Source organism: Salaquimonas pukyongi (genome assembly GCF_001953055.1).
In the GTDB taxonomy this organism is placed as follows: Bacteria; Pseudomonadota; Alphaproteobacteria; order Rhizobiales; family Rhizobiaceae; genus Salaquimonas; species Salaquimonas pukyongi.
This window is the reverse complement of record NZ_CP019044.1, coordinates 3,179,533-3,294,875: the sequence shown is the minus strand read 5'-3', so window position 1 is coordinate 3,294,875 and position 115,343 is coordinate 3,179,533. Positions and strand designations below refer to the sequence as shown.

104 protein-coding genes, 1 tRNA gene and 1 pseudogene (2 of these 106 only partly in view) are annotated in these 115,343 nt (G+C 57.6%); 45 read left to right on the top strand and 61 right to left on the bottom strand.

Going from position 1 to position 115,343, the window contains the following annotated elements; translation table 11 throughout:
- From tsaE to BVL55_RS15870, 6 genes are all read left to right on the top strand, one after another.
- On the top strand, window positions 1–1,052 hold the 3' portion of the coding sequence (tsaE, locus tag BVL55_RS15895) for a tRNA (adenosine(37)-N6)-threonylcarbamoyltransferase complex ATPase subunit type 1 TsaE (RefSeq protein WP_342097855.1). 559 nt of this gene lie to the left of the window's left edge; the window shows 1,052 of its 1,611 coding nt (coding positions 560–1,611); the start codon falls outside the window, past its left edge; it ends in the stop codon at window positions 1,050–1,052.
- A 51-nt stretch (window positions 1,053–1,103) separates the two neighbouring features.
- Window positions 1,104–1,856, top strand: coding sequence for a nucleotidyltransferase family protein (locus BVL55_RS15890; protein ID WP_075997715.1), 753 nt, complete (start codon window positions 1,104–1,106; stop codon window positions 1,854–1,856).
- A gap of 409 nt (window positions 1,857–2,265) precedes the next feature.
- Entirely contained in the window at window positions 2,266–5,448 is a 3,183-nt protein-coding gene (addB, locus tag BVL55_RS15885; protein WP_075997714.1) for a double-strand break repair protein AddB, read from the top strand.
- Window positions 5,445–9,026 (top strand): double-strand break repair helicase AddA, encoded by a 3,582-nt coding sequence (gene addA / locus BVL55_RS15880; protein ID WP_075997713.1) that lies wholly within the window; start codon window positions 5,445–5,447, stop codon window positions 9,024–9,026. Before addB ends, addA begins: the two co-directional genes overlap by 4 nt.
- Before the next feature lie 92 nt (window positions 9,027–9,118).
- Window positions 9,119–9,439: a thioredoxin gene (gene trxA / locus BVL55_RS15875; RefSeq protein WP_075997712.1), complete on the top strand. Its 321-nt coding sequence runs from the start codon at window positions 9,119–9,121 to the stop codon at window positions 9,437–9,439.
- 84 nt (window positions 9,440–9,523) lie between these two features.
- The gene (locus BVL55_RS15870) at window positions 9,524–9,865 is read left to right on the top strand and encodes a leucine zipper domain-containing protein (RefSeq protein ID WP_075997711.1); all 342 of its coding nucleotides are present in this window, start codon (window positions 9,524–9,526) and stop codon (window positions 9,863–9,865) included.
- Window positions 9,866–9,983: 118 nt separating this feature from the next.
- On the opposite strand, the gene BVL55_RS15865 is transcribed toward BVL55_RS15870, so the two are convergent.
- The 14 genes from BVL55_RS15865 to BVL55_RS15800 form a co-directional block, all read right to left on the bottom strand.
- Window positions 9,984–11,315 carry a bifunctional folylpolyglutamate synthase/dihydrofolate synthase gene (locus BVL55_RS15865; protein ID WP_075997710.1) on the bottom strand — a complete coding sequence of 444 codons (1,332 nt, stop codon included), beginning with the start codon at window positions 11,313–11,315 and terminating at the stop codon, window positions 9,984–9,986.
- Between the two features lie 50 nt (window positions 11,316–11,365).
- Window positions 11,366–12,415, bottom strand: a complete 1,050-nt coding sequence (accD, locus tag BVL55_RS15860) for an acetyl-CoA carboxylase, carboxyltransferase subunit beta (RefSeq protein ID WP_083649586.1) — start codon at window positions 12,413–12,415, stop codon at window positions 11,366–11,368.
- A 91-nt stretch (window positions 12,416–12,506) separates the two neighbouring features.
- Window positions 12,507–13,331 carry a tryptophan synthase subunit alpha gene (gene trpA, locus BVL55_RS15855; protein WP_075997709.1) on the bottom strand — a complete coding sequence of 275 codons (825 nt, stop codon included), beginning with the start codon at window positions 13,329–13,331 and terminating at the stop codon, window positions 12,507–12,509.
- Complete coding sequence (gene cutA, locus BVL55_RS15850) at window positions 13,328–13,642, bottom strand: divalent-cation tolerance protein CutA (RefSeq protein ID WP_075997708.1); 315 nt, start codon at window positions 13,640–13,642, stop codon at window positions 13,328–13,330. The genes trpA and cutA overlap by 4 nt, the downstream gene beginning before the upstream one ends.
- An 8-nt stretch (window positions 13,643–13,650) precedes the next feature.
- A complete protein-coding gene (gene trpB / locus BVL55_RS15845) occupies window positions 13,651–14,871 on the bottom strand; it encodes a tryptophan synthase subunit beta (RefSeq protein WP_075997707.1) in 1,221 nt (406 codons plus the stop codon).
- A 17-nt stretch (window positions 14,872–14,888) separates the two neighbouring features.
- Window positions 14,889–15,578 carry a phosphoribosylanthranilate isomerase gene (locus tag BVL55_RS15840; RefSeq protein ID WP_075997706.1) on the bottom strand — a complete coding sequence of 230 codons (690 nt, stop codon included), beginning with the start codon at window positions 15,576–15,578 and terminating at the stop codon, window positions 14,889–14,891.
- A 65-nt stretch (window positions 15,579–15,643) separates the two neighbouring features.
- Window positions 15,644–16,405 (bottom strand): M48 family metallopeptidase, encoded by a 762-nt coding sequence (locus BVL55_RS15835; RefSeq protein WP_075997705.1) that lies wholly within the window; start codon window positions 16,403–16,405, stop codon window positions 15,644–15,646.
- Between the two features lie 150 nt (window positions 16,406–16,555).
- Window positions 16,556–17,038, bottom strand: coding sequence for a DUF2852 domain-containing protein (locus tag BVL55_RS15830; RefSeq protein WP_075997704.1), 483 nt, complete (start codon window positions 17,036–17,038; stop codon window positions 16,556–16,558).
- 186 nt (window positions 17,039–17,224) lie between these two features.
- Window positions 17,225–17,932, bottom strand: a complete 708-nt coding sequence (pyrF, locus tag BVL55_RS15825; RefSeq protein ID WP_075997703.1) for an orotidine-5'-phosphate decarboxylase — start codon at window positions 17,930–17,932, stop codon at window positions 17,225–17,227.
- Between the two features lie 20 nt (window positions 17,933–17,952).
- A complete protein-coding gene (locus BVL55_RS15820) occupies window positions 17,953–18,537 on the bottom strand; it encodes an NADPH-dependent FMN reductase (RefSeq protein ID WP_075997702.1) in 585 nt (194 codons plus the stop codon).
- Window positions 18,538–18,575: 38 nt separating this feature from the next.
- Complete coding sequence (locus tag BVL55_RS15815) at window positions 18,576–20,018, bottom strand: aldehyde dehydrogenase family protein (protein WP_075997701.1); 1,443 nt, start codon at window positions 20,016–20,018, stop codon at window positions 18,576–18,578.
- Window positions 20,019–20,250: 232 nt separating this feature from the next.
- Complete coding sequence (locus BVL55_RS15810; RefSeq protein WP_075997700.1) at window positions 20,251–20,901, bottom strand: polyhydroxyalkanoate synthesis regulator DNA-binding domain-containing protein; 651 nt, start codon at window positions 20,899–20,901, stop codon at window positions 20,251–20,253.
- A 167-nt stretch (window positions 20,902–21,068) separates the two neighbouring features.
- A complete protein-coding gene (locus tag BVL55_RS15805) occupies window positions 21,069–21,482 on the bottom strand; it encodes a hypothetical protein (RefSeq protein WP_075997699.1) in 414 nt (137 codons plus the stop codon).
- A gap of 149 nt (window positions 21,483–21,631) precedes the next feature.
- The gene (locus BVL55_RS15800; protein ID WP_075997698.1) at window positions 21,632–23,413 is read right to left on the bottom strand and encodes a PHA/PHB synthase family protein; all 1,782 of its coding nucleotides are present in this window, start codon (window positions 23,411–23,413) and stop codon (window positions 21,632–21,634) included.
- A gap of 157 nt (window positions 23,414–23,570) precedes the next feature.
- Between BVL55_RS15800 and phaZ the strand changes: the two genes are divergently transcribed.
- Both phaZ and phbB read left to right on the top strand, forming a co-directional pair.
- The gene (phaZ, locus tag BVL55_RS15795) at window positions 23,571–24,806 is read left to right on the top strand and encodes a polyhydroxyalkanoate depolymerase (protein WP_075997697.1); all 1,236 of its coding nucleotides are present in this window, start codon (window positions 23,571–23,573) and stop codon (window positions 24,804–24,806) included.
- A gap of 182 nt (window positions 24,807–24,988) precedes the next feature.
- On the top strand, window positions 24,989–25,714 hold the full coding sequence (phbB, locus tag BVL55_RS15790) for an acetoacetyl-CoA reductase (protein WP_075997696.1): 726 nt from the start codon (window positions 24,989–24,991) through the stop codon (window positions 25,712–25,714).
- 77 nt (window positions 25,715–25,791) lie between these two features.
- Here the strand turns inward: phbB and tdh are convergent, their stop codons facing one another.
- The gene (gene tdh, locus BVL55_RS15785; protein WP_075997695.1) at window positions 25,792–26,829 is read right to left on the bottom strand and encodes an L-threonine 3-dehydrogenase; all 1,038 of its coding nucleotides are present in this window, start codon (window positions 26,827–26,829) and stop codon (window positions 25,792–25,794) included.
- A complete protein-coding gene (locus BVL55_RS15780) occupies window positions 26,826–28,040 on the bottom strand; it encodes a glycine C-acetyltransferase (protein WP_083649585.1) in 1,215 nt (404 codons plus the stop codon). Before BVL55_RS15780 ends, tdh begins: the two co-directional genes overlap by 4 nt.
- A 163-nt stretch (window positions 28,041–28,203) precedes the next feature.
- On the opposite strand from BVL55_RS15780, the gene BVL55_RS15775 reads away from it, so the two are divergent.
- Window positions 28,204–28,647: an SRPBCC family protein gene (locus tag BVL55_RS15775; RefSeq protein WP_075997694.1), complete on the top strand. Its 444-nt coding sequence runs from the start codon at window positions 28,204–28,206 to the stop codon at window positions 28,645–28,647.
- 26 nt (window positions 28,648–28,673) lie between these two features.
- Here the strand turns inward: BVL55_RS15775 and BVL55_RS15770 are convergent, their stop codons facing one another.
- Entirely contained in the window at window positions 28,674–30,887 is a 2,214-nt protein-coding gene (locus BVL55_RS15770; protein WP_075997693.1) for a transglycosylase domain-containing protein, read from the bottom strand.
- A gap of 334 nt (window positions 30,888–31,221) precedes the next feature.
- On the opposite strand from BVL55_RS15770, the gene BVL55_RS15765 reads away from it, so the two are divergent.
- The gene (locus tag BVL55_RS15765; protein ID WP_244530542.1) at window positions 31,222–32,343 is read left to right on the top strand and encodes an acyltransferase family protein; all 1,122 of its coding nucleotides are present in this window, start codon (window positions 31,222–31,224) and stop codon (window positions 32,341–32,343) included.
- A 204-nt stretch (window positions 32,344–32,547) separates the two neighbouring features.
- Window positions 32,548–33,177, top strand: coding sequence for an alpha/beta hydrolase (locus BVL55_RS15760; protein WP_162841530.1), 630 nt, complete (start codon window positions 32,548–32,550; stop codon window positions 33,175–33,177).
- A gap of 4 nt (window positions 33,178–33,181) precedes the next feature.
- Here BVL55_RS15760 and BVL55_RS15755 read toward each other — a convergent pair whose 3' ends face one another.
- Window positions 33,182–34,564, bottom strand: a complete 1,383-nt coding sequence (locus BVL55_RS15755) for a dipeptidase (protein WP_075997691.1) — start codon at window positions 34,562–34,564, stop codon at window positions 33,182–33,184.
- 335 nt (window positions 34,565–34,899) lie between these two features.
- Between BVL55_RS15755 and BVL55_RS15750 the strand changes: the two genes are divergently transcribed.
- A complete protein-coding gene (locus BVL55_RS15750; protein ID WP_075997690.1) occupies window positions 34,900–35,367 on the top strand; it encodes an OsmC family protein in 468 nt (155 codons plus the stop codon).
- A gap of 8 nt (window positions 35,368–35,375) precedes the next feature.
- Here BVL55_RS15750 and BVL55_RS15745 read toward each other — a convergent pair whose 3' ends face one another.
- A complete protein-coding gene (locus BVL55_RS15745; protein ID WP_075997689.1) occupies window positions 35,376–35,969 on the bottom strand; it encodes a 2-hydroxychromene-2-carboxylate isomerase in 594 nt (197 codons plus the stop codon).
- A gap of 125 nt (window positions 35,970–36,094) precedes the next feature.
- Between BVL55_RS15745 and polA the strand changes: the two genes are divergently transcribed.
- Window positions 36,095–39,007: a DNA polymerase I gene (gene polA, locus BVL55_RS15740; RefSeq protein ID WP_075998238.1), complete on the top strand. Its 2,913-nt coding sequence runs from the start codon at window positions 36,095–36,097 to the stop codon at window positions 39,005–39,007.
- A 36-nt stretch (window positions 39,008–39,043) separates the two neighbouring features.
- Entirely contained in the window at window positions 39,044–39,532 is a 489-nt protein-coding gene (locus BVL55_RS15735; protein ID WP_083649583.1) for a DUF427 domain-containing protein, read from the top strand.
- A 20-nt stretch (window positions 39,533–39,552) separates the two neighbouring features.
- Here the strand turns inward: BVL55_RS15735 and BVL55_RS15730 are convergent, their stop codons facing one another.
- On the bottom strand, window positions 39,553–40,938 hold the full coding sequence (locus BVL55_RS15730) for a glutamine synthetase family protein (protein ID WP_075997688.1): 1,386 nt from the start codon (window positions 40,936–40,938) through the stop codon (window positions 39,553–39,555).
- A gap of 167 nt (window positions 40,939–41,105) precedes the next feature.
- Between BVL55_RS15730 and BVL55_RS15725 the strand changes: the two genes are divergently transcribed.
- Window positions 41,106–42,485, top strand: a complete 1,380-nt coding sequence (locus tag BVL55_RS15725; RefSeq protein WP_075997687.1) for an aspartate aminotransferase family protein — start codon at window positions 41,106–41,108, stop codon at window positions 42,483–42,485.
- A 21-nt stretch (window positions 42,486–42,506) separates the two neighbouring features.
- Here BVL55_RS15725 and dnaJ read toward each other — a convergent pair whose 3' ends face one another.
- Both dnaJ and dnaK read right to left on the bottom strand, forming a co-directional pair.
- Complete coding sequence (gene dnaJ, locus BVL55_RS15720; RefSeq protein WP_075997686.1) at window positions 42,507–43,643, bottom strand: molecular chaperone DnaJ; 1,137 nt, start codon at window positions 43,641–43,643, stop codon at window positions 42,507–42,509.
- Window positions 43,644–43,754: 111 nt separating this feature from the next.
- The gene (dnaK, locus tag BVL55_RS15715; protein ID WP_075997685.1) at window positions 43,755–45,674 is read right to left on the bottom strand and encodes a molecular chaperone DnaK; all 1,920 of its coding nucleotides are present in this window, start codon (window positions 45,672–45,674) and stop codon (window positions 43,755–43,757) included.
- Window positions 45,675–46,185: 511 nt separating this feature from the next.
- Here dnaK and BVL55_RS15705 point away from each other — a divergent pair.
- Entirely contained in the window at window positions 46,186–46,803 is a 618-nt protein-coding gene (locus BVL55_RS15705) for an alpha-ketoglutarate-dependent dioxygenase AlkB (RefSeq protein WP_075997683.1), read from the top strand.
- Here BVL55_RS15705 and BVL55_RS15700 read toward each other — a convergent pair.
- The 8 genes from BVL55_RS15700 to hisB form a co-directional block, all read right to left on the bottom strand.
- Window positions 46,787–48,037: a glycosyltransferase family 87 protein gene (locus tag BVL55_RS15700; RefSeq protein ID WP_075997682.1), complete on the bottom strand. Its 1,251-nt coding sequence runs from the start codon at window positions 48,035–48,037 to the stop codon at window positions 46,787–46,789. The two genes, BVL55_RS15705 and BVL55_RS15700, sit on opposite strands and share 17 nt — an antisense overlap.
- A gap of 90 nt (window positions 48,038–48,127) precedes the next feature.
- Entirely contained in the window at window positions 48,128–49,129 is a 1,002-nt protein-coding gene (gene coaA / locus BVL55_RS15695; RefSeq protein ID WP_083649581.1) for a type I pantothenate kinase, read from the bottom strand.
- A 56-nt stretch (window positions 49,130–49,185) separates the two neighbouring features.
- Complete coding sequence (locus BVL55_RS15690) at window positions 49,186–49,554, bottom strand: phosphoribosyl-ATP diphosphatase (protein ID WP_075997681.1); 369 nt, start codon at window positions 49,552–49,554, stop codon at window positions 49,186–49,188.
- A 65-nt stretch (window positions 49,555–49,619) separates the two neighbouring features.
- Window positions 49,620–50,402: an imidazole glycerol phosphate synthase subunit HisF gene (gene hisF / locus BVL55_RS15685; RefSeq protein ID WP_075997680.1), complete on the bottom strand. Its 783-nt coding sequence runs from the start codon at window positions 50,400–50,402 to the stop codon at window positions 49,620–49,622.
- Window positions 50,399–51,130, bottom strand: coding sequence for a 1-(5-phosphoribosyl)-5-[(5-phosphoribosylamino)methylideneamino]imidazole-4-carboxamide isomerase (gene hisA / locus BVL55_RS15680; RefSeq protein ID WP_075998235.1), 732 nt, complete (start codon window positions 51,128–51,130; stop codon window positions 50,399–50,401). The genes hisF and hisA overlap by 4 nt, the downstream gene beginning before the upstream one ends.
- Window positions 51,131–51,138: 8 nt before the next feature.
- The gene (gene hisH, locus BVL55_RS15675; RefSeq protein WP_075997679.1) at window positions 51,139–51,789 is read right to left on the bottom strand and encodes an imidazole glycerol phosphate synthase subunit HisH; all 651 of its coding nucleotides are present in this window, start codon (window positions 51,787–51,789) and stop codon (window positions 51,139–51,141) included.
- Between the two features lie 4 nt (window positions 51,790–51,793).
- Window positions 51,794–52,285 (bottom strand): DUF2628 domain-containing protein, encoded by a 492-nt coding sequence (locus BVL55_RS15670; RefSeq protein ID WP_075997678.1) that lies wholly within the window; start codon window positions 52,283–52,285, stop codon window positions 51,794–51,796.
- Window positions 52,286–52,391: 106 nt separating this feature from the next.
- Window positions 52,392–53,000: an imidazoleglycerol-phosphate dehydratase HisB gene (gene hisB, locus BVL55_RS15665; protein WP_075997677.1), complete on the bottom strand. Its 609-nt coding sequence runs from the start codon at window positions 52,998–53,000 to the stop codon at window positions 52,392–52,394.
- Window positions 53,001–53,167: 167 nt separating this feature from the next.
- Here hisB and hslV point away from each other — a divergent pair, with 167 nt between their 5' ends.
- The 4 genes from hslV (at window position 53,168) to BVL55_RS15645 (ending at window position 56,712) form a co-directional block, all read left to right on the top strand.
- Window positions 53,168–53,731: an ATP-dependent protease subunit HslV gene (gene hslV / locus BVL55_RS15660; protein WP_075997676.1), complete on the top strand. Its 564-nt coding sequence runs from the start codon at window positions 53,168–53,170 to the stop codon at window positions 53,729–53,731.
- Window positions 53,732–53,812: 81 nt separating this feature from the next.
- On the top strand, window positions 53,813–54,292 hold the full coding sequence (locus BVL55_RS15655) for a GNAT family N-acetyltransferase (RefSeq protein WP_244530540.1): 480 nt from the start codon (window positions 53,813–53,815) through the stop codon (window positions 54,290–54,292).
- A gap of 30 nt (window positions 54,293–54,322) precedes the next feature.
- Complete coding sequence (hslU, locus tag BVL55_RS15650; RefSeq protein ID WP_075997674.1) at window positions 54,323–55,633, top strand: ATP-dependent protease ATPase subunit HslU; 1,311 nt, start codon at window positions 54,323–54,325, stop codon at window positions 55,631–55,633.
- A 116-nt stretch (window positions 55,634–55,749) separates the two neighbouring features.
- The gene (locus tag BVL55_RS15645; protein ID WP_075998234.1) at window positions 55,750–56,712 is read left to right on the top strand and encodes a DUF1402 family protein; all 963 of its coding nucleotides are present in this window, start codon (window positions 55,750–55,752) and stop codon (window positions 56,710–56,712) included.
- 14 nt (window positions 56,713–56,726) lie between these two features.
- On the opposite strand, the gene BVL55_RS15640 is transcribed toward BVL55_RS15645, so the two are convergent.
- The 4 genes from BVL55_RS15640 to BVL55_RS15625 all read right to left on the bottom strand — a co-directional run bounded on the left by BVL55_RS15640 (window position 56,727) and on the right by BVL55_RS15625 (window position 59,637).
- Entirely contained in the window at window positions 56,727–57,095 is a 369-nt protein-coding gene (locus BVL55_RS15640) for a helix-turn-helix domain-containing protein (protein WP_075997673.1), read from the bottom strand.
- Window positions 57,092–57,685 carry a Smr/MutS family protein gene (locus BVL55_RS15635; RefSeq protein WP_075997672.1) on the bottom strand — a complete coding sequence of 198 codons (594 nt, stop codon included), beginning with the start codon at window positions 57,683–57,685 and terminating at the stop codon, window positions 57,092–57,094. Before BVL55_RS15635 ends, BVL55_RS15640 begins: the two co-directional genes overlap by 4 nt.
- Before the next feature lie 10 nt (window positions 57,686–57,695).
- A complete protein-coding gene (mltA, locus tag BVL55_RS15630) occupies window positions 57,696–58,820 on the bottom strand; it encodes a murein transglycosylase A (protein WP_244530539.1) in 1,125 nt (374 codons plus the stop codon).
- Window positions 58,821–58,899: 79 nt separating this feature from the next.
- Complete coding sequence (locus BVL55_RS15625; RefSeq protein ID WP_075997670.1) at window positions 58,900–59,637, bottom strand: Tim44/TimA family putative adaptor protein; 738 nt, start codon at window positions 59,635–59,637, stop codon at window positions 58,900–58,902.
- A gap of 207 nt (window positions 59,638–59,844) precedes the next feature.
- Between BVL55_RS15625 and BVL55_RS15620 the strand changes: the two genes are divergently transcribed.
- Complete coding sequence (locus BVL55_RS15620) at window positions 59,845–60,384, top strand: FxsA family protein (protein WP_075997669.1); 540 nt, start codon at window positions 59,845–59,847, stop codon at window positions 60,382–60,384.
- Window positions 60,385–60,527: 143 nt separating this feature from the next.
- Entirely contained in the window at window positions 60,528–61,052 is a 525-nt protein-coding gene (secB, locus tag BVL55_RS15615; protein ID WP_075998233.1) for a protein-export chaperone SecB, read from the top strand.
- A gap of 120 nt (window positions 61,053–61,172) precedes the next feature.
- On the opposite strand, the gene dnaQ is transcribed toward secB, so the two are convergent.
- The 5 genes from dnaQ to BVL55_RS15590 form a co-directional block, all read right to left on the bottom strand.
- Window positions 61,173–61,877, bottom strand: a complete 705-nt coding sequence (gene dnaQ, locus BVL55_RS15610) for a DNA polymerase III subunit epsilon (protein WP_075997668.1) — start codon at window positions 61,875–61,877, stop codon at window positions 61,173–61,175.
- Window positions 61,878–61,907: 30 nt separating this feature from the next.
- Window positions 61,908–62,492 (bottom strand): dephospho-CoA kinase, encoded by a 585-nt coding sequence (gene coaE, locus BVL55_RS15605; RefSeq protein WP_075997667.1) that lies wholly within the window; start codon window positions 62,490–62,492, stop codon window positions 61,908–61,910.
- Entirely contained in the window at window positions 62,489–63,379 is an 891-nt protein-coding gene (locus tag BVL55_RS15600) for a shikimate dehydrogenase (RefSeq protein WP_075997666.1), read from the bottom strand. The genes coaE and BVL55_RS15600 overlap by 4 nt, the downstream gene beginning before the upstream one ends.
- A 5-nt stretch (window positions 63,380–63,384) precedes the next feature.
- The gene (locus BVL55_RS15595; protein ID WP_075997665.1) at window positions 63,385–63,978 is read right to left on the bottom strand and encodes a Maf-like protein; all 594 of its coding nucleotides are present in this window, start codon (window positions 63,976–63,978) and stop codon (window positions 63,385–63,387) included.
- Window positions 63,979–64,046: 68 nt separating this feature from the next.
- On the bottom strand, window positions 64,047–64,910 hold the full coding sequence (locus BVL55_RS15590; protein WP_075998232.1) for a pyruvate, water dikinase regulatory protein: 864 nt from the start codon (window positions 64,908–64,910) through the stop codon (window positions 64,047–64,049).
- Between the two features lie 461 nt (window positions 64,911–65,371).
- Here BVL55_RS15590 and hemE point away from each other — a divergent pair, with 461 nt between their 5' ends.
- The 8 genes from hemE to BVL55_RS15550 all read left to right on the top strand — a co-directional run bounded on the left by hemE (window position 65,372) and on the right by BVL55_RS15550 (window position 74,468).
- On the top strand, window positions 65,372–66,391 hold the full coding sequence (gene hemE / locus BVL55_RS15585; protein WP_075997664.1) for a uroporphyrinogen decarboxylase: 1,020 nt from the start codon (window positions 65,372–65,374) through the stop codon (window positions 66,389–66,391).
- Between the two features lie 35 nt (window positions 66,392–66,426).
- Window positions 66,427–66,849 (top strand): protoporphyrinogen oxidase HemJ, encoded by a 423-nt coding sequence (gene hemJ / locus BVL55_RS15580; protein WP_075997663.1) that lies wholly within the window; start codon window positions 66,427–66,429, stop codon window positions 66,847–66,849.
- A gap of 238 nt (window positions 66,850–67,087) precedes the next feature.
- Window positions 67,088–68,353, top strand: a complete 1,266-nt coding sequence (gene rho / locus BVL55_RS15575) for a transcription termination factor Rho (protein ID WP_156892576.1) — start codon at window positions 67,088–67,090, stop codon at window positions 68,351–68,353.
- A gap of 93 nt (window positions 68,354–68,446) precedes the next feature.
- Window positions 68,447–69,793, top strand: a complete 1,347-nt coding sequence (gene mnmE, locus BVL55_RS15570; RefSeq protein WP_075997662.1) for a tRNA uridine-5-carboxymethylaminomethyl(34) synthesis GTPase MnmE — start codon at window positions 68,447–68,449, stop codon at window positions 69,791–69,793.
- Window positions 69,794–70,029: 236 nt separating this feature from the next.
- The gene (gene mnmG / locus BVL55_RS15565; protein ID WP_075997661.1) at window positions 70,030–71,952 is read left to right on the top strand and encodes a tRNA uridine-5-carboxymethylaminomethyl(34) synthesis enzyme MnmG; all 1,923 of its coding nucleotides are present in this window, start codon (window positions 70,030–70,032) and stop codon (window positions 71,950–71,952) included.
- Window positions 71,945–72,601, top strand: coding sequence for a 16S rRNA (guanine(527)-N(7))-methyltransferase RsmG (rsmG, locus tag BVL55_RS15560; protein ID WP_244530538.1), 657 nt, complete (start codon window positions 71,945–71,947; stop codon window positions 72,599–72,601). The genes mnmG and rsmG overlap by 8 nt, the downstream gene beginning before the upstream one ends.
- 102 nt (window positions 72,602–72,703) lie before the next feature.
- On the top strand, window positions 72,704–73,519 hold the full coding sequence (locus tag BVL55_RS15555; protein ID WP_075997660.1) for a ParA family protein: 816 nt from the start codon (window positions 72,704–72,706) through the stop codon (window positions 73,517–73,519).
- 37 nt (window positions 73,520–73,556) lie between these two features.
- Window positions 73,557–74,468: a ParB/RepB/Spo0J family partition protein gene (locus BVL55_RS15550; protein WP_075997659.1), complete on the top strand. Its 912-nt coding sequence runs from the start codon at window positions 73,557–73,559 to the stop codon at window positions 74,466–74,468.
- A gap of 30 nt (window positions 74,469–74,498) precedes the next feature.
- Here the strand turns inward: BVL55_RS15550 and holA are convergent, their stop codons facing one another.
- The 3 genes from holA to leuS all read right to left on the bottom strand — a co-directional run bounded on the left by holA (window position 74,499) and on the right by leuS (window position 78,791).
- A complete protein-coding gene (gene holA, locus BVL55_RS15545) occupies window positions 74,499–75,533 on the bottom strand; it encodes a DNA polymerase III subunit delta (RefSeq protein ID WP_075997658.1) in 1,035 nt (344 codons plus the stop codon).
- 9 nt (window positions 75,534–75,542) lie between these two features.
- The gene (lptE, locus tag BVL55_RS15540) at window positions 75,543–76,094 is read right to left on the bottom strand and encodes an LPS assembly lipoprotein LptE (protein ID WP_075997657.1); all 552 of its coding nucleotides are present in this window, start codon (window positions 76,092–76,094) and stop codon (window positions 75,543–75,545) included.
- Between the two features lie 66 nt (window positions 76,095–76,160).
- Window positions 76,161–78,791, bottom strand: a complete 2,631-nt coding sequence (gene leuS, locus BVL55_RS15535) for a leucine--tRNA ligase (RefSeq protein ID WP_075997656.1) — start codon at window positions 78,789–78,791, stop codon at window positions 76,161–76,163.
- 212 nt (window positions 78,792–79,003) lie between these two features.
- Between leuS and BVL55_RS15530 the strand changes: the two genes are divergently transcribed.
- Window positions 79,004–79,633: a YggS family pyridoxal phosphate-dependent enzyme gene (locus BVL55_RS15530; RefSeq protein ID WP_428977289.1), complete on the top strand. Its 630-nt coding sequence runs from the start codon at window positions 79,004–79,006 to the stop codon at window positions 79,631–79,633.
- Between the two features lie 6 nt (window positions 79,634–79,639).
- Here the strand turns inward: BVL55_RS15530 and BVL55_RS15525 are convergent, their stop codons facing one another.
- The gene (locus BVL55_RS15525) at window positions 79,640–80,143 is read right to left on the bottom strand and encodes a L,D-transpeptidase family protein (RefSeq protein WP_075997654.1); all 504 of its coding nucleotides are present in this window, start codon (window positions 80,141–80,143) and stop codon (window positions 79,640–79,642) included.
- A 199-nt stretch (window positions 80,144–80,342) separates the two neighbouring features.
- On the opposite strand from BVL55_RS15525, the gene BVL55_RS15520 reads away from it, so the two are divergent.
- The gene (locus BVL55_RS15520) at window positions 80,343–81,026 is read left to right on the top strand and encodes a response regulator transcription factor (protein WP_075997653.1); all 684 of its coding nucleotides are present in this window, start codon (window positions 80,343–80,345) and stop codon (window positions 81,024–81,026) included.
- Window positions 81,027–81,129: 103 nt separating this feature from the next.
- Window positions 81,130–81,630 (top strand): cyclic nucleotide-binding domain-containing protein, encoded by a 501-nt coding sequence (locus BVL55_RS15515; RefSeq protein WP_075997652.1) that lies wholly within the window; start codon window positions 81,130–81,132, stop codon window positions 81,628–81,630.
- Between the two features lie 36 nt (window positions 81,631–81,666).
- Here BVL55_RS15515 and xth read toward each other — a convergent pair whose 3' ends face one another.
- From xth to tesB, 6 genes are all read right to left on the bottom strand, one after another.
- Window positions 81,667–82,470 (bottom strand): exodeoxyribonuclease III, encoded by an 804-nt coding sequence (gene xth / locus BVL55_RS15510; RefSeq protein WP_075998229.1) that lies wholly within the window; start codon window positions 82,468–82,470, stop codon window positions 81,667–81,669.
- 132 nt (window positions 82,471–82,602) lie between these two features.
- Window positions 82,603–83,241: a LolA family protein gene (locus BVL55_RS15505; RefSeq protein ID WP_162841529.1), complete on the bottom strand. Its 639-nt coding sequence runs from the start codon at window positions 83,239–83,241 to the stop codon at window positions 82,603–82,605.
- 100 nt (window positions 83,242–83,341) lie between these two features.
- Window positions 83,342–86,035 carry a DNA translocase FtsK gene (locus BVL55_RS15500; protein ID WP_075998227.1) on the bottom strand — a complete coding sequence of 898 codons (2,694 nt, stop codon included), beginning with the start codon at window positions 86,033–86,035 and terminating at the stop codon, window positions 83,342–83,344.
- A 309-nt stretch (window positions 86,036–86,344) separates the two neighbouring features.
- Window positions 86,345–87,730, bottom strand: coding sequence for an ammonium transporter (locus BVL55_RS15495; RefSeq protein ID WP_083649579.1), 1,386 nt, complete (start codon window positions 87,728–87,730; stop codon window positions 86,345–86,347).
- Between the two features lie 36 nt (window positions 87,731–87,766).
- Complete coding sequence (locus tag BVL55_RS15490; RefSeq protein ID WP_075997651.1) at window positions 87,767–88,105, bottom strand: P-II family nitrogen regulator; 339 nt, start codon at window positions 88,103–88,105, stop codon at window positions 87,767–87,769.
- A 257-nt stretch (window positions 88,106–88,362) separates the two neighbouring features.
- Window positions 88,363–89,244 (bottom strand): acyl-CoA thioesterase II, encoded by an 882-nt coding sequence (tesB, locus tag BVL55_RS15485; protein ID WP_075997650.1) that lies wholly within the window; start codon window positions 89,242–89,244, stop codon window positions 88,363–88,365.
- Window positions 89,245–89,333: 89 nt separating this feature from the next.
- Here tesB and BVL55_RS15480 point away from each other — a divergent pair, with 89 nt between their 5' ends.
- A complete protein-coding gene (locus tag BVL55_RS15480) occupies window positions 89,334–90,647 on the top strand; it encodes a ubiquinone biosynthesis hydroxylase (protein ID WP_075998225.1) in 1,314 nt (437 codons plus the stop codon).
- A 1-nt stretch (window position 90,648) separates the two neighbouring features.
- On the opposite strand, the gene BVL55_RS15475 is transcribed toward BVL55_RS15480, so the two are convergent.
- The 4 genes from BVL55_RS15475 to BVL55_RS15460 form a co-directional block, all read right to left on the bottom strand.
- A complete protein-coding gene (locus BVL55_RS15475) occupies window positions 90,649–90,876 on the bottom strand; it encodes a Trm112 family protein (protein ID WP_075997649.1) in 228 nt (75 codons plus the stop codon).
- Window positions 90,877–90,937: 61 nt separating this feature from the next.
- The gene (locus BVL55_RS15470; RefSeq protein ID WP_075997648.1) at window positions 90,938–91,609 is read right to left on the bottom strand and encodes an LON peptidase substrate-binding domain-containing protein; all 672 of its coding nucleotides are present in this window, start codon (window positions 91,607–91,609) and stop codon (window positions 90,938–90,940) included.
- A 254-nt stretch (window positions 91,610–91,863) separates the two neighbouring features.
- Window positions 91,864–92,910: a thioredoxin gene (gene trxA / locus BVL55_RS15465; RefSeq protein ID WP_083649578.1), complete on the bottom strand. Its 1,047-nt coding sequence runs from the start codon at window positions 92,908–92,910 to the stop codon at window positions 91,864–91,866.
- Window positions 92,911–92,932: 22 nt separating this feature from the next.
- Complete coding sequence (locus tag BVL55_RS15460; RefSeq protein WP_075998223.1) at window positions 92,933–93,484, bottom strand: prolyl-tRNA synthetase associated domain-containing protein; 552 nt, start codon at window positions 93,482–93,484, stop codon at window positions 92,933–92,935.
- 244 nt (window positions 93,485–93,728) lie between these two features.
- Between BVL55_RS15460 and BVL55_RS15455 the strand changes: the two genes are divergently transcribed.
- A tRNA-Gly gene (locus BVL55_RS15455) sits at window positions 93,729–93,803 on the top strand.
- Window positions 93,804–93,813: 10 nt separating this feature from the next.
- Here BVL55_RS15455 and BVL55_RS16665 read toward each other — a convergent pair.
- Both BVL55_RS16665 and BVL55_RS16760 read right to left on the bottom strand, forming a co-directional pair.
- Window positions 93,814–94,062 (bottom strand): hypothetical protein, encoded by a 249-nt coding sequence (locus BVL55_RS16665; RefSeq protein WP_156892575.1) that lies wholly within the window; start codon window positions 94,060–94,062, stop codon window positions 93,814–93,816.
- An 85-nt stretch (window positions 94,063–94,147) separates the two neighbouring features.
- A complete protein-coding gene (locus tag BVL55_RS16760; RefSeq protein WP_162841528.1) occupies window positions 94,148–94,363 on the bottom strand; it encodes a hypothetical protein in 216 nt (71 codons plus the stop codon).
- Window positions 94,364–94,502: 139 nt separating this feature from the next.
- On the opposite strand from BVL55_RS16760, the gene BVL55_RS15450 reads away from it, so the two are divergent.
- The 3 genes and pseudogenes from BVL55_RS15450 to BVL55_RS15440 all read left to right on the top strand — a co-directional run bounded on the left by BVL55_RS15450 (window position 94,503) and on the right by BVL55_RS15440 (window position 97,895).
- Window positions 94,503–95,885, top strand: a complete 1,383-nt coding sequence (locus BVL55_RS15450; RefSeq protein ID WP_162841527.1) for a YadA-like family protein — start codon at window positions 94,503–94,505, stop codon at window positions 95,883–95,885.
- The gene (locus BVL55_RS15445; protein WP_156892574.1) at window positions 95,882–96,544 is read left to right on the top strand and encodes a hypothetical protein; all 663 of its coding nucleotides are present in this window, start codon (window positions 95,882–95,884) and stop codon (window positions 96,542–96,544) included. Before BVL55_RS15450 ends, BVL55_RS15445 begins: the two co-directional genes overlap by 4 nt.
- A gap of 397 nt (window positions 96,545–96,941) precedes the next feature.
- A pseudogene (locus BVL55_RS15440) lies at window positions 96,942–97,895 on the top strand (IS481 family transposase).
- Here the strand turns inward: BVL55_RS15440 and BVL55_RS15435 are convergent.
- Window positions 97,892–98,578 carry a Crp/Fnr family transcriptional regulator gene (locus BVL55_RS15435; protein WP_075997645.1) on the bottom strand — a complete coding sequence of 229 codons (687 nt, stop codon included), beginning with the start codon at window positions 98,576–98,578 and terminating at the stop codon, window positions 97,892–97,894. The pseudogene BVL55_RS15440 and the gene BVL55_RS15435 sit on opposite strands and share 4 nt — an antisense overlap.
- A 160-nt stretch (window positions 98,579–98,738) precedes the next feature.
- Between BVL55_RS15435 and BVL55_RS15430 the strand changes: the two genes are divergently transcribed.
- The 3 genes from BVL55_RS15430 to BVL55_RS15420 all read left to right on the top strand — a co-directional run bounded on the left by BVL55_RS15430 (window position 98,739) and on the right by BVL55_RS15420 (window position 103,170).
- Window positions 98,739–99,482, top strand: a complete 744-nt coding sequence (locus BVL55_RS15430; protein ID WP_075997644.1) for a sulfite exporter TauE/SafE family protein — start codon at window positions 98,739–98,741, stop codon at window positions 99,480–99,482.
- A 272-nt stretch (window positions 99,483–99,754) separates the two neighbouring features.
- Window positions 99,755–102,085 carry a putative bifunctional diguanylate cyclase/phosphodiesterase gene (locus BVL55_RS15425; protein WP_156892573.1) on the top strand — a complete coding sequence of 777 codons (2,331 nt, stop codon included), beginning with the start codon at window positions 99,755–99,757 and terminating at the stop codon, window positions 102,083–102,085.
- 356 nt (window positions 102,086–102,441) lie between these two features.
- Window positions 102,442–103,170 carry an N-acyl amino acid synthase FeeM domain-containing protein gene (locus BVL55_RS15420; protein ID WP_075998222.1) on the top strand — a complete coding sequence of 243 codons (729 nt, stop codon included), beginning with the start codon at window positions 102,442–102,444 and terminating at the stop codon, window positions 103,168–103,170.
- Window positions 103,171–103,185: 15 nt separating this feature from the next.
- Here BVL55_RS15420 and BVL55_RS15415 read toward each other — a convergent pair whose 3' ends face one another.
- The 4 genes from BVL55_RS15415 to BVL55_RS15400 form a co-directional block, all read right to left on the bottom strand.
- Window positions 103,186–104,418: a cytochrome P450 gene (locus BVL55_RS15415; RefSeq protein ID WP_075997642.1), complete on the bottom strand. Its 1,233-nt coding sequence runs from the start codon at window positions 104,416–104,418 to the stop codon at window positions 103,186–103,188.
- Entirely contained in the window at window positions 104,415–105,464 is a 1,050-nt protein-coding gene (gene choV, locus BVL55_RS15410) for a choline ABC transporter ATP-binding protein (protein WP_075997641.1), read from the bottom strand. Before choV ends, BVL55_RS15415 begins: the two co-directional genes overlap by 4 nt.
- A gap of 4 nt (window positions 105,465–105,468) precedes the next feature.
- Window positions 105,469–106,308: a choline ABC transporter permease subunit gene (gene choW / locus BVL55_RS15405; protein ID WP_075997640.1), complete on the bottom strand. Its 840-nt coding sequence runs from the start codon at window positions 106,306–106,308 to the stop codon at window positions 105,469–105,471.
- 95 nt (window positions 106,309–106,403) lie between these two features.
- Window positions 106,404–107,339, bottom strand: a complete 936-nt coding sequence (locus BVL55_RS15400; RefSeq protein WP_075998221.1) for a choline ABC transporter substrate-binding protein — start codon at window positions 107,337–107,339, stop codon at window positions 106,404–106,406.
- Window positions 107,340–107,603: 264 nt separating this feature from the next.
- On the opposite strand from BVL55_RS15400, the gene betI reads away from it, so the two are divergent.
- The 4 genes from betI to BVL55_RS15380 all read left to right on the top strand — a co-directional run bounded on the left by betI (window position 107,604) and on the right by BVL55_RS15380 (window position 113,713).
- Window positions 107,604–108,281: a choline-binding transcriptional repressor BetI gene (gene betI / locus BVL55_RS15395; protein WP_083649687.1), complete on the top strand. Its 678-nt coding sequence runs from the start codon at window positions 107,604–107,606 to the stop codon at window positions 108,279–108,281.
- Window positions 108,281–109,759, top strand: a complete 1,479-nt coding sequence (betB, locus tag BVL55_RS15390; RefSeq protein WP_075997638.1) for a betaine-aldehyde dehydrogenase — start codon at window positions 108,281–108,283, stop codon at window positions 109,757–109,759. Before betI ends, betB begins: the two co-directional genes overlap by 1 nt.
- Before the next feature lie 10 nt (window positions 109,760–109,769).
- On the top strand, window positions 109,770–111,461 hold the full coding sequence (gene betA, locus BVL55_RS15385) for a choline dehydrogenase (RefSeq protein ID WP_075997637.1): 1,692 nt from the start codon (window positions 109,770–109,772) through the stop codon (window positions 111,459–111,461).
- Between the two features lie 233 nt (window positions 111,462–111,694).
- Window positions 111,695–113,713: a L,D-transpeptidase family protein gene (locus tag BVL55_RS15380; protein ID WP_162841526.1), complete on the top strand. Its 2,019-nt coding sequence runs from the start codon at window positions 111,695–111,697 to the stop codon at window positions 113,711–113,713.
- Between the two features lie 333 nt (window positions 113,714–114,046).
- Here BVL55_RS15380 and acs read toward each other — a convergent pair whose 3' ends face one another.
- On the bottom strand, window positions 114,047–115,343 hold the 3' portion of the coding sequence (acs, locus tag BVL55_RS15375) for an acetate--CoA ligase (protein WP_075998219.1). Its footprint extends 659 nt past the window's final position; 1,297 of the gene's 1,956 nt are visible here — the last part of the coding sequence; its start codon lies off the right edge, out of view; its stop codon occupies window positions 114,047–114,049.

Genomic DNA, 115,343 nt, shown 5'->3' with positions numbered 1-115,343 from the left:
CCGGCTGGAAAAAAGGCGTTGGCCGCCGAAGGTTTCAGGGAGACGCCTCAACCCGCCGTTACGAAACTGCTGACGCTGGCGGTGAGACCCGGATTTTAATGGATGCACCCAAACAACCCGACGGGCCACCGGTCCGTGACGGCAAGCCCTACAGCCGGATTGCGCATCTGGCTGAGGATGTAAGCGCCTTTGCCGGTGTTGCCAGAATTTTGCATTCAGCAGGCCTTGCCGTTCCGCGCCTTTATGCCTGCGACCTTGAAGCGGGGCTGATCCTGTTGGAACATCTCGGCGAAGGAACGATTGTCAATGAAGATCGTCTGCCCGTCCGGGAGCGCTATCTTGCCAGCGCGGCGATGCTTGCAGAATTTCACCAAGAGCCTTTGGTGACGCGGCAGGAATTGCCAAACGGCACCGTGTATGAGGTGCCGGCCTATGATCGCGGCGCCATGCTTATCGAAACAGAGCTGCTGATCGACTGGTTTCTTCCCCGGTTTCGCGGCAATCCGGCAACGCAAGCGGAGCGGGATGCGTTTCTGGAAATCTGGAATGCGCTGATCGATCGGCTGGCAGAGAGTGAAAAACGGCTTTGCTGCCGCGATTTTCACTCACCCAACATCATCTGGCGCGAAAACCATCAGGGCAGCGACCGGGTTGGGCTGATCGATTTCCAGGATGCGGTAGTCGGCCCCTCAGCCTATGATCTTGCTTCCCTGGCACAGGATGCCCGCACGGACGTCAGTAGGGAACTGGAAACCGACTTGCTCGATCATTATTGTGCTCAACGGAAAACCGCCGGCGCATTTGACGAAACGTCCTTCAGGCAGGACTATGCGATCATGGCGGCCCAGCGGGCAACCAAGATTCTCGGCATTTTCGTGCGGCTGGATGAGCGCGATGGCAAGCCAGGCTATCTTCGCCATCTGCCCAGGCTGCAAAACTATCTTTACCGTAGTTTTTCCCATCCGGCGCTTGCTGATTACCGGCAATGGTATGAGCAGATGTTCGGAAAGAACGGCGTTGCCTTTCAAACGGAGGAATTGTCACGGCGCTGACACATGAAACAACGAAATGTGCGGCGGCAAATCACAGATTGAACAACGGATATGACAAAACAAAATACTGGAACGAATTCAGATGGCGCAGATATCCGGCAAGGCATGATGCTGGCGGCCGGACTTGGCATGCGGATGCGGCCCATTACCGATCAGACACCGAAACCGCTGATAAAAGTGTGCGGCAAGGCGTTGATCGACCATGGACTTGACGCGCTCGCCAACGCTGGCGTCAAAAAAGCGGTAGTTAATGTTCACCACCTTGCTGACCAGGTGGAAGCCCATCTTGACGGACGCAACCCGCCGGCAATAGCCATCTCCGATGAACGCGCCTGTCTGATGGATTCAGGCGGTGGCATCAAAAAGGCGCTCGGCCAGCTCGATGACAGGCCTTCCTATGTGCTCAACGCCGATTCCTTCTGGCTGGAAGGGGTCTGTCCCAATCTTCCGGCAATGGCCCGCCAGTGGGATGGATCGAAAATGGACTTTCTGCTGCTCCTGAGCGGCATGCAGCAGGCCGTCGGCTATCAGGGCAGCGGCGATTTCGACATGGATGCCGATGGCCGGCTTTCCCGGCGCCGGGAACGCAAGATTGCGGCCTTTGTTTACTGCGGCGCAGCGGTCTTTCACCCGCGCATCTTCGACGACACGCCGGATGAGCCGTTTTCGGTCAATATGCTGTTCGATCGGGCTGCTGCAGCCGGGCGGCTCTACGGGATGCGCCTCGACGGCCTCTGGCTGCATGTGGGTACGCCGGAATCGATTGGCGAGGCTGAAACCGCCATCGCCCGGAGTGCTGCCTGACCGCCCTTCCGGATGCGCCTCGCCTAGAGCGTGTCCTGGTTGGATGGGTTCGTTTGAACGCCGGTTACCGGGACTTCGGCAAGGCGCAAAAAGCGCGGCAGTGCAGGCACTGTCAGCGTTTTGCAACGCAGCCCGAAGGCCCGGGAACCAGGTTCAGGCGATTGCAGAAAACAAAAGCTATTCAACATGGCATTGCATTAGCTGTGGTGTCTTTTGCGCCCTGGCTTCGTCGAAATCCTCGTCCGATGCCATCGCATCGCTCTGCGGTCTTCTCCTTGCCAGAGGCGAAAAATCCATCCATTCAAACTGCTTCCAACTAACCAGGACACGCTCTAGTATCAACCGGCGCTTTCAGTTTGCCATCCCTCATGCCAAGCTGGTTGTACAGAATCAGCAGCCAGGAGCCAGCATGGGTGCCGCCGGAGGGGACAGTAAAAAGATACCGCCGGGCAGGGTATTCACTATCCCGCCCTCGCAGCCCTTTCTGCCAACGCTTGCCAGGTCTATCCTGTCAGGCGAACTGTCAGACAGTTTCGACCCGCTGGAACATCCCCTGGGCCTGGCCGACAGCATGATCTTTCTGCCAACGCGCAGAGCAGCGCGCAGTTTCGGTGTGGCTTTGCTTGACGCTGCCCGCGAGATGGCCGGACATGCAAGCATTGCCCTGCCGAAAATTGCCACGCTCGGCGATCCTGATGAAACGGAGTTTCTTGCCAGCCTTTCACCGGATGCCGCTGAGGCCGGGATTTTGCTGGATAGCACCGAACCGGTGGATATGCTGCAGCGAAAGCTGGTGCTGGCGCGCCTGACGCAACACTGGGTCAAATCCCTTCAGCCCGCCCTGCTCGAACGCTATGGCGAGGAGCAGATCATTCTTCCGGCATCTGCGGCGGACGCGCTGTGGCTTGCCGAGGACCTGGCAAGGCTTATGGACCAGGTGGAAACCGAAGAGGTTGACTGGTCGGCGATCCGGCAATTGCTGCCTGAAGAACACGCAGAATGGTGGCAGGTAACGCTGGCCTTTCTTAACATCGTGATGGAAGCATGGCCGGAACATCTCGGCGAACTTGGCCTTGTCAATCCAGCCCGTCATCGGGCCAATCTTGCCGATCTGCGCATTCGCCTGCTTGAGGAAAGCCCGCCCGGCGGGCTGGTTCTTGCCGCCGGCACCACCGGGTCCGTTCCGTCAACCAGCCGGCTGCTTGCCGCAATTACCAGATTGCCTAATGGTGCGGTGGTCCTGCCAGGTCTTGATACCGGATTGCCGGATGACGTTGTCCGGCAATTGCAGGAAGGTGAGGAACACGGCAGGGAGAGCGTTGCCAGCACCCATGCACAGTATGGCTTGTGCCGGCTGCTGAAAACATTACGGATACGGCATGATCAGGTGAAAACCCTTGTAGTGAACCGTGACATGCAGACTGTTCGTGAAGGAGTCATCCACGCTGCCTTGCTGCCCGCCGATAATTCCTCATCCTGGGTCGAAAGCCGCACGAAACAAAACGAAGACGAATTGCGGAAGGCCTTTGAGGGTGTGGCCGTCCTGGAAGCTGCCAATGAGCGCCAGGAAGCGCTGGCGATCGCCCTTGCCCTGAGAGAGGCTGTTGAAAACACCGAGCATAGCGCAGCGCTCGTTACTCCCGACCGCAACCTTGCCCGGCGAGTTTCGTCCGAACTTGAACGCTTTGGCATCGAAATCGACGACAGCGCGGGCCTGCCGCTTGCCGGCACCGGCCTCGCCCGGTTTGTGAAGGTCTTGATCGTCAGCCTTGGCCCCAATGCCGATCCGGTTGCAAGGGCATCCCTGGTCAAGGACAGGCTGCTGTTTGGCGGCGAAGTACAAAAGGCTGGTGAATTGCTGGAACTTGCCGCGTTGCGGTTTTTCCGGTCCGCGCCCAAGACCGGTACATGGAACGAGCGCGTGGTTCTGGCACGCCGGCAGACCGGAAAATCGCGATATGCGCCGGGCCAGTTGCGGCGGCTGGAAGCAGCGCAATGGGAAAATCTGTCAGCACTTGCCAGCCGCATCGACACAGCGCTCAAACCCTTGCGCGATCTCTTGCAGGATGAAGCGGAGATGCCGGTCGAGCATTTCTGCAGTGCCCTGTTTGAGGCGGCGATCCTGTGTACAGCAAACACGCAGGGAGAGAGCCTTGCCTTTGACGAGGCCGGAGGCGCGGAACTGAAGACCCTGCTCGAAGCGGCGGCGAAAAAGGAGAGGTCGGGGTTTACCCTTCCCCCATCACAGGCGGCAGCGGTGTTCGAGGCGCTGATTGCGCCCATTCGTGTCAGGAAGCCGGGGCGCCGCCATCCCAGACTGCACATCTACGGAACCCTGGAAGCCCGTTTGCAGCACCACGATCTCATGATCCTTGGCGGGCTCAATGAAGGCACCTGGCCCTCCAGCGCCAACAATGATCCGTTCCTGAACCGGCCCATGCGATCGGCTCTGTCGCTTCCCCTGCCCGAGCAGCGGATCGGCCTCGCCGCACACGATTTCAGCCAGCTTTCCGGCGCGCCGAGGATCATCTATGCCCGTGCAAAACGTGCTGGCGGCAGTCCCGCGATTGCCTCGCGCTGGCTGCAGCGATTGCTAACCTATCTGGGAGACGGACAGGGAAAGGCACTGACAGCGAGAGGCGAACGGTATCTTGCCTATGCAAGGCTGATCGATGCCACTGACGGGCCGCCAAAACCGGCGTTACGCGCCAGTTACGCGCCACCGGTCGAGACGCGGCCCAAAAGTCTTTCGATTACGGAGATCGAGACCTGGATCCGCGATCCATACGCCATACACGCCAAGCATATCCTCGAACTCCATTCTCTCCCGCCACTTGTCCTGCCTTCTGATGCGGCGCAGCGGGGAACGGTATATCACGACATCGTTGCGGCATTCATCGAGCAGTGGGAAGGCCCGCTGGGGGAACTTCAGCGGAACGCTGCACTGTCATGCATGGCGAAGCTTGCCGAAGATCGGCTTGAGGCCGAAGCGCTGCCGCCGGAAATTGCCGCCGGCTGGAAACAGCGATTCGGACAGATTGCGGCAGGGTTTGTGGATTGGGAGATTACCCGCCATCACACCCTTGCAGAAAGTCACTGCGAGAAGGAGGTCAGGACCGGCACCAAAATCGGCAAGACTGGGTTTTGCCTGAGAGGGCGCGCCGACCGAATCGACCTCCACCGCGACGGGTCGGTTACCGTGATCGACTATAAAACCGGACCACGGCCCTCGAACCGGGAGGCGCGAACCCTGTCACCGCAACTGGCACTGGAAGGGGCGCTGGCGGCTCGCGGCGCCTTCAATGGCGTCCCGTCCGGCAACATCACGGCGCTGCTTCATGTCCGCCTGCGGGAAGGAAATGCCTTCAAGATCGATGACATTACGTCCAGGCAGGACCTGTCCGCCGCCGCACTGGCCGAGAAAGCCTATGATGAGCTTGCCGACTACATCGCTGCCTTTGCCCGACCTGATACCCCATATGTCTCCCAGCGGGCACCGGTGCCCAATCAGGCCTATCCCGGCGACTACGATCATTTGGCACGGATCAAGGAATGGTCAATCGGCGCCGAAGAAAGCGGGGACGGCGAATGACCGGCCCTGCTCCCCGGGAGGAAATCGTTTCCGATGAAACAGCCTCGCGGAAAAACTATGCCAGCGCCAAGCTTTCGCGGGCAACCGATCCTGCACACAGTATCTGGGTTTCCGCCAATGCCGGTTCGGGCAAAACCTATCTGCTGTCGCGCCGTGTCATCCGATTGCTGCTGGAGGGCAGCAGTCCGTCCGAACTTCTTTGCCTGACTTTTACCAAGGCCGCCGCCGCGGAAATGTCCAACCGGGTTTTCGGAATACTCGGTGAGTGGAGCCTGATGAACCAGGCAGAGCTTTCACGGGAAGTTGCCAACCTGCTGGGGCACTCTCCCACCGGAAAGGAAATGACCAGGGCACGCAAGCTGTTTGCGCTTTCCCTCGACACGCCTGGCGGTCTGCGCATTCAAACCATTCATGCTTTTTGCGAATCCCTGCTGCATCAGTTCGCCCTGGAAGCAAATGTTCCCGGTCACTTTCAGCTATTGGATACCCCCGAACAGACTGCCTTCATTGCCGAAGCCAGGCAACGGGTCGAACTTGCCGCCATCGGGCAGCTTCCACCTGCAGCCCATCGGCCGCAAAGCGGCGCGCTTGCCGATGGGTTCCAAACCATGCGGGCCCATGCCAGCGAAGAGGCGATTGAACAGGCCGTTCGCGAAGTGCTTTCCCAAGCCCATGAATTCCGAAGCTGGGTGGAACAGGGCGGCGGTTCAATCAAGTCTGCAATGGCACCCCTCTGGGAAACCGAAAATCTCGACCGGGATATGGATCGCTCGACGCTGCTTGAAGGTTTCTTGTCCGAAACGGTGTATAGTAAGCTACAGCTTGAGGAACTTGCGGCGCTGGCCAGGGCAAAAAATTCACCGCGCTATGATGAATTGGCCGACAAGCTGGAAATCATTCTTTCCACCACAGATCCCGGCGTGGTTTTTGATGTCCGCCGGCAAATTTTTCTGAAGGACAAGGACACGCCAAGGCCATCTTTGGTGCACGCCTCGTTCCTGAACAACGAACCGGTTCAGGCAGAGCTGCTGGCGAAGGAAGGCCTGCTCGTCAAGGCGCAGTATCACCGCCTGCGAACCTTTGACGTGCTGAAAGCGAGTCAGGCCCTCTTTACTGTTCTTGAGGCCATGCTGGCCGAATATGATTATCTGAAACACAGCCGGGGCCGGCTCGACTTCGACGATCTCATTACCAAGACCTGCAATCTACTGTCGCGCGAGGGTATCGGGGCGTGGGTGCGCTACAAACTCGACTATGGAATTTCACATGTGCTGGTGGATGAGGCGCAGGATACAAGTCCGCTGCAGTGGAAAATCATCGAGGCGGTAACGCAGGATTTCTTCGCCGGCGAAAGCAGCCATTCACAAACCAGGACGCTCTTTGTCGTCGGCGATGAAAAACAGTCGATCTATTCGTTTCAGGGCGCCGACATTCGGGAGTTCGACCAGCAGAAACGGCAGTTTCGCCGCCGGGTCCAATCAGCAGGCCAAAAAGCAACGCCTGAAGACAGTCTGAGCCTTTCCTACCGCTCCGTGCCGGAAGTGCTGAGCGCGGTGGACCAGGTTTTTTCCCTGCCGGAAAATGCCCGGGGATTGGGAGAAACGGCAACAACCCGCCATGTGGCCAACCGGTTTTCCCATTCCGGCGACGTCATCGTGTGGGACATGATGGTAAAGCCCAAACGCAATGAACCTGAAAGCTGGCTGGACGATCCTTCCGAACAGACGGGTGACGCGGAGCTGCGCCTTGCCGGGCGGATTGCCGACACCATTGACCGTTGGGTAATGCGTGGCGAACGCCTGCCGGGCCATGACCGGCCCATACGCTGCGGGGATGTTCTGATCCTGGTCAGAAAGCGCGACCGGTTTGTCCGCGCAATGATCCGCAAGCTGAAGGAGAAAGGCCTGCCGACCGCCGGTGCCGACCGGTTGAAACTCACCGAGCACATTTTGACAGAAGACCTGCTGGCGCTGGGCCGTTTTGCTATCAACCGGATTGATGACCTTTCTCTTGCCGGCGTTCTCAAAAGTCCGATCTTTGATTTCAGCGAGGATGAACTCTTTCAACTCGCCCATGGCCGCAAAGGCAGGCTTCTGTACGACACCCTGGCCGAGCGAGCCGCGGCCGATCCCGATTCCCGCTGGGCACCGGCGGCAAGTCAGATTGAGTGGATAATCGGGATTGCCGGTACGCTGTCCGTTTACGGGTTCTATGCCCGGCTGTGTGCCCATCTCGATCTTCGAAGACGCTATGTGGCCCGGCTCGGGCACGAGGTTGAGGAGATTCTGGACGGGTTTCTGCAAGCCGCGCTCGATCATGACGCCAATTCAGGGCTCGGCCTGCAGGCATTTATCGAAACCCTTGCCTCGGCAGAGCCTGAAATAAAACGCGAAATCGAACTGGAAAGCGATGAGGTTCGCGTCATCACCGCCCATTCCGCCAAGGGGCTTGAAAAACCAGTGGTGTTTCTGGTTGATCCCGGCGGGCCTGCCTACAGTGCCAGCCACCGGCCAAAGATCGCCTGGACGGAAGATGATGCGCCCCTTTGGATTGCCAAAAGCGAACACCGCATTGGTCTCAGCGACCGGTTCTTCACCGAAGCCGAACGCGCAGCGGAAGAAGAGTATCGCAGGCTGCTCTATGTGGGCATGACGCGGGCAGCCGACCGGTTGATTGTTTGCGGGTATACCAGCGAACGCCATCAATCAGCCGAGAACTGGCATGCCATGGTGAAACGTGGCCTGGAAGCCCCGCCGCTGGACGCCAAACTCAACGGCAGGCTTGAGGCCTTCGACGATCACGGCCATCCCGCATGGCGCTGGAAAATCGATCATGCCAGCAGCGGAAAGGCAGTGAAGCCTGAAGAAGACGCGGAAAAGGACCTTTCAGACGTGACGGCGCTGCCCGTCTGGATTGCGCCGGTCAGACAAGAACCCTCGCCACCACGCCCGCTTTCTCCCTCAGGTGTCCTTCAGGTGCTGGAAATCGGCGAGCCTTCCGCGCCAGTTGTCACCGGTGGCGGCGATGGCGCCATGGTCCGGGGCACGGTGATCCATCACCTGCTGCAGATCCTGCCGGAAATTGCACCCGACAAGCGAACCGATGCGGTTCGGCGCTATTTTGCTGCATCCCGGTTTCGCACACTTACCGGGCAACTGCCCAGGGAAATGCAGGACAAAATCGCCAGCGACATACCCGCTTTGCTGCAAAATCCGGCCATGGCGGACCTTTTTGGGCCCAACAGCCGTGCAGAAGTCGAAATCATGGGCAAGATCGTGCTTTCGGGTGCCGAACGTACGGTTCACGGCAAGATCGACCGGCTATCGGTGATGGAGGGGCAGGTAATCGTTGCTGATTACAAGAGCGGGTCTCAAATACCCGAATCACCGGACGCAGCACCGCTTGAATACCTGGCGCAAATGGCACTCTACCGGGAAATCCTGAAGCCGCTGTTTCCTGGCCGCAAGATCATCTCCCGGCTGATCTGGACTGCAGGGCCCACAATCATGGAGCTTGACGACCCATTGCTTGATCACATCCTTGAGAGACTCGCCATCGGCCGGCATCCACCGTCTTGACGTCGGCGCTGTGAGTTTCTACCTCAAAGGAAAGACACGATGCCCCTTTTGCAACATCAAAAGGCAATTTCATTCAAAGGAAGGACAACCTCATGGCAACCGTTAAGGTGGACAACAGCAATTTTCAAACCGAGGTGATGGAGTCCGATGTTCCAACCGTCGTCGATTTCTGGGCCGAATGGTGCGGCCCCTGCAAGATGATCGGCCCGAGCCTTGAGGAGCTTTCCGACGAGATGGCTGGCGATGTGAAGATCACCAAGCTGAATATCGATGAAAATCCCGACCTGGCAGCCCAGTTCGGCGTTCGATCCATTCCCACGCTGCTGCTGTTCAAGAATGGCGAACCTGCCGGCATGCAGGTCGGTGCAAAACCGAAGAGCGCGCTGGCCGACTGGATCAAATCGGCGAGCTAGCTGTGAGTTCTCACCAGGTTGTTCACTCGAACCCATTCTGAAAAGCTGAAGTTGCAAACCATCAGTGATCAGGAGAGGGACCGAATGAACATCCACAAGAATGCCCGTTTGACGCCGAAAGGTCGAGAGATATTGATCGAGCGCCTTGAGCGCGGAGAACATCCTCGCGAGGTGTCCTGCGCGATGGGGGTGAGCATACGCACAGTCTACAAATGGCGGCAGCGTTACCGCCTGCATGGCCGTGCTGGTCTTGACGACCGTTCCTCACGCCCGTTTTCCAGCCCGTCCCGCACGCCGGCCAGCGTCGAGACACGGGTCGTGGCGCTACGCCGCGACAAGCGCATTTATGACCGGATTGCCGCCGAGACCGGCCTGTCGCGTGCAACGGCTGCTCGCATCCTTGTGCGCCACGGCCTGAACCGGTAACCGGCGTTCAAACGATTCCATCTAAACAGGACACGCTCTAAGGCGCCGCCACAACCTGTTTGCGGATCAATCGAGTAACCGGGGTATCCAGTGGATACCCCGGCACTTTTTTGCAGCCTCACAGCGGCGGCGTTGCGTTCTGCCTTAATACCTCGCCGATCAGATAGAGCGACCCGCAGACAAGAATGCGGCAAGGCTCATCCTGCACCCTGTCGGCGCACCGTTGGAGGCCTTCTTGAATGTTTTCTGCCGGTTCCGCCGGCAGGCCGCAATCAGCGGCGATGGCAGCCAGCTCCCCCGGGGAAAACCCTGCCTCACTGTCGGGCACCGGCACTGTGACGACAAAATCCGCAAGTCCTTCAAACGCTGAAAAATATTCCGCAGGCTCCTTGGTGGTCAGCATGCCAGCCAACAAGCAACACTTCCTTGCATCACGCTCGCGCAGTTTTCCGAGTTCGGAAACCAGCATGGCGGCGGCCTGGGGATTGTGGCCACCATCGATCCAGATCTCCGGCATGCTATTGTCCGGAATTTTCTCCGATAGCGCCTTGGTAAGGCGCCCTTCCGGCAAACGCTCGAACCGGCCCGGCCACCGAACGGCCTTCATGGCCTCTTCAAACACCGTGTTTCCGAGCTGGGGAAGAACTTTGCGGCAGGAAGCGATTGCGGTTGCCGCATTGGCCATCTGGTAGGCGCCAGCCAGCCGCGGCAGGGGAATATCCAACAGCCCGCCTTCATCCTGGAAGATCAGCCGACCAGCCTGTTCGTACCAATCAAAGTCCTGCCTTGCCACCGTTACAGGCGCATTCAGCTCCTCTGCCCGCGAGCAGATGACATCGAGCGCTGCATCCTGCTGTTCAGCAACAATGACAGGAACATCGCGCTTGATGATTCCGGCTTTTTCAAATGCGATTTTTTCAACCGTATTACCCAGATGGGCCATGTGGTCGAAATCAATGGGTGTAATGATGGAAACTGCGGGTTTGCCGATCACATTGGTGGCATCGAAACGGCCGCCCAGGCCAACTTCGAGGATGGCATAGTCAGCGGGATGCTCACTGAACAGCAAAAACCCGACAGCGGACATGATTTCAAAGACCGTGATCGGTTTTCCCTCATTGGCTTCTGCCACCCGGTTTACCGCCGTTTCAAGTTCCCTGTCGCTGACCAGGCTTCCACCCCCCGGCGCTCCAAGCCTGTAGCGCTCCGTCCAGCTGACAAGATGGGGTGACGTGTGCACATGCACAGATTTTCCTGCCGCTTCCAGAATGGCGCGCAGGAAAGCTGCCGTCGATCCCTTTCCGTTGGTGCCGGCGATGTGAAATACGGGCGGAATGGCAAGATGGGGATTGCCCAGTTTATCAAGCAGCACGGTTATGCGGCCCAACGAAAGATCAAAGCCCTTCGGATGGATTTCGAGCAACCGGTTGATCGCGGATTCAGCGCTCATGGGCAGACCCTGATGGAATGGGTTTGAAGGCGGCTTTCTGCCGGCAGGATTTAAGCCGGCTTGCCATCTTCCGCAGTGTCGGCCGCCTCACCGGCTACTTCTGCAGACGATTCAACCGGTTCATCTGCCGGCACTTCTTCCGCGTGCGCTTCCACGGCGGCGATGGCTTCATCTTCATCCGATAATTCCTGCTCCTTGGCATGGGCAAGAAGCGGTGGCAGGTCCTCTTCTATATCGGTGCGTTCGAAGCCGGGCTGTTTCATGAGGATATGCAGCAGGTTGGCGATGGTATCCCGCAACTCCTTGCGCGGCACCACCATGTCCACCATGCCGTGCTCAAGCAGGTATTCGGAGGTCTGGAAATCATCGGGCAGGCGTTCTCGGATGGTTTGTTCAATCACCCGCTTGCCGGCAAAGCCGATTTCGGCGCCCGGCTCCGCGATATGGATGTCCCCCAGCATGGCATAGGAAGCAGACACACCGCCCGTGGTCGGGTTGGTCAGCACGACGATGTAGGGAAGGCCCGCTTCCTTCAAACGCTCGACCATGACCACGGTACGCGGAAGCTGCATCAGTGACAAAATGCCTTCCTGCATGCGCGCGCCGCCGGAGGCGGCAAAAAGAACCAGGGGTGATTTCAGTTCTATGGCCTTTTCAAACGCGCGAATGATCGCCTCACCGGCAGCAATCCCCAGTGAACCGCCCATGAAAGCAAAGTCGTGAATGCAGACCGTTATCTGCATGCCGTGCAGCTTTCCAACAGCGTTGATGATGGAATCTTCAAGCCCGGTCTTGGCACGGTTGTCGCGCAGGCGGTCGGTATATCTGCGCTGGTCACGGAATTTCAGCGGGTCCTGCGCCACTTGCGGCAGGGGAAGCAACTCAAATGCACCATCATCGAAGAAATAGGAAAGCCGCTGCCTGGCCGGGATTTTCATGTGGTAGCCGGATGTGGGGATGACACCCATATTGGCTTCCAGATCCTTGTGGAAAATCATCTCCCCGGTTTGTGGACACTTGATCCACAAATTCTCGGGCATCTCCTTGCGTTGCAGGAAGGAGTTGAGCTTGGGCCTGACGTAGTTGGTAATCCAGTTCATGCTTGTTTTGCCCCGATTTGTCCGGCCTGAATTCCCCTAAAGATAGTCATTGTGAAAGAACTTCGCCAATTTCGTTGAAACACATGCTGCACTAGTTTCCCGAACGCACACCTTGTGCAAGTTCCCTGACCAGATTGGCGACCGCTTTGACGGTCTTTTTCGTAGCTTCACCCTTGCTATCAAGGCTGTCTTCCACCGCTTTTACGATCGCCGTGCCAACAACGACACCATCTGCGGCCTTGCCAATCGCGGCGGCCTGCTCTGCGGTCCTTACCCCAAAGCCGACGGCAATCGGCAGTTCGGTCTTTGCCTTGATGTGGGCAACGGACTTCGCCACCGCCTTCGGATCGGGAGCGGCGGCGCCGGTAATGCCGGTAATCGAGACATAATAGACAAAGCCGGACGTGTTGTTCAGCACCTTCGGAAGGCGCTTGGCATCGGTTGTGGGCGTTGCAAGTCGGATGAAATTGATACCGGTTTTTCCGGCAGGAATGCACAATTCGTCGTCGGCCTCAGGCGGCAGATCGACCACGATCAACCCGTCGACGCCTGCCGATTTGGCCTTCTTCAGGAACTGTTCGGTGCCCATGATGTAGATGGGATTGTAATACCCCATCAGCACGATGGGGGTTTTCGTGTCCTCTTTGCGGAACGCACGAACGAGGGACAGTGTCTTGCGCAGGGTTTCGCCGCCTTTAAGCGCCCGCTGCCCGGCAGCCTGAATGGCCGGCCCGTCGGCCATCGGGTCGGAAAACGGCATGCCGATCTCGATCAGGTCCGCACCGGCTGCGGGCAGTGCCCTGACGATTTCCAGTGCGGTTTCATGGTCGGGATCACCAGCCATGACGAAGGTTACCAATGCAGGGCGACCTTCCGATTTCAGTTCTGTAAAGCGCGTATCGATGCGGGTTTTCATGCGGTTTTCGTTTCTTCCTCGATCCAGCGCGCATAGTCTGCATTGGCGCTGACATTGTCATGGCGAATAATTGCAGGCGTATCGTAGGGGTGGGAAACCTCCAGGAAGTCACTCAGTTCGCCGGCCCTTGTTTGTGAGGTCTTGAACACGGCAAGGGTTTCAATGTCATCCTCAATTGCCCCTTCCCAGCGATAGATGGAACGCACGTTGCCAAGCAGATTGACACAGGCAGCAAGGCGCAATTCCACCGCCTCGCGGGCAATTTGAGCCGCCTCAACCCTGGATGCATAGGTAACGTGGAACTCGATCATCGCGATGCTCAGAGGTCGACGCCCAGATGCTGGCCCACGGTGAAAACATCCTTGTCGCCACGGCCGCAGAGGTTCATGACGATGATCTGATCCTTCTTCATCTTCGGGGCGCGTTTGACGACTTCTGCAAGCGCATGGGACGGCTCCAGCGCGGGAATGATGCCTTCCAGACGGCACAACAACTGGAAGGCTTCCAGCGCTTCATCATCCATGATCGGAACATATTCGACCCGGCCCGTTTCCTTCAGCCAGGAGTGCTCGGGACCAATGCCCGGATAGTCGAGACCGGCCGAGATCGAATGCCCCTCGAAAATCTGTCCGTCCTTGTCCTGCAGAAGATAGGTCCGGTTGCCGTGCAGTACGCCCGGCCGGCCGGCGGTGAGCGAAGCGCAATGCTCCTTGCCCTTCAAGCCATGCCCGCCAGCTTCAACCCCGACAATCCTCACGTCCTTGTCGTCCAGGAAGGGGTGGAACAGCCCAATGGCATTGGAGCCGCCACCAACTGCTGCGACCAGCATGTCCGGTCCCCGGCCTTCGGCTTCCATCAGCTGGCCTCTGACCTCGTTGCCGATTACCGACTGAAAATCGCGCACCAGTTCGGGATAGGGATGAGGGCCTGCTGCAGTGCCAATCAGGTAATAGGTGTCCTTTACATTGGTGACCCAGTCACGCAGGGCTTCGTTCATTGCGTCCTTCAGCGTTCCGGCGCCAGCGGTCACCGGAACGATCTCGGCGCCGAGCAGCTTCATGCGGAAGACATTGGGCGACTGGCGCTCCACATCGGTCTTGCCCATGTAAACGACACACGGATAACCGAACCGGGCGGCAACGGTGGCCGATGCCACACCATGTTGGCCTGCGCCGGTTTCTGCGATGATACGGGTCTTGCCCATCCGCTTGGCAAGCAGGATCTGGCCGAGGCAATTGTTGATCTTGTGGGAACCGGTATGGTTGAGTTCGTCGCGCTTGAAATAGACTTTTGCACCGCCAAGATGCCGGGTCAGCCGCTCGGCAAAATAGAGCGGTGAAGGGCGGCCCGTATAGTGCTTGTTGAGATAGGCAAGCTCGGCAGCAAATTCAGGATCTTCCTTGGCAGTCTTGTAGGCTTCCTCAAGCTGCAGAATGAGCGGCATGAGCGTTTCGGCGACATAGCGGCCACCGAAAATGCCGAAATGGCCCGCTTCGTTGGGGCCTGTACGGAAGGAATTCGGCCGGGCTTGCTTGTTCACGGTATCCTACTCCTGCGCTATCCGGCGGCGGCGATCTTGCCGTCTGCACTGCCGGGCGGCAATTCCCGCACGGTCTTAATGAAAGCAGCTATCTTTGCAATGTCTTTTCGTCCGGGGGCCATCTCAACACCCGATGAAACATCGATGGCGGTAGCGCCCGATATGGTCAGTGCTTCACCAATATTTTCCGCATCGAGCCCGCCCGAAAGCATCCAGGGGGTTTGTGTGTGGAGCGACTGCAGCAGCTTCCAGTCGAAGGAAACGCCATTGCCGCCAGGAAGATCGGAACCTTCCGGCGCCTTGGCATCGAGCAGAAACCGGTCGGCAATTCCTTCATAAGGCACCAGCTTTTCAAGATCGCTTTCGTCCCGAATGGCAAATGCCTTGATGACGGGCAGGCCATGGCGCTGTTTGAGGTCGGCAACCCTGTCCGGCGTTTCCCTGCCGTGCAGTTGCAGAAAATCCGGCGCCATGGCAGCAACAATTGCATCCAGGGCAGTATCGTCCTCGTTGACGGTCACTGCCACGGTGCCAAGCGGGCGGGCAATACTGCGGGCAAATTGTGCCAGTCCGGCTGCCTGTTCAGGTGCCACATTGCGCGGGCTCTTTTTGAAGAAGATAAATCCAGCCAAATCGGCACCGGCCGCGGCGCTGGCTTCAAGCGCTTCGGGGGTGGAAAGACCGCATATCTTGATCTCGACAGGCATAGCAAAATTCGCTGGACGCTTTGCGACCGGTTAGAGCATGGCGGAAGTGCCGGAGTCTACCGGATTTACGCATTGACGCTGATCGCATGAAGCCCCGAACCATTGCGGCGCAGCCAGGCCTTGTGGCTCTCCATGTCCGGACACAGACTGCGTACATGCGACCAGAAACGGTCCGAATGGTTCATTTCCCGCAGGTGGGCCACTTCATGCGCTGCCAGATAATCAAGCACTTGGGGGGGGGCCATAATGATGCGCCAGGAAAAGGAAAGCGTGCGGGTCGTGGAACAGGAACCCCAGCGTGACGTGGTATCGGTGATGCGGATCTGGCGCGGCCTTACGCCCAGCGCCGAAGCGTGGCGTGCTACAGCCTCGTCCAGTGCGCTGCGGGCCTGTTTCTTCATGAAATCGACAACCCGGCGGCCAATCCGGGAAGGCTCGCCCGGCACCAGAAGAGATGGTTCACCAGCAACCTCTTTCGCCTCCACGATCCCCCGCAGGCGGTCAAGATGAACAATGCGGTGATCAATACCCCTGAACGGAATGATCGCCCCGACTCCCAGCGATACGGTCTTCGGCAGTCGTGCCCGGCGCACTGAAACCCATTGCCGGTTGCGCTCCAGGAACTCTTCGAGTTCATCATCGCTGACATGGGGCGGCATGGTGACTTTCAGCCCGTCACCGCCCGGCATCAGGCGCAGGGTAATGCGCCGTGATGTGGGGTGTTCGATGACACGCACCGGAAGCATCCAGCCGTCGATCTCGACATGCCGGTCGCGGTTGCGGGGTTCGCCGCTGCGGGAAAATCTGGATAGCAGGCGGTTTGCCATGGTGGCTCTTTATCTGATTCCGCTGGTCAAATGCAAAGGCAGCCGAAAATACAGGTCAAGACAAAGCCGGTAAACTCTTCTTCCTGGGGCAGACAGCAAAACGGGGTCCGGCGGACCCCGTTGCATGGTGTTTGTTCTGCCGATGAGCAATCAGCTATCGGGAACCGATTTGCGGCGCGATTTCGACGCTTTGCCGTCACCTTCCTTTTTGCCGGTCTTGCGCTTGTAGGCAGACATGAAGGCGTCGAATTCATCCTGGTCCTTGGCGCGGCGCAACTCACGAAGATGGGCCTCGAACTCGGCACGCATTTCTTCCAGCTTGCGGCGCTCCTCACGCAGACGCTCGATTTCAGCATTGCGCCAGTCGTCAAAAGCGACATTGCCGGTGCTGGAACGGGGACCGCGGCCGCAGGACCAGTTCCGTGCAAAACCGTCCGTGGTGCGGTTTACGCCGGATTTGAATTCTTCAAGCCGGTCGCCCCACAGAATATAGGCCAGCATGGCGAGGCCGAGCGGCCAGAAAATCATGAAACCGACGATCATCATGGCGATCGTGATCGGGGTCCATGCCGGACGTATCCAGGCGTTGTGATGACCCCGATAGGGGGCACTGCTTGATTGGCTGGTGTTCATATGTGTTGGCCCTCTCAACAATGGATGACGGAACCCTTCCGCCGGACACGGTGGACAATCCGCCGCTCCTGTTACGTAAGAATTTCAACACCCGCTTTCAAGGAAGATACAGATTGCCGACAGATTACGATTTCGCAATTCAAATAAAACTGTTCTAAATCAGAATGTTATGGTGATGTACCAAGATCAGGCAGCAGCTTCTGCCATTTCCTGAAGTATGTTCCTTGCCGCCTGCTTGCGGTCTGCAGCAGCAACAATCGGGCGGCCCACCACCAGATGCGAGGCGCCTGCGGCAATCGCCCTGGCGGGCGTCATGACCCGTTTCTGGTCCCCGGCCTCGGCGCCTGCGGGGCGAATTCCGGGGGTTACCAGCGCCATATCCGGGCCGATTTCCCGGCGGATGGCCCGGGCTTCAAGCGCCGAGGCAACGACGCCGCCCATGCCAGCAGCGGCAGCGTCCTTCGCACGGGTCATTACCAGTTCTTTGGCGGAAGTACCGTATCCGGCGGCGGTAAGATCATCGTCGTCCATCGAAGTCAGGACTGTCACGCCCAACAGGCACAAGTCCGAACCCTGTGCTGCCCTGACCGCTGCGCGCATGGTCTTGGGATAGGCATGCAGCGTAAGCATGTCGAAACCCATGGCGGCGATGTTGGCAACGCCCTTTTCGACGGTGTTGTCGATGTCGAGAAGTTTCATGTCCAGAAAGACCCTGAAGCCTTCACGCTTCAATTCACGGGCAAGTTCAAGCCCGCCGGCAAAGACAAGCTGATACCCGATCTTGAAGAAGTGAACCTCGCCATCAAGCGCGCTTACCACCTGTTGAGCCTGTGCAACATCCGGCACATCCAGCGCCACGATCAGTCTGGAGCGAAGACTATCCGATACCGGCATGAAGCGGCCTTTCGTACGGTTTATACCCGGCTGAGCAAGGTAGCTTTTTCGATCAGCGAACGGCAGGCATTTTCCAGCATGCGGGCTTCCCGTTCACCGGAGAGCCGGCCCATGTCGTCAAACGCGGCTTTTGCCCGGCCAAGGGCCATCTGTTCCGACAGGACCTGCATGCCAAGGCGCACCAGAATGTGTCTTAGATGGGTAAGGGCGGAGTACCCGCCCATGGCACCGGGCGAAGAAGAACCGATCAGTGCCAGCTTGTCCTTGTAGGGTGAAAGCGGTTTTTCGCCATCGGCCGAGACCCTGCTTACCCAGTCGATGGCATTTTTCAAAAGCGGCGGCAGCGAGCCATTGTATTCCGGCGTTACGATGACAACCGCATCGTGGTGGTCAAACAGGCGGGCCAGTTTGACGGCGTTTTCGGGAATGCCCTTTTCCGCTTCCAGATCCTCATCCATGATCGGCAACGGGTAGTCGGCCAGCGTAATGCGGGTTACCTCACCTTCCATCACCGCCAGTTGCGCCCAATAGGCATCGGCAGCCTGCTGGCTGTAGGCGCCTGACCGGATTGAACCGGCGAAGACAAGAATTGCAGGTTTGCGCATTGATTCCGGCTCCCGTTGCGATCCTGACAGTCTGCGGCCTATTTGCCGGGTGCCCAGCCGCCAACTGCCTTGATTTCGAGGAATTCCTCCAGACCCCAGCGGCCGCCTTCACGGCCATTGCCGGACTGCTTGTAGCCCCCAAAAGGTGACGGGGAGGAACGGAACTTGCCGTTCATGTCCACCATGCCAGAGCGAAGCTGGCGGGCCACACGGTTTGCCTTGGCGCCGTCCCCGGTCTGCACGTAATTGGTCAATCCGTATGGCGTGTCGTTGGCAATGGCGATCGCTTCCTCTTCATTGTCAAACGGCATCATGGAAAGAACCGGACCGAATATTTCCTCACGCATGACGGTCATGTCGTTGGTGCAGTCTGCAAACACGGTCGGGCGGACGAAGAAGCCACGATTGAGGCCTTCGGGGCGGCCAATGCCGCCTGCGACAAGCCGGGCACCTTCCTTGATGCCTGCCTCGATCAGGCCCTGAATTTTGTTGAACTGCGCCTCATTGACCACCGGGCCGATGTGGCGGCCAGATTTGGAAGCAACATCCACCGTCATTTTCTCGGCTGTTTCGCGGGCCTGCTCGACAGCCTCATCATAACGCGAACGCTCGACCAGCATGCGGGTGGGCGCATTACAGGACTGACCGGAATTGTTGAAGCAATGCAGAACGCCGCGTTTGACCGCCTTTTCGTCCGCATCGGCAAACACGATATTGGCGCCCTTGCCGCCAAGCTCCAGGGAAACGCGCTTGATGGTGTCTGCAGCGTTCTTTGAAATGGCAATACCGGCGCGGGTGGAGCCGGTAAAGGAAACCAGGTCAATGTCGGGATGGCCTGAAAGCACGGTCCCCACGCCAGGACCGTCGCCATTGACCATGTTGTAAACCCCGGCGGGAACGCCCGCTTCATCCAGTATTCTGGAGAAAAGAATGGCCGAAAGGGGCGATTGCTCGGAGGGCTTGAGCACCATGGTGCAGCCTGCCGCAAGAGCCGGGATCACCTTGAGGGTAATCTGGTTCATTGGCCAGTTCCACGGGGTGATCAGGCCGCAGACGCCCACCGGCTCGTGCAGGATCCGGTCGTTCTCCGTGCCGGGCTGTTTTTCCTCTTCGAACTCGAAAGCTTCCAGCGTATTGATAAAATCGTGGATGTGCTCAAATCCGGCGCCGAACTGGGCGGCCAGGGCCATATCGATGGGCGCACCCATTTCCTGCGAGATTGCTTCGCCCATGGCATCCCTGTTGCGGGTATAGGCTTCCAGAATGCTGCGTAGAAGATCGAGCCGTTCCTGCTTGCTGGAAAGCGACCATTTGGGAAAGGTCGCTTTTGCTGCAGAAATCGCCGCTTCAGCATCCGCCTTGCCGCCGAGCGAAATCGTTGCGCACGCTTCTTCCGTTGATGGGTCGATTACCGCAAAGTCCGTGCCTTCGACTGGATCAGTCCATTTGCCATTAATGTAGAATTGGCGTTCTTCACGCATGCCGGTCTCCAATAGCGCTTGTGCACGATGTGCGTTACAGGCCTCAAAAATACCGCATACGGCAACCCATGGCAGCCACAGCGGTTTTGCTGCTTAAAGCACGGCAGGCACGCTTGGGTCCATACCCTGCCTTCCGCTTCACTCAATCAAATTTTCGGGTAGTATTGCAGCTCAGGCAAATTGGAGGATATGGCAGGCTGCAAGGAGGCGGGCAGCCCAGAAGGCTTAACATCTAGCGAAGTTTTTTGAGCTGCTCCTGCAGCGCTTCCAGATTTTCCTCAATGGCCTTGATCTTGGCTTCCTTTTGAGCCGGTTCCGGCGGGGGGCCGGACTCGCCTTCAGTTTCGCGTTCGCCGGCGGGGCTTTGCTGCGGCAGGCCAAAACCCCATTGGGCCATGGCTTGAGAGAAAAACTCACTCTGCTTTTCCTGCCAGTCGCGCATGGTATCGTTCATGGTACCCATCATCTTCTCCGGGTCCATTGCCTTGCCGCCAAGTTCGCCCAGTTCGCTGAGCGCCTTTTCCTGCTGTTCCTTGTATGCTTCGAACATCTGACCCAGAAATGCGGGGGTCATGGCCCCGGCAAAGGTGCTGGTGACTGAGTTTGCCTGTTCCTGATAATGGCGTACGAGGTCGGTCAGGATATTGAGCGGCAGCGCACTTTCGCCCTGGCTTTCGAAGTCGGCGATAATCTGAACCAGATATTGACGGGTCAGGTCTTCGCCGGTGCCCTTGTCGATAATCTGGACTTCCCGGCCTTCGCGTATATAGCGTGCTATGTCCTCGAGAGTGACGTAAACCTTTGCGTCAGCATCGTACAGTTTCCGGCTTGCATAACGCTTGATAACGATTGGTTCGCCGTCCGGCTTGCTTCTTTTGCTCACATCGCACTCCCAAGCAATCTTAAGAACTATAGGCCTTTGATCTGGCTGGTACAGAAAAAAATCGGCTGATTTGCTGCTCCAACAAAAAAGAGCGGGTCAGGGACCCGCTCAAGAAACCGCGAAAAAGCGGTTGGGAGGAGAAGTAAATCTCTTATTTCAAAGGCCGGTTAGGCAGCCTTTACAGCCGACTTGGCAGCTTTAACGGCATCAGCCTGGAATTCTTTACCGGCAGCCATTACCAGCTCAACCGTTGCCATCTGCGCGGATTTTGCTACTTCGGCAAATTTGGCGAAGTGCTCAGGAGCAGCCTGCGCCTGGGCAGAAGCGACATCAGCAGCAACTTTTGCATATTCAGCAGGCTCGGACTGAACCTTGGTGAAAGCGCCGTATTTGCCAAGGCTGTCTTTCATCCATGCGTTGGACAGTTCGACGTTTTTCTCAGCTGCGTCGAGAGCGATTTTGTTGAATTTGGCGCCGAATTCAGCGGCGTCGCGAACCAGGTCGTTAACAGCGTTCACGTCAGCGAATTTGCCGGCAAACATGTCCTGGAAGGTTTTGGTGTAGTCGATGGTCTTGGTCATGGGAGGAACCTTTATGTCCGAATGTCAGAATTCGATTAATCAGTCAGCGCTTTCTGCGCCTTGTGCAACAGATATATACATGCCGCGCTGCAGCATTTCAAGGAAAAAATGCTGCAGCGCGGCAAAAAAATTATAAGCCTATGAATTAATTACTTTTTCCGCTCGGCGACCACATAGGTTCCCGGCGCGGGAGCCAGGGAAGGGTGGGATTTGCTGCCTGGCTGGCGGGCCTCAACCATCTTGCCGGACCGTTCAGAAAGCCAGTTTGACCAGTGCGGCCACCAGCTTCCGTCATGATGTTCGGCCGCCTTGTGCCACTCGTCCGGATCCGTGCAGGCTTCATCATTGAGCCAATAGCCATATTTGCCGGCTTCCGGCGGGTTGACGATGCCGGCAATATGACCGCTTTCGGAAAGCACCATCTGTTTTTCGCCCGACGTGGTGGACAGGCCCGTAAAGGAGGATTTCCACGGCGCTATGTGGTCGGATTCCGTTGCCACCACATAAATCGGCAAATCGATCTTCGACATGTCTATGACGGTGCCGTTGACTTCGAACTCGCCCTTGATGAGCTTGTTTTCAGCGTAGAGGTGGCGCAGATACTCCTTCGCCATGCGGGCAGGGAGATTGGTGGAATCGCCATTCCAGAACAGGAGGTCAAAGGCCGGAGGCGCTTCTCCCATCATGTAGGACCGTACCGCAGGACCGTAGACCAGATCGTTGGCCCGTAAATAGGAGAATGTCTTGGACATGTAAAAACTGTCGAGGAAGCCGCGCTTGTCCACCTCGGTCTCGATTGCCGTAAGAAAATCCTCGTCAATGAAGACACCGAGATCGCCGGCCTCGGAGAAGTCGGTGAGCGTGGTGAAGAAAGTAGCGCTTTTTACCCTGTCGTCGCCATTTGCAGCCATCAGCGCCAGGGTAATCGTCAGAAGGGTGCCGCCGATACAATAGCCGATGGCATTGACCTTCTTGCTGCCGGTAATGTCCTGAACTGCATTGATGGCGGCAAGGGCGCCTTCCTCGACATAGGTGTCGATGCCCACATCGCGATAATTTTCATCGGGATTGACCCAGGATACGACGAATACCGTATAGCCCTGAGAGACCGCATAGCGGATGAAGCTGTTTTTCTCCTTCAGGTCGAGAATGTAAAACTTGTTGATCCAGGGCGGGAAAATGACCAGGGGGGTCTTGTGGACCTCCTTTGTTGCCGGCGCATACTGGATCAGCTCAAACATCCGGTTGCGGAAAACAACGTCACCCGGGCTGGTCGCAATGTTGCCACCCACTTCGAATGCCTTTGGATCGGCCAGCGTGACCGAAAGCTCACCATCATTGGCCTCGAGATCGCGCACCAGATTGGCAAGACCGTCAACCAGCGACTGGCCGTTGGTTTCCAGCGCTTTTTCCAGGGCATCGGGATTGGTCCCGAAAAAATTGGACGGCGAAAACAAATCCACCAGCTGACGGGCGAAAAACTGAACCCGCCTCTTTTCCTTGTCGTCGATTTCCTCCAGCCCGGTAACGGTCTGGTCGATCATCTCGGTGGAAAGCAGATACTGGTCACGGACAAAATTGAAATAGGGATTGCTGGCCCACAGAGGATTCTTGAAGCGCCGGTCGCCCGGCCCCTTCTTTGCCGCAGGCTCTTTCTGCTCGTCTTCATTAAGAAGCGTCTGGGCGTTGGAAAAATTTTCCAGGCTCTTCCGCCAGAACTGCACCTGTTGCTCGATGATCTTTTCCGGCCGCGCCATCATCTCGGCATAATAGGCGGCCGCGGCCTTGGCATAGAGATTATAGCCGGGCCCCTGCATTGCGGGGTCGCTCTCGCGCCGGTTGGCGATGGCATTTACCAGGCGAACCGTCAGGTCTTCAAGTTTGTCCAGATTGCCCTTGAGGACCTGTGGATCGTATGCAGACTTTTCCATGATCGCCTTCCGTTGCAGGCTTTAGCCTGCTGTTGATTCTGGCCGTTTATCCACCCACTTAAGGATAGCTTGCCCTTGCAACCGCCCAAGGGTACAACCCTGCGGATGTTTGTAGGGTTGATTCACATCCGCTTCAAGCCAACTAAAGGGGCATTTAATGGCCAACCCGTATACCTATACCGCCTATGACGCCACGGAATCGGCGCGCCTGGCCAGCCTCTGGGTGGCCGCAACGGCAAAGACCTTCTGGAAAAATCCAGTTTTCGGACTGTCTTCCAATCCATTGCCGGCGGCATTTGCCGCCTGGGGCGAAGTAAGCGAGCGGGCATTCCAGCGCCTTACCGTAAAGCCGGACTGGGGCATTGCTTCCGTTGTAAGCGGCGGAAGGGACTGTCTGGTTTCGGTCGAAACCGTAATGGAACTCTCCTTCGGCCGGTTGCTGGAATTCAAGGTCAAACGCCCGGCCAAAAGCCGTCCCAAAGTGCTTTTGATCGCCCCGATGTCCGGCCATTATGCCACGCTGCTGCGCAATACCGTCGTCAGCCTGCTACCCGATTGCGACGTACTGATTACCGAATGGCGCAATGCACGCAACGTGCCCGTGTCAAAGGGCAAGTTCGATGTGGAAGACTTTACCAAGCATCTGGTGGAGTTTTTCAAGGTAGCCGGATCCAGAACCCACGTGATCGCCGTTTGCCAGCCTGTCCCCCTGACCCTGGCTGCTGTCGCATGGCTTGCCGAAAACGAACCTGACGCGCAGCCCGCCTCGATGACGCTGATCGGCGGACCGGTCGATCCCGATGCCAACCGCACCGAGGTAACCGACTTCGGCCGCCGGGTTACCATGGGCCAGCTCGAACATTCCGTCATCCAAACGGTCGGCCTCAATCATCCCGGCGTGGGGCGCAAGGTTTATCCCGGCAGCATGCAGCTTTTCTCGTTCATGGCGATGAACTGGGACAAGCATGCGAAGGCATTTGCCAACCAGATCATCCGCACGGTTCGCGATGAGGCGGGCGATCTGGATCGCCATAATACATTCTATGACGAATACCTGGCGGTCATGGACATGCCGGCCGAGTTTTACCTTTCCACCGTGGAGCGCATCTTCAAGACGCGTGAAATCGCCAGAAACGATTTTGCCATTGACGGCAAGAAGGTTGATCTGACGAAAATCACCTCAGTTCCAACGAAGATCGTCGAAGGCGGACGGGACGACATTTCCGCCCCCGGGCAATGTGCTGCCGCGCTTGATGTTCTCACGGGGCTGCCCGATGCGATGAAGGCACATCACCTGGAACCGGATGCCGGCCATTACGGTATCTTTTCAGGCAGGGCCTGGCATGAGAACATCCGCCCGGTCGTGCTGGAGTTCATCGGCAAGCATAGCTGATTTGCCGGCTGCCGGTTGCCGGCGGACCGGTCCCCCCATTCGCCGTTTGGTGCCTTGCTCCGATCGCAACGGGGACACTCAACCCTACAATTGTCTTGTATCTTGCCATCATCTTCATGTTGTATGGAGATGATGGGCGGGAGGAGTTCGCCTTATCGTGTTAATGCAAGAAAGGGAGAGCCATGAAAAAACGCACGGCAGTCGTGACAGGAGGAACACGTGGTATCGGACGCGGTATCTGCGAACTTTTGAAGGAGGAGGGCTATGACGTGGTTGCCGGATATGCCGGCAATGAGGAAGCCGCCGCAAAGTTTTCAGAGGAAACCGGTATCGAAACCCGAAAATGGGACGTTGCCGATTTCGACGCCTGCCAGGAAGCGATCGAGGCAATTTCGGCTTCTCACGGCAATCCGACCGTGCTGGTCAACAATGCAGGCATCACCCGCGACGGAACGCTGAAGCGCATGAGTTACGACGACTGGATGAATGTTATCCAGACAAACCTGACTTCGGTGTTCAACATGTGCAAGGGAACCTGGGCCCATATGGTCGAAGAGAATTTTGGCCGCATCGTCAATATTTCCTCGGTCAACGGGCAGGCTGGCCAATACGGGCAGGTCAACTATTGCGCCGCCAAGGCGGGCGTCATCGGCATGACCAAGGCATTGGCCCAGGAGGGTGCAAGGTTCAACATCACGGCCAATACGGTGGCGCCGGGCTATGTTGCAACCGACATGGTTGCGGCTGTCCCGCAGAACATTCTTGACAAGATCGTCGGCACCATTCCGGTCGGCCGCCTCGGCGATGCCAGCGAGATCGCAAGAGCCGTCTGGTTCCTGTGCCGGGAGGATTCCATGTTTGTTACCGGGTCGACCATTTCGATCAATGGCGGCCAGCACATGTACTGACCCGGCTCTTCAAGGTCACAAACAAATGAGGGCGGCACGATAGCCGCCCTTTTCATTCACGATAAGCAAGACACGCCTTAATTCCAGTCGAGCACTACCTTGCCCGCCTCGCCTGAGCGCATGGCGGAAAACCCCTCTTCAAACGCATCTATGTTCAGACGGTGGGTGATCAGCGGTGCCAAATCCAACCCGCCCTGGACCAGGGCGATCATCTTGTACCAGGTTTCGAACATCTCCCGTCCATAGATACCCTTGATCTTGAGCATCTTGAAGATCACCTCGTGCCAGTCGATTTCAAATCCCTTGGGAGCAATGCCGAGCAGCGCGACCTTGCCGCCATTGTTCATGGTGTGGATCATGTCGCGCAGGGCAGCCGGCGCGCCCGACATTTCAAGACCCACATCAAAGCCCTCTTTCATGCCGATCCGTTTCATGACGCTTTCAAGGTTTTCGCTGGAAGCATCGACCACATGGGGAACACCGAGCCTTTCCGCCAAATCCAGCCGGTAGGCGTTGATATCGGTGATGACCACCTTTCGGGCGCCGGCTTTTGCCGCCACCAGCGCTCCCATGATGCCGATGGGTCCGGCACCGGTGACCAGCACATCCTCGCCAACCAGATCGAAGGACAGTGCCGTGTGAACCGCATTGCCGAAGGGATCGAAAATGGCGGCGATTTCGTCGGGCACATCATCGGGAATGGGAACGACATTGTCCTGGGGCAGGCAGACATATTCGGCAAAACTGCCCGGCCGGTTGACCCCGACCCCTTTCGTGTTCCGGCACAAATGGCCGCGCCCGGCACGGCAATTGCGGCACACGCCGCAGACGATGTGGCCTTCACCCGAAACGCGCTGACCCTGCTCATACCGGGTGACGGCGCTGCCAAGATCGGCGATCTTGCCGCAGAATTCATGGCCTGTCACCATCGGAACCGGGACGGTTGAGGCGGCCCACTCATCCCAGTTCCAGATATGGACGTCGGTACCGCAGATCGCCGACTTGCTGACCTTGATCAGCACATCGGTGGGACCGGGTTCTGGAACAGGCACCGTCTCCATCCACAAGCCAGGTTCGGGGCGGCTTTTGACCAGGGCTTTCATTTCATTGGTCATGAGATAATCCCCATTTCCCGCCCCGCTTCCACAAAGGCATCAATCGCCTGATCAAGTTCTTCCAGGCTGTGGGCAGCCGACATCTGGGTGCGAATACGATCCTTTCCCATGGGCACGACGGGATAGGAAAAGGCCGTGACATAGACGCCCTTTTCGTCAAGGCGTGCAGCCAGTTCCTGGGCAATTTTCGGATCGCCCAGCATCACCGGAATGATTGGATGTGAACCCGGCAAAAGGTCAAATCCCGCCGCCGACATGCGGCTTCTGAAGTGCTCTGAATTGCGGCGCAGGGTCAGCACAAGCGAATTGTCCTTTTCCAGCATGTCCAGCACAGCAAGCGATGTTGCCGCAATGACCGGCGCAAGCGTATTGGAAAACAGATAGGGGCGGGAGCGCTGCCGCAGCCATTCGACAATTTCCCCTGATGCTGCCGTGTAGCCGCCGGATGCCCCGCCCAACGCCTTGCCAAGCGTACCGGTAATGATATCGATACGGCCCATGACGCCGCAATGTTCATGAGTGCCGCGGCCGCGATCCCCCATGAAGCCTACTGCATGGCTGTCGTCCACCATCACCATGGCATCATGCTTTTCGGCCAGATCGCAGATCTCTTCCAGCCGGGCGATGTAACCATCCATGGAGAAGACGCCATCGGTAGCGATCAGCCGGAAGCGGCAATCGGCGGCTTCGGCAAGCTTTGCCTCCAGATCGGCCATGTCCGAATTGGCATAACGCAACCGTTTTGCCTTGCACAAGCGAACGCCGTCGATGATCGACGCGTGGTTGAGAGCGTCGGAGACAATTGCATCTTCGGGGCCGAGCAGGGTTTCGAACAGCCCGGTATTGGCATCAAAACAGGAAGAGTAGAGGATTGCATCCTCCATCCCCAGGAAGGATGCGATACGGGTTTCAAGCTCCTTGTGTTCTTCCTGGGTGCCGCAGATGAAGCGAACCGAGGACATGCCGTATCCGTATTTTTCGAGCGCCGCCCTGCCTGCTTCCACCAATTGGGGATTGCCGGAAAGGCCAAGGTAGTTGTTGGCACACAGATTGATGACCTGGCGCCCGCCCGCCAGTTCCACGCTGCCTGCCTGAGGCGAGACAATCACCCGTTCGCTCTTGAAGAGGCCTGCCTCCTTCAGCCCGGCGATTTCCCCGGCCAACATCTGCGAAAAACGGTTGCCGGCTTGCGGCTTGTCAGTGGCGGACATTTCTTCGGCTCTTTCTGTGTTCAGTGATCATGCGCGACGTGTTTCTGTGTTAGATACGGCCTTTCAACAGGGTTTGACGCGGTCTGCTTCGAATTGACACGATTTTTCGTTCAACTATCAAGATCAAACATGATCGCTTCGCCGAGTACAGGAGGAATTCAGGATGAAAATGTCGGGTGAGCAGCGGATCAAGGCCAGCGTCGACCGGGTCTGGGAGGCGTTAAACGATCCTGAAGTTCTCAAAGCTTCCATTCCGGGCTGTGAAAGTCTGGAAAAAAAGTCCGACACCGAGATGGCGGCCACGGTCACGTTGAAAATCGGCCCGGTAAAAGCCAAATTCAACGGCGAGGTTGAGCTGCAAAATCTCAACCCGCCCCATTCCTACACGATTGTCGGCGAGGGCAAGGGCGGCATTGCCGGCTTTGCCAAGGGCGGTGCGGATGTGACGTTGACAGAGGATGGCAATGCCACGCTGCTGAGCTACCAGGCAAAGGCCGATGTGGGCGGCAAGATCGCGCAGCTTGGCAGCCGGCTGATCGATTCAACCTCGAAAAAGCTTGCAGGTGAATTCTTCAAGAAATTCGGCAAGATCGTCGAAAAGGGCTGAGCTGCCGCAAAACCACCTTGTGGCCTTCAACCGCCAAGCAACAGCTCAATCAGGTTCCTGCGCTTCTTCTGGCTGCCGGAAGCCCCTTCCAGTCCGGCGCCCGGCCTCGGTGCGCCGTCCATGTTCGATAGTGGTTTTCGCACCTGACTGTTAACCGAGGGCTGTCTGCCACCCTGATTGGCGGCAATGGACGTTCCCGACCGACGGCGCGGACTCAGCAGGCCGCCAATGCCCCTGCCCGGCCGTGGCGTGGGAATCACAGCAACCGTCTTGGGCAGATAAAAGCCCGGCAGGTCGGCGACCGGTACCCCTTCATGGGCCTTGCTCATGAAGGCAGAGAAGGTTTTTGCCGGAAGGCCGCCGCCGGTTACCTTCTTGCTGGGTTCTCCATCGTCATTGCCGTACCACACGCCGGTGATCAGGTTGGCAGTATAGCCGACAAACAGCGCATCGCGGAAATTCTGCGTCGTGCCGGTCTTGCCGGCAACATCCCATCCCTTGACCCGCGCCGCCTTGCCGGTGCCCTCTTCAACAGCACGCTCCAGCATCTGGTTCATCATGCCAACCGCGACTGGATCGACAACCTGCGCAGCGGCGGCGGGATTGCGTTGATAAAGAATCTCGCCGTCCTGGGTGGTCACGCGCTTGATGACGAAGGGTTCGGCAAGATATCCGCCATTGGCAAAGGGAGCATAGGCCGCCGTCAGTTCCAGCAGGCTTACCTCGGATGTACCCAGTGCAATGGAAGCATTGCGTGCGAGTTTTGAACCGATTCCAAGCCGTTTTGCGGCACCGATCACCTTGTCGGTTCCGGTTTCGGAGATCATCTGGGCGGCAATCGTATTGAGCGAGAGCGACAGTGCCTCGGACAGCGTGACCGGACCGCGATATTTCCGGTCATAGTTTTCCGGTTTCCATGCACCGATGGCGACGGGCCTGTCCACCCGAACCGAATCGGGATTGAGGCCGCTTTCCATGGCAGCAAGATAAACCAGCGGCTTGAATGCAGACCCTGGCTGGCGCTTCGCATCTACCGCCCGGTTGAACTGACTTTCTGCGTATTCGGCACCGCCAACCATTGCCCGGATGGCGCCGGTACCATCGATGGAGACGAGCGCTCCCTGGCTGACGTTCAGTTTTTCACCAAAATCGCCGATATTGCCAAGCACAAGCGCTCCGGCCTTCTTCTGCAGGTCGAGATCGATGGTGGTGTCCACGATTACATCATGGCGCACTTCCCCGATCAGTCCAGGAAGCTGCTTCATCACCAGATCGGCAACGTAATGCTGGGATCCGCTCCAATAGTGCTTTGCCTTTTTGGCTTCCATGGAAAGCGCGGCAGCCATTTCCCGGTCAGTGACAAACCCGGTGCGCCGCATGGCATGCAAAACCACTTGCGAGCGCTCTTCCGCCCCTTTCGGATTGCGCGCCGGGCTAAGGGCGGAAGGTGCCTTGAGCAAGCCTGCCAGCATAGCGGCTTCGGCAAGGTTTACGTCGCGCGCAGATTTGCTGAAATAGCGCCTAGCGGCTGCATCGACGCCATAGGCACCGGAACCGAAATACACCCGGTTGAGATAAAGTTCGAGGATTTCGTCCTTGGTAAATCTGTGCTCAAGCCAGACGGCGATGATGGCCTCCTGCACTTTGCGCTCGAGATCTCTGCGGGGTTCAAGAAACAGGTTCTTTGCCAATTGCTGGGTCAGGGTGGACCCGCCCTGAACGAGCCGGCCCGCCATGATGTTGGAGACCATGGCGCGGGCAATCCCAAGCGGATCAATACCAAAATGCGAATGAAAGCGCCGGTCCTCGATGGCAATTACGGCCATGGGAATGTAGGGCGACATCTCATCGAGGGAGACCGTCTCTCCGCCGGTAAGACCGCGGTTTGCGACCAGGTCCCCGTCCACGGAGACGATCCGCACATTGGGTGGCCGGTCGGGAATTTGCCAATTGGAGGATTGCGGCAGCTTGGCACCATACCAAACGAACATGCCGGCAACCGCTATGAACCCCCAGATGCCGATCACCACGGTCCAATAGGTGGCAAAGCGGACGAGCCGCGAAAGACCGCTCCGCCGGGCCGTTTTGCGCCGGCGGCCTTGATTATGATTCCGGTTCTGGCGGCGGGGAGCGGCGGAAGAAGCAGCTGCTTGCCTGGACAGGTCATCCCTGCGGCCCGGCGATGGCGTCTCGTCAAAGCCGGGCTCAATGCGGGCGCGGGGCGGTCTTCGTCTTGCCATTTTCCGTCCACTCCTGCAGATCGTGCGGCTGTGATCCCCGTCGTCAGAAACGCCTGGGGGCGCTCTGTTGCCTTGCTGGCAGATCAGGTTTTGGGGGACTTGGCCGACTTTGAATTTTCAGGGTAAGTGAAGTGTAAATGAGGCCATTTAATGAGGGGTAAAGAACGCTGCTGTTTATGCGTGATATTTACCAAAGCGCCCGAATTCGGGACAGATTGTTAAAATTTGAACAGTTCGGAAAAGAAATTCCCAATACTTCTGCAAAATAATGGCGCCAACCGTTCTGCCGGCTGCCGCAAACGCTGCAGGCTCCGGTGAATGCAAGGAGTCGCGCATGCATATGACATCGGCAACCGGCGTTGGCCCAGCGGCATTTTTCCGTCAAAAGACGCGGATTGACTGGGTAGATTACGCCAAGGGCATTTGCATCCTTCTTGTCGTCATGATGCATTCCACACTCGGTGTCGAAAAAGCTGCCGGTGATACCGGCTGGCTTGGCTATGTCGTCGAGTTCTCGCGGCCATTCCGCATGCCGGATTTCTTTCTGATTTCCGGCCTCTTTCTCGGGCTTGTCATCGACCGTCCCTGGCTGCGTTATTTCGACCGCAAGGTCGTTCATTTTCTGTACTTCTATGTGCTGTGGCTGACCATACAGTTCGCCTTCAAGGCGCCGGGCTGGATAGCAGAGGGCCTGTCGCCGGCTGAGCTTGCCGGCAGATACTTCCTTTCATTTGTCGAGCCATTCGGCACGCTGTGGTTCATCTACATGTTGCCGGTCTTCTTCATTGTGACGCGGCTGACAAAGCAACTGCCATGGTGGAGCGTTCTTGGCTTTGCAGCCCTTTTGGAGATTTTGCCGGTCCATACCGGCTGGCTGATGGTGGATGAATTCGCTGCCCGTTACGTCTATTTCCTGGCAGGTTATCTGTTTGCCGGAAGCATTTTTGCGCTTGCAGACCGGGTACGCCAGAACGGCGCTATCGCGCTTGCCCTGCTGGCAGTATGGGCACTTGTCAACGCACTGATCGTCTTTGCCCCGGTCGCGCCCAGTGTGCAGGCGGTGCTCGGCATTTCCAGTTACTCGAACCTGCCCATCGTTTCGCTCATGCTTGGCGGCATGGGGGCGCTTGCCATCATCTGTGGCTCGGTACTGCTTTCAAAACTCCCCTGGACCGGCTTTCTGGAATATCTCGGCCGCAATTCCATCGTTGTTTATCTGGCCTTTTTTCTTCCCATGGCAATCTCACGTGCCGTTCTGCTGAAATTTGCGCCCTTCCTGGATATCGGCTCGGTTTCCGCCTTGGTGATGCTGGCTGCCGCCAGCGGTCCGGTCCTGATCTATTGGGGCATCCAGTGGACGGGCCATGGCCGGTTCCTGTTCCATCGTCCTGCCTGGGCGTGGCTCGATCGAAGTTCTGCACCGCAAACCCGAGCCAGCTTGCGCCCGGCTGAATAACAACAGATAACCGGCGGCATGGCCCGCAAGCTCTTGTACATTGTTATGGGTATTGCCGCCGCCGGCTTGTGCCTGATCGGCGCAGCAACTGGCTTCTTGTATCTCAATCAGGACAGGATGATATTTCCTGCCCCACCGGTCAAACCAATGCCGGCGGAGTACCCATCGTTTCACCCATTGCACCTGGCGGCACAAGATGGAGAAATGCTCAATCTGGTTGAACATCCGGCAGAAGACGGTGAGGCCTGGGTGATCGTGTTTCACGGCAATGGCGGCGATGCGATCCAAATCCTGCCGGAGGCCTCCGCCTTCGAAAAAGCCGGCTTCGGCGTATTGGTTGCGGAGTATCGCGGCTATAACGGTTCGAGCGGATCACCTTCCCAGGAAGGATTGTACTCCGACGCGCTTTCAGCGTTTGATTACCTCGACGGGAAATCGGACAATCCGATCTTCCTGTATGGCCACTCACTGGGTACGGCGATGGCGATCCATGCCGCTGAAAACCGGCAGGCGGCGGCTGTTGTCCTGCTGTCGCCCTTCGATTCACTGCTTGCCGTTGCCCAAGGACGGTATCCGTTCCTGCCGGTCCGCTGCTTGCTGCGCCATCCCTTCCCATCGGTGGAGAAGATAAGCCGCGTTAGCGAGCCCATCGCGATCTTTCACGGCGATGCCGATCGTGTCGTGCCGTTCGACCATGGCCAAACCCTGCATCGCGGAGCAGGGAAGAACGCCACATTCACCCGGGTCAGGGGTGCCGGTCACAACGACCTTCTGCAACATGGCGTTGTTGAAAGGGCCGCCGCGTTCTTTCGTTCGAAGCTGACTGCACGATAGGCCGTCAGGCCAGGGCTTCCATGATCCTTGCCCAGGAGCGGGCACCCTTGTGAAAACTGGTCAAGTTGTATTTTTCGTTAGGCGAATGAATGCGGTCGTCATCCAGTCCGAAACCGACGAGCAGCGACTGCATTTTGAGTATCGACTGGAAATGCCCAACCACCGGAATCGAACCGCCCATGGCAGCCAGCACCGCAGGCCTGCCCCATTCCGATTTCAGTGCGCCCGCAGCCTTTTGAAGCTCCGGCATCCGGTAATCGAGCTGGATGGCGCCACTTGCCCCTTCGGGGGTGAAACTGGCCTTGCAGTCTGCGGGAAGGCTCTCTTTGACATATTTTCTGAAGGCGGAGACGACCTTCTTCGGATTTTGCTGCCCCACAAGGCGGAAGGAAACCTTGGCGCTTGCTTCGGCAGGGATGACTGTCTTGAAACCCTCCCCCGTATAGCCGCCGTAAATGCCGTTGATCTCGCAGGTCGGGCGCGACCAGATCATCTCCAGTACGCTGCGTCCCTTTTCACCTGCCGGGATTTTCAGGCCGATCTCGCCGAGAAACGACTTTTCGGAAAATTTCAGCTCAGACCACTGTTTCTTGATCGATTTTGGAAGGGCAGGCACGCCGTCGTAAAATCCAGGCAGGGTGATCTTGCCGTTTGTGTCCCGAAGGCCGGCCAGGATTTCGACGAGGACATGAATTGGGTTGCGGGCCGCCGAACCATACATGCCGGAGTGCAGGTCGCGGTCGGCAGCATGAATGGTAACCTCCTCGCCGACGAGGCCACGCAGCGCCGTCGTGATTGACGGCGTTTTTTCGTCCCACATGCCAGTATCGCAAACCAGTGCCACATCGGCCTTCAGCTCGTTCTTGTAGTCTTTGAGGAAAGGAATGAGGGATGGAGAACCCGACTCCTCTTCGCCCTCGAACAATATGGTGACGTTCAGGGGCAGATTGCCGGTTTCCGTCTTCCATGCCCGGCAGGCCTCGACAAAGGTCATGAGCTGCCCCTTGTCATCTGCCGTTCCGCGGCCAATGATCTGCTTTGCGCCGCCTTTTCCCTTGATGATTTTGGGTTCGAACGGTGGATTGTCCCACAGGCTCAGGGGGTCAACCGGCTGTACGTCATAATGGCCGTAAAACAGGACCGTCGGTGCGCCTTTCGCCTTGTGATGCTTGGCGACCACCATGGGATGCCCCGGTGTCTTGACCGATTTTGCGGAAAACCCGATCGATTTGAGATCCCTGACCAGCCAGGCAGCCGCATCGGCACAATGTTTGCGATAGGCAGGGTCCGTGGATATGCTTTCAATGCGAAGCAGATCGAACAGCCGGTCGGTCGCCGGTTCAAGATCATGGTCAATACGATCGAGTACATTCTGCAAGGATGACATAAAACCTCCAACTTGCCGCTGTGAAAACGCAGCAGGACACTGCCCCGGCATAAAAATCCGTACAAGGGCATAGCGGCGACAGAATACTGGTTTATGGAAGAAACTGGCCCAGGGCTGCGCCGCCTGCGGCGGGTGGGAAAAGCGGCCACAGCCCTGGCCTGGTTCGCGATACCCGGGTTTGGAGCCGGGCTGCGATCAATGCGGAACGCGGGGGACGGGCGTTCCGGCAAGGCCAATCAACCACTGGCCCGTGACAGAAATGTGAACACTCTGGGAGCGTTTCAAGTGCCTGTGGAAAACTATTCGCGACCGGGCGGGGTGACTGGGGAGAGACGATGAAAAGCGTGCATGATTATACCACCACGATCCGATGGACCGGCAATCGCGGAGAGGGCACCCGGGCCTATAAGGGGTATGAGCGCAACTGGAACCTTGAAGGAGAAGGCAAGCCGGTCATTTCCTGTTCCAACGATCCTCTGCTGGGCGGCAATGCTGAAAAATACAATCCAGAAGACCTGCTGCTGGCAGCCGTCGCTTCCTGCCACATGCTGTGGTTCCTTCATCTGGCCAGCAATCTGGGGATCGTCATTGAAAGCTATGAAGACAATCCCGTTGCGAAAGGCGAAATGGAACCTTCGGGCAAGGGCCGGTTTGTCTCCTGCACGCTGCGCCCTGTGATTACGGTTTCAGAGGGCAATCTCGATGAGGCCTATGCGATTCATGAACGCATCCATGAGTTCTGTTTTATCGCCCGGTCCGTCGCATTTCCGATTGATATCCAGGCCGACATCCAGCGAACATAAGCGGGCACTTACCCCGTTTCGGCCAGTGCTTCAGCGACAAAGTCGAGCCTGTCCTGTCCCCAGAACATTTTTTCACCAACGAAAAAGGTCGGCGCGCCAAATGCTCCGCGAGCTGCCAGCTGTTCGTTGATGTCAAACACCTGCTGCTTGACGGCGGGATCCTGAACGGCAGCGGCAAAATCCTGTGCATCGATGCCCGCTTCCTGGGCAATTTCCGCAATCACCTGCGTATCGGTGATATCGCGGTCATCGGCCCACATGGCCTGATAAAATCCATTGCCCAAATCCTTGAATTCGGGCTTGTCCTGCCAGGCGATCAGGCCGCGCATGGCCGTAAGGGACGACATGGGAAACCGGCTGTTCATTCGAAAGGGTACGCCATAGCGCCGGGCCCAGGCCGAAAGGTCCTCAAACAGCCACTTGCCCTTGTTGGGAACCGTGATGGGGCTGGAGCTGCCGGCCGTCTTGAAAAGGCCGGGAAGAAAGAACGGGCGATAAAGAATTTCAGCGCCGGTTCGGGAAGCAAACTCCGGCATCTGCGTCCAGGCGAGGTAGCTCGCCGGACTGACGATATCAAAATAAAACTCAACCTGTTTGGGCATCCTTGCAGCCCCCCTTTGCAAAGTGTCAGCAGTGCCGTTCCATCGGGTTTGCCAGCCTTGCATTTCCCATTGGGCTGGGCAATCGTGCCGGCGGACAATTCCTGTTCGCGAGCGAGAACCAGCCAATGAAATCGGGTGATCACCTCTTTCTGGTCGACGGGTCGGCCTATATTTTTCGTGCCTATCACGCCCTGCCGCCGCTCACCCGAAAATCGGATGGCTTGCCGGTGGGGGCTGTTTCCGGGTTCTGCAACATGCTGTGGAAGCTGTTGCAGGAAGCGCGCGATACATCGGTTGGCGTGGTGCCGACGCATTTTGCCGTGATTTTCGATTATTCGTCGAAGACCTTTCGAAACGAGATATTTCCTGAATACAAGGCAAACCGTTCCGAACCGCCGGAAGACCTGCGGCCTCAGTTCGGTCTGATCCGGGAGGCAACGCGCGCCTTCAACCTGCCCTGTATCGAGACCGAGGGCTATGAGGCCGACGACCTGATTGCCACTTATGCAAAGGAGGCGACCAGGGCGGGGGGTGATGTGACCATTATTTCCTCCGACAAGGATTTGATGCAACTCATCGGCCCAAACGTCTCAATGTATGATTCCATGAAGGACCGGCAGATGGGTGTGCCGGAAGTGATCGAGAAATGGGGCGTACCACCGGAGAAGATGATCGACCTGCAGGCGCTGTCAGGGGATTCCACCGACAACATTCCCGGCGTTCCAGGGATCGGACCGAAAACGGCAGCGCAACTGCTGGAGGAGTATGGCGATCTGGAAACCCTGCTCGCACGGGCCGGCGAAATAAAACAGAACAAGCGGCGCGAGAACCTTATCGAGCATGCCGACCTTGCCCGCATCTCCAAGAAGCTGGTCACGCTGGTGGACGATGTACCGCTGGAAGTGCCGCTGGACGCGCTGGTGCTGGAAGCAACCGATGGGCCGAAACTGGTCGCCTTTCTCAAAGCGATGGAATTTACCACGCTGACGCGAAAAGTCGGTGAGGTCACCGAAACCGACCTTGCAGCGGTCGAGCCGGCGGCCGTGACCTCGGATATCTGGGAGGAAATGCGCGGTCCCGATTCCGATGGCAGCGGAAAGGCCGGAACGGGTGGAGCCGGAGAAAGCGGCGGTACATGGACGCCCCAGGGCCTGGTACAGGCCAGGGCAGAAGCCGCCATTGCCGGCGAGTTTGATGCTTCCGTCTACGAAACAGTCCGTACGAAAGACGCGCTGAACGGTTGGGTTGAAGCTGCAAGGGAGGGCGGGTTTGTTGCCGTTGATACCGAAACCACATCGCTTGATCCCATGCAGGCAGAACTGGTTGGTATCTCGCTGGCGACCGCTCCGGGCAAGGCCTGCTACATTCCGCTTGCCCATACCGAGGGAAGCGGTGACCTTCTGGGCGGCGGCCGCAGCGAAGGGCAGCTTGAGGAGACAGATGCCCTGCGCCTGCTCAAGCCAATGCTGGAAGACAGCGCGATCCTGAAAATCGGCCAGAACATGAAATATGACTGGCTGATTTTTGCCGAGCGCAACATTGAGCTGACGCCCTTTGACGATACCATGCTGCTGTCCTACGTGCTGGATGCGGGCCGCGGCGGCCACGGCATGGACGATCTCGCCAGACGCTGGCTTGGGCATGAATGCATCACCTACAAGTCGCTGACCGGCACAGGCAAATCGAAGATAACCTTCGAACAGGTGGACATTGCCAAGGCCACTGAATATGCCGCCGAGGATGCGGACGTTACCTTGAGGCTGTGGCAGGTATTGAAACCACGGCTTGCCGCCGAGGGCCTTGCAAGCGTCTATGAGCGGCTTGAGCGGCCGCTTGCCGATGTGCTGGCACGCATGGAGCAGCGGGGCATTTCCGTCGACCGGCAAATTCTCTCCCGTCTGTCCGGGGAACTGGGGCAGGCAGCAGCCAGCGTTGAACAGGAAATTTACGAACTTGCGGGCGAGACCTTCAATATCGGTTCGCCCAAGCAATTGGGTGATATTCTATTTGGAAAGCTCAACCTGCCCGGCGCCAGCAAGACGAAAACCGGTCAGTGGTCAACTTCCGCCCAGGTGCTGGACGACCTTGCCGCCGAGGGCCATGAACTGCCACGCAAGATTGTCGGCTGGCGGCAGCTTACCAAGCTGAAATCGACCTATACCGATGCCTTGCCGGATTACATCAATCCGCGCACCGGCCGGGTCCACACTTCCTATGCGATGGCTTCAACGTCGACCGGGCGGCTCTCTTCTTCCGAGCCGAACCTGCAGAACATCCCGATCAGAACCGAGGAAGGACGACGGATCAGGACGGCCTTTGTTGCAGAGCAGGGCAACAAGCTGGTCTCCGCCGATTATTCACAGATCGAACTGCGCGTGCTTGCCCACATCGCGGATATCCCGCAATTGCGCCAGGCCTTCGCCGACGGTCTCGATATCCACGCGATGACGGCTTCGGAAATGTTCAACGTGCCGGTTGAAGGCATGGACCCGATGGTCCGGCGGCGGGCGAAGGCCATCAATTTCGGCATTATCTACGGCATATCCGCCTTCGGCCTTGCCAACCAGCTCGGCATCGAACGCTCGGAGGCCAGCGATTACATCAAGAAGTATTTCGAGCGCTTTCCTGGCATCAAGGACTATATGGAGGAGACGAAGCGAAACTGCCGCGAGCATGGTTATGTGGAGACGATCTTCGGGCGGCGCGCGCACTATCCGGAGATCAAGGCTTCCAATCCGCAGATGCGGGCCTTCAACGAACGTGCGGCCATCAACGCACCGATCCAGGGTTCGGCAGCAGATATCATCCGGCGTGCCATGATCCGCATGGATGCGGCCATCGAGGAGGCGGGCCTGTCGGCCCGCATGCTGTTGCAGGTGCATGATGAACTGATTTTCGAAATGCCGGAAAGCGAGGTAGAGGCCTGTCTGCCGGTCATTTGCAAGGTGATGGAAGACGCACCTTTTCCGGCTCTGGAGCTCAAAGTACCGCTGCAGGTGGATGCCAAAGCCGCCGATAACTGGGATGAGGCGCACTGAACTTCCCTTTTTGCAAACAGAAAGCTGCACCGCGTTGTGAACACAGCTTACCACGCAGCGCTTGCCAATCCGGCCGTTTACCAGCATCATGCCGGCTGGCTTGAGGCGCAATGGTGCACCGGAGGAGTCGGCTGCATGTTTCCCGAGACAAACCCGGCACCGGGTTTCAAATCACACCCCGAACATCAGGTGACGACCCGTCTTCACCGGGGGAAGGTTTGCGTTCATGCCGATGGAAAGCCGGTTGCCGAAACACGGTTTGCGGTTGTGGTTGAGGAGACCAATCACGCACCGGCCTATTATATTCCGTTCGACGACATCAACGAACAGCTTTTGACACCGTCAAACCATGTCACGCGCTGCCCGTTCAAGGGCAAGGCGCGCTACTGGAACCTGAAGATCGGCGAGCACGAAATCGACAACGCCGTATGGGCCTATGAAACGCCTTATGACGAAGTGCTGGAACTTGCCGGTCTTGCCGCGTTTTTTCCCAACAAGGTAACAATCGAGGTTTCGGCGGACTGACCTGTTTGACCTCGTGCGGCTTACAGATAGGTCGAGCGCTCCAGCGGGGTGATCTCGTTCATGAATTCGGTGAACTCGACCTTCTTCACTTCCGCGTAGATGCGCTGTAATTCCCTGCCCAGAATATCGGCGATAAAGTCCGACTTCTCGAAATCCTCAATCGCATCGTCCATGTCATCGGAAAGCGTCGGCAATTTCATTTTGTAGGCACTGCCCTCGATGGGATCCGGTGGTGCCTTACCCTCTTCAAGGCCCTTGAGCATGCCGCCCAGGACTGCAGCCAGAACAAAATAGGGATTTGCATCGGCGCCAGACAGGCGATGCTCAAGCCGGTTGGCTGCCGGTTCGGAGGCAGGAACGCGAACGGCAACCGACCGGTTGTTTCTGCCCCAGGCGATGCGGGTTGGTGCATAGGAACCGGGTTGAAGGCGGCGATATCCGTTGAAACCGGGAATAAAGATCAGTAATGCGTCCCGCATGGTTCCAAGCAGGCCGGCCGCTGCATGGGCCAGGCGTTCCTCGCCCTTTTCATCGGAAAAGATGTTACTGCCATCGCGATCCAGCAGGCTGGCATGGACATGCATGCCGTTGCCCGGCCATTCCAAAAACGGCTTGGCCATGAAGGTTGCACGCAGACCGTGCTTGTTCGAGCATTCGGCGATGAGGCGGCGCAGCAGCACCGTGTCGTCGGCGGCGGCCAGCGGATTGTCCCGGTGCTTCAGGTTGACCTCGAACTGGCCGGGGGCCGCTTCCTTGATGATGGTATCGATCGGGAGTCCCATGGCGATGGCGCCGGCGCGGATATCGGCAAAGAGTTCGCTTTGGCCGGAAAGTTCAGAAAGGGAGTACATGTTTTGCGGTTCCGGTCCGAAGGCACCGTGGGCCCGGTCCCGGTCGCGCATCATCTTGCCCGTAGACTGGAAGGTAGCGGGATCGACCAGATAAAACTCCAGCTCGAAGGCAACCACCGGCGTCAGACCTGCATCTTTCATGCGGTCGACGACACGCTGGAGCGCATTGCGCGGATCGGCATGAAACGGCACGCCCTTGTCGTCCAGCATCGACATGAGAACCTGCGCGGTGGGGCGCTCCGCCCAGTTTACCCTTGAGATGCGATTGTCCACCGCGAGGCAGAACCCGTCCCTGTCTCCGGTATCGATGTGAAGGCCGGTTGCCTCCACCTCGCGGCCCCAGATATCCAGCCCGAATATGGACATCGGCAGATTGATGCCCGGATGGCTGACCTTTTTCAGCGCTTCGGCAGGCGCCCATTTTCCGCGCATAACGCCATTGATGTCGGCAATCAGCAGATCAACAGATTCAATATCGGGATTTTCGAGGAGAAAGGATTCGCCAGCGCTGACCGGTTCTGCCGGAGCAGTGGATTGTTTTTCATTGTGATTCATGGTGATGCAATCTGCTGTGGCACTTCGTGCCGCCGGGCTGTTTTGCGGCCTTGATCAAGCCTTGAACCAGATCGGTACAAGCCATGTGCCCAGCCTGTTTCCTCCTTGCCGACAACCCGGATTTGTGATCTCCATCCGGTAGGTAACAATTGTGCAAGGATTCCATCATGAACGTCAATCTTTCCACAGCCGATCTGCGCCAAAAAGATGCAGCACACCATTTCCACCCCTTCACCGACCACAAGACACTGGGGCTGGATGAGCGCCGGGTCATGGTGCGAGCGGACGGCGTGTGGATGTGGGATTCCGACGGCAACCGGATCATGGACGGGATGGCCGGGCTGTGGTGTGTCAATGTCGGCCACGGCCGCCAGGAAATCATCGAGGCGGTGCGCTCCCAGATGAGCGAGCTTTCCTACTACAACACCTTTTTCAAGACCACGACACTGCCGGCGATCGAACTGGCGGAGATGCTTGCCGAAATCACTCCGCCACAGTTCAAGATGAGCTTTTTCGGCGGATCGGGATCGGACGGCAACGACACGGTTGTACGCATGGTGCGCACCTACTGGCAGATGCTGGGAAAGCCGGAGAAGAAGATCATCCTTTCCCGCGTCAATGCCTATCACGGTTCGACGGTCGCGGCGGCAGCGCTTGGCGGCATGGCCGGCATGCATGCCCAGGGTGGTGTTATCGGCGATATCGATCACGCATCCCAGCCCTTCTGGTTCGGCGAAGGGCAGGACATGACGCCAGAAGAGTTCGGACTTCAGGCAGCCCGCTCGCTGGAAGCGAAGATCGATGAACTGGGCGAGGAAAACATCGCCGCCTTCATCGCCGAGCCTATCCAGGGCGCGGGCGGCGTCATCGTGCCACCAGACAGTTACTGGCCGGAGATCAAGCGCATTCTCGATGAACGCGATATCCTTTTCATTTCCGATGAGGTAATCTGCGGGTTCGGGCGCACCGGAAGCTGGTTTGGTTGCCAGACCTATGGCACCGAGCCGGACATGATGACCATGGCGAAGGGACTGTCATCGGGATATCTGCCGATCGGCGCCGTTTCCATATCCGACAAGATCGCCGACGTCTTCCACACCGTTGGCGGGGAGTTTTTCCACGGATACACCTATTCCGGCCACCCGGCCTGTTGTGCGGCGGCCATCGCCAATCTGAAGATCATGCAGCGCGAGAAACTGGTCGAGCGCTGTGCCAGCGACATCGGGCCCTATCTTCAGGAGCACTGGAAAAAGCTCGGTGAACATCCCCTGGTGGGAGAGGCCGTCATGGTCGGGCTGATGGGTGCGATAGAACTTGTTCCCGACAAGTCCGAGCCGAAAAAACGGTTCGAGCCTGGAGGGGAGGTTGGCAATATCGCGCGCGATCATTCGTTCAAGAATGGTTTGGTGATGCGGGCGGTCCGCGACCGGCTGATCATCTGTCCGCCGCTGACACTCACCCACGCGGAAGCCGACGAACTGGCCGCCATGGCTACAAAGTCCCTCGACGACACGTTAGATGATCTGAAGAAGCAGGGGCGGATCTGACGGCACCGGCACGACCGAAATTCAGTCAGCCAGCCCGTCGAGAAAGTTCTTCATTCGCGAGAAAAACCCGGAGGATTCGGGGTTGTTCTTCTCGGAGGAAATTGCTTCGAATTCCTCCAGCAGCTCGCGCTGGCGGCGCGTGAGATGCTGCGGCGTTTCGGTCACCACTTGAATGTAGAGATCGCCGATCCCGGTTGAACGCATGACCGGCATGCCCTTGCCTTTCAGGCGAAACTGTTTTCCGGTCTGGGTTCCTTCAGGCACTTTGACGCGCGATTTGCCGCCGTCGAGGGTTGCGACTTCAAACTGGCCGCCAAGGGCAGCCGTGGTCATGGATACCGGAATCCGGCAGAACAGGTCGGCCCCGTCGCGCTGAAAGAACTCATGCGGCTTGATGGTAACAAATATGTAGAGGTCCCCGGGCGGACCGCCGCGGGCACCGGCCTCCCCCTCGCCACCGAGGCGGATGCGCACCCCGTCCTCGATACCGGCCGGTATGTTGACCGACAGGGAACGCTCGCGGGTTATCCGGCCCTGGCCTGAACAGGTTTCGCAGGGATCGGAAATGACCTCTCCACGGCCCTGGCATTGCGGACAGGTGCGTTCGATGGAAAAGAAGCCGGACGCAGCACGGACCCGGCCCGAACCCGAACAGGTTGCGCAGGTTTTCGGACTTGAGCCCGGCTTGGAACCCGAACCGGAACACGTTTCGCAGGTTACCGCAGTGGGAACGGAGATATCCGCCGTCTTGCCCTCATAGGCTTCTTCCAGCGTAATTTCCATATTGTAGCGAAGGTCAGCACCGCGGCCCCGGCCGCCGGCGCCACGCCGCCCCCGGCCGCCCATCATCTCGCCGAAAAGATCCTCGAAGATGTCGGAAAACCCGCCGCCACCGAAGCCGCCGGCTCCACCGCCAAACCCGCCGCCGCCATTTTCAAAGGCGGCATGGCCGAACTGATCATAGGCGGCCCGTTTCTGCGGGTCGCGCAATACATCATAGGCTTCGTTGATTTCCTTGAAACGGGCTTCAGCCAGCTTGTCGTCGGGATTGCGATCAGGATGATATTTCATCGCCATTTTGCGGAAGGCGCTTTTCAGCTCCTTCTCGTCGACGGACCGGTCTACCCCCAGCAGCTCGTAATAGTCGGTCTTGGACATGGTCTAACCTGCCACCAAACGGCGAATTTCAATCCACCCAAAACAAAAAACCCCGCACCGCTTCCGGATTAACCATCACGGAGCAGTATGCGGGGTTCATTGCGGTCAGCCTCAGGCCGACTTTTTCTCGTCCTCGTCGTCGATTTCCTCGAAATCGGCATCAACGACATCTTCGTCCTCATCCTTGGCAGAATCCGCCTTGGCGTCAGCCTCGGCAGCTTCGGCCTGGGTTGCCTCATAGATCGCCTGACCCATTTTCATGGTGGCGGCAGCCAGGGCTTCGGATTTGGTCTTCATTTCTTCGGCGTCGCCAGCTTCGATGGCTGTTTTCAGTTCGGTGATGGCCGTTTCGATTTCAGCCTTGTCATCGTCAGAAACCTTGTCGCCATGCTCGCTGAGCGACTGCTCGGCGGAGTGAACCATGGCTTCAGCCTGGTTTTTCGCCTCGACGGATTCGCGCTTGGCCTTGTCGGCGTCAGCGTTGGCTTCGGCATCCTTGACCATCTGCTCGATCTCGTCGTCCGACAGGCCGCCGGAGGCCTTGATCGAGATGGCCTGTTCCTTGCCGGTACCCTTGTCCTTGGCCGAAACATTGACGATGCCGTTGGCATCGATATCGAAGGTAACTTCGATCTGCGGTACGCCGCGCGGCGCAGGCGGGATGCCGACCAGATCGAACTGGCCGAGCAGCTTGTTGTCTGCCGCCATTTCACGCTCACCCTGGGAGACACGAATGGTCACCGCAGACTGATTGTCCTCGGCCGTCGAGAAGGTCTGCGATTTTTTGGTCGGGATCGTCGTGTTGCGGTCGATAAGGCGGGTAAAGACACCGCCAAGTGTTTCGATGCCGAGCGACAGCGGTGTCACGTCGAGCAGCAGAACGTCCTTGACATCGCCCTGCAGCACGCCAGCCTGAATGGCAGCCCCCATGGCGACCACTTCATCAGGGTTGACGCCCTTGTGGGGATCCTTGCCGAAAAACTCTTTCACAGTCTGCTGGACCTTGGGCATGCGGGTCATGCCGCCGACAAGAACGACCTCGTCGATTTCACCCGCTTTCATGCCGGCATCCTTCAGGGCATCCTGCATCGGCTTGACGGTGCGCTTTACGAGATCGTCTACCAGCGACTCGAACTTGGCACGGGTCAGCTTCATGGTCAGGTGCTTGGGGCCGGAAGCGTCTGCGGTAATGAACGGCAGGTTGATTTCGGTCTGGGTCGAGGACGACAGCTCGATCTTGGCCTTTTCGGCAGCTTCCTTGAGGCGCTGCAGGGCCATCTTGTCGTTCTTCAGATCGACGCCCTGATCCTTCTTGAACTCATCGGCAAGATAGTCGACCAGGCGCATGTCGAAGTCTTCACCGCCGAGGAATGTATCGCCATTGGTCGACTTCACCTCGAAAACGCCATCGCCGATTTCCAGAATCGACACGTCAAAGGTACCGCCGCCAAGGTCATATACGGCGATCGTCTTGCCGTCGTTCTTGTCAAGACCATATGCCAGCGCCGCAGCGGTCGGCTCGTTGATGATGCGCAGAACTTCAAGACCGGCGATCTTGCCTGCATCCTTGGTTGCCTGACGCTGGGCATCGTTGAAGTATGCGGGAACCGTGATGACCGCCTGACTGACGGTTTCGCCAAGATAGGCTTCGGCGGTTTCCTTCATTTTCTGAAGGATCATCGCGGAAACCTGGGAGGGCGAGTATTTCTCGTCATTCGCCTTGACCCAGGCATCGCCATTGTCTGCCTTGACGATCTCGTAGGGAACGAGTTTCTTGTCCTTGGTGACAGCCTTGTCTTCGTAGCGGCGCCCGATCAGACGCTTTACGGCGAACAGTGTATTTTCCGGGTTGGTAACGGCCTGGCGCTTGGCCGGCTGGCCTACAAGACGCTCGCCATCATCAGAGAAGGCAACCATGGACGGAGTTGTCCGTGCGCCTTCTGCGTTTTCAATAACCTTGGGTTCCTTGCCATCCATGACGGCGACGCAGGAGTTGGTCGTGCCAAGGTCTATGCCGATCACTTTTGCCATTTTACTCTCCTTTTAGCGAACTGCCCTAACCCGTTTGCCCCGCGTCAAATGCGCATTTTGTACCGAGCCGGCGTTTTCTGGCAGAACCTTTTGGAATCATTGGTTTTTGCCGGACAACAAGGTAACAAAACCGAGTGCCGCCTTGTTTGATCCGGTGCGTTGCGGCGTATATAGGGGCCGCATTTTACCGGCGCAAGGGTTTAGGTCATGAACTCATAAACAGGGTCGACATGGTATGAAGCGATTTTTCCCGATACATGGCGCAAGCCCGAAGGAAACCGCCCGGTTTTCAAAGGCTTGCAACAAAGTAGCCGGGGAAAATCGGTCATATCCCCTGGACGATGAAACCGCTGCGATCTGCTCCGTCAAAAGCCTTGAATGGGCAATGAGCCCGTCCTGCGGCCTTTTTCTTGCAATATCCTTGCGGTTTCAACGCCATTTCGACCCTGTTTATGAGTTCATGACCTAGCGCGGTGTAATTGAGGTAATCTCCGGCAAACAGGGCGGGAACATGCAGTTGCTTCCAAACGATGCAAAGTGGATCGAGGGACATCTGAGCACCGCGGAGCAGGAGGCTTTGCTTGGCGATATCAGACAGATCGTGGCCAAAGCACCGCTTTACACACCCACCATGCCGCGCACCGGCAAGGCGATGCGGGTACAGATGACGAATTGCGGGGCATTGGGCTGGGTCACCGACAAGCATGAAGGATATCGCTACCAGTCCTTCCACCCGGTTACCGCAAAGCCCTGGCCTGCCATGCCCCCGCGCCTGCTTTCGATGTGGCGCGAGTTGGCAGGCTACCCGCATGATCCCGAGGCCTGCCTGATCAATTACTATGGGCCGGAAGCAAAAATGGGATTGCATCAAGATCGCGACGAAGAAGATTTCAAGGCGCCCGTGCTCTCCATCTCGCTGGGGGATGCGTGCCGGTTCAGGATCGGAGGAGCCACAAGATCGGGCGGCACGGCATCGATCAGGCTGAGCAGCGGCGACATTGTATTGCTGACCGGCCGCTCCCGGCTTGCCTATCACGGCGTTGACCGGATTTATCCGGGAACTTCGGGGCTGTTGAAAGGTGGCGGGCGAATCAATCTGACCCTTAGGCGGGTTACCCGGCCGGACTGAAACCGGACCGGTGAGCCGGTACAAACAGCCTGCCCGCCAGCGGGCTTAGCAGAAACAGGCCAAACAACAAGGCCGGCGGGGAAACCGGAAACAACAGCTCGGTTATCAGGCCGGACGCTACTGGCAGGACTGCCAGAAAGTAGAGCGTTCGAAACCGAAGATCGGCGAGTATCCCGATTTCACCGGATTGTGTTGCACGTGCGCGATAGCGCAGACCAAGGCTGGCGCAAGCCACCGAAAGCACCCCGGCATCATAATTGAAGCTGTAGGGCGACACCACAAACGACATGATGAGCAAGGCGGCAAACCTGCTCAAGGAATCAGTGGATTTTACAATTGTCCAAAAGCCAAGCGCCAGGGCCGGAATGACAAACAGGGCATGAACAATCCAGGCTGGTGAGCCGTTGATGCCGAGGGTTCGCATACCGCTGAACGGCGAGAGCATCATGGTAAGATATGGCTGATCCTCGCCAAACACGGTCATGATGCGGCTTTGATGCGGCAGGGTGATTTCAACGTAGTCAAGCCAGGCCTGAACTCCCAGCACCGCACTGGAAACAGCTATGAGCGCCAGGGCCGTCACGCTGGCCGAGGCAATCGCAAGCCAATTGCGATCGAGCAGAAGAAGAAACGGGACGAGAATGCCCAGTTGCGGCTTGACGGTAAGTAGACCAAGAAAAATACCTGCAAGAACCGGTTTGCGGCTCCAGTATGCAAATCCCAGCAGCAGCAGGCCGCTGGTCAGAAAACCGTTCTGTGTATAGCGCAAATTGCAGAGGATGGCGGCAAGCATCAGCAGTGTGAAAACCGGAATTGTCCAGGGCGATTTGCCACCCGCTACGTCCGGCGCGTGTTCAAGAACGAAACGATGGGCTGCAAAGACGAAAAGCCCAAGCGTGCCAAACAGAAATACCGCCATGGCCAGATGATAGCCCATGAAATAAAGCGGCGCGCAGAACAGCAGGAAGGAAGGCGGGTAAGACCAGTTGTGCCAAGTGTAATTTTCCCCATACAGCGCAACCAGTTGGGAGAAGTAGCTGTTCTGATCGAACACCGATAGCGGATCGCCCTCGAACAGGATGTGCGCCCCTCCCCAGTAGTTCGAGAAATCGCGCAAAAAGAGCGGATTGATGCCAAGATGGCGGTATTCCAGAATGAGCGCACTGATCTCCAGGCCAATGAAGAAGGCAAGTGCGGTGAAATAGACTGCCAATGAAACGCGATTGAGCGCCACTCTATCCTGCCTTTCGGTACGGAAATCTGCCGGCAGAATCGCAAAATCGGGTTTATAGATCGATAACGTATGTTGAACGGGAAATGGCGGTTACAGCCTGCGCAGGGCGACCCGTTCAATAAGGTGATCGGGCCCCTTGCGCAGAACAAGGTCGGCACGGGGCCGGGTCGGAAGAATGTTTTCATGCAGGTTGATCGAATTGATGTTGTCCCACAGCCCTTGCGCGATGGCGTAAGCGGCGTCTTCCGACAGTTTTGAATAGCGGTGAAAAAAGGACTTCGGGTTGGTAAAAGCGGTTTCGCGCAAATCCATGAACCGCTCGACATACCAGCGTTCGATATCGCGCTCGTCAGCATCGATGTAGATGGAAAAGTCGAAAAAGTCGGAGATGAACGGAACCGAACGCCCGGCCTTCGGCAGTTCGCTGGACTGAAGGACGTTGATCCCTTCGAAAATCAGAATATCGGGCCGCTGGATGACACGATATTCGCCTTTCAGGACATCATAGGTCAGATGCGAATAAAGCGGGGCGGCAACTTCCGGTTCGCCTGCCTTGAGCGATGACAGAAATTCGAGCAAGGCGGTAGAATCATAACTTTCAGGAAATCCCTTGCGGTTCATCAACCGCCGCCTTCTGAGCGTCGAGTTCGGCAAGAGGAAGCCATCCGTGGTGACCAGTTCGACCTTCGGGTTTGACGGCCATCGGGCAAGCAGTTCCTTCAGCAGCCTGGCAACGGTTGATTTTCCAACAGCAACCGAGCCGGCAATCCCGATGATGAAGGGGGTTTTCTGCCCCCGCAGGGAAAGAAACCGGGCGCGCTGCTTGAAAAGCTGGATCGTCGATTCACAATGGGCGGAAAGCAGGCGTGACAGGGAAAGATAAATCCTGGTCACCTCATCCATCGAAACCGGGTCATTGAGCGATCGCAGGCGGTCGATTTCCTTTTCCGTCAGCGTCATCGGCGTATCGGCGCGGAATCTCGACCATTCATCGGCAGAAAACGTCAGAAACGGGCTGACCTTCTTTTCCGGCTTTCGGGGTGCCCAGAACGCATCCTGGGCCACGGTTGACCCGCGGCGGACAGCTTTCATCAACGCTGACTGACTCTGGCTGCGCCGGGCGGACTGGGCGCTAACTTTTTGGCCGTTCATTTTTTGGCCGGGGTTTTTTTGCGGGATTTTGCGGCCGGTGCCACGGGTGGCGGCCGGGACGCCTTTTCCGCCAGGCCGGACATGGCGGTACGGCGCGCCAGTTCGCCTGTTACCTCCTTCAGCGGAATGTTCGCCGCATGAAGAACCACCAGAAGATGGTACAGCACATCAGCCGCTTCCTTGGTCAATTGTGAGCGATCGCGCACGGCAGCGGCGATGGCTGCCTCCACCGCTTCCTCTCCCAGTTTCTGGGCGCATTTTTCAATGCCACATGAAATCAGCGTCGCCGTATAAGAAGAACCGTCGCTGACGGCGGCGCGCTCCGCGATGGTCTTTTCAAGGGTGTTGAGGGTGAACCGTGCCACGATTGTCCTGCCCCTTTTTTTGCTCCGCGCCCTGGCTTGTCCCGGCCATGGTGGACGGAAATTGCCTATTCCTTGTCCAGTCTTACCGGAATTCCCGCAGCCTGCATATGCTGCTTTGCTTGATCTATCGTATAGGTGCCGAAGTGAAAAATCGAGGCAGCAAGGACTGCCGCCGCGTGGCCGGCCCGGACGCCCTCCACCAGGTGATCAAGATTGCCCACACCACCTGAGGCAATGACCGGAATGCAAACCGCATCGGCCACCGAACGGGTCAACGCGATGTCGTAGCCCGCCTTGCGGCCGTCCTGATCCATGGAGGTCAGCAGGATTTCACCGGCACCGAGCGAAGCCACCCTTTGCGCAAACTCAACGGCGTCAATACCCGTCGATGTTCGCCCCCCATGGGTAAAAATCTCCCATCTGGCGTTTTCGCCATCGCCGGAAACGCGTTTTGCGTCAATGGCAACGACAATGCACTGGTCGCCAAACTTGTCGGCTGCCTCGGCAACAAACTCCGGCCGTTTGACGGCGGCGGTATTGATCGAGACCTTGTCGGCACCGGCCTGCAGAAGTTTTCTGATATCGCCGACCTCGCGCACGCCGCCGCCGACCGTCAGCGGCATGAAGCAATGCTCGGCGGTTTCGCTCACCACGTCGAAAAGGATCGAACGGTCGTCCGATGAGGCGGTGATGTCGAGAAAGGTCAATTCGTCTGCTCCTGCAGCGTCATAGGCCTTGGCCGCTTCCACCGGATCCCCGGCATCGATCAGATCGACAAAGGAAACGCCTTTCACGACACGGCCGTCCTTGACATCTAGACAGGGAATGACACGGGCCTTGAGGGTCATCGTGCCTTCCCTTTCAACAGGACCAGCGCCTCGGCCGGGTCGAGCCTGCCGTCATAGAGCGCCCGGCCGGTGATTGCGCCCTCGAGCCGCTCACAATCTGGTTCCATCATGCGTTTCACATCATCGATAGAGGCCAGTCCGCCGGAGGCAATCACCGGGATGGAAACCGCATTGGCGAGTTCGATGGTGTTTTTCCAGTTGATGCCGGTCAACACCCCGTCGCGGTCGATGTCGGTATAGATAATTGCGGCGACGCCGGCATCCTGGTATTTTTTGGCCAATTCGACGACGCCGAGTTCGCTTGCTTGCGCCCATCCCTCCACCGCTACCTTGCCGCCTTTCGCATCAATGCCGACGGCGATGTGGCCCGGAAAATGAGTGCAGGCTTCGAACACCAGGCCGGGATCGCGCACCGCGACCGTCCCCAGAATGACACGGGTCAACCCCCTGGCCAGCCAGGCCTCAATGTCTTCAAGCGTACGGATACCGCCGCCAAGCTGTACCGGATTTCCGGTTGCCTTGAGGATCGCCTCCACCGCTGCACCATTGACGCTCTCGCCGGCGAAGGCACCGTTCAAGTCCACCACATGCAACCAGTCGAAACCCTGATCCTGAAAGGCTCTTGCCTGGGCCGCCGGGTCGGTGTTGTACACGGTTGCCTGATCCATATCGCCAAGCTTCAGGCGTACGCACTCGCCGTCCTTCAGATCGATGGCGGGAAACAGGATTTTCTTTTTCACGGCTTCCACTCCAGAAAGTTGGCGATCATGGAAAGACCCAGCTTCTGGCTCTTTTCCGGGTGAAACTGCGTTCCAACCAGATTGTCGCGGCCAACGATGGCGGTGACCGGGCCACCATATCCGGTGGTAGCGATCACGTCGCCAGACCGGGCCGCTGCAATATGGTAGGAGTGGACGAAATAGGCATGCCAGCCTTCAGGGCCGGTGGGAATGCCTGCCAATAGCGGATGGTCCCGGCAAACATCGAGCGTGTTCCAGCCGATCTGGGGTATCTTCAGCTTCGGATCGGCGGGCTCCATGCGCACCACATCGCCACTGATCCAGCCGAAGCCCGGTGTAACGGCTTTCTCCATGCCCCGCTCAGCCATTAACTGGGTGCCGACACATATGCCCAGAAACGGCCTTGCCTTTTCGATCACCGCTTCATGAAGCGCCGCAACCATGCCCTCGACGCCATCAAGACCGGCGCGGCAATCGGCAAAGGCACCGACACCCGGCAGGACGACACGGTCAGCTTTTCGCACGGTTTCAGCATCATCGGTAACGAGCACATCCATGCTCAGGCCGCGATCGCGCACCGCACGTTCGAACGCCTTGGCAGCGGAATGAAGGTTTCCGGACCCATAGTCGATAATGGCTGTCTTCATGCCCTCAATCTTCTGCAAACAGTCCGAATTCCGGCCGGTCCGTTGCGCTGGCCGGCCGCCAGTTGGCAGAAGCCGGTGGCACAGGGGTCTCACTCGTACGAGCCGGAGATGCAGCTTGTGGTGTTGTTTCCATCCGCTCAAGCCAGCGCGCTGCGGCGGCATCCTCGTTTGCGGCTTCAACCAGTCCCGCCAACTGCCAGCCCTGATATTCGAGCTTGCCGGCGATCATGTTCGGCCCTTCCAGATAGACATAAAGACCTGGCAAAAAGGTCAGCGCAGCACCAAGGATGGCAAGGTTTGTGGTACCCAGCGTGCTCAGAAAAAAGGCAACCAGAAGATAGACGGCAAGCCAGAACCAAAGGCGGTGCCAGAGCAGCCATATAAAGGGAAAGATGAGGGCCAGCACTGATACGCGATCGGCCACATAACGGGCATTGGCGGCGGAATTGCCGACCTTACTGCCTGCAGGTGGAATGTAGACTTCGTAGACGGCCATGCCGAACAACCTGAACCGGATATCCTCAGCGGCCTGTTTAGAGCCTGTCCGGCACAAAGAAAAGCCGTTTGGTACGAGATGTGGCCAGATGTTACGGGCTGACTGCCTATACGGTGAGTGTGCCCTTTGTGGAGGGGACTGCCCCCTTCTGGCGCGGATCGGCCTCGATTGCCACGCGCAACGCACGCGCCACCGCCTTGAAACAGGTTTCGGCAATATGGTGGTTGTTGTCGCCATAGTGATTGGCGACGTGCAGGGTGATGCCTGCATTCTGGGCCAGCGCCTGGAAGAATTCGCGAACCAGTTCGGTATCGAAACTACCGATCTTCGGCCTGGAAAAGGCCACCTGCCAGACAAGATAGGGCCGGCCGGAAACGTCCAGCGCGGCACGTGTCAGCGTCTCGTCCATGGCAAGATCGATGGAGGCGTAGCGGTTGATGCCCTTGCGCTCGCCAAGCGCCCTGGCAATGGCCTGTCCCAGGACAATCCCTGTGTCTTCCACCGTGTGGTGGTCATCGATGTGCAAATCGCCAGCAGCGCGGATTTTCATGTCAATTAGCGAATGGCGCGAAAGCTGCTCCAGCATGTGGTCGAAAAATCCGACGCCGGTCTCAATGTCGTATTTTCCGGTTCCGTCGAGATTGATCTCGACCTTGATGTCGGTCTCATTGGTCTTGCGCGCAAGCTTGGCGCTTCGTTTCGCCGGATTTGGCATGGCGGATTCCGTCCGTGCTGAAGAATTTGCACCAGATGATTTACACCAGATGATTTACAGGGCGGCTATACCATCGCAATCTTACGAAAGCCATAACGGGGAGCTTCGATCATCAGGTTGCAACCCCAACCAAAACACATACATAAGGGCGACACCGGAGAGAAAGCATGATCGAAAACCACCGCCCCGAAACCATTTACGGCACCACCATCGTCACCGTCAGAAAGGGCGGCAAGGTGGTGATCGCCGGTGACGGACAGGTTAGTCTCGGCAACACCGTCATCAAGGGTAATGCCCGCAAGGTTCGCAGGATCGGCAAGGACGGACAGGTGCTGACCGGATTTGCCGGAGCAACCGCCGATGCCTTCACCCTGCTCGACAGGCTTGAAAAAAAGCTAGAGCAATATCCGGACCAGCTGATGCGGGCCTGTGTGGAACTTGCCAAGGACTGGCGTACGGACAAGTATCTGCGCAATCTGGAAGCCATGATGCTGGTCGCCGACAGGGACACTACCCTTTGCGTTACCGGCAATGGCGATGTGCTGGAGCCCGAAGGCGGTATCATGGCAATCGGTTCCGGCGGAAATTATGCGCTTGCCGCCGCCCGTGCACTCTCCGATTCAAAACTTGAAGCAGAAGCCATTGCCCGCAAGGCAATGGAGATCGCCGCCAGCATCTGCATCTACACCAACGACAATCTGGTCGTTGAAAGCATGGACGCGGCGAGCTGACCGATGGTCCCGGCAAAGCGAGCTGTAAGCATTCACTTCCGCCCGGTAACAGAGGCGGACCATGACCTGCTTTCCTCCTGGATGCGCCAGGACCATTGGCGCGAATGGTGGGGTGATCCCGATATCGAGCTTCAATACATCCGGGATATGGTCGAAGGCCGCGACAGTACACGGCCATACATATTTTCTGTCGATGGCACTGACACCGGTTACATTCAATACTGGTTCATCGGCGACAGTCAGTGCGAGCCATGGAAAACACAGGAGCCCTGGGTGATGTCATTGGAAGCGAATACCATCGGCATCGACCTTTCCATAGGCAGTGAGCGTGATCTTTCCAAAGGCATCGGCAGCCTCGTGCTTTCCACATTTGCAGAGCAACTTGTGCAGCAGGGGCATACACGCATCATCATCGATCCCGACCCGGGAAACAGGCGTGCGATCCGAGCTTATGAAAAGGCCGGATTTGAACCCATTCCCGGTCTGGCAGACAGCTTCCCAAGTGTGCACCTTATGGAATACCGGATCGATGGAAGCCATGGCACATGCCAAGCATTTTGAACCACTCCGCAATTTTTGACAGGTAGATTTATGACCAATTTTTCCCCGCGCGAGATTGTCTCCGAACTCGACCGGCACATCATCGGCCAGAAAGATGCAAAGCGTGCGGTTGCCATTGCGCTTCGCAACCGCTGGCGGCGCCAGCAGCTTGAAGGTGCCTTGCGCGAAGAGGTATTGCCCAAGAACATTCTGATGATCGGGCCGACGGGCGTTGGCAAGACGGAGATATCGCGGCGGCTTGCCAGGCTTGCGAATGCGCCCTTCATCAAGGTGGAGGCAACCAAGTTTACCGAGGTCGGCTATGTGGGGCGGGACGTTGAACAGATCATCCGGGATCTGATCGAGGTCGGCATTCAGCTTATCAAGGAGCAGAAGCGCGAAGAGGTGAAGGCACGGGCGCATCTTGCCGCCGAGGAACGGGTACTGGACGCGCTGGTCGGTTCGAATGCCAGTCCGGCCACCCGCGATTCCTTTCGCAAGAAACTGCGTGACGGTGAGCTTGACGACAAGGAGATCGAGATCGATGTGGCGGACACATCCAATCCGCTCGGCCCGGGAATGGATATTCCAGGCATGCCCGGCGGGCAGATCGGCGTTCTCAACCTCAATGACCTGATGGGAAAAGCCTTCGGCGGACGCACCAAGAAACGGAAAACAACGGTAGCCGAATCCTATGAAATCCTGGTTGAAGAGGAATCCGACAAGATGCTCGACCAGGAGCAGGTCGCCAGTGAAGCGGTTCAGATGGTGGAAAACAACGGGATCGTGTTCCTCGACGAAATCGACAAGATCGCTGTCGGCGAAAGCCGGGTTTCCGGCGGCGTTTCACGCGAAGGGGTGCAACGCGACCTACTGCCGCTGGTGGAGGGAACGACGGTGGCGACCAAATATGGTGCGGTGAAAACCGACCACATTCTCTTCATCGCCTCGGGAGCCTTTCACGTGGCAAAGCCCTCCGATCTGTTGCCCGAACTGCAGGGGCGATTGCCCATCCGCGTTGAATTGAGGGCACTCAACAAGGATGATTTCAAACGCATTCTGGTCGAGCCGGAAGCAAGCCTGATCAAGCAGTATATAGCGCTGATGGGCACTGAAGAGGTGGAACTTGAATTCACGGAGGATGCGATTGATGCCCTCGCGGAAATCGCCGTCGATCTCAACGCGTCGATAGAAAACATCGGGGCAAGACGGCTGCAAACCGTGATGGAGCGTGTTCTCGACGACATCTCCTTCAACGCACCGGAAAAAAGCGGCGACAGCTACAAGGTCGACGCCAAATATGTGAAAGACCAGTTGAAGGATATCGCAGGCGATACCGATCTGAGCAGGTATATTCTTTGAGCCGGAAACGCTGGCTGGCACCGCCGATTTCCGGCGCGGGCCGTTATGGAGCCTCGACTCCGGCGCTTGATGCTTGCTAAGGCTTGTTTTCGATACGCTTTTTGGACCCCTTGCCAATGTTTCGTTTGGGCATTTCGCCGTTTCTTGCTGTATTTCTTGCGGTGTTCGTCCTGTGGCAGGGCCCGGCCGTGGCGGCTGCCGTTCCCGCGCCACCTGGAAACCGGAATGTTGTGCAACCGCCCATTCCCAGCGGTTCGATTTCGCGTACCCGGGCCACCAAAGGCAGTTTTGAGGAAAAATACCGCAAGATTCGCGATCTGATCGCATCCGACCGGAAATTGCGCAGGCAGATCGAGAAATCCGCTGCCAGGTTCGGTATCGATCCGATTCACATCGTCGGCGCGCTGGTCGGCGAGCACACCTACAATGTCGATGCGCTCGACTATTTTCAAACCTATTTCGTCAAGGCGGCGTCCTATCTGAAATCTGCCATTCAGTTCCAGTTCGAGGGTGAAGCCGTCAGCGATTTCGTCCAGCGCCCGCAATTTTCCCGCTGTTCGGGCATTACCGGCAGTTATGAACTGTGGAACTGCCGCGAGGAAGTATGGCAGACCGAATTTGCCGGAAAAACCATTGGCGGCACCCGGTTTCCAAACGACCGCTTCAGCAAAGTGTTTTTTCAGCCGCTTTATGCCGGCCAGACTTTCGGGCTGGGCCAGCTCAATCCCCTGACAGCCTTGCGGGCAACCGATATGGTGGCTGAGGTAACCAGGCGGAAGAAACTCAACCCCGACAATGCGCCGGAGGTTTATGCGGCGATCATGGCGCCTGATTCGACACTCGACTATATGGCCGCGGTTCTGAAAATCGCGATCGACGCCTATCGCGATCATGCGGGCGTCGATATTTCCGGAAACCCCGGTTTGACGGCAACGCTATATAATCTCGGCGATGTGGTGGACCGGGCAAGAACGCTGGCGGAAAAACGAAAAACCGACCCTTCCGTCATGCCGGAAGAGAACTATTACGGCTGGCTCGTCAATGACAAGCTCAACGAACTGCTTCCGCTGGTCCAGTAGGTTGTATCGGCAGGTTACTTGCCGCGGCTGGCCCTTGAGCGGACTTCATGGATGATTGCCAGAATATCCTTCTGGCCGAGTTCCCCGATGCAGGCAGCCAGAAGATTTGCCAGTTCCGTCGCTTCGGGCGACAGGCCGGCAGTATCGACCATGACGCGCGGATGGGAGGTGCGGGCCAGCGTCTGCAGTTCTTCTGCATCGTCCCAGATGATGTTGAAATAGGTGATGATGCGCTGGACGAACTGCCAGCTCGGCGCGCCCCGGTAGCCCTTTTCAAGCGCGGAAAGATAGGCCGCCGAAACGCCCAGATCTGCCGCCATCTGCTTTTGGGTAATGCTGCGTTCTGCACGCAGCTCTCGGACCCTTCTGCCGAACGGCGTCATGATCCGTTCCTTCCCCGGTTCTGGTTTCGCCGCAGGCGGACATAAAGCGCGCCTTCCCCGCCATGGGAAACATGGGCTTCGCGAAAGGCCGAGACATAGGCAGCACATTGCGGTTCGCGCAGCCAGTGGGGAACCATCTGGCGCAGGATGCCGCCGCTCAACCGGCCCTTTCCGGTAATGACCATCACCATGCGTTTTCCCTCACCATGGCATTGGTGCAAAAAGAAAATCAGCCGGTGGTGCGCCTGTGACTGGGTCATGCCATGCAAATCAATGCGGGCTTCGATCGCAAGCCTGCCCTTAAGAACCTTGCGCGCGGTGCGATCATCAATTCCGGTGCCGGAGGGGGCGGGCCGGGATTGAAGTGGCGTATAGGATGGTGCCGAAACGGCCCTTGGCGATGGTGTTCCTTCCACATCCGGTTTTTTGCTAGCGGTTAAATCCGGCGGCAGATCGCCAGCGGCGGATGGGCCGGCCGGCCTGTTGCGGTTTGGTGTAACGGTTTTTGCCACCTGGTGCCAAAGTGCCGCTTCAGCTTCGCTGAGACTGCGGCGGGCAGGCCTTGTTTCGCTGTTACCGGTTTTTTTCATGCTTTCGGTGTTAACCCGAGGCAGCCTTTGGCAGCAATATGGTAAAGCGGCCCGGATGCTTGATGGAACCGGCTGTTTTACCTGCGCGGGCACCTGATCCGATGAACAAATCACCCCGGGCCGGGCCGACGATGGCTGAGCCCGTGTCCTGGGCGATCATCAGGGACGAGAACGGTTCAGTGTCGCCTGGAAGCGGTTTTCGCGTTTCCACGAAGACCGGCGTTCCGAAGGTATGCAGGCGATGATCGACCGCAAGGCTCCGCATCGGCGTCAGCGGAACGCCCGCAGCAGCAACCGGACCCAGATCGGGTTTTGGATGATCGATCGTCTTGAAAAAGATATAGGACCGGTTTTTCTGCATCAGCGCAGTTGCCTGATCGGGATGTGTTTCCAGCCAGGCCCGTATCTTCTGCATGCTGATGCTTTCAGCATCCAGTTCACCGCGCTCAACCAACAGCCTGCCGATGGCGGTGAAGGGATGGCCGGTTTTGCCGTCATAGGAAATGCGCACAATGGACTCCTCGCGGGAGCCATCTTGCAGGCGCAGTTTTGCCGACCCCTGAATCTGCACGAAGAAGAGCTCGATGCGGCTTTTGCACCAGTACATTTCAAGGCCCGCGCCGTTCAATGCGCCGTTTTCGATGGCAGCCCTGTCGTAATATTCTCCCAGGCCGGCAGGTGTTTGGCGGGCAAAAAAGAAATCATCAGGCAGGCCGGAAGGGCGCGTGGTATCGTCGATCTCAACAAGATCCGGCGGACGCTTCAGGATCGGCACGGGGAATTGCGTGCTATACTCACCGGAAACCTCGATTTCCGGTTCGAAGTAACCGGTTACAAATCCGTCAAAGTCATGGCCAGAAGCATTATCCAGCCTCAAGCGGTGGGCCGCAAACCAGGTTTCAAAAAATGCCCGGCAGGCATCACCGCCCGGCAGTTCGTCATTGCTCAGTGACAAAGCGCGGGCAGCAGCTGCGGCCAGCAGGGCCGATTCGGCACCGAACCGTTTTGTCGTATAGGGTCGCTTCGCCATTCTCTCGGCGGAAACCCGGAACGCCGCCATGGCAGCTGAATGATCATCATTCTGCCAGGCGGGAATATCTGAAAATGCTACCGGCTCGAAAACGGGATCCGTCACCACAATTGGTCACCTGCCACCGGATATGCCGGCGCTGATGACTTTTTCCCGTTTTGAAGGTTTGACGTCAGTCACAAGCCTAGAATTCAGATTCGGTCGCCACCAGCTTCCAGTTCGGATCGCCGGAGCGCACATCGCGCGCAAAGGTCCAGATGTCGCGGACTTCAGCAACCTGATCGGTATCGCCGTCAATGACATTGCCATCCTTGTCGAGGGTGGCCGAGATAATCTGGCTGGTGAACGAAACCGTCACCTGGGCATCGTTGTTCACGACCCCGGCTGACTTGATTGCAGCCTCCTCAATGCCCACGAAAGTGGAACGCACCTGCTCACCGCGGCTTTCGCGATCGGAAATAGCTTCGGCAAACCCGTCATACACCTCACGGGACAAAAGCCCCTTCAGGGTTTTGCGATCACCATCGGCAAATGCCGACACGATCATTTCATAAGCCATCCGGGCACCCGACAAAAAGCCCTGCGGATCGAAGCCGGAATCGTATTGGAGAATCTCCTTCAAACCCTTGTTAAGCTTGGTGCCCGGTTTTGCATAAGCGTCGATGGCTGCCGCACCGCCGCTTTCAACAGCTGATCCGTCCTTCATTGCAGGATGGGGAACAACCTTGCCGTCGCCCGAGTCGGCATCGTCCGCCTTGTCCCGAACCGGCTTGGCACTTTTGGTGCGGCGGTCGATTTCGTAAGGTTCGAACGGCGGCCGTTCATTGCCGGTGCGCTGGCCCAACACTGAACGCAGACGCAATAGCACAAACACCGCGATGACGATGGTAATGATGGTGGTTGTGTCGAAAAAATCGGACATGTGCGTTTGCTTTCCCGTCCTGTGAGCCATCGGGCTTGTTCTGATATAAGCCCTGTGGTGGAAGATTCAAAGCAGTGAGTGAAATTGGGCCGCTTCAAGCCCATATAACAGCAAGCCTGTTAGCAACACCTGCCACGGTTTGAACCATTAGTCCGGATTTGCCCTTTTTCAAGGGCAGTAATTCGTCAAAATCCCCGGAGCCTTTCCATGCCATTTTCCCTGATTCCGTTTTTGCTGCTTGCCATACCTGCTGCCGAGATCGCCGTGTTTATCCTGGTGGGCGGGCAGATAGGTGTGCTTTGGACCTTCGCGGCAATATTGGCAACCGCCATTCTCGGTTCCATCCTGCTGCGGGTTCAGGGCTTCCAGATAGTAAACCGTTTACGGGAAGAAACCAATGCCGGGCGAGTGCCGGGCCGCGAATTGGGCCACGGCGCCATGATCCTTGTGGCAGGTGTCTTGCTGCTGACGCCGGGCTTCGTTACCGATTCGCTGGGTTTTCTGCTCTTTTTTCCGCCTTTTCGCGATCTGATCTGGAGCTGGGCGGCAACCCGCATCCGCTTTACCGGGTCAATGGACGGATTTGCCGGCCAATTCGGCAAAACAGGCCAAAATGGGAGCCGCAACGGCCGCGATAATGTGTATGACCTTGATCCTGAGGATTATGAATCCCACGATCGCCAAAATGACGGAGCGGTCGAGGATGGAAGCGGCGAGGAAAAAACCTCTCCCTGGCGCAAACCTTAGGTCATGAACTCATATGGGTTTCGACTGCCGCGCCTTGTTTCCATCCAGAGGACGTGATAGCGCACAGGTCGATTTTGACCAACAGGCTTCTGCGGCCGGTGGGTGGCCGCAAACAAGCAGAAACCAACATACCGGGGGCCGCAATGGCGAAGAAGGAAACGAGCAAGAAGAACACCGAAAACGGCAATGGTGAAGCTGCTGTTCAGGGTAATGGCGAAGCACCTTCGCTCAGTGTGCTGACACAGTATATCAAGGACTTCTCCTTCGAAAATCCGAACTCGCCCAATTCCCTGCTGCCAAAGGAAAAGCAGCCTGAAATCAACATCAATATCAACGTCAACGCCAATCCCATGTCGGAAACCGATTTCGAGGTGGTGCTCCATCTGGAAGCAAAGGCCGGACAGGGCAAGGACATGGTGTTTAACGTTGACCTTTCCTATGCCGGAATTTTCCGTCTTGTGAACATTCCCGATGAAGCAAAGCACCCGGCCATTCTGATCGAATGCCCGCGGCTTCTTTTTCCCTTTGCACGCCAGATCGTCTCGGATGCCACCCGCAATGGCGGCTTTCCGCCGCTTATGATCGATCCGGTGGATTTTGCCCGTCTTTATCAGGCGCGCATGGCCCAGGCGCAAGAAACCGGTGAAACTCCCGAAGCGAAGGCCTAGAGCGTGTCTTGATTAGCTGGAAGCAGTTTGAATGGATGGATTTTTCGCCTTGCCAGAGCGAAATCCGTCTCGCGCCGCGTCCGAAACCTAAAAGTCGATACAGCCTAAGGCCGTCCAGCTTTACGAATACCGGTTCCAGATCGCATCTTCGCCGAGGGTTTCGACGAATTTGCGGTGCGCTGACCGGTCTTTTTCCGTCAAACGCGGCGCCAGCGGTGCCGGACGTTTCAAGTCGGCGAGGGTCAAGTCTTCGGCAGGGCCGGTATCTTCAGACTGGTCTTCTGATTCAACCGTCAGTTCAAGGCTGACCTGCCGGCCCCCCAGTAATTCGATATAGACTTCTGCCAGAAGCTGGGCGTCAAGCAAAGCGCCGTGCAGGGTGCGGTGCCGATTATCGATACCATAGCGCTCACACAGGCGGTCGAGTGAATTTTGTGCCATGGGATGCTTGCGCCGGGCGATGTCCAGGGTGTCAACCACGCGGTCGGGCGCAATCGGGGGATGATCCAGCCGGGCCAGTTCGTAATTGAGAAACTTGATATCGAAGGGCGCATTGTGGGCAACCAGGTTTGCCCCTTCAATAAATTCCAGAAATTCGCCGGCAATTTCAGCAAAGGTCGGCTCGCCGGCGAGTTGCCCATCGGATATGCCGTGCACTGCAAAGGCACCCGGATCCACCTTTCGGCCATCCGGGTTTACATATTTGTGAAACGTACGGCCGGATGGCATGCGGTTGACGAATTCGACCGCACCGATTTCGATGATCCGTTCACCGTCTTCCGGTTTCAGACCGGTTGTCTCGGTATCGAAGATGATCTCGCGCATCGGTCCTGCCCTGGTTTCAATCCGGCTGATTCAGCGGCCAACAAGCTGCTTGATGATGGCGGCTACCTGTCGTCTTGCCGCATCAAGGCCCTGGCCGGTATCGATGATGAAGTCGGCCCGTTTTCTCTTTTCGGCGTCGGGAACCTGTTTTTCAAGGATCGCCTGGAACTTATCCTCGGTCATTTCCGGGCGGGCGAGTACCCTGGCACGTTGTATTTCCTCAGACGCGGTGACCACCACCACATGATCGCAGTATTTTTCACCGCCGGTTTCATACAAAAGCGGAATGTCCAGTACAGCCAGTTTGGCACCGCTTGCGGCAGCTTCCTGCAGGAAACGGTCGCGCATTTGAGCGACGAGCGGATGAATGATCGCTTCAAGGCGTTTCATTTCTTCCCGATTGCCGATCACTTTCTTGCCCAGGCTGGCGCGATCAACCACGCCGTTGTTGACGGTGCCGGGAAAGGCGGTTTCAATCAGCGCCGCGGCGCTGCCGGCATACAGTTCATGCACGGCCGCATCGGCATCGTGCACGGGAATACCCGCGTCGCGGAACATCTGCGCCGTGGTGGTCTTGCCCATGCCGATGGAACCGGTGAGACCCAAAATTATCACCCGGTATCTCCCGGCAGGTCGCTAATGACGAGATCACGCAGTTTTTCAGATACCTTCGGCCGCACGCCGAACCATTTTTCAAAACCGGGCACGGCCTGGTGCAAGAGCATTCCCAATCCATCTGCGGTGGTGAGGCCGGTTTTTTCCGCCGCTTCAAGCAATGGGGTTTCAAGCGGTGTATAGACAATATCACAGACCACTGCATGGCCCGGCAGATAGGGGATGATGTTGATGACGTCCTCGCTCATCGGCGGCTGGCCGCGCATGCCCATGCTGGAGGTGTTAACCACCAGATCGACGGATTCGGCAAGTCCAGCGACATCGCCCAGCGGCAGCGCAGTCAGATTGCCGTCAAAGTCATTGGCGAGAGTTGCAGCTTTGGAGATGGTACGGTTGGCGATGTGTACCGATTTAACACCCCGTTGAAGCAAGCCGTAGATTACGCCTCGCGCTGCGCCACCGGCTCCCACAACCAGGACTGAAGCACCGCCGGAATCGGCCCGGTCCCAGCCTGGTGCCTGTTCATCCAGATTGGCAACAAACCCGATCCAGTCGGTATTCGTCGCCCTCAAGGTTCCTGCTTCCATCCAGACAGTATTGGCTGCGCCGATTGCCTTTGCTGCATCGTCAGCTGCATCAGCCAGTTTCAGCGCATCCTCCTTGTGGGGAAGCGTTATGTTGCCGCCGACAAATTCACCTTGCCGGATACGGTCAAAGAAAGCGGCAAGGGTTCCCGGTTCCACCGGTACTTTCTCATAGCTTCCGGCAAGATGGTGTTCTGCAAGCCAATAGCGATGCACCAGAGGAGATCGAGAATGCTGAACCGGCCAGCCGCAGACAAAGGCTGCAGGAGAGATATTTTCCGATTTTTCGGGGGAAGCCGGCATCCGGGTCAACCCTCCAGGGCGGCCTGGCGCCGCAGTTCGGCAAGAAGCGGAAGCAGGGGAAGCCCCATGATGGTGAATAAATCGCCGTCGATTTTCTCAAACAGCTGAATTCCGACGCCTTCAATCTGATAGGCCCCGACACTGGAAAGGATCGTATCACCGGCCTCCGCAAGGTGGCGGCCGACAAATTCCGGCGAGAGCGATCGCATGGTAAGTGCTGCCCGTTCCACATGGCTCCACAAGACCTCGCCATCGCGAACCAGTGCAATCGCAGAATCGAGATGATGGGTCTTTGCCGACAGTTGCAGCAGGCGGCGGCGGGCGCCTTCCATGTCGGCAACCTTGTGCAGGATTTCGCCGTCAAGGGAGAGCACCTGATCGCTTCCGATGACGAGCGCGCCGGTATTTCTTGCGCTGACATCTTCAGCCTTGGCGATGGCAAGCACTTCAGCGATATCGGCAGGGGGCAAACCGGCTTCCAGCAATGGCTGTTCCACCGCCCGTTCATCGATCTTGGCCGCCACCGCCTCAAATTCCAGTCCCGCATTGTTGAGCAGGGCGGATCGAAACGGGCTGGCGGAGGCAAGAACAAGGTTCATAAGAAGCGGGTTTCTTCCGGTAAATGGCAGGGACAGTTACCGCCTTTTTGCCGAATGAAGGCAATAGTTCAAGGGGCAGCGGGCTGAGCAGTGTCCGGCTGGGCCTGTTTATGGATGTGATCGTGCCAAAGCGCATGAATGTCGGCCGCTGTTTCCTCAATGGAGCGGCGCGTCACATCGATCATCGGCCAATCATGTTTTTTGCAAAGTTTGCGGGTTGCTGCCAGTTCTTCTGCAATGGACGCCCGGTCGCGATAGGCCAAGCTGTTTGCCGCTGGAATATCACCGAGATCCCGGTTCTGGCGAACCTGAAAAATGCGTTCGGTGCTGGCGACCAGAGCCACCTTTAGCGGCCGGTTGGCGGATACAATGGCTGGGTCGACGGGAATGCCGGGAACCAGCGGGACGTTTGCAATCTTCAAACCGCGGTTGGCGAGATAAATCGAAGTCGGGGTTTTCGACGTTCGGGAAATCCCAAGCAGTATAACATCTGCATCCTCCAAGTTGTCGGGCAGGGCGCCATCGTCATGCATGAGCGTGAAATTGATGGCATCGATGCGGCTGAAATACTCCGCGTTGAGCTCGTGCTGTGCGCCAATCTTACGCGAAGTTGGCGCACCGAGATAGGACTGGAATGCCTGAAATATCGGTTCCAGGATGGAAACACAGGGAATGCCCATTTGTTTGCATTTCCCGGTGAGCTCCTGGGCCAGGGCCTCGTTTGCAATTGTAAACAGGACGATGCCGGGTTTGCTGTCGAGTTCCGCGATTATTTCCTCAAGTTTCTGGCGGCTGCGAACCATCGGATGGACATGCTCAATGGCATGGGTGGTTTCGTATTGGGATGTAACCGCCCGGCTCGCGGCAATGAGGGTTTCACCCGTGGAATCTGAAATCAGATGAAGATGAAAATAGCGCTGGTTATGGAGCATGCCGCTCGTGACCGCTTTCATCCGGCAGTAAAGCCGGTGTGACGATTGTTCACCCGCATTTGTGGATAAATCTGGAGAAACCGGCAAGGGGCGGCGCGATGCAAATCTGAATACCCGTTGTCCGGATTCTTTTGCCGGATTTGGAAGACCGGGACAGGGAATCTTTCAGGCTGTGAACTGTGGGCATAAGCAAATTATTCAGTTTTCCCTGACCTTTATCAACAGGGAAAACACCTGTTGCTGTACCGTAACCTATTGAAATAAAGAGATAATATACGTTTTCCACGCTATTCATTGACGTCGTGATCCAGGAAACTGCCATATTGGCAGGCATACAAATTTTATCACGTCTTGTGGACGGATGGGTAGTACCGCTATTCACAGACAATAAGAATCAAAAAACCAAACCTACAGGATTCTTTGAATAGGACCGCGTTGTGGAAAAGAGTCAGCCGAGAAAGATGATCGGGGTGCTGGATGGGCAGCGGTATGAAATACCACCTGTCTGGATCATGCGTCAGGCAGGACGGTATTTGCCCGAGTATCGCAAGTGCAGAAAGAAGGCGGGGAGCTTTCTCGATCTTTGTTACACGCCCGAATATGCGATTGAGGTAACGCTGCAGCCGATACGAAGGTTCGGCTTTGATGCTTCGATCCTGTTTTCAGATATTCTGGTCATTCCCGATGCCATGGGAAGAAAGGTTCGCTTTGAGGAGGGCAGAGGACCGGTACTGGAGCCCATTGGTGTAGAGGAAATAGAGGGCCTTGTTTCTGGAAACAGGGAATGGGGTGCGCTGGAAGAAAGGCTTCAGCCGGTGCTGGAGGCCGTTGGCGGGATACGGGCAGCACTGCCTGAGGAAACGACACTGTTGGGCTTTTGCGGTGCGCCGTGGACGGTGGCGACGTACATGATTGCAGGTCACTCAACCAGCGACCAAGCGCCGGCAAGGTTGTTTGCGCATCGGCATGAGAAGGCGTTTGAAGCAATGCTGAATGCTCTGGCGGACCGGTCGGCGGATTATCTTGTCCACCAATTGCAGGCGGGTGCGGACGCGGTGCAGATATTTGATTCCTGGGCAGGTGTGCTCGATCCGGGAAGCTTTGAAGAATACTGCGTCAGGCCGGTAAAGCGGATTGTGGATTCTGTGCGGGAACGAATACCAAAGGCGCGGATCATCGCATTTCCAAAAGGTGCCGGGTTGAACTATGAGGGCTATGCAGCAAAGACGGGGGCAACAGCAATCGGGTTGGACTGGACCGTACCGCTGGACTTTGCGCAGTCTCTTCAGAAGGAAGTGCCGGTACAGGGTAATTTGGACCCGACCCTTCTGGTTGCTGGAGGTAGGGCACTGGATGAGGGTGTTGACCGCGTTTGTAATGCGCTAAGTGGCGGGCCTCATATCTTCAACTTGGGTCACGGGATTACCCCGGATACGCCGGTTGCCCATGTGGAGCAGATGCTTGCCCGTATTCGCGGCTAGTTTGAACTTCAGGGAAAAGTTGTTCGGAGAAGACGATGTATGAATGGGTCAAGGTCTTGCATCTGATATCCGTCATTTCATGGATGGCAGGACTTTTGTATCTTCCCAGGCTGATGGTCTACCACAACGAGACTGAGCCCGGCTCGAAAACATCAGAAACCTTCAAGGTGATGGAGCGGCGGCTGCTAAAGGCAATCATGACGCCTGCGATGATTGCCAGCTGGCTTTTCGGCTTGTGGCTGATGGTGCTGGTTCAGGCCTGGAACGAAGGCTGGTTTGTTTCAAAGCTATTCCTCATCGTGATTTTATCGGCCTTTCACCTGTTTGCAGCAAAGTGGGTGGGGGAGTTCAAGGCTGATCAGCGCCGGCGGCCGACCCGGTTTTACCGGTTTGCGAATGAAGTGCCGACGCTGTTGATGGTGCTGGTGGTTGTTCTTGTGGTTGTCAGACCGTTCTGACCGGCTTTTGCAAAGCTGCTTTTCATCACTGATATTTGATAGCGAAAAGGGCTGCTTGAAACCGGCCTTCGCATGGGTTATGTAGCGGGCGGGTTTCCCGACCCGGAAGGAAAGGAAAGTTTCTTTCCAGACAGCCCGGCAAAACGGCTGCAAGCCTTTCCAAGCATTATCCTCCCTACAACAGTCTGGCCGCATGGCATCGTGCAGCGATGAGACCGGTTCCCCAGGAATAAAACAAATGGAAAAAATGAAGCTTCAGGACCTGAAGACCAAAACCCCGACGGATCTGGTGACGTTTGCTGAAGGCGTCGATGTGGAAAATGCCAGTACCATGCGCAAGCAGGAACTGATGTTTGCGATCCTGAAGCAGCTTGCTGAGCAGGATACGGAGATTATCGGCGAGGGGGTTGTGGAAGTGCTGCAGGACGGCTTCGGCTTTTTGCGCTCTGCCAGTGCCAATTACCTGCCTGGGCCTGACGATATCTATATTTCCCCCTCGCAGATCCGCAGATTTTCACTGAAAACCGGTGATACGGTGGAAGGCCCCATTCGCGGACCGAAAGAGGGCGAGCGCTATTTTGCGCTGCTGAAGGTCAATACGATCAATTTCGATGATCCGGAAAAGATCAAGCACAAGACCCACTTCGATAATCTGACACCGCTTTATCCCGATGAGCGGTTCAACATGGAAATAGAGAACAGCGAGTCGAAGGACCTTTCAGCCAGGGTTATCGACCTGGTCGCACCGCTGGGAAAGGGTCAGCGTGGGTTGATTGTGGCGCCGCCGCGGACCGGCAAGACCGTATTGTTGCAGAACATCGCCCATTCGATCACCGCAAATCACCCGGAAAGCTATCTTATTGTGCTGCTTATCGATGAGCGGCCGGAGGAGGTGACCGACATGCAGCGCTCGGTCAATGGCGAGGTGATATCCTCGACTTTTGATGAGCCGGCATCACGTCATGTGCAGGTTGCCGAGATGGTTATCGAGAAGGCAAAGCGGCTGGTTGAACATGGCCGTGATGTTGTCATTCTGCTCGATTCGATTACCCGTCTGGGCCGGGCCTACAACACGGTCGTACCCTCTTCCGGCAAGGTTCTGACGGGCGGCGTCGATGCCAATGCCCTGCAGCGGCCGAAACGCTTCTTTGGCGCAGCGCGAAACATCGAGGAAGGCGGATCGCTTACGATTATCGCCACAGCGTTGATCGACACCGGCAGCCGGATGGATGAGGTTATCTTCGAGGAGTTCAAGGGCACGGGCAACTCGGAAATCGTTCTGGACCGCAAGGTTGCCGACAAACGGGTCTTCCCTTCAATGGATATTCTCAAGTCCGGCACAAGGAAAGAAGACCTGCTGGTGCCCAAGGCGGACCTTCAGAAGATATTCGTATTGCGCCGTATTCTTTCTTCCATGGGAACCACGGATGCGATCGAGTTTCTGATCGACAAGCTCAAGCAGACGAAGAACAATCACGAGTTCTTCGATACGATGAACACGTAAGCTGCCACCCACCCGATTCGCAAGCGAAACGTCCGGAATTGATTCGGATGTGGTATGGTAGGCAGCAATACCGTCTCCAGAGGAAGTTCCGGAATGGCCAAAGAAAGCGGTTCCGGCAAACAGGAAACCATTGTAGCGCTGGCAACGGGTGCGTTGCCAAGCGGTATTGCAATCGTGCGTATTTCCGGTCCCAGGGCGCTGGATCTTGGCAAAACGCTCAGCAAGGTTTTTCCGGACCATCCGGGCAAACTCAAACCATCCGAGTTCATGGATCCAGCCGACGGCAGGGTGATTGATCGCGGCCTGATCTGCTGGTTTGCAGCACCAAAAAGTCATACTGGTGAGGATGTTTGTGAATTGCATCTTCACGGCAGCGCTGCAGTGGCGAACAAAATTCTCGACGTGCTGGCTTCCAGCGGCGCTCGATTGGCGGAAGCCGGGGAATTTACCCGCCGGGCTTTTGAAAACGGCAAAATGGATCTCACCGAGATTGAGGGCCTTGCTGATCTTTTGGCGGCTGAAACCGAGGCTCAGCGCAGGCTGGCGGTTCGTTTGGCATCCGATGAGATGCACAGGAAAATTTCGGATTGGCGGGAAGCGCTGGTTCGGGCGCGCGCCTTGCTGGAAGCTGAATTCGACTTTGCCGATGAGGATGACGTTCCCGACAGCATGGTTTTGCAGGTTCGCAAGACAGCCCGGGAACTGAAGTCCAAAGTGGGAGATGCGTTGTCGGGGTATCATGCGGGGGAGATCATTCGCCGCGGGTTTCGCGTGGCGCTTGTTGGCCCGCCCAATGCCGGAAAATCCAGCTTGTTGAATGCGCTTGCCAGGCGGGACATCGCCATTGTCACCGATGTGGCGGGAACCACACGCGATGTCCTTGAGGCGAAGGTGGATATCGACGGGTTGGCTGTAATTGTCTTTGATACTGCCGGCATTCGCGAAAGCGGAGACCGGGTTGAGATATTAGGCGTTGATCGGGCAAGGCAGGCCGCCAAAGCGGCGGACCTGGTGATATGGCTTTCACCCAAGGATGCGCCAGAAGCACCAACTGGCGAATTGGGCGTAGACGCGGTTTTCCGTTCGAAGGAAGATTTGCCGGGTGAACAGGTGGTGGGAAAGCGGGAAGATTTCCCGATAGAAGGCAAGGTAAGCACGGTAAACCCGGCCGGTCTTGATTCATTTATTGCATTTATCTCACGGAGGGCGAGGCACGCCACATCCGGAGAGGATATTCTGGTATCGCGAAAGCGGCAGAAAGCACTGCTGGAGAAGGCCGGAAAGCACCTCGAACGGTTTGATGCGATGCTGGGCGCTGATCGGGTGCTGGCGGCTGAAGAGCTGCGATTGGCAGGGGAATGCTTTGGCCGGCTGACAGGAAGAATAGATCCGGAAGAATTGCTTGATGTGATTTTTTCCGAGTTCTGTATCGGCAAGTGATTCACGTGAAACAATCCGGGCGCCTGTTCTTGCCCGGAAACCCTGTTTCACGTGAAACATTTTGAGTTGAGGTGCTATTCGACCGGCATCGGATTGCTTTACGGCCCGGCCAAAAGGCTCTATGAGCACACACCATGATGAATGCGGGCGTTAGTCCTGGCCGCATCGAAAGAAGAGGCGGCTGGTCCGTCCATGAACCGGTCCGGTCAAACCTGCAGAAACCCCGGGATTGAGCCATGGGAAAGGCCTTTGATGTCATTGTAATTGGCGGCGGTCATGCCGGCTGTGAAGCTGCCGCCGCTTCGGCCCGCATGGGCGCGCGCACGGCGCTTGTAACCCATCGTGCTGATACCATTGGCGTCATGTCCTGCAACCCGGCCATTGGCGGGCTTGGTAAAGGGCATCTGGTGCGCGAAATCGATGCGATGGATGGCATCATGGGCAGGGCCGCCGACAAGGGCGGTATCCAGTTCCGTTTGCTCAACCGGCGCAAGGGGCCTGCCGTGCGCGGGCCGCGGGCCCAGGCAGACCGCAAGCTTTACCGGCTTGCCATACAGGCTGGGCTGGCGGAGCAGGAAAACCTGGAAATCATCGAAAGCGGTGTGGGTGATCTGATCGCCGACCAGGGTGTTGTGAGCGGTGTGATCTGCGAGGATGGCCTGGAGCTGCGCTCTGCCGCGGTTATTTTGACCACGGGGACATTTCTTCGCGGTCTGATCCATATCGGTGAGAAAAAGATTCCGGCCGGCAGGATGGGAGAAGCGCCCTCAACCGGTTTGTCCGCAACGCTGGAGAGAGCAGGATTTGTTCTGGGCCGGCTCAAAACCGGAACGCCGGCCAGGCTCGATGGCAAAACCATCGACTGGTCCTGCGTGGAGATGCAGCCCGGCGACGCCGATTCCGTACCGTTTTCCAGCCTTACCGGCAGGCTTCCCAACCGCCAGATCGAGTGCGGAATTACCCGCACGAATGCGCAGACCCATGCCATCATAGCCGAGAACCTGACAAAATCGGCCATGTATTCGGGCCAGATCGGTGGCGTCGGCCCGCGCTATTGTCCGTCTGTTGAGGACAAGATCGTCAAATTCGGGGACAGGGACAGCCATCAGATCTTTCTTGAGCCAGAGGGGCTGGACGATGACACGGTCTATCCCAACGGGATTTCCACCTCACTGCCGGAAGCCGTCCAGGCCGCTTTCATCGCCACAATCAAAGGCCTGGAGAGGGCAGTCATCCTGCAGCCCGGCTATGCCATCGAATATGATCACATCGATCCGCGCGAACTACGGCCGACGCTGGAAACACGCCGGTTGCCGGGATTATATCTGGCGGGCCAGATCAACGGTACGACCGGATATGAAGAGGCAGCCGCCCAGGGACTGGTTGCCGGGCTCAATGCGGCACGAAAGGCCGGCGGAGGCGAAGCCGTGCTGTTCAGCCGGACAAACTCCTATATCGGCGTCATGATCGATGATCTGACCACCCGTGGCGTGAGCGAGCCGTACCGGATGTTCACCTCCCGGGCGGAATACCGGCTGAGTCTGCGGGCTGACAATGCCGATCAGCGCTTGACGCCCGAGGGAATTCGCATCGGCTGCGTTGGAACAGAACGGCGCAAGGCATTTGGGGCATGGAAATCTGGGCTGGATGCCTGCAGCGAAACATTGCAGACGCTTGTCCTGACGCCAAACGAGGCGGCGTCGCATGGCCTGAAAATCAATCAGGACGGGGTTCGCCGCAGCGCTTACGACCTGCTCGCCTATCCCGATATCGATCTTGACCGGCTTGCCGCCATCTGGCCGGAGCTGGGACAGATTGATGCCAGGGTGGCCGAGCAGGTACAAATTGACGCTTCCTATGCGGTGTATTTGGCACGGCAGGAAAGCGACATTACAGCGCTTCGCAGGGAGGAAGCGCGGATCATACCGGAGCATTTCGACTATGGGCGCCTGTCCGGCCTTTCAACGGAACTGCGGCAGAAACTGGAACGCGTCCGGCCGCAGAATCTGGGACAGGCATCACGCATAGACGGAATGACCCCGGCGGCCATTACGCTGATTCTGGCGCATCTGAAGCGCCATGAGACGGTTTGCAAGACAACGGGCACGCCCGAAAAGCCATCACCGGGCGCAGACGATGCCTGGCAGGCCAATGGCTGATCTCATGCCGAACCTTAAAGCCGGACAACCAGTCCTTGAACAGTTAAATGAAATCCATCCGGTTTCACGTGAAACCATGGTGCGGCTGACAGCGTATCGGGACCTGCTTTACAAGTGGCAGGCAAAGACCAATCTGGTTTCTCCGGCCACCCTGCCTGAGTTCTGGGAACGGCATGTGGCGGACAGCCTCCAACTGGTGTCGATCAAGCCGGAAGTGCGTTCCTGGACCGATTTGGGTAGTGGTGGCGGGTTTCCGGGCCTGGTGATTGCAGCAGCCATTGCAGGCGAAAGGCCAGCGTCAGTGAGGCTGATCGAATCAAACCAGAAGAAGAGTGCTTTTCTTCGCCAGGCAGCGTCCCGCATGGGCGTCCCTGCCAGCGTCTTCAATACCCGTATCGAGTCGGCTACGGAACAAATCACAGCTGCAGAGGTGATTACCGCCCGGGCGCTGGCGCCGCTGGTGCGCCTGCTTGATTGGACGGGTGCATGTCTCACGGGCAGCCGCACGGCACTGTTCATGAAAGGCCGGGATTTTAGGCGCGAAATCGAAGATTGTCGTGGCGATTGGAAATTCGATTTGGTAGAGCATCCAAGCAGGATAGACCCGGCCGGCTGCATCCTGGAAATAGCCAGTGTTTCCCGCCGCTAGTCCGGTTTGGTGGTCCGGTTCTCCTGCTGCATGTTTCCGGATTTTGTAACGGGGCAAAAAAATGCCTGAGAGGGTTTCATCGGGCAAAACGGGTTTGAGGCGATGAGCATCCGAACGGCTTCAAGGGTATTGACGATTGCCAACCAGAAGGGCGGCGTGGGCAAGACCACGACGGCAATCAACCTTGCCACCGCGCTTGCGGCGATCGAAAAGACGGTTCTGATTGTTGATCTGGACCCCCAGGGCAATGCCAGCACCGGGCTCGGCATTGACCGCGAAAGCCGGGACACGTCCACGGCCGATCTGCTGCGCGGCGACAGCGGCCTGGGCGATGCCCTGGTGAAGACGGCGGTGCCCCGGTTCTATGTGGCGCCGTCGACGCTTGATCTGCTTGGGCTGGAAATGGAAATTGCCGATGCGCCAGACCGGGCATTTCGTCTTAAAAAGGTTATTGAGGAATATATTCCCAATACCAGCGAAGGAAAACCGGCCTTCGACTATATCCTGATCGATTGCCCGCCCTCACTCAACCTGTTGACCATCAACGCCATGGCTGCTGCCCATGCGCTGCTGGTTCCGTTGCAGTGCGAGTTCTTTGCCCTTGAGGGGCTCAGCCAGTTGCTGGAAACCATGAAGCAGGTACGCGAAACGGTAAATCCGGAGCTTGGCCTGCACGGCATCGTCCTTACCATGTTCGATTCCAGGAACAATCTTTCCGATCAGGTGGTCAGCGATGTGCGGGAGTTCATGGGATCAAAAGTTTATGACACGGTAATTCCACGCAATGTGCGCCTGTCGGAAGCACCATCCTACGGCAAGCCGGCGATCCTGTACGATCTGAAATGTGCTGGGAGTCAGGCCTATCTGCGGCTTGCATCGGAAATCATTCGCAAGGAAAAGCGGCTTAGCGCCGCCTGATCACGGTTACGGCAGGCGCAAAAGAGGAGACGAGGACATGGCAGACAGCGGATCAAGGAAGCGGCTCGGTCGGGGCCTTGCGGCACTGATCGGCGAAATGGACGATATGCCTGCTGACGGCAAGCACGCCGCCCGTCCCGAATCACAGCGGGCAGACCGCAGGGTTCCGATCGAACAGATTCGTGCCAATCCCAACAATCCCCGCCGGCAGTTTTCCGAAGAGCACCTTGCCGATCTCGCGCGGTCGATTGCCGAGCACGGCATTGTTCAGCCGATCCTGGTTCGGCCGATCAAGGGAGCGGATTTGGGCGGTGCCCGCTATGAGATCATCGCCGGCGAGCGGCGCTGGCGGGCAGCCCAGAAAGCTTCGCTGCACGAGATACCGGTCATTCTGCGAGAAGTCGAAGACAAGGAAGCGCTGGAACTTGCGATCATTGAGAACGTTCAGCGGGCAGACCTCAATCCGGTGGAAGAGGCGCAAGGCTATCAGCAGCTGATCGATGAATATGACTACACCCAGGCCGATCTTGGAAATGTCATCGGCAAGAGCCGCAGCCATGTTGCCAACACGCTTCGCCTGTTGAAGCTGCCGGATGCTGTCCGCAGCATGCTGTCTTCGGGAGAACTTTCCGCCGGGCACGCTCGGGCAGTGGTCACCAGCAGCGATCCGGTCGGTCTGGCAAACAGGATCATCAAGGATGGACTGTCAGTGCGTCAGGCAGAAGCGCTTGCGCAGGAGCAGGCCGGCAGTGAAAAACCGCCGCGCAATCTGGAAACCAAGAGCCTTGATCTCAAAGCGCCCGATATCAAGGCGCTGGAGCGGCAGATTGAGGACCAGCTGGGACTTGCTGCAGACATCAGGCTGGGCAAGGGAGAAAAAGGCGAGTTGCGCATCAAGTACAAGACGCTTGAGCAGTTTGAAAGCTTGTGCCAGCGGCTGCTTACATAGGCATTGTTGAAAGCTTCCGTGGATCAGGTCTCACGATGGCTGGCGGGCTTCGAGAACAACCGCCAGCAGACAGGTTCCGGCTATGGCTGCGCCCAGTTCCGGATTGGCCCTGGCCTCAAACCCGGCCTGATGCAGCCGGCCCAGAATCCGCTCCAGTTGCCCCGTGTTGAGCCTGGAAAGAATGCGGATCAACCGATCCTTGCGCTTCCAGAAAACCGGTGGGCGGGCGCCATCGACGGCAGCCTTTGCACTGAGGCGCTCAGTGTCAATCCTTCCGCGCATTTCGTGCAAGGCCTGAAAATGGCGCAACGCATTGAGCAACAGCATGTCGGCAGCCATGCCCTGTTCCAGAAGGCGCCCGATCTGATCTTCAAGTGCGGTCATTTCGCCGGCTGAAACCGAATCGAGCACTTCGTCGAAATCGATGGTGGAAGCATCGCCGACGATGGCGGTAATGTGCTCCCGGGTGATCTCGGTTTCATTGCCGGCATAAAGCGCCAGTTTGCGCAACTCATTGCGGCTGGCCATCCGGTCTCCGCCAAGAAACTGTTTCAGATAGGCTGAAAGCTCCCGGTTTATGGCATACCCTTTGCCGGTCAGTTCCTCGGCGATCAGTTCGTCCAGCGCCCTTCCTTCGTCGAGATAGCAGGGGATTGCCGCGCCATTCGGCGATTTTTCAAACAGGTTTCGCAGCGCCGTGCCCTTCTTCAGGTCCCCGGCCTCTATCAGCACCCACGCATTTTCAAGCTTCTGTTTCAGCAGCGGCTTCACAGCTTCTGCCAGATTGCGGCGGGTCTGGCCGGAAACCCGGATCAGCCGGTCGCCGCCGAACATGGCAACGGTAAAGGCTTCGTCGAGAAGCCGGTTTCGGTCCGCAGCGGCGGTATCGGCGTCGAGGCGGATGGTGGCAAAAGGATCGGTGGTATCCACGCCGCAGGCGTCTGCCAATTTGTCGGCACGCTCACTGACCAGCCCGCTGTCGGGGCCATAGATGAGGATTGCCCGCAGAGCAGGATCGGGCTTGGCGAGGAAGCTTCCGATCTCGGCCGGTTTCAAGGCAGGCATGATGGTGTGTCAGTTTGCAGACAGATCGGAGGCGATGGCAAACCGCAACTGCTCGGCAACCTCGCGTGCTGCGCGATTTTCGGCATCGCGCTCGGCGCGGGCGCTGGCAAACGACTGGCTGGTCCTGTCATAGGAAGCGCTGGCGAACCGGCTGCCGCGATGGACGATCTCCTTGGACGCAAAATCGTAAATCTCGTAACTGGCGGTCAACTCAACATTGCCGGCCGTATTGCCGATCTGACTGGATTGTCCGCTTTTAACCTTCGCGGCAAGTACCCGTGAGTTGGAAGCAACCCGGATACGCACTTCGTGGCTGGGATTTGGCGGAGTAGCGCCGCCGCTGATCAGAAAGATCAAATGATTGCGTACCTGTTGTTCAACCCTGGTATCGACCTCGGCAACCGAAAGCGAGGAAAGGGCGAGATTTGAGCCGGCAATGGTGCCGCTGTCGGAAGAATAGAGCGGCTGGAACTGGCAAGCCTGCAGCATCGCGGCCAGCGCGATGACGGGTACGCAGCGGGCGAGCCTTGTTGCAAAAGTGGTGCAAAGAAAGCGTTTCATACCAATTCCAGGCCCTGATGTTTTTCGTTTCCCGCCTCTGTTGCGGCCACCATCGGGGATGGTGTCTTACACAACGATATTCACGATCCGCTTTGGAACCACAATAACCTTTTTGGGCGCCTGATCGTTCAAATATCCCTTTATCACATCCAGCGCGAGGGTGGCAGCGATAATATCTTCCTGGGAAGCTTCAGCACTGACGGTTACATCCGCCCGTTTTTTTCCATTGACCTGAACCGGCAAGGTCAAGGTGTCGTCCACCACCAGGGAAGGGTCGAACTGCGGCCAAGCCTGTTCGGCAACCAGGCCGTCATTGCCAAGCGCCTGCCAGCATTCTTCCGCCAGGTGCGGCATCATCGGGGCAATCAGCTGAACCAGCACGTCACATGCCTGACGGCACGCGTGCTGGAACCCGGCCTCCTGCGCCTTGCCGTCATTCCAGGTACTCTGGATACGATTGGTCAAAGTATAAATAGCGGCAACAGCGCGGTTGAACCCGAGTGCTTCGATGTTCTCGCTGACGAACTTGATCGTTTTGTGGGTGTCTTTTGCCAGTTCCAGGGATTTGGGGCCATATTCCGGCGCGGCGCCTTCCAACGTCGCGGATGCATCTGCAATGCCGGTTATCAGGCGCCAAATGCGCTGAACAAAGCGGTGTGCGCCTTCCACACCGGACTCGGTCCAGATGACATCCCGGTCGGGCGGGGAATCCGACAGCATGAACCAGCGGGCGGTATCGGCGCCGTAGGAAATGATGATGTCGTCGGGATCCACCACGTTCTTTTTCGATTTCGACATCTTCTCGATGGAGCCGATGGCAACCTGGGTGCCGTCGTCAAGAAATGCCTTTCGGCTGGCCCCTTCCCCTTCAATACGAATTTCGGCCGGCGTTACCCAGCCACCGGGCCCCTCATAGGTTTCGTGCACCACCATACCCTGGGTGAACAGGCCTTCAAACGGCTCTGCTACCTCATTGAGATGGCCGGTGATCTTCATGGCCCGGGCAAAAAAGCGCGAATAGAGCAGATGCAGGATCGCATGCTCGATGCCGCCGATATACTGATTGACAGGCAGCCAGCCATTCTTGCCATCGACGTAATTAAGGGTGGTCGGGCTTTCCTCGTTCCAGGGATCGGTAAAGCGGGCAAAATACCACGAGGAATCAACGAATGTGTCCATCGTGTCGGTATCGCGCTCTGCGGGTTCTCCGCATTTGGGGCAGGCGGTGTGTTTCCATTCTGGATGATGGTCCAGAGGATTGCCCGGCTTGTCAAAGCTGACATCTTCCGGCAGGCGGATCGGCAATTCGCTGTCCGGCACCGGTTGGGTGCCGCAGGCCTTGCAGTGGATTGCCGGGATCGGGCAGCCCCAGAAACGCTGGCGTGATATCAGCCAGTCACGCAGGCGGTACTGTACACGGCGCTCGGCCATTGGCTGGCCATCGCCCACCGTTGCCTTTTCCAGCCGGGCTGCGATCTCGTTGAATGCTTCGTCCGGTTTCATGCCGTCCAGAAACCGGGAATTGATCATTATCCCTTCATCAACATAGGCTTCTTCGCCGATCTGGAAACTTTCCGCGTCTTCATCTTCCGGCATGACCACGGCAATGACCGGAAGATCGTATTTGCGCGCAAAGTCCAGGTCGCGCTGGTCGCCGGAGGGGCAGCCGAAAATGGCGCCGGTGCCGTAGTCCATCAGCACGAAATTGGCGACATAGACCGGCAGCGTCCAACTGTCATCAAACGGATGGACAGCTCTGATGCCGGTGTCAAAGCCCTTCTTTTCAGCCGTTTCCAGCGCGGCAGCTGAAGTCCCAATGCGGCGGGTTTCCTCGCAGAAGGCGGCCAGCTCAGGGTTGGTTTCAGCCGCTTTCAGCGCCAGTGGATGGTCTGCGGCAATTGCCATGAAAGACGCGCCGAAAATCGTGTCGGGCCGGGTGGTGTAGATGTCCAGCGCCGATTCACCTTGCGGTGCCGTGTCCGCATCCAGTGGCCAGCGGATCATCAGACCCCGCGACTTGCCGATCCAGTTTTTCTGCATGGTGCGGACCTTGTCAGGCCAGCGCTCCAGATCGCCGAGTGCTTCAAGCAGTTCTTCGCTCATCGATGTGATCTTGAAGAACCATTGGGTGAGGTCGCGCTGCTCGACCTCGGCGCCCGAGCGCCAACCCTTTCCGTCAATGACCTGTTCGTTGGCAAGCACGGTCTGGTCCACAGGATCCCAGTTTACCTTCGCGGTGCGGCGTTCCACCAGGCCGGCTTTCCAGAAATCGAGGAACAGCTTCTGCTGGTGCCTGTAGTAGACGGGATCGCAGGTGGCAAATTCCCGCGACCAGTCAAGCGACAGGCCCATGGTCTTGAGCTGGCCCTTCATGGTTTCAATGTTGGCATAGGTCCAGTCGCGCGGATTTACCTTGTTGTCGCGGGCGGCATTTTCCGCCGGCAGGCCGAAAGCATCCCAACCCATGGGGTGCAGGACGTTGAACCCTTTTGCCCGCTTGTAACGCGCCACAACATCGCCCATCGCATAGTTGCGGACATGCCCCATGTGAATGCGGCCGGAAGGATAGGGGAACATTTCCAGCACGTAGTATTTCGGGCGTGGATCATCGTTGCGGGTTTCAAAAAGGCCGGCTTCGTTCCAGGCTTTTTGCCATTTCGGCTCGCTGACGCGCGGATTGTAGCGTTCGCTGGTCATCTTCTGTCCAAATCTTGAGGATTTGCCCGTTTGTTGCTCAGATACGGCGGCGGCGTTGTCTCAGGTTTCAGGGCAATGCTTGACCAGAAATGCATCGTCTGGTCAACAGGTTGCAGAATTCAGAGCACAGTGCGGCGGCCTGTGTGGCGGCCAGTCGACAAACGGGAAGCGTGGCGTTTATGAATGAAAGTGCGGTCAGGCTGGAGAAAATCATGGCGCGCTGCCGTGCTGCGGCCAAGGATTGGGGCCGTGATGTTGCCGATATAACGCTGGTCGCGGTTTCCAAGACATTCGGGCGTGAAGAGATTTTGCCAGTGCTGGAGGCCGGTCAACGGGTGTTCGGCGAAAACCGGGTTCAGGAAGCACAGGGCAAATGGCCGGAACTGCGGCAGCTTTATCCCGATATTGAATTGCATCTGATCGGGCCATTGCAGTCCAACAAGGCTGCGGATGCGGTAGCGCTGTTTGATGTGATCGAAACCATCGATCGGGAGAAAATCGCCGCAGCGCTTGCCAAGGAGATGGAAAAGCAGGGCAAGGCCCCGCGCCTGTTGGTGCAGGTCAATACAGGCGCCGAGCCGCAGAAAGCCGGTGTGCTGCCGGGTGAAACCAGCGCTTTCGTCGAGCTTTGCAGAAAAAAATACGGTCTGGCGATTGAGGGATTGATGTGCATTCCGCCCTTTGAGGAAAATCCCGGTCCGCATTTTGCCCTGTTGCGCAAGCTGGCAGGGGAGCTGGCGCTTGAAGTTCTTTCCATGGGCATGTCGGCAGATTTCGAGACTGCCATTGAACTTGGGGCAACCCATGTGCGCGTTGGCAGTGCAATCTTCGGGCAGCGGTGAACCCCGTCAGAGGCTTATTTCAACCCTCGTTCCGTTTCTGAGAAACGGAAGCAGTCTGATCATGGCCATGGGGGAAAGTGCAATGCAGCCGGCCGTGTAAGGCTTGTCTGCCGTCAGATGCACAAACACCGCGCTGCCCCGGTTGCGGTGTCGGCGGGAAAAATTGTGATCCATTACAAGGCATATGTCGTATAGTCTATCGTCGCGCCACAAATTCTCATGGGAAGCGGCAAACGGAAGGCGGACCGGCCGGTTATAAGCCGGATGGTTTGGTGCGTCGCACCAGCCGTCTTGCGGCGTAAGCGCGCGCATCGGCAACAATGTACTGGGTGGGCTGATGCGGTCTGACCGAAAAAAGCCAAAGAGCAGTTCATAACTGCCTGAGGGTGTCGCGCCATCGCCCTCATGTTTGTTGTGCGATATCCCGGTTTTTCCCAAAAGGCAGGGAGTGACTACATCACCGGCCAAGAGCAGGCCGCCGGAATGGCCGCTTCCCGGCTTTCGGCGCACGTTTAGTGTATTGAGTGTATGGCTGATCACGCGGTTTCACATTTTTACGTCTGCAATCACGCTCGCTTGAGTTCGAATGTGATCGCCTTTTTTTCAAGTCGGATTCAGCCTATCAAGGTAAAAACATGGAAACCATGGCCGAAACGCCCTAGATCAATGAAAACCAGTCAATGCCCTTGAAGAGGCGTGGAGAAAAATCATGACAGCACGGACCATTCTTCTCGTGGACGACGATGAAGAGTTGCGCGAAGCCCTGACCGAGCAACTTTCCCTTTATGAGGAATTCGCCGTCTCGAGCGAAGCTGGTGCGACCAAGGGAATTCAGGCTGCCCGCAACGGTCATGTGGACCTGCTGGTAATGGATGTCGGCCTGCCGGACATGGATGGCCGTGAAGCGGTAAAGCTGCTGCGAAAGGGCGGTTTCAAGGCGCCCATCATCATGCTGACGGGCCATGACACCGATTCGGACACCATTTTGGGACTTGAAGCCGGCGCCAATGACTATGTCACCAAGCCATTCCGCTTTGCCGTGCTGCTGGCCCGTATCCGGGCACAGCTGCGCACCCATGAGCAAAGCGAGGATGCGGTCTTTTCCATCGGGCCGTATACGTTCAAGCCGTCGCAGAAGATGCTGATCGAGGATGGTGGCCAGAAAATCCGCCTGACGGAGAAGGAAACGGCCATCATGAAATATCTCTACCGGGCCGAGCAGAAGATCATCGGGCGGGACGAGCTGCTGGAGCAGGTTTGGGGCTATAATTCGGGCGTCACCACGCACACGCTGGAAACCCACATCTACCGGCTGCGCCAGAAGGTTGAAAAGGATCCTTCCAATGCCCGCATCCTGGTGACCGAGGGTGGCGGTTACAAGCTGGTCCCCTGATACAGGATAACTGAGGCCAACGGCATAACTGGTCAGGGGAAAGCCGCCTGAAAGGGCGGCTTTTTGCTGCCTGGCTGCGCCGCATATGTGATATGGGGCAGATATGACGCTTTCCGACGACATAGAGCTGCTGGGGCGAATTACCCTATTTGACGGATTTCCGGCAGAACAGCTGCGCCTGCTTGCTTTCGGCTCACGCCGCCTCATGCTGCGCGGCGGGGAAGTGCTGTTTCAGGAAGGGGACGCTTCCGATGGCGGCTATGTCATCGTCAAAGGCCAGCTCGATCTGACGGTGATGACGGGAAACCGGGAAACGATCCTGTCCAGTCAGCTGGCGGGAAGTCTTGTCGGAGAGGTTGCCCTGGTTACCAGCAACCGCCGGGTAACCAGCGCCATTGCCAGAACCAATTGCGAACTGATTTTCATCCCGCGGGAGCTGTTTCTTCGCATGCTCCGGGAATATCCCCAGTTGGCTGCCTCCATGCACAGGCGTCTGGCAGATGCGGTTCGGTTGATGATGAAGGATATCGGCAAGGTTCATCACAAGATGCAAACCATTCCGGATCTTTATTCGGACGGCCAACGGCCAGATGGCGAAAGCTGAGCCATTGCCGGCCGGCAGCGGCGGTGCGCACATGCACTAATCCAGGTCGAAGCGGGCGATCACCGGGACATGATCGGAAGGCTTTTCCCAGCCACGGGCCTCGCGAAGGATATCGATGGATTGCAGGCTTTCGGCAAGTTCCGGTGCGCTCCAAATGTGGTCGAGGCGCCGGCCCCTGTCGCTGGCTGCCCAGTCACGGGCGCGATAGCTCCACCAGGTGTAGACCTTTTCCTCCATGGGAATGTGCTGGCGGATCAGGTCGCGCCAATCTCCACGGTTCATGACATCAATCAGGCCCTCGGTTTCCACCGGTGTGTGGCTGACGATCTTGAGCAGTTGCTTGTGGGACCACACATCGTTTTCATAGGGCGCGATGTTGAGATCACCCACCAGAATGGCCGGGCGTTTTTTGTCGATTGAATGCAAGGCTTTCATTTCGTCGACAAATTTGAGCTTGTGGTCGAATTTCGGGTTCTTGGCGGGATCGGGCTCGTCGCCACCTGCGGGCACATAGAAATTGTGCAGATTGATGACCTTGCCGCCTGCTTCAAAACAGGTGGCAATGTGGCGGGTGTCGCCCATCAAAACGTAGTCTGTGGAGTTGATTTCAGAAAGCGGCCGCTTCGAAATGGTGGCAACTCCATGATAGCCCTTCTGGCCGTGAACGGCCTGATATTCATAGCCCAGCTTGTTGAAGATCTTGGCCGGGAACTGGTCGTTCATGCATTTGATTTCCTGCAGGCACAGAATGTCAGGCTGATGATCCAGCAGGAATTTTTCGACAAGGCCGGCTCTCAGCCGGACTGAATTGATGTTCCAGGTTGCGATGGAAAGCGGCATGGAAAACTCCATTTACGGGAGCCGCAATCTGGCGTTTTGTGGCGGGCGGTTCAAGACAAAGAAAAAAGCCGGGTGACATTTCCCCGGCTTTTACCGAATTTTGGAACAGGCCTTCAAGCCCGCAAGCCGGGTTCAGTTCTTGCGCTTGTACTTTGCCTTGTTGATCTGAAACATCCGGTTCGACAGTTTCACATTGTTCTCGACGTTGAACACCGAGACCGAGGTTTCCTTGCCCTGGGCATCCTTGATGGTCCACTGGCGAAGTTCAAAGGTCTCCGATTCAAATTGCAGCGTGATGATAGAATCGCCGAAAATCTGCTTGTCGCCCAGAACAACCGTGGTCAGCTCGCCATTGACCTGAACATCCAGAATGGCCTTGTCACCAATGTTGAGCTGATCGTCGAGCAGCAGCTTTAGCGGTGTGTTCTTTAGAGGATAGGAATCAAACGTTTTCAGCTTGTTGTTGATCACCATTACCGCAAGCCCGTTGGAGACCACCTCGATCGGAGATGGAGCCTCATAGTCAAAGCGGACCTTGCCGGGGCGCTTGATGGCGAAAGTACCGCTGCTCTGCTCGCCTTTCGGGCCGAACTGCAGAAATTCACCCTTCATTGTGGGAACCCTGGCATAGTGTTCGCGCAGCGCCTGCAGGGTATCGGCGCGAATGTCTGCGGCGCCTTGAACGGCGGACAGGACAAACAGCATCGCAGCAACGATGATCCGGGACATTGCCGAAACGGTTGTGGAAGCTGACAGCGGGGTCTTGATCATTCTTGCACTCCGGCGAGCCTTGGTGTTGCCCGCAGTTGAGATCATTTGCCGGGCGAACGTGTCGCCCCTGATTGGGCCAAATCAAGGCATGACGCCCGGCCTAAATCGTCTCATCTTCGCCGGGGACGAGGATTTCCCGTTTGCCGGCGTGGTTGGCAGGACCGATCAGTCCTTCCTGTTCCATGCGCTCAATCAGGCTGGCAGCCCGGTTGTAGCCAATCCCCAGCCGGCGCTGGATGTAACTGGTGGAGACCTTGCGGTCACGCAGGACCACGGCAACCGCCTGGTCGTAGATATCGTTGGAAGCTGCCAGAGGATCGCCCTCGCCGCCTGCAGCGCTGGCTTCGCCTTCCTCTTCTTCCTCGGTTACCGCATCAAGATATTGTGGCACACCCTGGGTCTTGAGATGGCTGACGACCTTTTCCACCTCGTCATCGGCTACAAAGGGGCCATGAACGCGCTGAATGCGCCCGCCACCCGCCATATAAAGCATGTCGCCCATGCCAAGCAGCTGTTCGGCGCCCTGCTCGCCCAGAATGGTGCGGGAATCGATTTTCGAGGTGACCTGGAAGGAAATGCGGGTTGGGAAATTCGCCTTGATGGTTCCGGTGATCACATCGACGGACGGGCGCTGGGTTGCCATGATGACGTGAATGCCGGCGGCGCGGGCCATTTGCGCCAGCCTTTGAATGGCGCCTTCAATGTCCTTGCCGGCGACCATCATCAGGTCGGCCATCTCATCGATGATGACCACGATGTAGGGCATGGGCTGGAGATCGAGTTCCTCGGTCTCGAATATCGCTTCGCCAGATTCGCGGTCATAGCCGGTCTGTACGGTGCGGGTCAGGGTTTCGCCCTTTTTGCGCGCCTGTTCGAGGCGCTGGTTGAATCCGTCAATGTTGCGCACGCCCAGCTTTGACATTTTCTTGTAGCGCTCTTCCATCTCGCGGACGGTCCATTTCAGCGCGACAACCGCTTTTTTGGGATCGGTCACCACCGGCGTCAGAAGATGGGGAATGCCGTCATAGATCGACAGTTCCAGCATTTTGGGATCGATCATGATCAGCTTCACCTGCTCGGGTGTCAGGCGGTACAGGATCGAAAGGATCATCGTGTTGATGGCAACCGACTTGCCCGAGCCGGTGGTCCCGGCGACGAGAAGGTGGGGCATCTTGGCAAGGTCGGCGATGACCGGTTCACCGCCAATGGTCTTGCCGAGTACCAGGGCAAGTTTCTGTTTGGTCTGCTCGTAGTCCTTTGCGGTGAGGGTTTCACGCAGATAGACGGTTTCACGCCGCTGGTTGGGCAGTTCAATGCCGATGGCGTTGCGGCCAGGGACAACGGCAACACGGCATGCAATGGCACTCATTGAGCGTGCGATATCATCGGCAAGGCCAATAACGCGGGAAGACTTGATGCCGGGGGCGGGCTCGAGTTCGTACAGGGTTACCACAGGACCGGGACGGACATTGATAATCTCGCCCTTGACACCAAAGTCCTCCAATACTCCTTCAAGGAGACGTGCATTGGCTTCCAGCGCTTCAGCCGAAAGGGAGGCATCCTGCACCAGGTTTTTGGCCTCGCCCAGAAAGGAAAGCTGCGGCAGTTCGAAACTTTCGGTCAGCTTAAGAGATTGCTGCGCCTCCCGGATTACCCTGGTGCCCTGTGCGGGTTTGGGGGCGGGGTCAGAAACCCTGCCGGAAGGCTGTGCGGGGTCCGAGACCGGCGGGGTTTGCTCGGCCCACTGATCTGCGGCACCGCCGTCTTCGGTGTTCGGGTTGTAGACGGTTTCGCCATAACCGGGTGCCGTCCGGGGTGCGGTGATAAACGATGGATCGTCCTGAGCGCCGGGTATATCGGTACCGGAAGAAAATTCCGGCTCGCTGCGAATATCCTGATGGAACTCCTCCAGCCCGTCATCAGGCGGCGCCGTCAGCTTGGTCCACATCGCACCGATGCGGCCGGCAATTCCTGGTGTACGACCGGTCTGCGAATGCGCAGATGGCTGCTCCGGAATTTCGTCTGACCCCTGATCATGGGGGTGATGTGAAGACGGGATACGGGAATGTTTGCGGCGGCGTTGCAGCACGCTGCGAGCCACGAGCCAGAAATGAGCCAGCGCACCGAGGAGCCAGCCGGAGGTCTCTTCCTCCTCAAATACTTCGCCGGTTTCCGAATCAACGGTGAGCGACTTGTTACGGTTGTTGCGCATCAGCAGACCGGAGGCATACAGGGCGAGCATCGTTGCGGGCACCGTCAGCACGACAAACAGCATTGCTGCGGTAATACCCGATGGATAGCCGCCAAACATCATGGCGGGAAGCTTCAGGATGATGTCGCCGGCAAGGCCGCCAAGACCTGAGGGAAGCGGCCAGCTTTCCGGACGCTGCAGGCAGGCAAGCGCAGCCGTGCTGGCAAGAACGGCGGCGGGCCATGCCGCTGCGCGGCGGCGGAATGCGCCGATGGGTTTTTGTATCAGCTTGAGCCAGCCCCAGACCGCCGGTGGAACGATGAGAACAAGGGCGGCGAGGCCGAAAAACTGAAGGGCAAGATCGGCAAATACGGCGCCCCATGCGCCGCCCGCATTCTGCACTTCACGGCCGTTGGCACTTGAAAGGCTTGGATCGTCAACCGACCAGGTTGCCAGGCTGGCAAAGGCGATGGCAACGGCAATCAGAACCGCCAGTCCCAGTATTACACCGATCTGCCCGGAAAAACGGCTGGAATAGGTTTCACCCAACTCCACATTGTCTGAAGAGAAGTCTGCGTGACTGGCCGTGCCGGCTGTTCGCATGGTGCGCTCCTGGGTCATTTCACCTTTTTGGCGTCAAGGTGCTGAAATGACTTTTCCGTCCTGTTGTGTTGGTGCGTTCGGTTTTCCGGCGCCGCCCGCAAACCCGATCCGCCGAGGCCGCTGACATGCCTGCAGGAGGCATTGCGGCCAATAATCCGAAGCCTAGCGGGGGAAGGTTAATCACCTGTTAACCATGGGTAACCGGGAGCGGGAAAATGAAAGAAAAACGGGGACCCCGAAAGGTCCCCGTTCATGTTTGCAGGACAGGCTGAGCCCGGGGATGTAAATCCCCGGCCGGCCGGCCGGCTTCTAGTTGATGGCGAATTCGGGATAGGCTTCAACACCGATCTCCGCCTTGTCGAGGCCGATCATCTCTTCTTCCTCCGATACCCGGATGCCGACAATGGCCCTGAGCGCCAGCCAGATGATTGCGGAAGCAACAACGGTGAAGGCGCCATAGGCAAGGATGCCGACAAGCTGAACACCATAGGAGGTTTCCGAATTGGAGAGCGGCACGATCAGCGTTCCCCAGATGCCGGCAATCAGGTGGACCGGAATGGCACCCACCACATCGTCGATTTGCAGCCTGTCGAGCAGCGGCACCGTCAACACAACGATGACGCCGCCAACGCCGCCGATGAACACGGCCTGCAACACGCTTGGGGCAAGCGGTTCAGCGGTTATCGCCACCAGGCCGGCAAGCGCGCCGTTGAGCGTCATGGTGACATCAACCCGCTTGTAGATGAGCTGTAACAGGACCATGGTAACGACCACACCTGCCGCGGCTGCCATGTTGGTATTCACGAAGATGCGGGACACGTCCGAAACATCGCTGATCGTACCCATGGCAAGCTGGGAAGCGCCGTTGAAGCCGAACCAGCCAAGCCAGAGGATGAACGTGCCAAGCGTGGCAAGGGGGATGGAAGAGCCCGGCATCGGGGTGACTCGCCCGCCCTGATATTTGCCATTACGCGCGCCGAGGATGATGGCACCGGTGAGCGCTGCCCAGCCGCCGACCGAGTGAACTAGGGTTGAACCGGCAAAATCGGAGAAACCCATTTCGGACAACCAGCCGCCACCCCACTGCCAGGAGCCGGCGATCGGATAGATGAAGCCCGTCAGCAAGACCACGAATGCGAGGAACGGCCATAATTTGATGCGTTCGGCGAGGGTTCCCGATACGATGGAGGCCGCTGTTGCGACAAAGACCATCTGGAAGAACCAGTCGGATGCCGTTGAATAGCCGGTGTCTAGCAGCGCTGCCGGGTCGGCGTCTTTAAGGCCAACGGGATCGAGATCATAGATCAGCGAGAAGGATCCCATGTATCCACCGTCCACGCCGGTATACATGAGGTTGTAACCGATCAGCCAATACATAAGGCCGGCTATCGAATAGAGCGCGATGTTTTTGGCGCATTGCATGGAAACGTTCTTGGAGCGCACCAGCCCCGCTTCCAGCATGGCAAAACCCGCCGCCATCCACATGACGAGAAAGCCGCCGATCAGAAACAGCAGGGTGTTGAAGATGTAGGCGGTATCAGCTGCCATCGCAGGTGCGGGAGCGGTGGTTTCCTGGGCTGATGCGCCTGGAGCCAGCAACAGGAATGTGGTTAGGCCGGCAAGCAGCAGACCCCGATATTGCCCTTTTGGCAGCGGGGTTGCGCCTGCGGGAAAAATGGTGGGTTTCAATCGCATGATTCAATTCCTTCGTTTGTCCATCAACCGCGGCGCCTAAAGCGCATCGGTGTTTCTTTCGCCGGTGCGGATGCGGATCGCCTCTTCAAGGTCGAGAACAAAAATTTTGCCGTCGCCGATCTGGCCGGTTCTGGCAGTTTCTGCGATTGCCTCGACAACCTTGGTGGCGGCATCCTTGGTGACTGCAATTTCCAGCTTGAGTTTGGGAAGGAAGTGAACCGCGTATTCCGCCCCCCGGTAGATTTCCGTATGGCCCTTCTGCCGCCCGTAACCCTTCACTTCGGTCACGGTCAGCCCTTCGATGCCGAGGTCCGTCAGCGCTTCGCGAACGGCGTCAAGGCGAAACGGCTTGATGACCGCTGTTATGAGTTTCATGTCTCACCCATTCATGCAGGAGCCTGCGCGATGGCCGGCTCGCTTGGTTTGTCTGCCCTGTGAGCCAAAGGTCACAGGCGTGAACGGGTAAATGGAATCAAGCGCCGTGCCAGTTTGCGAAAAAACTGGCAACACCTTGAAATTATTTGGTAATTATTCTTCTATCGGTATTAGCTATGCCGCAGCGCAGAAAAATCAGCCTAAACATTGTGCATCACCGGGGAGGTGATGAAATATTAAGCACATGGCAATGACGGTCAGGTGCTGCTTTTGTGCGCGGGGTCGCGAAGCCGTATCAGCCCTTCCTGGGCAGCAGATGCAACCAGTTCGCCATCTTCGGAGTATATGCTGCCGCGGGTAAACCCTCTTGCCCCGGAGGCATTGGGGCTGTCCTGGGTGTACAAGTGCCATTTCTCCATGTTGATGGGACGGTGGAACCACATGGCATGATCCAGGCTTGCGACTTGCAATGCGGGGTCAAACACGGCCCGCCCGTGGGCATACAGCGATGTGTCCAGCAGGGTCATGTCGGAAGCATAGGCAAGCACAGCGGCCTGAACGGCGGGATTGTCCGGCAGGGGGCCGGTTGCACGAAACCAGACGTGCTGGCGCGGTGGCAGCTTCTTGCGCGAAATGTAGTGGGTCAGGTCGGTCGGCCGCAATTCTATCGGCCGTTCGCGTTGCCAGTATTTGCGGACATTCTCCGGGGCGTGATCGATGAACTGCTCGGCGAGTTCCTTTTCGCTGGCCAGCTGTTCGGGCCGGGGAACATCAGGCATGTCGATGGCATGTTCCAGACCCCCTTCCTCGATCTGGAAGGAAGCGGACATGGAAAAGATGGCATGGCCGTGCTGGATCGCCACCACGCGGCGGGTGGTGAAACTGCCGCCGTCGCGAATGCGGTCCACCTCATAAATGATGGGGTTTTCCGGATCGCCGGGCCGCATGAAATAGCCGTGCAAGGAATGTACCTTGCGCTCGGCTTTTACTGTTCTTTGTGCTGCGACCAGTGCCTGGCCGATTACTTGTCCCCCGAACACCCGCTGCCAGCCAACCTTCGGGCTGATGCCGCGAAACAGGTTTACCTCGATGGGTTCAAGATCAAGGGTGGACAGGAGGGTTTTGACAGCTTTCGACAATGCAGAAGCCTCTGTTTAAAAAGATGTGCGACGATATGGAACCTACGCCATGATCGACTTGAACGGGCGCTTGTCGTAGCATGACGGCCATGAATAGCAAGAACTCCAAAAGCACCGCCCGCGCGGCAAAATCCGAAAGGGAAAAGACCGCCGGTCAGCCCTATGACATTGTCGTTGCCGGTGGGGGGTATGTTGGTCTCAGTGTGGCGGTGGCGATTGCCGAGCAGTCACCCCGAATGCGGATATTGGTGGCCGAATTTGCCGATGAAAGTGCGCTGGAACGCGATGAGCGGGCATCAGCAATCGCCGCGGCCGCATGCCGGATGCTTAAGACGCTGGACGTGTGGCGGGAAATCGAGGCCGATGCCCAGCCCATCCACGAGATGATCGTCACGGATTCAAAACTTACCGACGTGGCAAGGCCGGTCTTTCTGACTTTCGGCAAGGCTGCCAATGGGGATGATGCGGGCGGGCGGAAACCGGCTGCACTGGACGAGCCGTTTGCCCATATGGTTCCCAACCGCACCATGGTGCGTGCGCTGCGCAGGCGTGCTGCCGAGCTTGGCGTCGAACTGCGCTATTCAACCGGTGTTTCCTCCTTCAGCGAAGGCGAGGCTTCGATGGGGGTGATGCTGACCAGTGGCGAGGTGGTGCAAAGCAGGCTTCTCGTTGCTGCAGATGGCGTGCGTTCGAAACTCAGAGAAATGGCAGGAATCAAGATCGTGCACTGGCCGTACGACCAGTTTGGCATCGTTACCACCGTTGCCCACGAACGCGATCATCACGGCAGGGCGGAAGAACATTTTCTGCCTGCCGGTCCATTTGCCATTCTGCCGCTCAAGGGAAAGCGCTCCTCGCTGGTGTGGACTGAAAACAGCCGCGATACCGAGCGGTTGATGGCGCTCGATGATTTTGCCTTCGAACTGGAACTGGAACGCCGTTTTGGCCACAAGCTGGGGGAAATTTCGCTGGACGGGCCGAAGAAGGCCTTTCCGCTCGGCCTGACGCTTGCCCGGGAGACGGTAAAAAACCGTTTCGTGCTGGTCGGGGATGCAGCCCATGGGGTGCATCCAATTTCCGGGCAGGGGCTTAATCTTGGCTTCAAGGATGCCGCTGCGCTGGCAGAGACGATTGTGGAAGCAGACCGGTTAGGCCTTGATATCGGGCTGTTGTCGGTGCTGGAGCGCTATCAGATGTGGCGGCGGTTCGACACGGTGCGGATGGGCGTGACAACCGATGTGCTGAACCGGCTGTTCTCCAACGACAACCCGGTATTGCGCATCATGCGCGATGTCGGGCTGGGAATGGTGGACCGGATGCCGGGCCTGAAGAAAGTCTTTATTGCCCAGGCCGCAGGCAACCAGCCGGGCAATCCAAGGCTGCTGCGCGGCGAGCCGATCTGATTTACTTTTTGCGCTGTTTCTTGTTTGCCAACCCTGCGATTTCGGCCTCAGTGAGCGCCCTTGCTTCGCCAGGTACCATGATGGGGATTCCATCGCGAATGGGATAGGCAATCCGTGCGCCCGGCGAAACGAGTTCATGGCCCTTTCGCGACAGGGACAAAATCCCGCCCGATACCGGACAGACCAGCGTGGTCAGAAGATAAGGGTCGGGCTTTGGTGTATCGGGCATTGTTACAGATTACCCGCCTGCCGGGAGATTTGAAAGCGGTTTGGTAGGCAGTGCGTGCCGGCTATTGGATGGCCGTGCTTCCACCATCCCTTGCCATGGCAATTTCCGTGATCGCGATCAGCGTTTCGGCGCGGGTGTTGAGATCGTCTGCTTCCAGAAGCGCCTGCTTTTCGGCAGGGCCATAGGGCGACATCATGCAAAGTGCGGTGACGAGCATTTCGTCGTCGGTTTGCTCGACGGCTTCCCAGTTCGCGTCCATGCCGTTTGCCGCAAGGTATTTGCGCAGCGTATCGATCAATCCCTCGCGATCGTCCAGTTTCACCGTTTCATCGCCGCCGCCAAAGTCGAGGTCGCTTTCCGATATGGTGAACCTCACCTGCCGAAAGCCGTTGAGGGGCGGTTCTTCCTTCTCGATACTGAAGCGGCAGATGCCGGTAAGATTGATCGCATAGCGTCCATCACCGCTTTCCTGAAACGCTGTCAGCCGCCCGATGCAACCCATCTTGCAGAGCGCAGGGCGGGCATCCCCGGGATTGGATGCGGGATCGGGTTGAATCATGCCAATGAGCCGGTCGGTGGCCAGTGCATGTTCGGTCATCGCCAGATATCGCGGTTCGAAGATGTTCAGCGGCAGGTTGCCTCCCGGCAACAGCAGTGCACCTGCAAGTGGAAATACCGGAATGACGTCCGGAAAATCCAGAACTGCCAGATATTCTGCATTACCAGCTTTCATGATGTTGCTTCCGGTTACAGCAGTTACTCACGGGAAACCACAACCCGTCTGCAATAGAGCGGTTTCCAGTCAGAAAGATGGGGCAATTTCACCTGAACTCAAGGGCAGATGCCAGCAAGGTGATCGACTTAATTCAGACTACTTTTGCGTTCTGTCAGAAACGGACATCAGAAACGGACAATGATTTTGTCCGGTGAATCTTTATGCACAGTCAGTTTTTCCGACCCAGCCAAAATCTGAGTTGATCCGGCAAATCAGGAGAACAGGAGCGAGGAGAGCTTGCGCCGCGCAGCCAGGGTTGCCGGATCGGCGGGCCCCCATGATTCAAAGAACTTCAGGAGTTGCGAGCGGGCACCATCGTCCTGCCATTCCCTGTCCCGGGAGATGATTTCCAGCAGGTGACCGGCGGCCTCTTCGCGCTTTCCTGCACCGTTGAGCGCAATGGCCAGGTCAAAGCGTGCCTGATGATCGCCGGGGTCTGCCGCAAGTCTTGCTTCAAGTTCGCCAAAATCACCGATTGAATCAGCCTGTTCGGCCAGTTCAATGGCTGCGCCCAGGGCTTCCAGGCCCTGATGCCCTGAAACACTACCTGCCATTTGCAGGACAGATTTTGCCTCGTCGATTTTTCCGTCCTTCACCAGCAGGTTGCCATAGCCGGCAAGAGCGTCGGCATTGTCGGGCTGCTGTTGCAATATGGCGCCGTAAATGCCGGCAGCTTCTTCGGTTTGTCCCTGTTCGGCGAGGCCTGAAGCAGTTTCCAGCGCTTCCTCCAGCTTGGAAGGCCCGGAAGGGCCTGCCAGCTTTTCGATGAATTTGGCAATTTCCTGTTCGGTTCGCACGCCCATGAATGCATCCTTGGGCTGGCCGCTGACAAAGGCGACCACGGCGGGAATGGACTGTATGCCCATCTGGCCTGCCACTTCAGGATGCTCGTCAATGTTCATTTTGACAAGCCGCACCTTGCCGCCGGCCTTTGCGACGGCAGCTTCCAGTGCCGGACCCAATTGCTTGCAAGGACCGCACCAGGGCGCCCAGAAGTCGACCAGCACGGGTGACGTCTTCGAGCCCTCGATGACTTCGGTCATGAACTCGGCGGTGGAAATGTCCTTCACCGGCGCCGGCTCAGCCGGTGTTCCCAAGTCAAGGGTTACAGAAGACGGGGCCGGTTGCCGTGTTCCCAAGCCTGACAATGCACCACCTGCATCCGCGGTGCTGTGGTCCGCTTCATCCTGTGCCGGTTTCTTTTCGTAGTTCACACCGGCTGAAAACTGATTGCCGAATCCGTATTTGTCTGTGCTCATGGCGGGTATCCCGTCTTTTTGCTCAATCGCCCTGCGTTTCCGACAGCCGGATCACCTGAGGCGGGTGGCCGACATGTTCAAGAAAGCGCAGCAAGTCTTCCCGGGAGATGGTGGTTGTCTTGTCGTTGATCAATGGGTGGCAGTTGATCTGATCGTTTTCCAGCAGCGGTTCGTCGATGATGACCTTTACCCGGTTTTCATGATCGTTCATGGGGGCAAATGCGTTTACCGAACCGGGCGCAACACCAAGCAGTTCCATCAGCTTTTCCCCATTGCAGAAGGAAACACGGCCTTGAGCGCCGATCAGCCCATGGATCCGGTTAAGCGGGATCCTGGCATGATTGCCGGCAACAATCAGGAAGAAATTGCCCTTTTTGTCCTTTACGAACAGGTTCTTGGTATGACCGCCGGGGATCGTTGCGGTGACATGCTCGGACTCTTCCACGGTGAAAACCGGTTCGTGATGATGGGTTTCGTGTTCGATACCCAGTTCATCGAGAAGGCAGAGCAGTTCCTCCGGTGTTGCCGGCTGCCGGTTGCTGTCTGTGGCTGCTACTTTCGTATCTGAACTCATCAATTTCCCGGATTTGCTGTCTGCAAGGTTTGAATTGCGGTGCCCTGTTTGGGCGGGATCAAAAAACATGTCAACCATGGACCAGCCTGCCGCTGGAGGCGGCCGAGCCACCAACAGGGATGCTTTACCATAGCGGGTGAAAATTCTTGTTAGTGTCCATTCAGCGCCAACAAAGTGGTTGCAATCAACACCGGATTCGGCCATAGAGGCGCGGTCGCAAGCACATGTGCATGCGGCGTGTTGAGCGGGTGTAGCTCAGGGGTAGAGCACAACCTTGCCAAGGTTGGGGTCGTGGGTTCGAATCCCATCGCCCGCTCCAGTTTTTCTCTTCATATTTTAAAGAAACCATCAAATCCGGCCGGATGGCGCATTGCCATTGGCTTGAAGCCGCCAGTGGATAACCACGGGCCTGCTTGCCAAATTCGCGCCAAATCAGATAGGGCTTGTTCCGGGTATCGGGGCAGTTGTTTTGGTAATTGCGTTTGATTTGCAGCCCTTATCTGCTGCAGCCCCTCCAAGACCAAAAACGAGACTCCTTCTGTCAACGGGATAAGGCGGGTTGGCATCAGGGAGTCCATATGGTCACCAGGGGGATGAATCGGTGCCAGGACAGGCCGCACTTCGCCACAGGGTCAGAAGCTTGGCCCGCCAGTATTTGGATTTTCATGAATCCGCCAACCGGATTTTCAATTTTTTAAACCGGATGATCTGCGGAACGGTGAGGCCGGTTGCCGCCTCTTTCGCTATCTTGGGCGCGTTCCTTTCTTCCGCGGCCCAGGCAGGAACCGCGCCAGCCTCCGTTAAGCCGAGCACGACCCAATACAACAATGCCAGCCTTGGCAGCACCGTGTGTGCACAGCAGTTGAACGATGCCATCATCGACAGGGCCCGGGCCGGCCGGACGGCAGATGCCGGAGCGTTGGCCCTCGATGTCATCGGATTATCTGCGGAGCAAATCACGGCCATTGATCCAACCGGGGTGTCTGAGGCTGTAGCAATTTCCGCCCAGGTTCTCGCCTTGACAGGAACACCTGCGGTAGATCTCGGCGCGACCTTGTCGCCTGCTTCCCCGATCGGCATCTCATCCATCAGTTTCCCGTCAATTTCGATTGCCGGTGGAACCATCACGATTCCCAGCGTTCCTCTTTTTCCGGGCGCCCAGCTGCTTCCCGGTTTTGCACCAGCTCCCGCTCTTGAAGCCAGTCTGGATATTCCTGCCACCACCGGCGCAATCGCCGCATTGGACATTGTCAAGCAATCGATTGATCTCGACGAAAAGGCGCAAGATGTACCGTTCTGCGATCAGGATTTCGTCGGCACGGTTCGAGTGTTGAACGCCGACCTCAGCCAAGGGGCAGCGGGTCCTGGCCTGGATGTTTCCGGCAAGGCGTTGTTCCGGGGGGATGTCGACATCGATCAGAACCTGTTGCTTGATGGTGCGGGAAGCTCGGTACGGTTTGAAAACGGCATCTCCATTATCGGAGGAACCTCGGGTCAGACTGCAATGGCGGGCACGTCAAGCTCAATCGCGATCGGTGGTAATTCAAATGCGGTTGGGGTCAATGACCTGGCGGTTGGAACGGGCGCAACGGCTGATGGTCCGGGAGCAACGGCGCTTGGTGCCGGTGCATCTGCAACCGCAGAGTCCGCGGTTGCGGTGGGTTCCGGCGCCCAAGCCACGATGACCGGGGCAATCGCAATTGGTGGAAATGCCCGTGCAACGAACGTGATGGCGGTGGCCATTGGCCAGGGGGCGATCGCTTCCGGTTCGACAGCAGTTGGCGGCGGTGCAGTTGCATCCGGCGCAAACGCCGCCGCATTCGGCATGTTTGCGATGGCCACCGGCGCCAATTCGACGGCGCTCGGTGAAAATTCAGCTGCCGGGGGTACCGATTCCACTGCGCTTGGTGAAAGCGCGTCTGCAGCACAGAACAATACAATTGCAATCGGCCGCGGCGTGACCACGGTGCGTGCCAATCAGGTACTGATCGGCAATGCGCAAAACACCTATTCGGCGCCGGGGATAGCATCATCGGCAAGCCTCGCTTCCCAAGGGGCTGCTGTGGGGGTTGTTACATCCGACGAAGCCGGAAACCTTGCTGTTGATCGTAACCTGTATAATCAGGTCAGCGGCATTTCGCAGGAGCTTCAGTCAATTCGTTCCGATGTCGATACAAACCGTGCAGGCATTGCAATGGCAATGGCTTTGCAAACACCCTGGGTGCCGGAAACCAAGCAGTACTCCCTGAATTTCTCGACCGGCTTTTTCCAGGGAAAACAAGCCGGCGCCTTGTCGCTTGCCGCACGGGTGAACGATATCATTCAGGTAAATGGCGGCTTGGCGATGGGCTTCGACAATCGCGACCTTGGGGGAAGAATCGGAGTAACGGTGAGCTGGTGAGGCCGGGATATTGTCAAAACAGGTTTGATAAACCTCCAAATGGCCTGCTTTTCGCTCGAGTTTTTTTCTTCCGGCTATGTCTTGCGGTGATGCTTATGCCGGTTTTTGGGGCATCTGCAAAAGGTCAGGACGTTCAACCCGGTTCCATTGATCCAGCAGTGGCAGAAATACTGGTCCGGGACATATTGATTGCAGTCAACCAGGCAAACTGGACCGGAAATTACACCGTATTGCGTGATCTTGCGTCCCCGAATTTTTCGATTGTAAACGACTCCTCAAAACTCGCATCGATCTTTGAGCCGATACGCGCCCAACAGTTGGACCTGCGGCCTGTTCTGGCTGTTCCCGCCATTTTTCAGAGAAATGTGATCATCAAGGCGAGCAATCAGCTGCAGCTTGCCGGATACTTCCCCACGCTTCCCCGCCATATCCGATTTGAGATGATTTTCGAGCCTGTTTCAAAGCACTGGCGGCTGCTGGGTGTTGGTGTTGCATCCGCAGAGCCGGCGGACCTTGCCGCTCCATCTGCCAGACTGGGCGTCTCTGACACCAGGGGCAGTGTGCTCGAAGAAGCTCCGGCCTCTCAAGAGAGAAAACCAGTCGATGGCATGGGAGCGGTCCCCATACCCAAAAAGCGGCCCACGGCGAATGCGAACTAGCTCGAAGTGAGCCCATTTTCACCCTATTCTTGCAGAACGCGGCGGATTTTGCCCCTGGCATCGTTGAAAACCCCTTGTGGCGGGGCCATCCATCCTGCGAGGGTTTCGACGATGCCAGCGCAAAAGACACCACAGGTGATGCAATATCATGTTGAATGCCTTTTGTTTTCTGTAATCGCCTGAACCTGGTTCCCGGGTCTTTGGGCTGCGTTGCAAAACGCTGAGAGTACCTGCACTGCTGCGCTTTTTGCGCCTTGCCGAAGACCCGGTAACCGGCGTTCAAACGAACCCATCCAACCAGGACACGCTCTAGCTGTGAGTTCTCACCAGGTTGTTCACTCGAACCCATTCTGAAAAGCTGAAGTTGCAAACCATCAGTGATCAGGAGAGGGACCGAATGAACATCCACAAGAATGCCCGTTTGACGCCGAAAGGTCGAGAGATATTGATCGAGCGCCTTGAGCGCGGAGAACATCCTCGCGAGGTGTCCTGCGCGATGGGGGTGAGCATACGCACAGTCTACAAATGGCGGCAGCGTTACCGCCTGCATGGCCGTGCTGGTCTTGACGACCGTTCCTCACGCCCGTTTTCCAGCCCGTCCCGCACGCCGGCCAGCGTCGAGACACGGGTCGTGGCGCTACGCCGCGACAAGCGCATTTATGACCGGATTGCCGCCGAGACCGGCCTGTCGCGTGCAACGGTTGCTCGCATCCTTGTGCGCCACGGCCTGAACCGGTGGCGCGATCTGGAGCCGACCGAACCGGTGATCCGCTATGAACGCGAGCAGCCCGGCGAACTGATCCACATGGACATCAAGAAGCTCGGCCGCTTCTCGTGCACCGGCCACCGCATCACCGGCGACCGGCACGGCCAGTCCAACGCACGCGGCATCGGCTGGGAGTTTGTCCATGTGGCCATTGATGATCATTCAAGGCTGGCCTTCAGCCAGGTGCTCGACAGCGAAAGGAAGGACTGTGCCATTGCCTTCCTGAAAGCCGCCGTCGCCTGGTACAAGCGACACGGCATCACCACCCAGCAGGTGATGACCGATCGCGGCTCATGCTATCGCTCAAAAGCTTTCAACCAAACCTGCAAGGCACTCGGTATTCGCCATATCTACACCAAGCCGTACTCGCCAAAGACCAATGGTAAGGCAGAACGCTTCATCCAATCATCCTTGCGCGAGTAGGCCTATGCAAGCGCTTATCCAAACTCAGAACGGCGAAAGGCCGAACTGCCGTAATGGCTGCACCACTACAATTGGCACCGCCCCCATGCCGGCATAAATAGAAATACGCCAATCAGCCGATCAGGGCTCGGCGTGAACAACCTTATGAGACTCCACAGCTAGCTACCTTCCCAGCCTTCGGAAATGCGATGCTGTAATTCGGCGACATTCGAAATGATGATGCCGCCGCGAGCCTTCTCGATGTGGCCGTCGCGTTCGAGCTGGTTCAATTCGCGCGAAACCACCTCCCGCCTTGTGCCGATGCGCTCTGCCAGTTCACGCTGGGTGGGCGGCGGCGAAACGATGCGGTGGTCGGGATTGGCGGAGCGGACGCGCGACAGCCGCAGCAGTTCCGAATAAAGGCGGTGCTTTGCCTGCAGAAACGAATGCTCTGCCAGCCGCATGTTCAAAGACCGGATGCGTGCGGCGAAAAGCTGCATGATTTCCATGGCAACTTCCGGCGACTCCGACAAAATGGTTCTGAAAACCGATGCGGGCATGGTGCAGATGCGTGACCTGGTCAGGGTGGTCACATTTGCCGAACGGGGCGAGTTGTCGATCGCGGAGATTTCCCCGAAAAACGAGCCTTCCGACATCTCGCCAAGGATAACCTCCTTGCCGACAGCAATGCGTATGATAACCCGTACGGCCCCGGTAACGATAAAGCGGACATCGGTGCTGGTGTCTTCTATGTCAATGACAAGTTCGTGCTCGCCGTAATCGCGCCAGGTGCAACTGCTTGCGAAACGGGTGGATTGCTCCGGGGACAGGGAATGAAACAGCGAAATCCCTGAAAGGTCCTGCATGAAACGCCCTTCACTTGCGGTACCGATCAGGGCAATAGTGCATGATTTTCCCGCCCAGACCAACCAAAAACACCATTGGAGCAACATTTCACCCGGCTCACCTGTCAGGCGGCAGCAATTCAGGCTCCCATCCTGTCCGGCTTTCTGAAATGGTAATGTGATGATTGAACAGCTTCCCTCCTTGCTGCTTCTGGGTCTTGCGCTTGCGGTCGTTGTGTTCGCATCCGTGCTTCAGGCTTCAGCGGGCATGGGGTTCGGGATGGTCGCTGCCCCCTTGCTTGCGCTGATCGATCCGCTTTTGTCGCCGGCACCGATCCTCATCACCGGCCTGGTTGTCGCCTTCTGGGGCGCCTGGCGCGAACGCAGCAATATTGCGGGCGAAGAGATTGTTGCCGGGCTGGTCGGCAGAGTAATCGGGTCCTTTGCCGCCTTTCTTCTCTTGCTGGTCTTCAGCGACGAACATTCGTTTTATGTCCTGTTCGGCGTCCTGATCCTTATTGCCGTGGTTCTTACCGCGCTGGGCAGGCAGGTGGCATTTACCCTCACCAATCACTGGGCGCTGTCCACGGTATCCGGCCTGATGGGCACGATCACCTCCGTCGGCGCACCACCGATGGCAATCCTCTATCAGGGGCAGCGGCCGGCAAAGATACGCCCGACGCTCAATGCGCTGTTCTTTGTCGGTTGCGTTACGGGCCTTACCGGTCTTGGCATGGCGGGCCGGCTGGTGGCGGCGCATGCAATCCTGTCAGCGATCATCTTTCCCGGTGTTTTGGCAGGAATCTGGCTGGCGCGGTATTTCAGAACCGATAATGCCTCAAGGCTGTCAGCGGTCATGCTGGGAGTGTCGGGAACGGCCGCAATCGGGCTGATTCTGAAGGGCGTTGGCGGATTATCCGTATAGGTCATGGCACGCCTTGACCCTTCGCGTTTCCAGAAGAACGCCGCATGAATTCAGGGCGCTGATTTAGTGATGCTCTCAGACCTCCTGAATGCAACAAAACCTGAATTGCCCAAGTCTCCACTGTTGTTTTGCGCGGGCAAGGCGTTTCATACCTTGGCCAGCTTGTTGTTCCGGCCCGTTTCCTCCGGCGGCAAATTTACCATTTGATCACCAAATTCATCTACGAAGGTAGTTTGATCGATCCTACAGCCGTGGGAGGTCTGGATGGGCGAATGTTGTTAACCGGGAAGTATAATGACGATCCACGTCTGAAGTCGCTTCCACTGGAAGTGTACGACACGGTCGTGCGATCGCTGCATGGCGACAGCCGCACCCTGTTTGCGGGCAAGTCGGCAACGATGTTTGCCGCATTTCTTGCCTGGTACAAATCGGGTGAGACGGCCCTTTTCTTCTGTTTTTGCGCCTTGGTGCTGCTGGCGGCAATGCGCGCGCTTCACATCGTTCTCTTCAATCGCAAGTACGGCACGGTTCTCAATCATGCGGCTCTAAAGCAGGCGGAGTTCCGCTACCGCATCCTTTCAGGCGCCTATGTTGCCATGCTGGGCGTTATCTGTTTTGTCAGCCTGGCTGTCACGAACGATGCCGTGGTTCACCTCATCCTCATTTCGGCGACCCTGGCCAACGTTGCCGGGATTTCCGGCCGCAATTTTGCCAGCCCCAAGGTCGTGAACCTGCAGACCATGGGCGTCACGATACCGCTCATTCTCGGCCTGTTCCTGTTTGGCAGCCTCTACCACATCCTGCTGGGGTGCCTTCTGCTGCCGTTTCTTCTCGCAATTCAGTCGATCTCGATGCATCTGAGAGCGACGCTGCTGGAAGCGACGTTTCAGGCGCTCGACAACAAAACGATCGCTGACCGGTTTCAGGTGGCGCTGGAAAATGCCTCCCACGGGATGGCGATGATTGACAGTGACGGGATTTTTCTGGTCGTCAACGAGCGGTTTGCCAAACTGTTCGGCCTGCCGAAGGACTTCAATCTTGTCGGCTCCAGCCTGACCGAACTGACGGTTCAGACCATGCAGAGCAGCGGCACCCCGCTGATCCATGATACGATCATCTCAGAGCGCATCCGCCAATGCCTGGTCGGCGGCAAGCGTACCCAGTTCACTCATTCCCAGCCCAACGGAGTTACGGTTGAAGTAACCTTCAACCCGATGAGCGAAGGCGCCGGTGTGATCGTGCTGGAAGATGTTTCCGATCGTGTCAAATCGGAAGTGGAAATCCGCCAGCTTGCCAATTACGACCCGCTGACCCATCTGCCGAACCGCCGCCATTTCACCTCTCTGGTCAAGGCGCGGATCGAAAAGGAAGGCGACCTTGCAGCATTCTCGCTGTTTTTTGCCGACCTCGACAATTTCAAGGCCATCAACGATTCCCTCGGCCACCCGATTGGCGACAAGCTGCTGTGCGCGGTCTCCCTGAGAATGAAGTCGTGCCTGCCGGAAGGCGGCAGCATCTGCCGCTTTGGCGGCGACGAGTTCGTCATTGTGCTGCCGGGCGTTACGGAGAAGGAAGATTGCGAACGCTTCGCAGAGCGCCTGATTGCCGAAGTTTCAAAGCCGGTGCTGATTGACGGTCACCTGATGATCGTTGGTTCAAGTGTGGGCATCTCGATTTGCCCGGACAATGGAATCGACTTCGACCAGCTACTGAAAATGTCCGATGTCTCGCTTTATGAAGCGAAGTCGAAGGGCCGGGGGATGCACTATTTTTACTCTGACTCCCTCGGTGAAAAGATACGCCGGCGGCGCGAGCTTGAAGTCGATTTGCGCCGTGCCGTGCAGAAGGGTGACCTGTCGGTTCACTATCAACCGCTGATCGATCTGGAGACGCGGCAGATCACCTGTTTTGAGGCATTGGTTCGCTGGAACCATCCCAAGCTCGGCTTTGTTCCGCCATCCGACTTTATTCCGATGGCAGAGGAAATCGGCCTGATTTCCAAGATCGGCCGCTTTGTGCTGGAAACGGCAACAGCAGAATGCGCCACCTGGCCGAACGACATCAAGGTGGCGGTCAATGTGTCCTCCCTGCAGTTCCAGCAAAGCGATGTTTGCAGCGTGATTTCCACCGCATTGCGCAAGAGCGGGCTGGCCACCAGCCGGCTGGAAGTGGAAGTCACCGAATCTGCCGTGCTGGACGATCTGAAGGAAACTTCTGCGACCCTGCGCACGCTGGCTCAGGGTGGCATCCGCATTTCACTGGATGATTTCGGCACCGGCTTCTCCAGCCTCAGCTATCTTCACCAGTTGCCACTCGACAAGGTCAAGATCGACCGATCCTTCCTTGAAAGCATCCGTGAAGACGAACGTTCTCTCATCCTTCTTTCCGGCGTGACCCACATGGCTGCCGATCTCGGCCTGCAGGTTGTAATCGAAGGCATCGAGGAAGAAGATCAACTGGCCATTCTGCGCGGCAAGGTGCACGTCAACCAGGCGCAGGGATATCTGTTCGGCAAGGCAATGCCTGCTGAAGCTGTCCGCGAACTGCTGCGCGATCAAAATCCCGCCCGCACTGCGGAAGACCAGGAGCGGGTGGCCGGTTAGTTTACCGCAGCGCTTCGACCTGAAAACCTCTCTTCTGCTTTCCAGTCCCGCTGGCTGTATATCTGCCCGCAAGGCTCTTCCCGCCTCAATGCCCGGGTTTGCCGCCTGCGGCAAACAAGCTTTCCTCAGCAAATACAAGGTTTTTTTCCGTTGCAGGGGCAGTTGATTACAAGTCCATCAAGATGATCTGCCGCTTTTATTATGGTTAACAAAACCTTTCCCTGTTAACCTTGTTTTTATTCAAATGCTTTGAATCCCTCGAATCAGCCCGCCGCGCCTTTACACCGATTAACAATTGGTTAATCATGAGAACGGTTCAAATTGAACCTGTTGGGGCAAGTATGGGTGTGGGTGTAATGCGTGATGATCAGCCTTTTTCGCAGAGGCTTACCGGCTATCTGCAAAATGTGGACTACAGAGTAGCGGTCGATGAGAGTGAGCGCGAAGCGCTCTATCGTCTGCGGTACTCTTCCTACCGCCGTGAAGGGACGATTTCTTCCAATTCCGGCAAACGATTCACCGACGACTACGACCAGATGAACAATTGCTGGTTGTTCGGGATTTACCTGGACGAGGAACTGGTAAGTTCCATCCGGTTCCATGTGATCTCTCCGGACAATCCGAAAGGGCCTGCTTATGATGTCTTTCCGGACATTGTGCGCCCGATGATCGAAGCCGGCATGTCGGTGGTCGACCCGACGCGTCTGGTCGTGGAGCGATCGATGTCAGAGCAGCACCCCGTGCTGCCTTATGTCACCATTCGCGCGGCCTTCATGGCAGCTGAATATTTCGAGGCTGAATACATGCTGGCCACCGTAAGGCGGGAGCATCAGGCATTCTACATGCGCTATTTCGGCTTCGAAAAGCTCTGCGATCCAAGGCCGTATCCGACCCTGTTGAAGCCGATCAGCCTTCTGGCGGCCAACATGCCAAGGCAGCGCGATACGGTGGTTGACCGGTTCCCGATCTTCCATTCTTCCTACACGGAAAGGCGGATGCTGTTTGATGCGGCCCCGTATCCGGAATTGGAGATTGGACCGGAGACAACCGTACCGATGGACCGGCTGCGGGTCGTGGGTGCCTGAGCACAGGGTGGCCGGTCAGCCGGCCACCATCAGCTTTTTCAAACCGTGAAAGTGGTACCGGTCTGCATAGACGGGGTTTTCGATAATATGCAGATCGGGTAGCCGGTTGAAGAGCAATGGCAGTGCGGCCGATATTTCAAGGCGGGCAAGGGGTGCGCCGAGGCAAAAGTGGATTCCCGCGCCGAAGGCCACATGACCCTTTCCGCCACGGACAAAATCCAACCGGTCGGGGGAAGGATAGCGGCGGGGATCGCGATTTGCCGAACCGAGCAATAGTCCGACGCTCTGGCCTTGCTGCAGGCGAACGCCAGCAAAGGTACAGTCTTCCAGAACAAAGCGGTTAAACAGGTGTAGCGGCGGGTCGAACCGGAGCAGTTCCTCCACCTGATCTGGCAGGTGTTCGGGATCACCAAATCTGGAATCAGAACCCATGTTCGTTTCAAGCAGTGCCTTGATGGCATTGCCCAGCGCGTGCACGGTTGCTTCGTGGCCTGCATTGAGAAGCAGGATGACCGTGGTGACGAGTTCCTGCTCGCTCAGCCGGTTTCCGCTGTCGCGGGCCTCCACCAGGGCGGTAATGAGATCATTGCGGGGTTTTTTGCGCCGCTCCCCAGCCACCTTCTGCACATAGGCTGAAAATGCGTTCATGGCTTCGACTGCCCGGTCTTCGGCAGCGCGGTCCCGGTTGAACTGATACATGGCCACCATGGCATGGGACCACTCAAGAAGCTGGTCTGCCATGTCTCTTGGAACACCAAGAAGATCGGCTATCACAAACACCGGTATCTTTTCGCAGAAACTGGGCAGCAGATCGAATTCGCCGGCTGGAAACGCTTCGATCAGTTCGTTTGCAAGCGTTTCAATCTGCGGCGTCAGGCGGGCAATATTTCGTGAAACGAATGCCCTTGTCACCAATGTCCGCAGCCTGGTGTGTGCCGGTGGTTCGCGTTCCAGCATGGAATTTGCCTCAAAGGCATAGAAGGGCTCGAGATGTTCGGGGATTGGCGGAAGACCTGCTTCCTCCCGCGCCATGATGTGGGTGATCTCGCGCCCGAAGCGGCGGTCGCGCAGAAGCGCATTGACCTCCTCATATCCTGCAAACGTCACATGGCCGTAATCGCGCCAGAAAAAGGCAGGACCCAAATCCCGCATCTGACGATAGACGGGATAGGGATTCTGACAAAAGCTGTCATCGGCAGGCGAAACCGTGAAGGTGGGCAGATCCGCGCAAGCAGTCCTGGCAGTCATGCCAGCCGGTTAAGCAGGGCCCGGTGCACATCGTCACCCTCGATTATGCCGGTAATTCTGCCCTTTTTCTCCACATAGACCGGCAGGCCGGTTTCGAGTTGCAGGCGCATGATGTCGGACAGGCTGGTGTCAGGTGCAACGGCGCTTGCCTTGGCGTGACCGCGCTTGCGGCCTGAAATCTTCCGCATGGCTTCCCCGGCGCGCAGCACGGCAAGCGGATTCATATGGGCAACGAAATCGGCAACATATTCATTTGCAGGATTGGTCAGGATTTCCTGTGCGGTACCGACCTGAATGATCCGTCCGCCTTCCATGATGGCAATGCGGCTGCCGATCTTGATGGCTTCATCAAGGTCGTGGCTGACAAAAATAATGGTGCGCTTCAGCCGCTGCTGAAGATCGATCAGCTCGTCCTGCAGCCGGGCCCGGATCAGCGGGTCGAGCGCGGAATAAGGTTCGTCCATCAGCAGGATGGGAGCTTCGGTGGCAAAGGCGCGTGCCAGGCCGACACGCTGCTGCATGCCACCCGAGAGTTCCTGCACCCGTTTTTCCGACCAGTCGGCCAGGCCGACCAACTCCAGTTGCTCGGCCACTTTCTGTCTGGTTTCCGCCTTGTCGCGGCCGGCCAGTTCTAGGCCGAAGCCGACATTTTCCTCCACGGTTCGCCAGGGAAGCAGGCCGAATTGCTGAAACACCATGGAAACCCAGTCGAGGCGCAACTCGCGCAGTTCGCCTTTCGAGCAGGCATGGGGATCGCGCCACTTTCCGTCATCGGGACAGCGCACGCTGACCTTGCCGCGTACGACCGGGTTGAGTGCATTGACCGCGCGAAGAAGCGTCGATTTGCCGGAGCCCGACAGCCCCATGAGAACGAGAACCTCACCTTCGTGAATTTCAAGCGAGCAATCGGCCACGCCCAGGATCTGGCCGCATTCTGTCTGGATTTCGGCGCGGTCCATGCCACTGTCGATCAATGGCAGGGCGCTTTTTGGCTTGTCGCCGAAGACAATGGAGACGTTTTCGAATTTTACCACCGGATCGGTCATGACTTCAGTCCCCCTGCCGTTCATGGCGCAGGAAGCGGTCGAGCAGGATGGCCACCAGCACGATGACGATGCCGGCCTCAAAGCCTCTTGCAATGTTGACCGTGTTGAGGGCTCGGACCACCGGCACGCCAAGGCCGGGAGCACCGACAAGGGCAGCGATCACCACCATGGAAAGCGACAGCATGATGGTCTGGGTCAGCCCTGCCATGATTTGCGGCAGGGCATAGGGCAATTCCACCTTCCAGAGCAGTTGGCGCGGCGTGGCGCCGAAGGCCTGTCCTGCCTCGATGAGGGCGCGGGGGGTGGAGCGTACGCCAAGCTCGGTCAGGCGAATGGGTGCGGGGATTGCAAAAATAACGGTGGCAATCAGGCCGGGAACCATGCCCAGGCCAAACAGGATCAGCGCCGGAATGAGATAAACAAAGGTCGGAATCGTCTGCATCAGATCGAGCAGCGGACGCAGAAAGGCGGAAAACCTCGGATTGTGTGCTGCCAGGATGCCCACCGGCACGCCTGCGGCCATGCAGACGGCAGCAGAGGCAACGACCAGAGCCAGTGTCTGGAGCATTTCCTCCCAATAACCCTGATTTAGAATGAGCAGGAGCGCAGCCAGGGTGAAAACAGGAAGAAACAGGCTGCGCTTTATCCACCAGGCGAGCGCTGCGGCAATTACAATGAACAGCAGCGGATGCGGCAGTTCCAGCAGCCACAACAAGCCGTCAATGCCGCCTTTCAACTGGCGTGAAAGCCAGTCGAAGAAAAAGCCGCCATTGTCGATCAGCCAGTCAGTGCCGTCCTTCGCCCAGCGGCCGATCGGCAGCTTGTTGTCCGTCAGCCACTCCATGATGGCTGTCCCTCCCCGCAGATTGCCCCGATCAAATACCGGTGGCGAAAGGGGCCATCTTTCGACGGCCCCTGGTTAAGGCAAATGCATGCCGGTTACATGCCCAGGGCGCTGTTGACCGCAGCAGCAGCATCGCCGCCGTCCTTGGCGGTAACACCTTCAAGCCATGGCCCGATCACATCCGGATTGGCCTTCAGCCATGCCTTGGCTGCAGCTTCCGGCTCCTCGCCATCGTCCAGAATGGCGCCCATGATCTCGTTTTCCATGGCCAGGGTGAACTTCATGTTGGTCACCAGCTTGCCGGCATTCGGGCACTCGGATGCATATCCGGCGCGGGTATTGGTATAGACCGTGGCGCCGCCCAGATTGGGGCCGAAGAAATCATCTCCGCCCTCAAGATAGGTAAGCGAGAAATTGGCGTTCATCGGGTGCGGTTCCCAGCCAAGGAAGACAACCGGTTCGCCGGCCTTTTCGGCGCGGGCGACCTGCGCCAGCATACCGGCTTCTGAAGATTCGACTACTTCGAACCCATTGAGTCCGAAGGCGTCTTTCTCGATCATGTCCAGGATGAGGCGGTTGCCGTCATTGCCCGGTTCGATGCCGTAGATCTTGCCGCCGAGGGAATCTTTCTGGGAAGCGATGTCGCCAAACGACTTGATCCCCATTTCCGCGCCCTTGGCGTTGGTGGCCAGGGTATATTTGGCGCCTTCAAGGTTGACGCCCGTCGACTCAACCGTACCGGCATCCAGGAAGGGCCGGATATCGGCTTCCATCGTCGGCATCCAGTTGCCGAGAAATACATCGATGTCGCCATTGGCAAGCGATTGATAGGTCACCGGAACCGACAGCACCTTGATGTCGGTTTCATAACCCAGCGCCTTCAACAGAAACGTCGTTACTGCCGTTGTGGCCGTAATGTCGGTCCAGCCGACATCTGAAAACCGAACGGTTGAACAGGACTCTGCTTCATGGCTTGCTGCCATTGCCGGGCTTGTCGAAAGGCTTGCCGTGATGCCGATGGCGGCGATCATGGCGAATAGCGGCTTGGCTTTTGCTGATATCATTATTCTCTCCCTGATGGATGTATTACGGGGCTGCCAAAGTGGCAGAACATTCCAACGATGCTCCACGAAAGTCAATTTGCGGCTTTACCCAGCCCCTAGTTCAGTTTATTTTGATTGATTAGTCAATTAAAAATTTGCTACCGGTAGCCTCACCCCCGGAGAGCCGTTGTTTGCAACGGGCCATGAACAGGGGTGCGTCTCCAGGTGGAGATGATGTCGAAAGGACTGTCCATGCCGCGTATCGGCGCCGAGCCGGAGCGAAGAAGAGCGCTCATTCATGCCGCCATCGATGTCATCGGTGAGCACGGATCGCTGGATGTCCCGGTCAAGATCATTGCCAAGCAGGCCGGCATGTCCTCTGCGCTGGCGTTCCACTATTTCGGCGGCAAGGACGAGATCATCGTCGAAACGATGCGTTACCTGCTTCGTGAACTGTCCGGGTCCGTGGTTGCAGAATTGCGGCAGGCGAAAGATCCGGCCAAGCGCATTGACGGGATCATCAAGGCCAGTTTTGCTGCCGGCCAGTTTGACCGCAAGACCATTGCCGCCTGGCTGGTTTTCTACCTCAAGGCCTATTCCTCACCGCCGGCCGCCCGCTTGCTTGCGATCTATTTCCGGCGGCTGGAAAGCAATCTGGTCGATTCGTTCAAGCAGGTGCTGCCTGAATGTGACGTTGAGAAAAGCCGGGAACTCGCGGAAGGGCTGGGGGCGTTGATTGATGGTCTTTACATCCGTCAGGCGCTTGGTGCCCGCGAGCCCGATGCGAACAGGGCGATAGAATTGTGCCGCCGGCATGTGGATGCAGGGCTGGCGCGGGCCGGTATCCAAACGGGACTGGCGATGCAAATCGGCAAGAGCGGACCGTCAGGTTCCGGCCAATGGAAAACAGCGGTTAAGGGAGTCCATTGATGGGCGCATTCGATCATCTGCTGCCGCAGCGCAGCCATTTTATCAACGGCGGTTTTGTCGAAGGCAAGGGAGAAGCCGTACCGGACATCTACCCCGCAACCGGTGAACCGCTTTGCGACATCCGGTGGGCAACCGATGCCGAGATTGAGGAGGCGGTTGCGGCGGCGAAAGCAGGCTTTGAAATCTGGCGCAAGACGCCGCCTGCCGAGCGTGCCCGCGTGCTTTTCCGTACCGCACAGATTCTTCGGTCCAGAAACGATGAAATTGCCCATCTGGAAACGCTCGACACAGGGAAGGCGGTGCAGGAGACCACGGTTGTGGATGTCGTATCTGCTGCCGATGCCATCGAGTATTTTGCAGCCCATGCCGCCACGATGAACGGCGAACATGTGGCTTTTTCCGGCATGGAAGGGGATTGGGGCTATACGGTGCGCGAACCCCTGGGTGTGTGTGTCGGCATTGCCGCGTGGAATTATCCCATGCAGATGGCGGGCTGGAAATCCGCACCGGCGCTTGCCTGCGGCAATGCAATGATCCTGAAGCCGGCTGAACTAACGCCGCTTTCAGCCCTCAGACTTGCCGAAGCCTACAAGGAGGCAGGCCTGCCCGATGGGGTGTTCAACGTGCTGCAGGGCGATGGCAAGGTAGGCGCCAGGCTGGTCGGCCATCCCGATGTTGCCAAGATTTCCCTGACCGGCGAGACCGGGACCGGCGCGAAGGTTCTGGCAGGTGCTGCGCCCGCCATCAAGAAAGTCACGCTGGAGCTTGGCGGCAAGTCGCCGTTGATCGTATTCGACGATGCGGACATTGATTCCGCCGTCGGTGGCGCCATGCTGGCCAATTTTTATTCGACCGGTCAGGTCTGCTCCAACGGTACGCGGGTTTTCGTGCATGAAAAAATCCGTGATCAGTTCGCCGAGAAGCTGGTGGCCCGTACGGAAGCCATGGTGATTGGCGATCCTTTCGACACGGACACCCAGATGGGGCCGCTTGTCTCCGGGGAGCATTTCAAGAAAGTGGCGGCATATTACGAGGCCGCCCCTTCACAGGGTGAATGCCTTTATGATGGCGGCTTTCCGAAAATTCAGGGTTTTGAGGGTGGCAACTGGATTGGCCCGGCAATTTATGCGCCCAAGGACGACCATCAGCCGATTGCCCGGGAGGAGATTTTCGGCCCGCTCCTGTCGCTGTTTACCTTCAGCGACGAGGATGAAGTGGTTGCCCGGGCCAATGATACGGTCTTCGGCCTTGCTGCCGGTGTCTACACCAATGACCTTTCCTGCGGGCATCGCATGATGAGCCGGCTGAAGGCGGGAAGCTGCTGGATCAACACGTTCAACGTCACACCGGTGGAAATGCCGTTTGGCGGCCACAAGCGCTCGGGACTGGGAATGGAGAACGGCAAATGGGCGCTCGACGCCTACAGCCAGATCAAAAGTGTCCATGTGGCAATGAGCCCGATGGAATATCCCTACTAGGAAAGATGCGATGTCGGGTGGTTCGATAGATATTCGTGATGTTGAAGCCGATTATGTCATCGTCGGCTCTGGTTCTGCCGGCGCGGCACTGGCCTATCGCCTGAGCGAAGACGGCAAGCACCGTGTGATCGTGATCGAGTATGGCGGCAGCGATGTCGGACCGTTCATTCAGATGCCGGCGGCGCTTTCCTTCCCCATGAACATGAGCCGCTATGACTGGGGTTACAAGAGCGAGCCGGAGCCCCATCTTGGCGGGCGGCGGCTGGTGACGCCGAGGGGCAAGGTGATTGGCGGCTCCTCGTCGATCAATGGCATGGTCTATGTGCGCGGTCATGCACGCGACTATGATGCCTGGCAGGAGATGGGCGCCACCGGCTGGGCCTATGCTGATGTGCTCCCTTATTTCAAAAGGATGGAAAACGCGGCAGACGGCGATGCGGCGGTACGCGGCAAGGACGGCCCCCTTCATGTCAAGAAGGGCGATCAGAACAACCCGCTTTATCACGCATTTGTCGAGGCGGGCCGTCAGGCCGGTTTCGAGGTTACGGACGACTATAACGGCATCAAGCAGGAAGGATTCGCAGCCTTTGAGCATACCATTCACAAGGGACGCCGATGGTCGACGGCCAATGCCTATCTGAAGCCCGCGCTAAAGCGGGAGAATCTTCAACTGGTTCGGGCTTTTGCCCGCCGGGTCGTCATGGAGGGCAAGCGCGCCACCGGCGTCGAGATCTCGCGGGGCGATCATGTGGAGGTGATCCGCGCACGCAAGGAGGTGATCCTTGCTGCTTCCTCGATCAATTCGCCAAAACTGCTGATGCTGTCAGGCATCGGCCCGGCAAAACACCTGCGTTCGCTGGGCATCGGAGTGGTAGCGGACCGGCCGGGTGTCGGGGCAAATCTGCAGGATCATCTGGAAGTATATGTTCAGCAGGAATGCCTTGAGCCGATCACGCTTTATTCCAAGCTGAACCTGTTTTCGAAGGCGCTGATCGGTGCCGAGTGGCTGTTCTTCAAACGGGGAGACGGGGCGACAAATCACTTCGAGAGCTGCGCATTCGTGCGCTCGAAAGCGGGGGTTGAATATCCCGACATCCAGTTTCACTTCCTTCCGGTGGCGATCCGCTACGACGGAAAGGCGGCCGCCAGAAGCCATGGCTTTCAGGCTCATGTGGGGCCGATGCGCTCGAAATCACGCGGCCGGGTTCAACTGACTTCCGATGATCCGTTTGCCAAGCCGTCCATCCTGTTCAACTATATGAGCCATGAGGAGGACTGGGCCGATTTCCGTTATTGTATCCGGCTGGCGCGGGAAATCTTCAGCCAGCAGGCTTTTGACCGCTATCGCGGTCGCGAAATCCAGCCGGGGGACGATGCCCGCAGCGATGCGCAGCTGGATGCGTTTATCCGCTCACATGCCGAAAGTGCCTTCCATCCCTGCGGAACCGCGCGCATGGGCCGCGCCGACGATCGCCAGGCAGTGGTGGACAGCGAATGCCGGGTGATCGGCGTTGAAAACCTGCGGCTTGCCGACAGTTCGGTCTTCCCGCAAATCACCAATGGCAATCTCAACGCACCGTCGATCATGGTGGGTGAAAAGGCTGCCGATCATATTCTGGGCCGCGATCCGTTGCCGAAGTCCAATCTGGAGCCCTGGATCAACCCAAGATGGCAGGACAGCGATCGTTCAATCCCTGCTTAGTGTAATGGGCCCGATTTGGCCGTTTTTTGCGGTTTCACTGCAACATAACGGCCGCGATTTCACGCGTTGTCTGCCGGTTGTCTTGATAGCGGCAGGCCAATCTGCGAAACTTTGCGCCAGCGATGTGGAATCAGAATAACGGTGTTCATCAAGCCGAGTGCCATAAACCCGGAGACGAACAGTTGCAGCCTGCCGTGAACGTAAGTCAATCAGAGAAAACGAGGTGCCGGCCAATGACTGAAAAACCGGCTGTAAATGCGAGCGGCAAAGCCCGGTCAAAGGCTTCGCGCGGCGGTGCGCGGATGTTGATGCTGGCGCTTGCTGCAAGCATCGCGGTAACGGCGCTCCCGCTGGATGATGCGCAGGCCCAGCGCCGCACACTGCTGGAACAGTGGTTTGCCGATGCCGCCAAGCGTGCCCAGGAACGCCGGATGAAGCGCCTGCGCCGCACCAATCCGGAACTGTTTGCCGCCGATCCTGAACCGGCACCGATCAAGAAGATCACCGGTCCGCGATACTACACCTACAAGACAGAGAAGCTGGCTTCGTTCTCGCTGGCCGGTCTGTTGCCGGAACCGCCTGCCCCGGCACCGATGGTGCGAAAAGTACCACTGCTTGGTGAAGACGACCTTGGGGTACCCACGCCGGCAGGCGTCGATCTTTCAAAGACCGGTGCCATCAAACCCGTTTCGCCGAAACTGACCGAGGCATCCCTGACCGGCTGGTCCATGACCCTGGAAGGGGGGATCGCCGCCGCGCTCAAGGAACACTATTCCAAACAGCCGGATTATCTGTGGGTTGGTTCTGACCTGCGGCCCAATGAGAAAGCATCCGATCTTCTCGCGATTTTCTCCCGGGCAGATGAGTTCGGTCTTACACCGCAGGATTATCAGGTAAGCCTGCCTCAGGTGGCGGCAAACCGCGAGGATGCGGAAGGTGCGGCAGCGCGTTTTGAACTGGCGCTGAGCGCTGCGGCGTTACGCTATGCAGCCGACGCGGATGCTGGCCGCATCAATCCCAACAAGATCAGCGGCTATCATGATTTTCCCGGTTATGGACGGGACTACAAGGCGCAGATGTCCGCCATAGCAGACAATGACGACCCGGCTGCCATGCTGGAATCCCTGCATCCGGCCAATGAACGTTTCGCCAGCCTGATGGCGGAGCTTGCCGAGTTGCGCGCCAGTGTCGATGAAGACGACATCGAGCCGATCAAGCCGGGCACGCTCATCAAGCCTGGCCAGGAACACGAAGAACTTCCGAAGATCATTGAACTGATCCGCCGCAAGGCAAGCGATGAATTCAAAACGGAACATGCGGCGGTCCTTGCATCCTATGACGGTGCGCTGGTGTTCGGCGAAGAACTGGTCAAGCTGATCAAGGCATTCCAGAAGGAAAGCGGGCTTGGCGCCGACGGTATTGTCGGCAGGAACACGATTGCAAAACTGCAGGGTGAAAGCCCGAAAGCAAAGATCGCCAAGATCGAACTGGCCATGGAGCGCCTGCGCTGGCTGCCGGACGACCTGGGAAGCCGCCATGTCCTCGTCAACCAGCCTGCGTACCGCGCGACCTATGTTAACGGCGGCAAGGTGCAACTGGCCATGAATGTGGTGGTGGGCAAGCCTTCCAACCAGACCAGTTTCTTTAGCGATACGATTGAAGTGGTGGAGGTCAATCCCTACTGGAACGTGCCGCGCTCGATCCTGGTCAACGAGATGCTGGGCAAGATACGCGCCAATCCGGGATATCTGTCTGCGCGCAATTACGAGGTGGTTTCGGGCGGCAAGCCGCGCGATCCTCATTCCGTCGACTGGTATTCGCCGGAGGGGTATAAAAGCGTCTACATCCGGCAGCGCCCGGGAAGCGGCAATGCGCTGGGCGAATTGAAGATACTCTTCCCCAACGAGCATGCCATCTACATGCACGATACGCCGGCCAAGAAACTGTTTTCGCGGTCAAGGCGGGCCTACAGCCATGGCTGTATCCGCCTTGCCGATCCGCGCGCCATGGCCGCAGCGGTGCTGCAGACCAGCCAGGAGCAAGTCGGCAATTACATCGCAGGCGGTCAAAACCGGTCGATCCCGGTCAAGAACAAGCTTCCGGTCTATGTTTCCTACTTTACCGCCTGGCCGGACGATGAAGGCAATGTCGGCTATTACGCCGATGTCTATGGCCGCGACAAGGCGCTGATCGAGGCGCTGGAGCGGACCCGCGAAATGCGCCTGTCGGCGGGTGCCATCGCCGAGAGCTAGAGCGTGTCAGGTTTAAATTAAATCAGTTTGCATGGATGGATTTTTCGTTTCTGGCAAGCAGAACACCGCAGCGCGGTGCCTTGCCACCTTGCGAGGATTTCGACGAAGCCAGAACGCAAAAGACACCACAGCCGGGCACTTGACATCATGAATGTATCGGGTTTTCTGCAATCGTTTGAACCTGGTTCCTTGCCGAAGACCAAACTCCCGGCGCTCAAACGGTTCCATTTAAGCCGGACACGCTCTAAGCCTGACACCCGTCAAAGCGGAACAACAAAAGGGGAGCCGAAGCTCCCCTTTTTTCTATTCTGTACTGGCATGTGCCGGAGCCAGTTAGCCCTTCTTGTTCTGCCGGTTCTCGACGAGATCGTCGACCACGGCGGGATCGGCGAGGGTCGATGTGTCGCCCAGGGAGTCGAAATCATCCTCGGCGATCTTGCGCAGGATGCGGCGCATGATTTTGCCGGAACGGGTTTTTGGCAGGCCGGGGGCGAACTGGATCTTGTCAGGAGAGGCAATCGGGCCGATTTCCGAACGCACATGGCTGACCAGTTCCTTGCGCAGGGCGTCGCTGCCTGTCTCACCGGCCATCAGCGTGACATAGCAGTAAATGCCCTGGCCCTTGATGTCGTGGGGGTAGCCGACAACCGCGGCTTCTGAAACCTTGTCATGGGCAACCAGCGCGCTTTCCACTTCCGCGGTACCCATGCGGTGGCCGGAAACGTTGATCACATCGTCGACGCGCCCGGTAATCCAGTAATAGCCGTCCTTGTCGCGGCGGCAGCCGTCACCGGTGAAATACTTGCCCTTGTAGGTGGAAAAATAGGTCTGGATGAAGCGCTTGTGGTCGCCATAGACGGTGCGCATCTGGCCAGGCCAGGAATCGATCAGGCAGAGATTGCCCTCCGTCGCGCCTTCCAGAACATTGCCGTCATTGTCGACGATCTGCGGCTGGACCCCGAAGAAGGGGCGTGTTGCCGATCCGGGCTTGAGGTCGGTTGCGCCGGGCAACGGGGTAATCAGAATACCGCCGGTCTCGGTCTGCCACCAGGTATCGACGATCGAGCAGCGCTTGTCGCCAACCACGTTGTAATACCATTCCCAGGCTTCAGGGTTGATCGGCTCACCGACTGACCCGAGCACGCGCAGGGATTTGCGTGAGGTGCGGCTGACAAACTCGTCACCAGCGCCCATCAGGGCACGAAGGGCCGTTGGCGCGGTGTAGAAAATGTTGACCTGGTGCTTGTCCACCACTTCCCAGAACCGGCTCATGGTCGGGTAGTTCGGCACGCCTTCAAACATCAGTGTCTGCGCGCCGTTGGCGAGCGGACCGTAGACGATATAGGAGTGGCCGGTTACCCAGCCGACATCGGCCGTACACCAGTACACATCGCCTTCATGATAATCGAAAACGTATTCATGGGTCATGGAGGCGTATACGAGATAGCCGCCCGTGGTGTGCAGCACGCCCTTGGGCTGGCCGGTGGATCCGGACGTATAGAGGATGAAGAGCGGATCTTCTGCCTTCATGGGTTCGGGCTTGCAGTCCGGCTTGGCTGCGATCATTTCCTCATGGTACCAGCGGTCCCGCTTGTCATCCCAGTTGATCTCACCGCCGGTACGCCGCACC

Coding starts and splice junctions, on each gene's coding strand:
- BVL55_RS15890 (WP_075997715.1), top strand. CDS start 1,104: ATGACAAAACAAAATACTGGAACGAATTCAGATGGCGCAGATATCCGG.
- addB (WP_075997714.1), top strand. CDS start 2,266: ATGGGTGCCGCCGGAGGGGACAGTAAAAAGATACCGCCGGGCAGGGTA.
- addA (WP_075997713.1), top strand. CDS start 5,445: ATGACCGGCCCTGCTCCCCGGGAGGAAATCGTTTCCGATGAAACAGCC.
- trxA (WP_075997712.1), top strand. CDS start 9,119: ATGGCAACCGTTAAGGTGGACAACAGCAATTTTCAAACCGAGGTGATG.
- BVL55_RS15870 (WP_075997711.1), top strand. CDS start 9,524: ATGAACATCCACAAGAATGCCCGTTTGACGCCGAAAGGTCGAGAGATA.
- BVL55_RS15865 (WP_075997710.1), bottom strand. CDS start 11,315: ATGAGCGCTGAATCCGCGATCAACCGGTTGCTCGAAATCCATCCGAAG.
- accD (WP_083649586.1), bottom strand. CDS start 12,415: ATGAACTGGATTACCAACTACGTCAGGCCCAAGCTCAACTCCTTCCTG.
- trpA (WP_075997709.1), bottom strand. CDS start 13,331: ATGAAAACCCGCATCGATACGCGCTTTACAGAACTGAAATCGGAAGGT.
- cutA (WP_075997708.1), bottom strand. CDS start 13,642: ATGATCGAGTTCCACGTTACCTATGCATCCAGGGTTGAGGCGGCTCAA.
- BVL55_RS15840 (WP_075997706.1), bottom strand. CDS start 15,578: ATGCCTGTCGAGATCAAGATATGCGGTCTTTCCACCCCCGAAGCGCTT.
- BVL55_RS15835 (WP_075997705.1), bottom strand. CDS start 16,405: ATGGCAAACCGCCTGCTATCCAGATTTTCCCGCAGCGGCGAACCCCGC.
- BVL55_RS15830 (WP_075997704.1), bottom strand. CDS start 17,038: ATGAACACCAGCCAATCAAGCAGTGCCCCCTATCGGGGTCATCACAAC.
- pyrF (WP_075997703.1), bottom strand. CDS start 17,932: ATGCCGGTATCGGATAGTCTTCGCTCCAGACTGATCGTGGCGCTGGAT.
- BVL55_RS15820 (WP_075997702.1), bottom strand. CDS start 18,537: ATGCGCAAACCTGCAATTCTTGTCTTCGCCGGTTCAATCCGGTCAGGC.
- BVL55_RS15815 (WP_075997701.1), bottom strand. CDS start 20,018: ATGCGTGAAGAACGCCAATTCTACATTAATGGCAAATGGACTGATCCA.
- BVL55_RS15805 (WP_075997699.1), bottom strand. CDS start 21,482: ATGACCAAGACCATCGACTACACCAAAACCTTCCAGGACATGTTTGCC.
- BVL55_RS15800 (WP_075997698.1), bottom strand. CDS start 23,413: ATGGAAAAGTCTGCATACGATCCACAGGTCCTCAAGGGCAATCTGGAC.
- phaZ (WP_075997697.1), top strand. CDS start 23,571: ATGGCCAACCCGTATACCTATACCGCCTATGACGCCACGGAATCGGCG.
- phbB (WP_075997696.1), top strand. CDS start 24,989: ATGAAAAAACGCACGGCAGTCGTGACAGGAGGAACACGTGGTATCGGA.
- tdh (WP_075997695.1), bottom strand. CDS start 26,829: ATGACCAATGAAATGAAAGCCCTGGTCAAAAGCCGCCCCGAACCTGGC.
- BVL55_RS15780 (WP_083649585.1), bottom strand. CDS start 28,040: ATGTCCGCCACTGACAAGCCGCAAGCCGGCAACCGTTTTTCGCAGATG.
- BVL55_RS15775 (WP_075997694.1), top strand. CDS start 28,204: ATGAAAATGTCGGGTGAGCAGCGGATCAAGGCCAGCGTCGACCGGGTC.
- BVL55_RS15770 (WP_075997693.1), bottom strand. CDS start 30,887: ATGGCAAGACGAAGACCGCCCCGCGCCCGCATTGAGCCCGGCTTTGAC.
- BVL55_RS15765 (WP_244530542.1), top strand. CDS start 31,222: ATGCATATGACATCGGCAACCGGCGTTGGCCCAGCGGCATTTTTCCGT.
- BVL55_RS15760 (WP_162841530.1), top strand. CDS start 32,548: ATGCTCAATCTGGTTGAACATCCGGCAGAAGACGGTGAGGCCTGGGTG.
- BVL55_RS15755 (WP_075997691.1), bottom strand. CDS start 34,564: ATGTCATCCTTGCAGAATGTACTCGATCGTATTGACCATGATCTTGAA.
- BVL55_RS15750 (WP_075997690.1), top strand. CDS start 34,900: ATGAAAAGCGTGCATGATTATACCACCACGATCCGATGGACCGGCAAT.
- BVL55_RS15745 (WP_075997689.1), bottom strand. CDS start 35,969: ATGCCCAAACAGGTTGAGTTTTATTTTGATATCGTCAGTCCGGCGAGC.
- polA (WP_075998238.1), top strand. CDS start 36,095: ATGAAATCGGGTGATCACCTCTTTCTGGTCGACGGGTCGGCCTATATT.
- BVL55_RS15730 (WP_075997688.1), bottom strand. CDS start 40,938: ATGAATCACAATGAAAAACAATCCACTGCTCCGGCAGAACCGGTCAGC.
- BVL55_RS15725 (WP_075997687.1), top strand. CDS start 41,106: ATGAACGTCAATCTTTCCACAGCCGATCTGCGCCAAAAAGATGCAGCA.
- dnaJ (WP_075997686.1), bottom strand. CDS start 43,643: ATGTCCAAGACCGACTATTACGAGCTGCTGGGGGTAGACCGGTCCGTC.
- dnaK (WP_075997685.1), bottom strand. CDS start 45,674: ATGGCAAAAGTGATCGGCATAGACCTTGGCACGACCAACTCCTGCGTC.
- BVL55_RS15705 (WP_075997683.1), top strand. CDS start 46,186: ATGCAGTTGCTTCCAAACGATGCAAAGTGGATCGAGGGACATCTGAGC.
- coaA (WP_083649581.1), bottom strand. CDS start 49,129: ATGAAAGCTGTCCGCCGCGGGTCAACCGTGGCCCAGGATGCGTTCTGG.
- hisF (WP_075997680.1), bottom strand. CDS start 50,402: ATGACCCTCAAGGCCCGTGTCATTCCCTGTCTAGATGTCAAGGACGGC.
- hisH (WP_075997679.1), bottom strand. CDS start 51,789: ATGAAGACAGCCATTATCGACTATGGGTCCGGAAACCTTCATTCCGCT.
- BVL55_RS15670 (WP_075997678.1), bottom strand. CDS start 52,285: ATGGCCGTCTACGAAGTCTACATTCCACCTGCAGGCAGTAAGGTCGGC.
- hisB (WP_075997677.1), bottom strand. CDS start 53,000: ATGCCAAATCCGGCGAAACGAAGCGCCAAGCTTGCGCGCAAGACCAAT.
- hslV (WP_075997676.1), top strand. CDS start 53,168: ATGATCGAAAACCACCGCCCCGAAACCATTTACGGCACCACCATCGTC.
- BVL55_RS15655 (WP_244530540.1), top strand. CDS start 53,813: ATGCGCCAGGACCATTGGCGCGAATGGTGGGGTGATCCCGATATCGAG.
- hslU (WP_075997674.1), top strand. CDS start 54,323: ATGACCAATTTTTCCCCGCGCGAGATTGTCTCCGAACTCGACCGGCAC.
- BVL55_RS15645 (WP_075998234.1), top strand. CDS start 55,750: ATGTTTCGTTTGGGCATTTCGCCGTTTCTTGCTGTATTTCTTGCGGTG.
- BVL55_RS15640 (WP_075997673.1), bottom strand. CDS start 57,095: ATGACGCCGTTCGGCAGAAGGGTCCGAGAGCTGCGTGCAGAACGCAGC.
- BVL55_RS15635 (WP_075997672.1), bottom strand. CDS start 57,685: ATGAAAAAAACCGGTAACAGCGAAACAAGGCCTGCCCGCCGCAGTCTC.
- BVL55_RS15625 (WP_075997670.1), bottom strand. CDS start 59,637: ATGTCCGATTTTTTCGACACAACCACCATCATTACCATCGTCATCGCG.
- BVL55_RS15620 (WP_075997669.1), top strand. CDS start 59,845: ATGCCATTTTCCCTGATTCCGTTTTTGCTGCTTGCCATACCTGCTGCC.
- secB (WP_075998233.1), top strand. CDS start 60,528: ATGGCGAAGAAGGAAACGAGCAAGAAGAACACCGAAAACGGCAATGGT.
- dnaQ (WP_075997668.1), bottom strand. CDS start 61,877: ATGCGCGAGATCATCTTCGATACCGAGACAACCGGTCTGAAACCGGAA.
- BVL55_RS15600 (WP_075997666.1), bottom strand. CDS start 63,379: ATGCCGGCTTCCCCCGAAAAATCGGAAAATATCTCTCCTGCAGCCTTT.
- BVL55_RS15595 (WP_075997665.1), bottom strand. CDS start 63,978: ATGAACCTTGTTCTTGCCTCCGCCAGCCCGTTTCGATCCGCCCTGCTC.
- BVL55_RS15590 (WP_075998232.1), bottom strand. CDS start 64,910: ATGCTCCATAACCAGCGCTATTTTCATCTTCATCTGATTTCAGATTCC.
- hemE (WP_075997664.1), top strand. CDS start 65,372: ATGATCGGGGTGCTGGATGGGCAGCGGTATGAAATACCACCTGTCTGG.
- hemJ (WP_075997663.1), top strand. CDS start 66,427: ATGTATGAATGGGTCAAGGTCTTGCATCTGATATCCGTCATTTCATGG.
- rho (WP_156892576.1), top strand. CDS start 67,088: ATGGAAAAAATGAAGCTTCAGGACCTGAAGACCAAAACCCCGACGGAT.
- mnmE (WP_075997662.1), top strand. CDS start 68,447: ATGGCCAAAGAAAGCGGTTCCGGCAAACAGGAAACCATTGTAGCGCTG.
- mnmG (WP_075997661.1), top strand. CDS start 70,030: ATGGGAAAGGCCTTTGATGTCATTGTAATTGGCGGCGGTCATGCCGGC.
- rsmG (WP_244530538.1), top strand. CDS start 71,945: ATGGCTGATCTCATGCCGAACCTTAAAGCCGGACAACCAGTCCTTGAA.
- BVL55_RS15555 (WP_075997660.1), top strand. CDS start 72,704: ATGAGCATCCGAACGGCTTCAAGGGTATTGACGATTGCCAACCAGAAG.
- BVL55_RS15550 (WP_075997659.1), top strand. CDS start 73,557: ATGGCAGACAGCGGATCAAGGAAGCGGCTCGGTCGGGGCCTTGCGGCA.
- holA (WP_075997658.1), bottom strand. CDS start 75,533: ATGCCTGCCTTGAAACCGGCCGAGATCGGAAGCTTCCTCGCCAAGCCC.
- lptE (WP_075997657.1), bottom strand. CDS start 76,094: ATGAAACGCTTTCTTTGCACCACTTTTGCAACAAGGCTCGCCCGCTGC.
- leuS (WP_075997656.1), bottom strand. CDS start 78,791: ATGACCAGCGAACGCTACAATCCGCGCGTCAGCGAGCCGAAATGGCAA.
- BVL55_RS15530 (WP_428977289.1), top strand. CDS start 79,004: ATGGCGCGCTGCCGTGCTGCGGCCAAGGATTGGGGCCGTGATGTTGCC.
- BVL55_RS15520 (WP_075997653.1), top strand. CDS start 80,343: ATGACAGCACGGACCATTCTTCTCGTGGACGACGATGAAGAGTTGCGC.
- BVL55_RS15515 (WP_075997652.1), top strand. CDS start 81,130: ATGACGCTTTCCGACGACATAGAGCTGCTGGGGCGAATTACCCTATTT.
- xth (WP_075998229.1), bottom strand. CDS start 82,470: ATGCCGCTTTCCATCGCAACCTGGAACATCAATTCAGTCCGGCTGAGA.
- BVL55_RS15505 (WP_162841529.1), bottom strand. CDS start 83,241: ATGATCAAGACCCCGCTGTCAGCTTCCACAACCGTTTCGGCAATGTCC.
- BVL55_RS15500 (WP_075998227.1), bottom strand. CDS start 86,035: ATGCGAACAGCCGGCACGGCCAGTCACGCAGACTTCTCTTCAGACAAT.
- BVL55_RS15495 (WP_083649579.1), bottom strand. CDS start 87,730: ATGCGATTGAAACCCACCATTTTTCCCGCAGGCGCAACCCCGCTGCCA.
- BVL55_RS15490 (WP_075997651.1), bottom strand. CDS start 88,105: ATGAAACTCATAACAGCGGTCATCAAGCCGTTTCGCCTTGACGCCGTT.
- BVL55_RS15480 (WP_075998225.1), top strand. CDS start 89,334: ATGAATAGCAAGAACTCCAAAAGCACCGCCCGCGCGGCAAAATCCGAA.
- BVL55_RS15475 (WP_075997649.1), bottom strand. CDS start 90,876: ATGCCCGATACACCAAAGCCCGACCCTTATCTTCTGACCACGCTGGTC.
- BVL55_RS15470 (WP_075997648.1), bottom strand. CDS start 91,609: ATGAAAGCTGGTAATGCAGAATATCTGGCAGTTCTGGATTTTCCGGAC.
- trxA (WP_083649578.1), bottom strand. CDS start 92,910: ATGAGCACAGACAAATACGGATTCGGCAATCAGTTTTCAGCCGGTGTG.
- BVL55_RS15460 (WP_075998223.1), bottom strand. CDS start 93,484: ATGAGTTCAGATACGAAAGTAGCAGCCACAGACAGCAACCGGCAGCCG.
- BVL55_RS16665 (WP_156892575.1), bottom strand. CDS start 94,062: ATGGACTCCCTGATGCCAACCCGCCTTATCCCGTTGACAGAAGGAGTC.
- BVL55_RS16760 (WP_162841528.1), bottom strand. CDS start 94,363: ATGATGGCATCGTTCAACTGCTGTGCACACACGGTGCTGCCAAGGCTG.
- BVL55_RS15435 (WP_075997645.1), bottom strand. CDS start 98,578: ATGCAGGACCTTTCAGGGATTTCGCTGTTTCATTCCCTGTCCCCGGAG.
- BVL55_RS15430 (WP_075997644.1), top strand. CDS start 98,739: ATGATTGAACAGCTTCCCTCCTTGCTGCTTCTGGGTCTTGCGCTTGCG.
- BVL55_RS15425 (WP_156892573.1), top strand. CDS start 99,755: ATGTTGTTAACCGGGAAGTATAATGACGATCCACGTCTGAAGTCGCTT.
- BVL55_RS15420 (WP_075998222.1), top strand. CDS start 102,442: ATGCGTGATGATCAGCCTTTTTCGCAGAGGCTTACCGGCTATCTGCAA.
- BVL55_RS15415 (WP_075997642.1), bottom strand. CDS start 104,418: ATGACTGCCAGGACTGCTTGCGCGGATCTGCCCACCTTCACGGTTTCG.
- choV (WP_075997641.1), bottom strand. CDS start 105,464: ATGACCGATCCGGTGGTAAAATTCGAAAACGTCTCCATTGTCTTCGGC.
- choW (WP_075997640.1), bottom strand. CDS start 106,308: ATGGAGTGGCTGACGGACAACAAGCTGCCGATCGGCCGCTGGGCGAAG.
- BVL55_RS15400 (WP_075998221.1), bottom strand. CDS start 107,339: ATGATCGCCGCCATCGGCATCACGGCAAGCCTTTCGACAAGCCCGGCA.
- betI (WP_083649687.1), top strand. CDS start 107,604: ATGCCGCGTATCGGCGCCGAGCCGGAGCGAAGAAGAGCGCTCATTCAT.
- betB (WP_075997638.1), top strand. CDS start 108,281: ATGGGCGCATTCGATCATCTGCTGCCGCAGCGCAGCCATTTTATCAAC.
- betA (WP_075997637.1), top strand. CDS start 109,770: ATGTCGGGTGGTTCGATAGATATTCGTGATGTTGAAGCCGATTATGTC.
- BVL55_RS15380 (WP_162841526.1), top strand. CDS start 111,695: ATGACTGAAAAACCGGCTGTAAATGCGAGCGGCAAAGCCCGGTCAAAG.